Source organism: Alteromonas sp. P256 (assembly GCF_036864455.1).
Classification (GTDB): domain Bacteria; phylum Pseudomonadota; class Gammaproteobacteria; order Enterobacterales; family Alteromonadaceae; genus Alteromonas.
This window is the reverse complement of sequence record NZ_JAZETM010000009.1, coordinates 1-115,343: the sequence shown is the minus strand read 5'-3', so window position 1 is coordinate 115,343 and position 115,343 is coordinate 1. Positions and strand designations below refer to the sequence as shown.

The following is a 115,343-nucleotide window of genomic DNA, read 5'->3' as shown; positions in this document are numbered from 1 at the left end:
TTAATTTGAGCAAGTAGCGCACTAGGTACAAACGGGTTGTCTAACGAGATTGGAATATCATCGTTAAAGCCATTTACTTGGTTGGTTTCCTTTGTTTCACTTGAAACAAATTTAGCATCAACAAAGAAGTTTATAAAATCATTTACTTCATAGTTAGACACCGCTTGAACTAATAGACGCTTCGATTCAGGCAGAATCAATTCGCTATCAGGGGATGCTGGAACACCGTCACCGCCACTTGCGTCAAAGGCACCCACATAGACATCGCCTGGGTTATAAGCACGTAAATTACCGTCTTCACCAATTACCTGACAGGTTGGGATCATTTGTGAGCCGATAGTGGCACAACCTGCAGCACCGCCGGAATCAAGAACGTCAACAAATGCACTGCCAGTGAGTGAGATTACACCGCGATCACTTGAGATAGGCAGCCGGTAATTAGGTACCCATGTATTATCAAAGCGGGCATCTACACCAAAAGCTTCCTGAGTAGCCGCTGAGTTAGCGACTTGAGAGAATAAACCTGAACCAGCAAAGTCTCTGTCGCGAGCAAATACGGCGCTTGTTTCTTGATACTCAACGGCAAAAACAATGTCACCGCGATCGCTGGTAAAGCCGTTTGCTAATGACAAGAAGAATTCATTGGCATCACCATCATCAGTAACACCGGTTTGCGTACGAACTTCTAAGCCATCAAAAGATGCGCCATCGCGCATATTGAAGTTAACAACACCGGTAACCGCATCGGCGCCGTATACCGCTGACGCACCACCCGTTAATACCTCTACATTGCGAAGCAGTGCAGTTGATAGCGCATTAACATCAACAGAGCCTGTCCCTTCAATACCAGAAACGTGGCGGCGGCCATTTTCCATGACTAGGGTTCTTTCACTACCTAGGTTACGCAAGTCTAACAAACTTGCACCTAGTGGCGTACCGTTGAACGCTGAAAATGAACCAGGCAGTGATGCCTGTAGCTGTGGAGACTCACGCAACATGGCACCTAGATCGATTTGACCTGAAGTTTTAATGTCGCCCGCGTTAATTGCCAGTACTGGACTTGCCGCACTTAGTGATGAATCTTGCGCAACACGAGAACCTGTTACCACTACTTTTTCGACTTCCCGTTCTTTAACTTCAGTCTCTTCCTGAGCCTGAACTGCTCCTGCACTCATTGCCAATGCCGACGATACGGCAAAAGCTAGTACAGAAATGTTATTGCGCTTTGATAAATCAAAAGCCATGTGTGTTTCTCCGAATATTTTCTTGTCTGTTTAAGCCACTATTCTTGCTGATAGCTAACGGCAGTAATACTTGTTTTGCATACCTCTACAATGAGCAACATTAAGGTGCTCACGTGAGGTACTATCATTGTTTATCTGGCATTGTTTGTCTGGCATTTTTTGTCTGGCATTTTTTCTGACTTTGTCCAGCAATTTTTATTTATTTACTTTTAGCATTTATGTTTTAGCAAGCACTGTGCCCGGTATAAGTTCACTTTTGCACTGCGACAGCCCACAAAGGCTGGGGATTATGCATACTTATTTATAAAAATCTATTTAATATGCAAACAATCAACTAAGAAAACCATCAACTGCACTATTTTTGTGCAATTAAATGGGCTTGAGTCATTTTGAATCGGCATTAAGTAGAGATAGAGTGCAGAGAAAACGCGAAGAATAACGAAAACCGCATTTTTAGCGCACCAATAAAAGGCAAGTTACGATGCATATTGATGCATTAAGTATGAATACACTAATCGTTAATTTATGAAAATGAGGCAAACAGGCCGCTGCGGGAAACAGATTTGAACTCGTTGTGAAGCAATGGCCGACACACGGTCGCGGGCCCATTAGGGGTCGCATAGCATAGGGTGCAAATACAAAGGTATAATTTGAGGTGTAAAAATTTGGAGCGGGAAACGAGATTCGAACTCGCGACCCCGACCTTGGCAAGGTCGTGCTCTACCAACTGAGCTATTCCCGCATAGAGTCGATGCTGTTGCATCTTTTGGTGCTTACTTAGAGTAAGTTTATTTGAATTTGGAGCGGGAAACGAGATTCGCCAACTGGCCGACACTCGGTCGCGGGCCCATAAGGGGTCTCGCTTTTCACACTCACTAACTATCGTTTTACTCGTTAGTTAGATTTGAATTTGGAGCGGGAAACGAGATTCGAACTCGCGACCCCGACCTTGGCAAGGTCGTGCTCTACCAACTGAGCTATTCCCGCAACAAAAAGGCACTTCGTTTGAAGTGGTGCGCATTTTACAAAAATTTTGGGGTAACGCAACCTTTTATTCTACTTTTTTAGTACCATTGCCCTTGAGTGCTTAAATCGTAAACACTTTCTCTCTGTAATAGCGCATCTCTTCGATAGACTCACGAATATCGTCGAGTGCAAGGTGAACGCCTTTTTTGTCAAAACCAGACAATATCTCAGGCTTCCAACGACGAGTTAGCTCTTTAATTGTACTGACATCAATACTGCGGTAGTGAAAGTAGTCTTCGAGTTCTGGCATGTATTTCACCATAAAGCGTCTGTCTTGCCCTATGGTGTTTCCGCATAGTGGCGATTTGCCAGCATCAACCCACTGCTGTAAAAACGCTATAGTTTGCTCAGCAGCTTCGCTCTCGCTCACCGTACTTTCTCGGCAGCGCTTTGTTAAGCCGCTTTCACCGTGCACTCGTGTGCACCACTCGTCCATGCTATCTAACACGCTATCACTCTGGTGAACGGCAATAACAGGTCCTTCGGCAAGGATGTTTAACTGTGCGTCAGTCACAATGGTAGCAATCTCCATTACCACACAGGTTTCGGGATCTAACCCTGTCATCTCCATGTCTATCCAAACAAGGTTGCTGTTATCTTTACTCATATCATTCCTCTATGCGTTACAGACATGGCAACCATGCCCCACAAACGTTATTATTGTATTAGTATACGTGAAACTAGAAAATAATCGTGGCGAAAAAACCAAAACTTACTCAAAGACAAAAGCGTCAAGTTGCAACGAACCGTAGCAAACGCTTACAAGAAAAACACGCAAACTCATCATCCTCAACACCGGATGAGAGCGCACTTTTGAGCGGCACCGTCGTGGGTCGCTTTGGCAAGCATGCCGATGTAGAGGACACTAGCGGCACTATTTCACGTTGTCACATTCGCCGCACGGTGGGATCTGTAGTGTGTGGAGACAAAGTCTTTTTTAGTAAAGGTGATACCACTGACACCGGTGTAAACGGTGTTATTGAAATTGTTAAAGACAGACACTCCGTACTGACCCGCCCCGACTTTTATGACGGCGTAAAACCCATCGCCGCGAACATAGATAGAATTATTGTAGTGAGTGCTATTCTGCCCTCGCTTTCAACCAATATTATTGACCGCTATCTTGTTGCCTGTGAAGACATAGGCATAACGCCTCTGATAGTCATTAATAAGGTTGAGCTACTTAGCGACGAAGAACGAACTGTGGTAGCAAATCAGCTTACCACCTATGAAAAACTGGGTTATGAAGTGCTATACACTAGCTGTGCAACTGGCGAAGGCATCGAAGCGCTTAACGACTACTTAAATAACAGTATAAGCGTATTTGTTGGCCAGTCTGGCGTGGGCAAGTCGAGCCTAATTAATCAGGTGTTGCCTGACGCTGATGAACTCACTGGCGAGATTTCAAATAACTCTGGGTTAGGTCAGCACACCACCACAACAGCAAAGTTGCTGCATCTTCCAGCGGGAGGAGACTTAATAGACTCTCCCGGCGTGCGAGAGTTTGGGCTTTGGCATATTCCCAGCGAACGTATCACTTGGGGGTTTATTGAATTTAGAGATTACCTTGGCGGATGTAAGTTTAGAGACTGTAAACACCTAAACGACCCTGGGTGTTTAATTAAAAAAGCAGTTGAAGAAAACGAAATAAGCACTGAGCGCTTTGAAAGTTATCATCGAATTTTAGTCTCGATGGAAGAAAATAGGCCGAGTCACAGTCAGCCTCCGGGTGCATAGAAGCCCTAGCGTCCAAACCTTTACTCGCGTACTTATATCGACTTGGAAGCATCCATAATCTTTAAGTAGTTTGTCGCTGCGCAACATAAGGTACAATCCCACCCGTTAAAAGGGCCTTGTTAGAAAAATGGAGAATTTTTAGTGTTAGATTGGCTTAAAGTTAATTTGCAGTACGTCACACCAAAGCACCTCATATCACGCTTGGTGGGAAAGCTTGCCGAAGCAGAAATGGGTAGCGTAACCACGTCGTTAATCAAGCTTTTTATAAAGCAGTATAATGTGGATATGTCAGAAGCCTTGCACGAAGACCCTTCTCATTATCGAAGCTTCAATGCTTTTTTCACGCGCCCTTTAAAACCTGAGGCTCGCACCATCGACGACAACGACGATGTGCTGATCCATGCTGTAGATGGAACCGTCAGTCAGTTTGGCGATATTGAAAGCGACAGTATCTTTCAAGCCAAAGGACACGACTTTAGCTTAACCACGTTACTAGGTGGCAAGCCAGATATCGCCGCGCCGTATAAGAACGGCAAGTTTGCAACTATCTACTTAGCGCCGCGAGACTACCATCGTATTCACATGCCTGTTGAAGGCACCCTAACAGATATGATTTATGTTCCTGGCGAACTGTTTTCAGTTAATCCACTGACCGCAGAAAACATACCTGGATTATTCGCTCGAAACGAGCGGGTCGTCGCTATCTTTGATACCCCTGTGGGCAAAATGGCAATGGTACTTGTTGGTGCCACCATTGTGGCAAGTATTGAGACGGTGTGGGCGGGCACGGTTACACCACCAGCGGGTCAAAATGTGCAGCACTGGACTTACGAGCAAGACAGTGAAGCTGCCGTTAAGTTAGAAAAAGGTGCCGAATTAGGCCGCTTCAAACTGGGCTCTACTATTGTGGTGTGTTTCGAGAAAGACACCATAGATTTTGAAGATCTTGTGCCGGGTATGGTCACCCGTCTCGGTGAGCCAATGGCAGCAAAACGCAGTGCCGATACCACTGACACTTAATGTATGGATGCTGTTAAAAAAAGCCTGATATCGCTGCATTTTACTGTTGTTCTGCTTGGTGGTACGGCGCTTTTTTCTCGTCTTATCCCGTTAAGTGCTAGCGATATCACGCTTATACGCTCTGTTTTTGCGTGTATCGCCCTATTTGCATTTCTAACCTTAACGAAAGACAAGCTATCACTTCGTTCTCGCCGTGATTACCTAATTGCTGCCGGACTGGGCGTGCTTATGGCACTGCATTGGATTTCATATTTTGCGGCCATGCAGTACGCTGGCGTATCGGTAGGAATGATTGCCCTTTTCACCTTTCCTGTAATCACCGTGCTCATTGAGCCGTTTTTTGAAAAAACAGGATTGGTATGGCAAGACATTGTGTCGGCCCTCACTGTTATTGTAGGCGTGTATCTTATTGTGCCCGAGTCTTCGTTGGAAAATGAAGTCACGCTTGGCGTGTTGATAGGCATTGGCTCGGCTATTTTGTACGCGTTTAGAAATATTATTCATCGCAAGCATTTCAAGCAGTATAGCGGTGCAAAAGCCATGGCTTGGCAAACACTAGTGATCATCGCGGTGCTGCTGCCAACCATAAGTAGCAGCATTGGCGAAGCAACAACCCGCGATTGGCTTATGCTACTGCTATTAGGTACTGTTTTCACTGCGCTGCCACACGCCCTTATTGCTGCTACTTTACGCCACTTGCGCGCAAAAACCTTTTCTCTCATCGCTTGCATGCAGCCCCTATACGGCGTCGCACTCGCTATCATTGTACTTGATGAAAGCCCGACTTTTCGCACCTTCATTGGCGGTGTTCTTATTACATCGGCATCGGTTTACGAAACGCTAAATACACACAAACTCCATCAATCAAACGTACAAGATGAGTAGGAAGAGTCATGCGTATTTTTGCCCACCGCGGTGCCAGTAAAGCCGCTCCCGAAAATACACTCAAAGCCTTTCATTTAGCATTTGAGCAGGGTGCTGATGGCATTGAGTTTGATACTTATCAACACGACAGCGGCATTATTGTTTTTCACGATAGACTGCTGCTTCGACGAGCCCGTACTCCTGGTTATTTGTTAGATACGCCATGGTCTACCTTGCGCCACTTAGATATTGGTGAAGGTGAGTGCATTCCTACGTTGGACAGCACCTTGGCTACGGTACCTAAAGGGCGCTGGTGCAATATTGAAATAAAGCACCTTCAGTGTATCGACACCTGGGTAACTCAAACTAAACAGGCCATCGCACAAAGTGCGGTTGCAGAAGAGCAGGTGCTTATATCGTCATTTAACCATCATTGGCTTGCTGGTATTGTCGCGCGGTGGCCCGAAGTAAAAATAGGCGCATTAACCGCAAGCTTTGAACTGGACTGCACAGCAAGTGCAAGAGCACTCAACGCTTACTCTGTGAATATTGCATTGGACGCAGTAGAAAAAGACTTTGTGAAAGAAGTACGCTCTCAAGGCTTTGACGTGTATGTGTACACGGTGGATGAACCAAGAGATATGCAGCAATTAGCCGCGTGGGGAGTAACAGGTATATTTACCAATGTACCGAATAAAGCCATAGAGGTTTTAAGGTAAGTTGAACATACTGAAGGAGATTAGAAAACCTGAGGTAGGTTTAAAACCTGAGAAAGCCTGCTACTTTGCCTCCGTAGATAGATGATTCGACAATACGGAGTTTTTACAGCACTTACATTGACGGCAAAGACGCATGTTTACCCAATGCCCCGCTACAATCAAAAATGCACCCGTCGCTATAGTGAAGGGCTCGTAGGACTCGCCAAATATATCTTTATTCCAATAAATTACGCCACCGGTTAACAGCAAAGCAAGTGGATAATACCGACCGTGATAACGGGTTGCACCGCTAATGAGGGCTACCGCGCCAACCAATAAAGAAAATGACAAAATGGTGCGCTCGAACCACACCTGAGCAAAAAAGGTCGACCCAATCAACGGCAACAAAGGAATAAGCACGGGCAGCGCAAGGCAATGCAGCGCACACAGACCAGACACCCAAATGCCTAGTTTGTCTAATTTCGCTGGATTGTCATCAAGAGGAGCCATGGATACCTTATATTAAAACGTGTCAGAGACGTTATAATATAACAAATTGGGAGAAATGAAAAATTTCTTCGCATTAAACTTTATATCGAATTAGTGCAGTTTCTGCTCGATTGAACTTCGGCGTGCTACTCGTTTAAAGAGGATGCGCCGCTATCGGTGGAATAAGTGGCGAGCAGCTGGTCGCTTTGCTCGTCTTTTGCGAAATAATCTGCAATGGATAACAGGTTAAATCCCTCAGACTCTAAAGAAGGTAATTGCTGCTTTAAAAAGGCGATTGTTTCAGGGTGGGGATGACCAATAACGACCACATAGCCTTTGGCTTTTGCTATATCTTTCATTCTCTTAAATTGGCGTTCGAAGAATGCCGTGTTGCGCTGATGATCTAAAAAAATCTGGCGGCTGGCATTTGGCACCCCCACCCGTTCAGCAACTTCTTGAGCTTTGGTTAAGACAGTTGTCCTGCTATCTACAAAAAACAAACCTTGGCGCTTAATTTCTTCCATTAGCGCTTTCATTGAGTCTTCTTGCCCGGTAAAGGCGCTCCCCATGTGGTTATTTACCCCAATGGCATTAGGCACACTTTTGATGGCTTTTCGCAATGTGTGGGTAATGGCACCAGGAAACATGTCTGTACTCAAACCCAGGGGCCCCATGGACTTATGATTTGTGGCTTGCATTGGCATATGCAACATCACAGGGCGACCTTCATTTTCAGCGCGTTGAGCAATGCTTGTTGACAGCGGCGTTTGCGGAAGAATAGAAAACGCCACCTCTTTGGGAAGTGAAAATGCGGCCACGTCAGTAGGTCTGTAGCCAAGGTCATCGAGAATAACAATGATATTAGGCTTTGCAAAAGCAGATAAGCTTGTGAGGCTGCTAACAGCAGCACTCATCGCTATAGTTACGCTAATTAAAAAACGACGCACGTGCACCTAACAATATCCATTGATTTATTATTATTTGTTCCTGGTATTTACCAGCGCTTATTATAAGCACCAAACCAGCTAAGCAAAGTGCTAAGAGTGTTGACCTAGCATACCAAGTAATGAATTTGACACAACTCACCGTGCAGCATAGCTACTCATATATAGCAACTCAATACATGGCTATTTAATACACGGCCACTCAATACAATCACTAGCTAGTTTATGAAAATCGTCGGGTTAACTGCTTTGCCTTTATGACGAATTTCAAAATAGAGGTTAGGAAACTCTTGCCCACCGCTTCGCCCGACCAAAGCGATACGCTCTCCCCTTCGCACCTCGTCTCCCGCCTGCTTTAAAAGCGCCTGATTGTGCCCGTAAACACTCATGTAGCCGTCACCGTGGTCGACTATAGAGACCAGCCCGAAACCGCGTAGCCAGTCAGCATACAGTACCTTGCCCGGTGCAATACTATTTACCGGGTCGCCTTCTGCACCATCAATAACAATGCCTTTCCATCGCACCTGCCCCTGCCTTCTGTTTCCAAACAGCTTGCGTATGCGACCTTTCACTGGCGAATCGAGCTGACCTTTTAACTTGGCTAGCCCGTCTAGCGTAATTGTCGCCTCTCTTGCCGCTCGCTCTGCCGCAATGCGCGCTTTTTCGATAGCGTCCATTAATGCTTTTTCGTTTGCTTGCAGAGAAGCAATTCGTTGACTTTCTGACGCAATCGTTTGATTGAGCTTATTCAATGTAGCTTTGCGATCGTTCTGGCGAGTAAGCAAGATAGCCCGCTGATTTTCTTGCTCATCTTGAAGGCGCGCTAACGATTCTGCTTTTTCAACTAATTCCGCGTTTACGGCTTCTAAGCGAGCCACATTATCTCTAAACGTTTCAATCTCTTTTTGACGTGCTTTCGCAACATACTTGTAATAGGTAATGACGCGTTCAAAAGACTTTGCGTCTTCTTGATAAAACAGCATTTTTGCATAGTCATAGTGCCCTGCCATAAAGGCGCTTTTAAGCTGACTGGCAAGTAACGACTGCTGCTGACGAATCGCAGTCTTTAATTCGCCCTGCTCTTTTTGCAGCGCCTGTTGCTCGTCTTTTATCTTATCTAAAGACTGCTTAGTGCTACTCAGTGCTTTTGCGACCTTGGCTATTTCAAGCTCAGACTGCTTAAGCACACCCTCAAGCTCCTCTGCACTTGCTTTATTATTTTTAAGCACCTGCTGCCTAGCGACTAATTCGGCCTGTAGTTGTGCCAGTTGCTCTTTTTGTTGTGCTTGCCTAACTTGTTGACTAGAGCCCTTACCAGAGTCCTGACTGCACGCAAGGGGCGAGACAAGCATTAGCAAGCAAAAAGACAGTAGAGAAAGCGCGGTTCTTAAAAACATAAAAACGGTGAAGATATCCTGTTAACAAGCATGGCTATGTATAAATTTGAAATGATGAACTCATCGAGCATCGAAAAATAACGAACCTGAACTAAAATAGCGCGCATTTAATGACAAAGCGCGGGTGTTCGCTTAAAAATCAGTGTATCTGAGGCTTTGTCATAATCCCAGTTCAATTTCGCCGTAATATCAACCATCTGAAGCAAATGGGAATGCTGATGCGAGCGACGAATAACGGCAGGCTGGTTTCTCGCCGATTTTTCTATATACTTTGCACTCTTTTCAAGGTCTGTAGACAGGGTTAGCAGTAATGGATCAACTAATTGAATTTGCCAGCAACAATATTGTTCTTGCTGGTGTGTGGGTGGCGTTAGTGGCAATGTTGATATTTAGTTATGTCAGCGGACTCACCTCGTCGGTAAAAGAATTAAGCACCCATGAAGCAACGCTTTTAATCAATAAAGAAGACGCGGTGATATTTGATACTCGTCCCGCAAAAGACTTTAAAACCGGACACATACTCGGTGCTAGACAGATAAAACCAGAAGAGCTTCGCGAGAAAAACTTCAAGAAGCTTGAAAACAGCAAAGACAAACCCATTATCGTAGTATGCGCTATGGGTAATCAAGCTCGTGGTACAGCAAGTGCGATGCAAAAAGACGGTTTCGCAAATGTGAATGTATTGAAAGGCGGTATGAATGCGTGGCAAAGCGCCAGCCTTCCCGTTTCAAAATAATAGGTAACCTTTTATGAGCAACGTTGAACTTTACACCAAGGGCCATTGCCCCTATTGCCATCGTGCAAAAGCACTACTCACGCAAAAAGGTGTGGAATTTACTGAATATCCCATCGACGTGCAGCCTGAATTGCGCGACGTTATGATTGAGCGTGCAAACGGTGGCTGGACAGTACCGCAGATTTTTATCAATGATCAGCACGTTGGCGGCTGTGACGAGATGATGGCTTTAGAAGCCGCGAGTAAACTCGACCCAATGCTGGGTTTAGCTTAAAGCGTCAGCACGACAGCAACGCTCTAAATTTAAAATAAAACAACAAATAAATAGGAACTATCATGGCTGACGAAAATCAGACAAATAACGGCGAGGCTGCAGGCGAACAGGCTCAGCAGGGACCACAGTTTAATATTCAACGCATTTACACCAAAGATATTTCTTTTGAATCACCCAATGCGCCGGCTATCTACACAAAAGAGTGGAAGCCTGAAATTAAACTGGATATCGACACTAGCACGAACAAGCTAGAAGAGAACGTATACGAAGTGGTACTTTCTGTTACCGTTACTGCGTCTCTTGGCGAAGAAACAGCGTTCCTTTGTGAAGTTCAGCAAGCAGGTATCTTTGCTATTGGCGAAATGCCAGATCAGAACAAAGCACATACTCTTGGTTCGTTCTGCCCGAACATGCTTTTCCCATATGCGCGTGAAACCATTTCTAACTTGGTTAACCGCGGGACTTTCCCTCCGCTTAACCTTGCACCTGTAAACTTTGATGCAATTTTTGCAGCTTATGTGCAAAAACGTGCGCAACAAGCACAGGGCCAAGCGCCTAAGATGGACGCGTAAACAACGTGAACACAAAGACGGCTTGTGAATCTTCGGTTTCTGCTGCCTCTACCACAATACCGTCTACCTCGGTACCTTCTACCTCGGTGTTGGGGGCGGGGTCATACGGCACCGCTCTTGCTTTTTGTCTTGCCAGAAATGGTAATCCAACACTGTTGTGGGGGCGGGACGAAAAGCATATACAAGCACTCGCAGAGTCTCGAGAAAATGCTCGATACTTACCAGGAGCGACGTTTCCTGATGCGCTACAGGTTGATGCTGATTTAGAAAGCGTTGTGGCAGCAAGCGCAGACATATTAGTCGTGGTTCCAAGCCACGCTTTTGCGGCTATGCTTGTAACCTTAAAGCCCTTGCTAAAACCTCATCACAGAGTTATTTGGGCGACAAAAGGTCTTGAACCAAAAACAGGGCGTTTGTTGCGAGAAGTAGCAGAAGAGATTTTAGGTCTTGATTACCCTCTAGCGGTACTCTCTGGCCCAACTTTCGCCAAAGAGATGGTAGCGGGATTGCCCACTGCTATATCCTTGTCTTCTACTGACGATACTCTCGCTGATGAATTTTCGGCAAAGCTTCACTGTGCAAAATCATTCAGAGTGTATAAAAACTCAGATTTTACCGGCGTACAGCTTGGCGGTGCAGTGAAAAACGTTATCGCGATTGGTGCGGGATTGGCCGACGGCTTAGGCTTTGGTGCAAATGCTCGTACCGCGCTGATAACCCGTGGTCTTGCCGAACTAACCCGCTTAGGCGTAAAGCTTGGCTCCAACCCTGAAACCTTTATGGGTATGGCTGGACTTGGCGACTTAGTGCTTACCTGCACAGATAATCAATCTCGAAACCGCCGCTTTGGCTTGGCACTAGGTCAAGGTAAATCCGTTGATGTTGCCATAGAAGAAATTGGGCAAGTGGTTGAAGGTTACAGAAATACCGAAGAAGTGCATATATTGTCGAACAAGGTGGGTGTAGAAATGCCGATTTGTGAGCAAATTTATGCCGTTCTTTATCACGATAAAAACCCTAAAGAGGCCGCTTTAGCGCTGTTAGGGCGCGACCTTCGAACCGAAGGCTAGTTGCCTTCGGTTATTGCAAAAAAGACTATCTTGCTCCTTCGTATCCCATCTGTCGCCAGCTTTCATAAACAAACACAGACACGGCATTAGAAAGGTTCATACTGCGACTGTCCGGCAGCATAGGAATCCTCACTCGCTGCCCTTCAGGAAGAGACTGAATAAATTCATCAGGTAGCCCTCTCGTCTCAGGGCCAAATATTAGCGCATCACCCTTTTTATAGCTGACATCGCTATGAAACGCTTTTCCTTTTGTGGTGCATGCAAAAATTCGCGTGGGTTTTGCATCTTCAATATAGGCGTCTAAATTGGCATATCGTTTCACATGGGCAAACTCATGATAATCGAGACCAGCTCGTCGTACTCGTTTATCGTCCCATTCAAAGCCAAGAGGCTCAATGAGATGTAGCGCGAAACCACTATTGGCACACAAACGAATAATGTTACCTGTATTAGGTGGAATTTCAGGTTGGTAAAGTACAATATCAAACATGCTGTGAGTTCTACTTACTGCTATAAAGTTAAGGGCTACGAAATGCGTTGCGACACTTCCAGTGCGTTTAGCTAGACAGGTAATCACATAGTCGATTAAGCACAGGCTCGCGTATGGAGTCCGACTCGGTAAATAACTCGTGATAGGCCCTTGGTATGACTTCTAACTCGGCATTTGGCATTTTCTTTGCCACTCGGCGCTGACGAGTATTATCAATAATACTGTCACCATCGGCACTAAAAATTATCATAGGTGTAATGATGGCCCTAGCACTATCTTCTATTCGGTGCATAGCTTCATGTGCAGCAGCTAGCCATTCTGTCGTCACGCCGCCCAGCTGTATTTCTTGCTCTTCATCATACAGCGACCTAAACAGGGAATAGCGAGATTTGCTATGAGTGAGTTTATTCAATGAATAGGGAAATGCGATGTAAGGCGTTTGGCCAAAAAAGTACCCCGACTGCTGCTTTCTCATTCTATTTACGGCCAGGCCGGTACGAATAAGTCCGTTAGCCACCCAGTCAGGCAAGGCTGGCTTAATACCAAACATAGGCGAAGCCAATACGGCTTTGCCAAATAAAGTAGGCACCCGTAGCAGAGTAAGAGCACCAATTGCTCCACCCATTGAGTGACACACAAGCTGTAACTCGCCACACTGTTTTGGCTTTACTATTTCTTTAACGAAGGTGAGCAGGTCGTCCACATAATCATCGAAGCTGCTTACATAGCCATGCTGAGGGTCGTGAGTTAGCCTGTCAGACAGCCCCTGCCCTCGATGATCAAGAATGAAGACGGCAAATCCATTTTGGTATAGGTCAAAAATAAGCTCTTTATACTTTAAGTAAGACTCAATTCTGCCAGAACTTAACACCACCGTGGAACGCGGGTTCTTTGGAATACAAAACGCGTACCGAACACTGAAACCTTCTTGGCCTTTGAAAGCCCCTTCAGTGACGTGCTCTTGCCAGAATGGGTTTATTGCCGTAGCAAACGTCGTCGCCAGGTCATTTTCAGACGTGAACGTCCATTCCATGTGCTTTGCCTTGTTATAAAGTTGTTATATTGAAATGATACCTAAAAACCTAGGTACTTTACCAACATACTCACAAAGTTTTATTTATTTAATAGCAGACTAGGGTAACTCCATGAACTACCGGGGAAAAGATAGAGTCACCTTTAATCCTGTGTCACTTTGAGGTTCAGCGCAGATAACTCCGTTATGTAACTCTACAGCGGCCTTGGCAATAGAGAGTCCAAGGCCGACTCCGCCAGACTCTCGCTCTCGAGCGAGTGTCGCCCGGTAGAACGGCGAAAATATTTGCTCGCACTCTTCGAGTGACAAACCATCACCATCATCTGAAATAGTAATATGCCACTGTGTCTCGTCATGCTCAAAAGTAACCGAGGTAAGCGCTTTGCTGTGACGAATAGCATTTCGTATCACGTTTTCCACCGCCCTACAGAGCATGTTGCTATCAACCTCTACGGTTATTTGTGGTACTTCAGCAATACACAGCTGCTTATTGTTGTTCTGTGCCTCAAAGTTAGCGTCAGTAAATACATCGTTGAGCACTTCCCCTAGGGGCTGCTTGGTAAGCGACGCATGACCAGCCTCAACACGACTTAGCGTAAGTAGCTGTGCCACCAAGGCCTCCATGCGTTCAGCTTCTCGCTCAACTCGGCTTAACGTGTCAGGGTCTACGTTTTGTTGATACGCCAGTCCTAATGCCATTTGTAGCCTAGCCAGTGGCGACCTCAATTCATGAGACACATCAGCTAAGAGGCGCTTTTGTGCACCCCACATGGTTTGCAACCGTGCGGCCATAGTATTGAAGTCTCGGGCTAGCTCACCTAATTCATCATGGCGATTCGATGCAGAGCCAACTCGCGTGTCCCACTGCCCGCTGGCAAGTTTTTTGGCAGAACTTTGTATATCCAGAATAGGTGAAGTCAATGAACGTGCAAACCACCAACTCAGTATAGTTGTAGTAAGGATGGCGATAAAAAACAGCAGTAAAAGCGATGGCTTGTTTTCTTTAGCACCATCAAACTTTGCTGAAAAGAGCGCATAACGCTCTCCGCTATGATTAAAAAAAACCGGGCCAGTAAACTTCACCGGTCCGCGCTTAATAGCAATAGCAGATTCTTGTCCTATTAAATTAACGATTGCGCGAGCATCTATGTCGCGGATCGGCGGGCCCGAAGGGCCAATGATTTTTTGATTACTGGTATTAACAGCAATTAAACGCCATCGTCTTTCTCGCTCAAGGCGTTTAAGCAGGTTAATGAGAGGCACTTGTTGTGCTTTGTCACGCTGAATTCGCCTGACAGAAACAGACAGTGAGCGCACATCTTGAGGTTTAATATCAACAACTTCTAACTCTTCGAAGAAAAACCGTGTCCCCACAACGGCAAGCGCTGCTGTCACAAGAAATGTAGCCCAAAACCACAAAAAAATGCGCCCCATAATTTTGCGTGTTGGATTTAATTTTTTGAACATCTGCATTACTCCGGCAGCAGCATATAACCCACACCGCGCAGGGTTTTTATCTTATCACCGGGCGCAACCGCAGAAATTTTCTTGCGTAAATTGCTCACGTGCATATCGATACTTCTATCAAAAGCTTGTAAGGGCTTGCCCAGTACTTTTAAACTAATTTGCTCTTTTGTAACCCGCTGTGCGGCATTGAGCATTAAAAGCCTGAGCACCATAAACTCTGTGGTAGTCAGTTCTAGGGCTATGTCGTTCACCTTGACCTGCTGACTACTAGGACTTAGGAAAATATCATTGATGAGAAGGTCTTGCTCGATACCTCCACCACCAGCAGATAGAGTGTAGCGTCTCACTATGGCTTTAATTCGCGCTACTAGCTCTCTATGGTTAAAGGGCTTAGGCAAATAATCATCGGCTCCCAATTCAAGACCTAATATCCTGTCGTAGTCATCACCGCGGGCCGTCAACATAAGCACTGGTGTAGTATGGCTAGCGCGAAGTTTTTGGAGCACGTCGAAACCGTCCATTTTTGGCATCATTACATCGAGAAGAATAAGGTCGTAATGATGGCCGGATATTGCTTCAGATAATCCGGCCTCACCGTCGTTTTTCACGTTTACGCTATATCCCATACCAGAGAGATAAGTCGACAACATATCTGTTAGTTCAATATCATCATCGATGACTAAAACAGACTGTAGATGGAACTCCTTGCTCATGAAAACACACTCACCTTTCTATGATTTATTCCCGTACACGCTGTGCCCATTGATTGAAACTGCACACACCTAAACAATGCTATTACTGGACTGCATAGCTTTTATAAAGCTTTTATAAAGCTTCTATATAACTTCTATATAGCCACTATATCGCTTCCACTCTTTCTAGTCTTGATATCGTATCGCCTTTACACAAGCTTTACAGTTTGCTGACTGTATAGCTAGACAATTGGTACTAATCTATCAGTGTCAAATAAAAGGAGACGAAAATGAAACGATTACTAATTACTAGCGCAATTGTAGCGACTGTAGGTATCAGTGGTTTTGCTTATGCCAAGCATCACGACACAGAAATGCGTCACCATCAATCAGCGAAATTTTTAGTCAAACAGATGGTTAAACAGCTTCGCGGCCTTTCTCTTAGTGAAGCACAAAAAAGTGAAATTAAAGCGTTAGTCACTCAATTTAAAGAGGCCAACTCTGATGAAACCAAGGGCCATTCACAAGAAGAGCGCAGGAATGCTAACTCAACGCCAAGATTGGATTTAACAACAGCAACAGACGCTGAAATTACTGAGATAGTGGCACAGCGTGTTGCAAAGCAATCGTCAAAGCAGCTTGAATTTGCAACATTACGCCATGATGTTTTTGCCGTGTTAACCACAGAGCAGCAAGCAGAACTCGATGAGCGTCATTCTAAGTTTGAAGAGAAGCGTGAACGCAGAGAGCAGACTATGCAGTCGCATAAAGATAGTAGAGGCGACAAACAGCAGCGCGGCCAAAGAGAGATGAAACAGTTTGCTGGCCTGTCTTTGTCTGAGGAACAAAAGGCCGAGATTGCACAGTTGATTGATTTACGTAAAGAAAGTGCAGAATTTCATCGCGAAACATTGAAAACATTCAAACAAGCACAGCGCGACTTAGTAAGAAGTGATGCATTCTCTGAAGATGCTTTTATCGCCCTTAGCGCGAAATATGAAGACGACCTTATCGCTGCTGGCGTTGAAAAGGTTAAATTCAGAAGTACATTAATGGCCGTGCTTACCGACGAGCAACAAGAAGAGCTTAAAAGCAGGAAGCGAGAAATGCGAGAATTGATGGACCTACTTAAATAAAGCTCTTATCGAAATAGCGCTTAACCTTTCGTTCATTCACAGCCGAGACGTTGCTCTCGGCTTTTTGCTTTAGCATATGTTGTTCAGGGCTTACTAAGCAATAGGGCAATGATTCTAGGTCACTTCGACTCAATGTTTAAAAGTGAGGCTTTACTGGCTTATATTCTGGCGACAAAAATAGCGGTGACGTCACAACTAAATCGGCGGTTGCCGGCGTGCACGCCACAGGTACGTTCCATACGGAACACAAACGCAACAATGCTTTTACATCAGGGTCGTGAGGAGCGGCATTTAACGGGTCCCAGAAAAAGAATAAGGCATCTAACTTATTTTCAGCAATCAGTGCCCCAATTTGCTGATCACCACCTAACGGGCCGCTTTTAAAGCGCTTTACCGTAAGTCCGATTTCATCAGCAACTAGCCCGCCTGTTGTTCCAGTGGCTACGAGGTTGCACTGTTCTAGTATTTTATTATGCTGATTAGCCCATGCTAATAACTCAGGTTTTTTGTGGTCGTGGGCGACTAGGGCCAAAGTAAGCTTGCTCATTGCTGAATGTGCCTTTTTATGTGTAAACCGATAAATACGATTATGACAACAGGGAAAGTGTACAGCGTCTTACGCTGTTTACATAGCCATCCTCGCCAAAACGGTATGTATAAATATTCAATATCAGCGAAGTCCGTGTCAAATTTATGTAACAGATACTAATGTACTATATTAGTTAACGAATATATCACAGCAAAAAGCGATAACGACAACTCAATTTAAAATATTTATACATTAATATTGCATATAAATTCAAAATTGGTAGACTTATCCACGGTCAAAACAGTCATCCACTGAGAGGATGGCACGATACAGGAACGCATAATGACAACATCGATTTACGCTGCTGAATTTAATAGCAACGTAACCATGTTTACCACTCCCCTGGCTAGCTACACTTTGCATAGTGTGCGACGACGCTCGCGTTCATCTATGCTGTTGCAGTAGCACACTTTTTACCTTTGTAATGTGGTAGCGGTTAGGCAATAGAGTCCAATCAGTTTACAAAGGTAAAAAGTGATTTTTTTCTCTTTATTCAAAATAGACTTATTATGTATAACGTATCCATTATTGGTGCCAGTGGTTACACAGGGGCACAGCTTGTAGAGTTAGTACATCAGCATCCTGAATTGACGCTGTCTGGAACCTATGTGTCATCGAACAGCGCCGATGCCAATAAACCCATTGGCGAGCTACACGGAAAGTTAGCCCACGTTGATGCAACACTCATCCCTATTAGCGACAGCATTTTAGAGTCTTTAGCGCATGATGTTGACTTTATATTCTTAGCAACGCCTCATGAAGCAAGCCACGACTGGATGCCATTGCTTACCTCAGGCCCAGCAAAAGTACTCGACCTCTCTGGCGCATTTAGGCTAAAAGACACTGAGATATTCGAGGCCTTTTATGGTTTTCCTCACAAGCAGCAAGACAGTTTAGACAATGCGGTTTATGGACTGGCTGAATGGTATTCCTCGTCTATTGAGCAAGCCAAAATTATTGCTGTACCGGGCTGCTACCCCACCGCCAGCCTAAGTGCACTTAAGCCGCTGGGTGAAAACAATTTGTTAGATAGCGCTGTTCGTCCCGTCATTAATGCAGTGTCCGGAGTCTCTGGTGCTGGTAGAAAAGCAAGCCTTACCACCAGCTTTTTCGAAGTTAGCCTGCATGCCTATGGTGTTTTAGGCCACCGCCATACGCCGGAAATTGAGGCATACCTCGGCACCCCCGTTATCTTCACGCCTCATCTAGGTAATTTTAAACGCGGGATCTTAGCTACGGTAACGGTGAAATTAAAATCAGGTGTCACTCAAGAGCAACTTGATGAAGCCTATAAAGCTGCCTATGCTGATAAGCCTATTGTTCGTTTGCGCAGCAGCTTCCCTAAAATAGATGATGTAGCGCACACGCCATTTGTTGACCTTTACTGGAAGCTTGATGAGTCATCAGGTTATGCCGTTGTCACATCAGCCATTGATAACGTTATGAAGGGCGCAGCATCGCAGGCCATTCAATGCGTAAACATTATGACTAAACAGCCAATAGAAACAGGGTTAGTACTATGAGCCGTTCCCCCATTGTCATAAAGGTTGGTGGCGCGTTACTCGATGACGCCGCTGCGATGACCCGGTTATTTTTAAGCGTTAAAGAAGTACAAAAAAGCCGTCCTGTTGCGGTTGTGCATGGCGGTGGACCATTGGTGGAAACCTTAATGGCTAGCTTAGGACTTAAGAGTACCAAGATAGATGGGCTAAGGGTAACCCCAGATGAACATATGCCTTACATTTGTGGCGCGTTGGCTGGCTCGGCAAACAAACAGCTTTGTGCTGCGGCAATAGCGTCGGGATTAACGCCCGTGGGCTTATCACTACTTGATGGAAACATGGTAGTTTGTGAACCACTGGCAGATAAATACGGTGCCGTTGGTACGCCTGCCACTGCCGACGCGAGCTTTTTAAAAAGCGTATTAGCCCAGTCTGTGCTGCCGGTTATCAGCTCTATTGGCTCAAGCGCACAAGGCAGATTACTCAACATCAACGCCGACCAGGCAGCAACGGTAATTGCTGAATTACTCGATGCCGAACTATTGCTGCTTTCCAACGTTGATGGCGTGCTCGATGGTAACAAAGCGCTTATTGGCGAGTTAGACGCAACGCGTATAGAAGAATACTCTGCTGCGGGCGTTATTATTGATGGCATGAAGGTAAAGGTCGACGCAGCCCTTCAGTCAGCAAACACCCTATCGCGTGCGGTCTACATTGCCAGCTGGACCGCAAACATCACTGACATACTTAATAAAAACACGGGTACACAAATTATACCCTGCGAGACCTCGTCACTAAATGGCGTCTTGGGAGACAACGAATGAAACAGGATTTATTAACTTTTGCCAACTGGACCCCAGAGGCGATGGAATCATTACTTAAACTTGCGGTTGAAATAAAGCAAGCACCGGCAAGTTATAGCAATGTGCTAAAAGGAAAGTCGATTGTTGCGCTATTTGAAAAACCGTCTCTGCGCACCCGAGTGAGCTTTGATATTGGTATTAACAAACTTGGCGGTCACATGGTGTATCTTGATGTGCAATCGGGCAAGCTGGCAGGTCGTGAAGACTCGGTAGATACCGCTGCCAATCTTTCATGCTGGGCGGATGCCATTGTTGCTCGCGTATTTTCTCACTCGACATTAGAGACCTATGCTGAAGCGGCAAATGTACCTGTGATTAACGCATTGTGCGATAAATACCACCCCTGCCAAGGCCTGGCCGACTACCTCACCATGTTCGAGCGTTTTGGTAAAACGACGGGTTTGACCATGACCTATATCGGCGATGGCAACAACGTAACCCATTCGCTATTGATTGTTGGCGCACTGTTAGGTTGCAACCAAATTGTGATTACCCCGAAAGGTCACGAAGCAGATGCCAGCATTGTCGCTCATGCAAAAACGTTAGCTGAGAAGACCGGCGCAACCATTGTTGAAAGCAACGAATTAGAAGCCGCAAATGGTACCGATGTCATCTACACCGACACCTGGCTTTCCATGGGTGATGACACTCCCCTTGAAACCATTAAGGCAACGTTTATGCCGTATCAAGTGAACGAAGCGCTTATGGAGGCATCAGGTGCAAGCTGCGTAATGCACTGCCAGCCGGCCCATCGTGACCTAGAAATTACTGGCTCACTGATTGATAGTGACAAGTCGCTATTAATGCAGCAAGCCGAAAACAGAATGCATGGCCAAAACGCCATCCTTACTCAATTACTCAGTGCCTAAGAGGAACTACTTAGATGCAAAACGTTAAAAAAATCGTGTTGGCCTACTCAGGCGGGCTTGATACCTCAGCTATCATCCCATGGCTTAAAGAAAACTATGACTGTGAAGTAGTGGCGTTTGCCGCTGATGTAGGTCAAGGCGATGAGGAGCTTGAAGGCCTTCATGAAAAAGCGATCGCTTCAGGTGCTAGCGAGTGCCACATCATCGATTTGAAAGAAGAGTTTGTTAACGACTACATCTTTCCAACAATCACCACAGGCGCTGTATATGAAGGCGAGTATCTATTAGGTACTTCAATGGCCCGCCCTGTTATCGCTAAAGCGCAGGTAGAAGTGGCAAGAAAAGTAGGTGCTGATGCACTGTGTCACGGCTGTACCGGTAAAGGTAATGACCAAGTGCGCTTTGAAAGTACCTTTGCTGCACTAGCACCAGATTTAACGGTTATCGCACCATGGCGTGAGTGGGATATGGTAAGCCGTGAAGACTTATTGGCCTATTTGGCCGAGCGCAACATTGCCACTACGGCCTCAGCAACAAAGATATACAGCCGTGACGCCAACGCATGGCATATTTCTCACGAGGGCGGTGAGCTTGAAGATCCATGGCAAGAGCCGACGAAAGAAGTCTGGACTATGACGGTAGACCCAGAAGATGCGCCAAACACACCAGAGCGCATAAATTTGTCATTTAACGAAGGTAGACTGACCCACATTGACGGCGAAGCACTATCGCCATATCAAGCGTTAGTAAAGCTAAACACGGTAGCGGCGGCACACGGCGTGGGTCGTATCGATATTGTTGAAAACCGTTTAGTGGGCATGAAGTCTCGTGGCTGTTATGAAACTCCTGGCGGCACAGTACTGCTAAAAGCATATAAAGCACTTGAGACCATGGTACTTGACAAAGCAGCGCTTAAATACCGTGAGCAGATTGGCTTAGAGTTTTCCCACGTTATGTATGACGGACGATGGTTTACTGCGCTAAACGATTCACTGCTTGCTGGCGCGGCATCGTTCGCGAAAAAAGTGACGGGTGATATCGTGGTTAAACTGTATAAAGGTCAGGCAACAGTAACCCAGCGTCGCTCGCCTAACAGCTTGTATTCCGAAGACTTTGCCACGTTTGGCGCCGATGATGTTTACGACCAAAAACACGCTGAAGGATTTATCCGTTTATTCAGCCTGTCTAGTCGTATTGAAGCATTAAAAAACCAAGGCTAATCACAAAGGTTAAAGGAGTATCACATGGCGTTGTGGGGTGGCCGGTTTGAATCCGGTGCAAGTAGTATGTTTAAGCAGGTGAACGACTCTTTACCGTTTGACCGTGTTATGGCGAGCCAAGATATCCAAGGCTCAATAAGTTGGTCACGGGCGCTGCAAAAAGCGGGTGTGCTGACTAGTGATGAACAGCAGCAGCTAGAAGCAGCACTTAGCGAGCTGAAAGTGCAAGCTGATGCCGGCGAGTTAGATTTTGATGCCTCTAGCGAAGAAGATATTCACAGCTTTGTAGAAGCTGCGCTTATCGAAAAGCTGGGTGATATTGGCAGAAAGCTGCACACGGGTAGAAGCCGTAACGATCAAGTAGCAACCGATTTTAGGCTATGGGTTCGCGAACATATTGCTTCACTTCGCAGCGACGTTCTTGGCGTCATTAAATCGCTGCTAAACGCTGCAAGTCGCCACCAAGAAGCTATTATTCCTGGTTATACCCACTTACAGCGCGCTCAACCTATTCACTTTGCACATTGGTGCTTGGCATACGTTGAAATGCTAAAGCGCGATCTAAGTCGACTTGATGACCTAAAAGCAAGAATGAACCAGTGTCCGCTGGGCTCTGGTGCATTAGCTGGCACAACATTCCCTATTGACCGCCATGCCATTGCCGATGAGTTAGGGTTTGATTCTCCTTGTCTAAACAGCCTAGATGCGGTTTCAGATCGCGACTTCGTGCTTGAGCTTTTGTTTACTGCAAGCACCAGCATGATGCACTTATCTCGCCTAGCTGAAGATATGATTTTTTACAACTCTGGCGAAGCTGGCTTTCTGCAGTTAGGTGATAGCGTGACATCGGGCTCTTCACTTATGCCTCAGAAGAAAAATCCGGATGCACTAGAGTTAATGCGCGGAAAATGCGGCCGAGTCTTCGGTTCACTACAAGCACTGCTAGTCACAATGAAAGGGCTGCCTCTTGCGTACAATAAAGATATGCAGGAAGACAAAGAAGGTGCTATTGACGCTGTCAATCAATGGCATATTTGTTTGTGCATCGCCAGTGAAGTACTCGACTCGTTGCAGCTAAACGAAGAACGCTGCCGCGTTGCTGCAGCGCAAGGGTATTCCAATGCCACTGAACTTGCTGACTACTTGGTAGGCAAAGGCATTCCGTTTAGAACCGGTCATGATATTGCAGGTCGCGTGGTGCTGCAGGCTATTGATAATGGTTGTGCCATTGAAGATTTGCCCCTTAGCCAGCTGCAGGCTATTTGCGACAAGATTGAAGACGATGTGTATCCGGTGCTGCAGCTTGAGTTTGGCGTTAATCAGCGAAATATACTTGGCGGAACCAGTAAAGAAACAGTGACTAAAGCGCTGTATCAAGAACTGGAAAGCTTGGATCAGGAGCTGGAAAGCTTGGATAAACAAGGGTAGCGGTAGGGACATACTCGCATGGTATTAGCGCATCACGATGGCATTAAATTATTTCGCAGCTCGCTGCCTTATATTAATGCCCACCAGGGAAAAACCTTTGTACTGATGTTCGGTGGCGAAGCCATTGAACATCCCAATTTCCCTAATATTATTCACGACATCGCATTGCTGAATACGCTTGGCGTGCGCGTAGTTATTGTGCACGGTGCGAGGCCGCAAATAGACTCAAGAGTGGCCCTTCGCAATATTGAAGGGCGCTTTGAAGACGGCGTAAGAATTACCGACAAGCAAACTCTTGAGTGCGTAAAAGACGCCGCTGGCTCGGTGCGTTCTCAAGTAGAAGCCTTGTTAACCATGGGCCTACCAAACTCTCCTATGCACGGCGCGCAAATTCGCGTGTGTTCTGGAAATTTAGTGGTGGCAAAACCCATGGGAGTGCGCAACGGTATTGATTTTGAAAATACCGGTTTAGTGAGACGCATTGATATAACGGGCATTAACGATCATTTAAATGACGGTTCAATCGTTTTGCTTTCGCCCATGGGGTATTCAGCAACAGGAGAGGTGTTCAACCTGTCTCATGAAGATGTGGCCACCCAAGCAGCTATTACACTTAAAGCCGATAAACTCATTGTATTTTCAAATTACGATGGCGTGTATAACAGCGATGGTAAATTGCTTCGCACCATTGAGCGCCCTCAGTTAGAGAAAATGATAATGGGCGGCAGCATTACCACGGAACACACTGTACTGCGAGCTCTCACCACCAGCGTATCAGCTGGCGTGCCGCGAGCACACTGCATTAGTTATGAAAACGACGGTGCACTGCTTCAAGAGCTGTTCACTCGCGATGGCACAGGCTCGTTAGTGATGGAACATCATTACGAGCAGTTAAGAGCTGCAACCATTGACGATGTAGGCGGCATACTGAATCTTATTAAGCCCTTAGAAGACAGTGGAGTATTGGTCAAACGCTCTCGCGAACGCCTTGAGAGTGAAATTAATCAATTTATTATCATTGTACGCGATGGAATGATAATCGCCTGCGCAGCACTTTATCTGTATCCCGAAGATGACTGCGGCGAGCTTGCGTGTGTGGCAACACATCAAGATTACCGCGGCAAAAACCGCGGTGAACGTATACTAGAAGAAGTATGCAGGCGTGCTAAAGAAGCGTGTATCAATCGTATATTTGTACTGACCACAGTGACGGCTCACTGGTTTTTGGAGCAGGGATTCCAGCCTGCAGATATCAGCGCTTTGCCGGAAGTGAAAAAAGAGCTGTACAACTTCCAGCGTAATTCGAAGGTGTTTACACTAAACGTAGAGTAGCCTTTCTCCTATGCCAAAAAGGCTCTAAAGACCGCTTTGGCATAGGCATTTATCATCAAAAAAAATACCCTCTTTGTTGCAAATTAACGGCAAACTCGCTTTACTGGTAAGACCAGAAACTGCGAGCGGGCCTATTTGTGACAGACATAAAAACCGACGATATCTTTGTAACCTGCGAAGACAAAACCCAGCTAAAAGCCACTTTGTTTACACCTAGTACCCCAGCGAAAGCGGCTATCATGGTGGGCCCTGCTACGGGCATAAAACGTCAATTTTATCGCGCCTTCGCCACGTATTTGTGCGAACAGGGCTACGGTGTTATCACATTTGATAATCGTGGTATTGGAGGATCGTGTAACGTTCCGTTAAAGCACAGCAATGCGTCGCTGGTAAGCTGGGGCGATCAAGACATGCCTGCCGTATTATCAACGCTCAAATCTCACTTTTCACACTGTCATTATTTTTTAGTGGGCCATAGCGCAGGTGGGCAATTGCTAGGTCTCATGCACAATGTTCACGACCTGAGTGCGTTTTGTAACTTTGGTAGCTCATCAGGTAGCTTACGTAATATGCGTAAGGGATATTTAATCAAAGCGCATTTTTTTATGAATGGCTTTATTCCTTTAAGTAACTTTGTGTTTGGCTACACGAACTCACAATGGGTTGGTATGGGTGAGCCATTGCCAAAAAAGGTTGCTCGCCAGTGGCAACAATGGTGTAACGGCAGTGGATACATAAAAACCGCTTTTGGGAAGGAAGTAAGAAACCATTATTTTGACGATATCTGTATCCCTTCAAAATGGTTACTTGCCACTGATGATGACATAGCCAACATTAAAAATGTGCATGACATGATAAGTGTGTTCCCCAATATGAAGGCTGAAGTAGAGCAGCTCGACCCTGCCGAGCACAACGTGAAAGACATTGGTCACATGAAATTCTTCTCACGCAAGTGCCAACATCTTTGGCCCAAAGTAACTGAGTACTTTAATAGTGTTGCCTAGCGCAGAGCAAACACCCAACCCTGAAACATTAAATTCCGGTTAATTGGATGCGATACACAAACGTTTACCACTTTATCTACGTATATTCATTAACTGTACTATCACTCATTTTTCTTTATCGTTATGGCGCTTTATACATCACGACTACTCACTGTTGCTATTGTCTTTGTGCTTCTCACCATAGGCGCGGGTGCCTTTTTTTCAAATAAAAGTATGAGTAAACACGCCTTGAAACGAGAAGAACTTAATTTTATGGGCAGCAAAGGTTGGTCATGGTTTGACGAAAAGCGGCGTGTTCAAATAAAAAGAGTTGAAGGGGATTTACCTGCCTTGCGTAAGGTATACGTAGATGAAAATTATGCGGCCCTTTTAACCATTAGCGATAATGGCCGTTATCGAGGTTTCGTATTCTTTGACGAGCCCTGCGAAGAAGGTTCTGCTATTACAGAAACTAAATACTACGGTGTCGACGGTGAGCAAAATATTGATGTGCTGCACTGCATTCAAGGAAAATTGGTGTTTATGAAGTCGTGGGCGACACCTCCAGAAACACGATGGGAAGGAAGCGTTGGCGATTTTCGTTTTTCAGTATCACTTGAAGATTGGGATCTGAAACCGTTGCAAAAAGCCTACTATAAAAGCCGAGCCGTGCTTATTTAGCAGTGCTTGTCTAACTGCGCTTATTTAGCTGCATTAGTTCAATGTCACTAGCATCACGCAAAACAGCTGTGTTGCCACCACCGACTACGTCAATGATGGCGCTTTACACAGTCGCTTTACTCTTATTTTAAACGTCTTTAGCCATTCGCTAGGGCATTATCAATATCAGCAGCGCTGTGTCGGTTCTCCAACTGCCCGTTTTCGCCCCACGTTTTATTGACGATGCGGCCGCGCTGCACACCTTTGCGCTTTTCAACACGCTGAGCCCATTCAAGCAAATGGGTATACTCTTCTACCTGTAAAAACGTAGCGGCGTCATACAAATTACCTAGCACGAGGTTGCCATACCATGGCCATATCGCGATATCCGCTATGCTGTACTCGTCTCCCGCCATGAATGTATTGTTCGCCAAATGTTTATCTAAAACGTCTAATTGACGTTTCGTTTCCATAGTAAAGCGGTTAATGGGGTACTCCATTGGGTATGGCGCGTAGCTGTAAAAATGGCCAAAACCACCACCGAGATAAGGCGCACTGCCCACCTGCCAGAACAACCAGTTCATGCATTCTGCTTTAGCATGAGCATCTTTGGGAATAAATTTATCGAACTTTTCAGCTAAGTACATCAGGATGGAGCCAGACTCAAACAGCTTTGTCTCCGGCGTGGTTGTGGTATCCACCATCGCAGGTATTTTACTGTTTGGGTTTACATCCACAAAGCCTGAAGAAAATTGATCGCCCTCTCCAATATTCACCAGCCAAGCGTCATACTCAGCCTCATCCACGCCTGCGGCCAACAACTCTTCCAGCATAATGGTTACTTTTTGCCCGTTTGGTGTGGCTAAAGAATGAAGCTGAAATCCATGTTCGCCTTGTTCACGGGCCTTTTCATGGGTGGCACCAGACACAGGGCGATTAATGCTAGCCCACTTATTGCCGTCGTCTTTGTCTTGCGTCCATATTTTAGGAGGGGTGTAGTTATCAGATGCTGACATTGCTTTTCCTTTTGTCTCTGCTAATAAACTAGTTCTATTAACTAAGAACAACTTTTAAAGAGATAGAGCTCACCTGTGTCGACCAATAAACAAGGTTATAGGCTCACCAACATAAAAAAGCCGAGCGGTGAAATTCACCAGCTCGGCCCACATTAAAAGGCGCACACTCCATTGCACGCAAAGCGGTAGTGTACGAATAGCGTTAGCGAGTTGAGCTAGCAAATTACATGAGCGGATTACACTAGCGCTCATCTACCCGTACATATCAATTAACTGCATTAGCACCGCGCTTGTTCATCACACGTGCTTGCACTTATGTGCATGTAATATCTAGATATCAATAATTAAGCCAACTCCAAAAAAACGAATATTTTCATAGCGTTGAAAAATTTAAAGTGAAAAAGTCAGGAAGAAATAGAGGAAAATGTTGCACATTGGTGACAATGTTTTACCGAGGGAGGTAGAAAGGCGATTGCTAGAATATGTTCCACCTTGAAGTACATACAAAAAAGCAGGCGTTGCGCCTGCTTTTGAATAGTTAAATACTCACCCGTTTGTAGGGTCGATATTCTGCTTTCCAGAAATTCCTTTCAATGCTTGCACGAAGTGCTTCCTCAGACATTTCTAAGGCCAAGCCTTGCTGCATTGCTACCTTGCCAACTTCAAAAGCAATATCTCGACTAAGCTCTGCAATTTGTACCAAGGATGGCAACAGCGAACCTTCACCAGTGTTGACTAATGGCGACGCTTTAGCGAGTGCGTTGCTGGCAGCCATTAACATTTCATCGCTTATTAGCTTCGCCTTTGCAGCAACAACACCTAAACCGATACCGGGAAAGATATAAGAGTTATTGCACTGGGCAATAGGGAACACCTTGCCATTGTACTCAACCGGCTTAAATGGGCTTCCGGTGGCAATGATCACCTCTCCATCTGTCCATTCAATGACCTGCTCTGGCCGCGCTTCCACTTGGCGTGAAGGATTACTCAGCGGAAAGATAATAGGCAATTCGCAGTTTTGCTTCATGGCGCGAATGACTTGTTCAGTGAATAGGCCTGGCTGGCCAGACACCCCAATGAGTATATCGGGCTGTGCACAATGCATAACATCAAGAAGCGACGCATAATCGCCACTGAAGGTCCAATCGGCAAGGTCTTCTTGTTTTTGCTGAAGCTTTTCTTGGAAATCACGGAGACCTTCCATGCCCTCTGTTAACAGACCAAAGCGATCGATCATAAATACGTGCTTTCGCGCTTCCTCGTCACTTAACCCTTCAAATACCATTTGCTGAATGAGCATTTCAGCAATACCGCAACCGGCCGAACCAGAGCCCACAAAAACAACCTTCATCTCACTGAGCTTTTGTTGCTTTGTTCTACAGGCGGCTAATATTGTGCCTAGAGTAACTGCCGCGGTGCCCTGAATATCATCATTGAAACAACAGATCTCATTGCGATAGCGATTCAGTAACGGCATGGCGTTTGGCTGAGCAAAGTCTTCAAATTGAATAAGTACGTCAGGCCAGCGTCGTTTAACTGCTTGTACAAACAAGTCGACAAACTCGTCATACTCTTTTTGCTCAATACGAGGGTGTCGAGCTCCCATGTACATAGGATCGTTAAGCAGCTTTTCATTATTAGTGCCCACATCAAGCATCACCGGCAATGTATAGGCTGGGCTAATACCGCCACAGGCGGTATACAGCGACAGTTTCCCTATAGGAATACCCATGCCACCAATACCTTGGTCACCTAACCCTAAAATGCGCTCGCCGTCTGTCACAACGATGACTTTCACTTTGCGTTTTGTGGCGTTGCGAACAATGTCATCTATCTGATGACGCTCTTCATAAGACACAAATAAACCACGAGAGCTGCGGTAAATATCAGAAAACTGCTCACAGGCATCCCCCACAGTAGGGGTGTAGATGAGCGGCATCATTTCATCAATGTATTTCTGAATGAGGCGATAGAATAAAGTTTCGTTATTATCTTGAATTGCACGCAAGTAAATGTGCTTATTCAATGCTTCGTCAAAGCTGCTGTACTGCATGTAAGCGCGTTCAACCTGCTCTTCTATGCTTTCATACCGCGGCGGCACTAACCCCGTTAGATTGAATGCAGCTCTTTCTCGGGCAGTAAAGGCACTGCCCTTGTTAAGTAGCGGAGTTTCCAGCAATGAAGGGCCGGAATGTGGGATATAGAGATAGCGCTGTGAATCTTCTGACATGTTTTTTCCGGTTATGGGTTCAGGCAAATGGAGCGCCAAAGCCTAAAAGGACGTGGTTTTGCGCGCCCTTCCCTTTTTTAAAATATTTCTTCTGACTCTGGCGTTGTTGTTTCATCCTGCTCGGCTGGGTCTACCACATCGTTGTCACGAACGTATACGGTAGGCTCTGTACCTTGAAGGAAGTATTCGAATAGTGTCGTATGGTCTGTGCGATTGGTCAACTTTCCACTGGTACGATCAATGCGCACGCGAACGATATTTTCAGGCACAGGTAACGGAGAATAAGGTTTGTCGGCCAGTGCATATTCCATAAAGCGGATCCAGGCAGGACCTGCGGCTTTGGCACCATCTTCTGTTCCGATAAGCGCATTGCCAATCCAATTAAACTTCTCAGGGTTTTTATTAATTAAATTTTGATTACGAGTAGCACGCCCAAGCTGGCGGCTCATATTGTCAAAACCGACCCAAGCGGTCGCTACAATATCTTTGTGGAACCCGCTGAACCATGTATCTCTTGAATCGTTCGTTGTACCAGTTTTACCAGCAATATCCGTACGCTGTAATATATTTCTAGCGCGCCAGCCGGTGCCAAGCCAATAGGTTTTCTTATTCCAGTTACCGTTGGCTCTCACGCCCGTTCGCATCATTTCAGCGACGAGGAACGCATTTTGTGCACTAATAACCTGAGGCGCTATAGTCTTTTCTTCAACATCATTGGTCAAATCTACCGTGCCAGCATCTTCATTAAACTGAGCCGCAAGCAATGCTTCAATATCATCTTCATCTAAGGGCTGGGACGATGGGGTCTCATCTTCCTCTTCACAGCGATGACAAGCCCATACTGGGTTTGCCTGCCATAACTGTTCACCACTCTCGTCGAGCACTTCACTGATAAAGTGAGGGTTTACTAGATAACCGCCGTTGGCAATAACCGACATGCCGCGCACCACTTCAAGAGGAGTATGAGAGCTTGAACCTAACGATACGGTTTCATCGAGAGGAATATCCTCCTTGTTAAAACCAAAACGAGTCAGATAATTCGCTGTTTCGCGCAATCCTACACCACGGAGCAGTCGAACCGACACCACGTTTTTCGATTTACCCAGTGCTTTTCGCATGCGAATAGGCCCATCGTATTCAGCAGGTGAATTTTGTGGCCGCCATGCTACACCGGTTGCAGCATTCCACTGGTTTATTGGCGCATCGTTGATAATAGACGCTAATGTGTAACCATTATCAATAGCGGCTGAATAGATAAAAGGCTTAATGTTCGAGCCAACTTGACGCTTAGCTTGCGTGGCGCGGTTAAACTGACTTTGATAAAAGCTATAGCCGCCCACAACCGCTTCCACGGCACCGTTTTTAGGGTTAAGCGCGATAAACGCACCGCTTACCTCGGGGATCTGCGCAATTCGCCACTCATTGTCTTGCTTTCGAATATAAATGACGGCACCTTCGCGCGTCACATCAGCAGCGGTATCAGGGTCGTTTCCTTGCCTGAAGTCAGTTATGTATTGACGCGCCCAATCTAGGCCGTCCCACTCTATGGTGCGAGTTTCGCCATTGACAGTAAGTACCTCTATGGACTTTTCGTTTACCACTTTCACCACTGACGGCACTAGCGGTTTAATATAGGGAATTTCTTCTAATACGGATATTAACGACGGATCATCCCACATCGCTCGCTCTGTGCGATTGCTCACGTCAAAACTCAATGACAGAAGCGGGATTTTCTCGTCTTTTGACTCAGCTTTAGGGATGTCCCACAGATAGCCTAATGCCCCTTTATAGCCATGGCGCTCGTCATAATCATGTAGATTTCTTACCACTGCCCTTTGGGCCGCAAGCTGTAGCTCAGATGTGGCCGTTGCATAAACTTGGTATCCACCTGTTTCTGCTTCTTCTTTGCCGTAGGTTTCTACCATTTCGGAATAAATAACGTCTGCTAGGTATGGCGCATCAACTTCAATTTCAGCGCCGTGTTTACGTGCAGTAACAGGAGCGCTAGCGGCTTCATCAAACTGCGCTCTGGTAATGTAGTTCTCATCGAGCATTCTCAGAAGAACCACGCGTCGCCTTTCAACAGAGCGCTCTGGTCCGCTGATAGGGTTAAGCACTGAGGGCGCTTTGGGAAGACCCGCAATAGTGGCAATTTGTGCTAAAGACAGCTCGGTAAGTGGCTTTCCATAGTACACCTGTGAAGCGGCGCCAAAACCAAACGAACGATGACCTAATTCGATTTTGTTTAAATATAGCTCCAAGATTTCTTGCTTCGAGAGCTCTTGCTCCATATGAAGAGCGATAAATATTTCCTTCACCTTACGTATGTACGTCTTCTCCCGAGACAGAAAGAAACCTCTCGCCAACTGCATGGTAAGTGTACTGGCTCCCTGTCGCTTTTCACCCGTCAGTACTAAGCTTACTGCTGCTCGAACGATACCAATGGGATCAATACCGTGATGCTCGTAGAAGCGGCTATCCTCAGTGGCAATTATCGCATCGACTAATTGCTTAGGAACTTCCTCAAGTTTTACCGGTATCCGCCGTTTAACTCCATACTGGGAAATAAGTTTTCCATCTTTGGTATATATCTGCATTGGGGTTTGCAGGCGAACATCCTTAAGGACAGTGACACTAGGCAGGTCAGGTTTGATATAAAAGTAAATACCAACCAGCGCAGCAAAGCCAAGAAGACCGGATAAGAAACTGAAAAGGATTAACGGTTTAATGTACTTCACTGTAACGGGTACCAAGGAAAATTATGATGAAATGACGTATATTCTATACGTATGTGTTATCAATAGAACCATACATATGAATTATTTAGCGTAATATTGTACTTTAGAGCAACTACCTTTGGAACTAGGCACGAATAAATGAAATCGCTACTGAAAAAAAAGCTGCCGCCCATTGTGGGCTTAGACATAGGAACGCGTCAAATAAAAGCGGTATGGATAGAGCAGACAAAAGATGGATTTTTACTTCAAGGGTATGCCTGCGAACCCATCAGTAAAATTGCTTTTTCAGAGCGCGACATAAAAGATTATGAATCGGTCAGTATTGCATTAAAAAAAATCAGAAAAGCACTTAAGACCAAAATTAAGTTAGCCAACGTGGCTGTTGCGGGCACGTCTGTTATCAGTAAAATCGTTTACATGGATCCAGAGCAAAGCGATTTCGATTTAGAAAACCAAATTGAAATAGAAGCTGACAGTCTCATTCCCTACCCATTAGAAGAAGTCTATTTAGACTTTGAAGAAATCGGCCCAAGTACTACGCATACAGGCAAAGTAAATGTTCTGCTGACTGCTGCACATAAAGATTTGGTAGATAGTCGACTGCTGCTAGCAAGAGAAGCCAATTTCGAGCCTAAAATTGTCGATATGGAAAGCTACGCTATCGGCAATGCCATCGACTTTTTTCACGCCAATCCGGCAACCGACGAGTCTTTATGCTGTGTGAATGTAGGTGCCTCACTGCTCCAGGTCTGTGTGGTAAAAAACGGCAACGTTGCCTATACCAAAGAGCACGCCTTTGGACTGAATAACCTCATAAACGATATTAGCGCCATCCACATGATTGAGCGAGAAACTGCAGAGCGCCAGTTGCTAGACGGCACATTAGCAGGAAATTGGGTTGAAGACACCCTACCCATTTTTGCCGCTAATCTTCAACAAAGTATTAATCGCGCATTACAAATGTACATGAGTACCACCCACGCCGAACGTCCTCAGAAAATTTTACTTACCGGAGGCGCAGCAACCATTGAGCCTTTGGTTGATATTTTAAACCAAGACTTAGGCCTTGATGTCGCTCGCTTTAACCCTTTTGCAGGCATGACAATAAATCCAAAATTGGATGCGGCAAAGCTGCAAAAATTAGCGCCTCAACTTGTCATAGCAGCAGGCCTAGCGAGTAGGAGTTTTACCCCGTGGCACATGTAAACCTACTCCCCTGGCGCGAAAAACAGCGCCAACATCAAAAGCAGCAGTATCTGGCAGCACTCGTGGCCGTAGCTGCGATTGTTGGGCTAATATTTTGGTTTGTTGGGCAAGCAATCGACCAGCAAATTAGCCATCAAAACTCACGAAACCAATTTCTAGAACGTGAAATTGCCGCCCTAGACAATCAAATTGGCGATATAAAGAAAGTGAAAGAAAATAAAAGCGCCATTGAACAACGGATGACCCTGATTGAACAACTTCAGGCAAGTCGCAATATCTCGCCTATTGTGTTTGATGAGCTAGCCAAGCTTGTACCCTCAGGCGTAGCGTTTAACACTATGGCTCGCACTGGAAACAGCATAAAAATTGAGGGTACGAGTGATTCAAACAACAGGCTATCTGATTTCATGCGTGCATTAGACAGCTCTGACACCTTTGTGTCTGCTGAACTGTCTACCATCAAATCGGATAGCAGCGCCGCGCGTGCAGTGAGTGACTTTACCCTTACATTCTCTATCGCCCCCAATCTAGCGCCAATGACAGATGCAGAAAGTGAGGTTCAGTAGATGAAATTTGATGTCTCAAAACTAAAAGAACTCAACGAACTCGATTTCGAACAAATTGCCATTTGGCCCAACGAAGTACGCATTGTTGTTGCAGCATTTGTGGCTATTGCCATAGGCGCATTAAGTTACTACCTGCTGATAAGTCCAAAGCTTCCTATCTTAGATACAGCAAAATTAAAAGAAGACGAATTAAAGCTTCAGTTTGAAGCTAAATACCGAATTGCTGCAAACCTCGATGCTTATCAAGCCCAACTAGAGCAAATCAAAAAAGACTTCTCTTCTATGCTGAAAAGTCTACCTACCAGTAATGAGACACCGGGACTACTTGACGATATTACTTACGTGGGCACCTCGGCAGGATTAACCTTTAAACTGCTCAACTGGCAGCAAGAAGTGCCAAAAGAATTCTACACAGAACTGCCTATAGAGATGGAAGTAAGCGGCGGGTATCACAACTTTGGTGAATTCGTCTCTAACGTGGCAGATTTACCTCGTATTGTAACTTTGCACGACTTTGATATTGCCCGCAATGAAGGTGGCTTAACCCTTAGATTACAGGCAAGAACCTACCGTTCTGACAATCCCTCACTCTTAGAGGGAGAAGAAGACTAATGCGATATCTTTTATCTTTGTGTATTTTTGTTATGATTTGTGGATGCGCCCCTGAAATCAATGATTTACAGGCTTACACAGAAAGCGTAAAAAGCCGAGCTCAGCCGAGCGTAGAGCCATACACTAAATTTGAAACTCAACCGCCTTTTGCATACAGCGCAAGTTCGTTGCGAAGCCCTTTTCAGCAGCCCAGAGGGATACCTGCGGTAGTGAGCCAAACTCGGGTTGAAAATTGCTTACAACCTGATTTTCAACGCCCCAAACAGGCGTTAGAAAGCTATGGCTTAGACGCGCTCGCACTCACTGGAAGTTTTACCGTTCAGGGCGAAAAATGGGCGCTCATAAAAAGTAACGACGGCATGCTGCACAAAGCAAAAGCCAAAAGCCGCATTGGGCTATTTTACGGCAGCATTACGCAAATCGGCAAAGAATCAATTATTATAGAACAGTTATTACCAGATGGTGCTGGCTGCTGGCAAAGGAAAACAACAACAATGACAACAGCATCACAGGCGGGAGAGTAAACATGGCCGAGCGATACATATTTAATAAATCTCTAAATCGTAGCGCGCCTAGATGGTATTGGTTAGCAGGTACTATTGCTGCGCTTCTCTCTTTTACTTTGTTTGTTGCTCCCTCAAAAGCCCAAGAGCCAGTTTTAGTCGACCCGCAGTCTATGAGCGATGTACAGCGCGTGACCACCACCATCATTGATGTTGATTTTACGCAAAACGCCAACAACACCGCGATTACTATGGTGACGTTTGAAGGCCAAGTCCCTAAGACACAGCTTATTGAATCTAAGGGCAAAGTATCAGTTACTTTAATGGCTACTAAACTGGGCGAAGATCAGTTTGTAGAGCTTGATGTGGCTGATTTTGGCACCGTGGTTTCTACTATCGAAACTTTTGAAGACGACAAGTCTGCGCGTATTGAAGTGAATTATGAAGGCGCGGTTACCGTGAGAAACACGGTAAAAGGGAAGCAGCTTCACATTGAAATAGTACCTATGGGTAAAGAACAGCAAGAAGCCCTTAGCAGCGAGAAAAAGTATACTGGCGAACCCATATCTCTCGACTTCCAAGACGTTCCGGTACGTCAGGTATTGCAGATTATTGCTCAAGTTAATGGCTTTAACCTCGTTACAACCGACTCGGTGACAGGCAATGTCACCATTAGTCTTTCTGGGGTTCCCTGGGATCAAGCCCTCGATATGATCATGCGAGTGAAAGGCTTGGACAAGCGTTTAGAAGGGAACATTTTACTTATTGCACCGGCAGAAGAATTATCGGCAAGAGAAACCCAAGCGCTGCAGTCTCGTCAGCAAGTGGCCGATTTGGCCCCGTTGCAAACAGTGGATATTGCGATTAACTACGCAAAAGCAGCAGAACTGGCTGCAATTTTAAAGTCATCGGAAGGTGGTATTCTTTCAGATAGAGGCGGAGTGACCGTTGATGAGCGCACCAATACGCTGCTGATAAGAGACACACTGGAGTCTATCGACGAAGCTAGAAAGACCATCGAAGTACTCGATATTCCTGTTAAACAGGTGCTTATTGAAAGCCGTATGGTAACTGTACTGGATAACGTAGATGAACAACTTGGCGTTCGATGGGGCTTCAGTGATAGACAGGACGACAACGGCGTATCAGGTTCTCTTGAAGGTGCAGATACCATTGCAGGTGGCATTGTTCCCTCAATCAACAACCGATTAAACGTTAACTTACCGGTGAGCAGTGCTGCGGGCACCATAGGCTTTCAAGTGGCAAGCTTAATCGATGGCACTATATTAGATTTAGAGCTGTCGGCATTAGAATCTGAAAGCAAGGGTGAAATCATTGCTAGCCCGCGAATCACGGTTGCCAATCAACACGAAGCGTATATTGAGCAAGGTACAGAGATTCCGTTTGTGCAGGCAACCTCAAGCGGCGCCACAGCGGTTGAATTTAAAAAGGCGGTATTATCGCTTAAAGTCACGCCGCACATCACACCGGACAACCGAATTATTTTAGATTTGGTAGTAACACAAGATACACGAGGTGAAACAGTATCCACATCAACTGGGGATGCAGTGGCAATCGATACGCAGGAAATACAGACACAGGTGCTGGTTGAGAATGGAGAAACTATCGTTCTAGGCGGCATCTTCCAGCAAACAAGCAGTGACGGCGTGAACAAGGTCCCTCTGTTTGGCGACCTTCCCGTGCTAGGTGCATTGTTCAGAAATACCACTGAGCTACAGCAAAAGCGCGAGTTATTAATTTTTGTAACGCCCAAAATAATTACTGAAAAACCGTAACCCCTTCCCGAGTTGCCAAATAAAACGTGCATAACCTTGCACGTTTTTTGTTTTAACCCTGTTTTTTTGAGTGAAATTACAGGTATATGCATATTGTTGGTAACAAAACTTGCAACGCCTTGCAGGAAACTGAGATAATCGCCGCCTCGAAATATTAACGAGGTTTAAGGAGTGGTGCTTATTGGACATTAAATAGGCACGAGTCAATGGGTAGGCTGGTAAGGCAACAGTGCACTGCCCCTAACATGATTAAGTTGTGATATAAGCAAATATGGCTGAAAAACGTAATATCTTTTTAGTTGGCCCGATGGGTGCTGGCAAGAGCACTATCGGTAGACATCTAGCAGACGAACTTCACTTGGATTTTTTTGATTCGGATCAGGAAATTGAGCGCCGCACTGGGGCTGATATCGCCTGGATCTTTGACTTGGAAGGTGAAGATGGTTTTAGAGCACGCGAAGAAAACGTCATCAACGATTTAACCGACAAGCAAGGCATTGTGCTTGCTACTGGCGGTGGCTCTATCGTGACTAAAGCAGTACGTAACCGTTTATCTGCCCGCGGTATCGTTGTTTACTTGCAAACCACTATCGACAAGCAAGTAGCTCGTACACAACGTGACAAGCGTCGTCCTCTTCTTCAAAACGAAGATCCTGAGAAGGTACTTCGCGACCTAGCCGACTCACGCAACCCTTTGTACGAAGAGGTAGCCGACTACGTAGTTGATACCGACGACCAATCTGCTCGTGCGGTAGCAAACCAAATCATCAGTAAAATCGGTCTTTAAATAGCATAATGTATTAGGAGGTGCTGCGCCCATGTCAACCTTAACTGTGGAACTTGGAGACCGTAGCTATCCAATACAGATAGAAGCAGGTTTGCTCTCGCAGCCTGCTCTATTTAGCCCTTATATAAAAGGGCCTCTCGCTGTTATCGTTACCAATGAAACCATTGCGCCATTATACCTAGAGACAGCAAAAGCTGCCTGTGGCGACGTTAACATAGAAACCATTATCCTGCCCGACGGCGAACAGTATAAAAACCTCGAACAATTCGAAGTCGTTATGACCTGTTTGTTAGAGCTAAATGCCGCTCGCGATACCACGTTAATCGCATTAGGCGGCGGGGTAATTGGCGATCTTACTGGCTTTGTAGCAGCAACCTATCAGCGCGGCATCCCTTTTATTCAGGTTCCTACTACCTTACTTTCCCAAGTTGATTCATCAGTGGGTGGAAAGACAGCAGTCAATCATCCTCTTGGGAAAAACATGATTGGTGCATTTTACCAACCTGTTTTTGTAGCAATAGACACACTCTCACTGTCCACCCTTCCAAAGCGAGAATTCGCCGCTGGGATGGCTGAAGTCGTGAAGTATGGCATTATTTACGACGCACCTTTCTTCACTTGGCTTGAGTCTCAAGTAGAATCGCTGAAAGTACTCGACAACGACGTGTTAAGCCAAGCTATCCACCGCTGCTGTGAAATAAAAGCCGATGTGGTAGCAAAAGACGAACGAGAAGGCGGACTTCGTGCCATTCTAAATTTGGGCCATACGTTTGGTCACGCTATAGAAGCAGAGCAAGGCTATGGCAACTGGCTGCATGGTGAAGCCGTGGCAGCTGGTACTATAATTGCTTGTTTAGCTGCACAAGAGCTAGATTGGTTTGAAACGTCAGAAACTCGTCGTGTTGCCGCGCTGTTTAAAGCTTTCGACCTTCCCGTTGAAGGTCCTAAGAGTATGAACAAAGCCGACTACGTCAAGCATATGAAGCGAGACAAGAAAGTAGAAGCCGGTAGCATACGATTTGTGCTTCCAAAAGGCATTGGCAATGCGGTGGTTACAAAAGCAGTGACCGACGACATACTTTCTAACGTACTTTCCTAGCCTTTAAGATTCGACACCGCAAATAAACACATTCGTTTGCGGTGTTACTGTTTTCTGCTCACCGCAAGGTTTTTATAGGGGCAAACACATGCAAAATGAACTGCATGAACGTTTGGAGTATTTAGTTAACTACTCGTCGCAACTGATTTTTGTCAGTGGAGACTCTATTGCTCAGCAACAAAAAACCCTAGAAGCCTTTGTCTTTCAGCAGCATGATGATACTGAAATAGCTTATTTGACTGCACAAGAGACGATGGATGTGTCTGACTACCGTCGCCAACTCTGTCGCCAGCTGTTAGGGCAAGTGGTAGGCAGTTTTGTCAGACCGTTAAACGAGCTACTTGTTGATTTAAATAATCACGAAGGGCCTATACTGGTTGCCATTACTCAATCTCATCATCTACCGGATAGCTTTTTACAAGAGTTGTGGGACCTTGTTCTTCAAAGTCGATTTGCCGGCAATAAGCAGCATTTAAACGTATTATTGTTTGCCGATAGCCAGTGGGCAGAACGAGCAAAGCAGTGGCTACCCGCCAAAAATACGGAAACACCCTTAATTATTAGCAGTCAGTCTGTCATCGATGAGCAACCTAATTTTGCATCTGATTTAGATAAAATGATTGCAACGCGTCGAGAGGCCTTTCAAGCGCATCTTGAAAACCGACAGCAGCAAAGCGCACTGACCTTTTCCAACCCGCTAAAGTCGAGATGGCTCTATGTATTGTTGCTTTGCGTTTTTGTTAGCACATTTTCAGGTTTAGTTTATTGGCAATACGGCGACGACATCGCTTCTTTGTTCGCGCCAATAGACAAGGCAGATGGGGCTAACGCAAACCTTGTTGCGCCTGGTTCTGCTTACGATCAGGTTGCAGCAGAAACTATGGGTAATGAAGCGGGAGTGAATGCTGAGGGCTCTCTAATCGGTGGGGCAGCCACAATACAAGGCGCTGATGATATCAATAATAATCGCGCATCCTCTGATGACACAGTAAACGCGAGTGTGAACACGCAAAGCAATGAAGCCGCGCAAAGCCAACCAGAGGCGTTAATTACCAGTTGGCAAAATGCTATATCAAAAGATACTAGTGACTTGTCGAAGACAGGCCGTGCCTTACCTCAGGATAAAAGGGCTGCCAGCGGCACAAGCGAAAGCGCCAATGGGGCTAACACAGCGAATTTAGCTGAACCTAAATCGAAACCTAGTTTAGACACTGCCCCATCTGCGACCGGAGCTGAATTAGATGTCACTAGCAGTACAGAAGCTCCGTTCATTGCTCTTAATGAGTACGCGTTACAAATGCTAGCAATGAAAAACGAACAAGTGCTCAACGACTTTATTGAAGAAAATAACTTGGCACAGCAAATCCGAGTTTATAAAACACGGCGCTATGGCGGCGATTGGTATGTCGTGCTATATGCCCAAACGTTTTCATCTGCTACACAGGCTCAGCAAGCCAAACAAGCGCTGCCTGATTACCCTGGCAAAGGGTCAGCGTTTGTAAAAAATGGACAACAAATATTGCAGGAAATAGCTTTATCTGAAAGTCAGTAAATGGGCGCTAACTGAAGGCTTTTTAGGCGATTTGAAAAAGATATCAAATGGCCAGCACTTGCCGGTTGTCCGTTTAAACGATGAAAGATACAATTACCGACTAGTGTGGTGACGCCGACAGGCTCCCTTCCCCAGCAATACGCCTAGAACGGCGACGTTAGGAACAACCACCGTCTTCATTCCGTGTAGGTAGTAACGTTTACGCATGATGCAAAAAAAGAACCGTGCTTTTTTGAAGTGGGCCGGTGGCAAATACAGCTTGGTTGAGCATATTCAAGCCAGATTACCGCAAGCAAATAAGCTTATTGAGCCTTTTGTCGGCGCCGGATCTGTGTTTTTGAATACGCAATACAAACGTTATCTCTTAAACGACATCAATCCAGATTTAATTAATCTTTATAACTTTCTTAAAGCGCAGCCTGACGCACTTATCAATGATGCCCGTGACTTTTTTAGTGCTGCTCGTAACAATGAGCCCATGTACTACGCGTTACGAGAAGAGTTTAATAAAACTGAAGACGAGTATTACCGCGCCATTTTATTTCTTTACTTAAACAGACATGGCTACAATGGATTGTGTCGTTACAGCCTTCAAGGCCGGTTTAATGTGCCATTCGGGCGCTATAAAAAACCCTATTTTCCAGAACATGAAATGTTTGTGTTTTCGGAAAAATCGCAAAAAGCGACCTTTACCTGCTTACCCTTTGAAAAAGTGTTTACTAGGGCGAGACAAGGTAATGTCATTTACTGCGACCCGCCCTACGCACCAATAAGTAAAACTGCCGCGTTTACCAGTTACGCCAGTCATAGTTTTGGGCAAGAAGCGCAGGAAAAATTGGCGCAGCTTGCAGCTAAAACCTCGCAAAAAAGAGGGATCCCAGTGCTAGTCTCAAATCACGACTTGCCTTTAACCAGAGACTTGTATCAAGGGGCAGATTTCAGCATGTTGTCTGTAAAACGCTCCATCAGTCAAAATGGCGCGAAGCGCAATCCTGTCGATGAAATACTCGCGTTTTTCCCCCCGGTGATGCCGTCAGCGAAAAAAGAGAAGGGAGCGAGAAAAGCAAAAAGGCCTGCGTTAAATATATCAGCAGTGCAGACAAGTAAAAGCAAGACCTCATAGACACGACGTTATGAAGAGATTAGACAGGCATTAGTTAGGCTAGCCTACGTACCATTTCACAAAAGTAAACAAACTCACCACAAACAATACCACCATGACCACACCAATTACCGCATAGGTAATAAAGGTGCCCTGAGTAAAATCCCGTTCGTAATTTTTGTGACTTTGCACGCCAAACAAGCTAGCTAGAACGCTGCCAACTATCGCCCATAAGCCAGAGTCGGACTTGTGACTCACTACTGAGCGTCTTTAGGAGACGAAGAAAAGTCTTGATGAGAATTGTCGCTGTGTAACAGCTCTAATAAATCGAGGAAATGAAACTGGAATGACGATGACTTACCTGCAACCCACGAGAGCCAGCTGACTTCCTCAACGCCTTCTTGATAACGAGCACATTGATTCAAGATATGACTAGCGGGCAGCTTGGGGTTGAACTCTGTCACAGGCTGAAAGTCACAGACAGACGAGCGAGCGTTGGGCGCTGACACCATTGTCGCACTAGCAAGCGCAACGACACCACACAAGGCAAAAAATGGGAGAACCTTCATCCTGAACACTCCTATCACTCGGTTAAAATTCCATCTTAGTATAATCTAAATAGGTTAATGAACAAGCTAATTATTTTAACCTGCTGTTAACCCACGTATTCATTGAGAAAGCCCAGCTTTATGATGCTGGGCTTTTTTATCAATTAACAGAAAAGTCTTTACTAAACAGACTTTTCAATACACTTATAGCTCGAAGTCCATACCGTAGCTAACAGTGAATTTTACTGCATCGTTGTCGTATGCATCTGCGCCAGTATCGTCTAAATCGGTGCCCGTAACCGCAAAGCTAAAACCGTCTTTAGATAATGAAATACCGTAATCTGCGTAACCATCTGGTACACCGTTAAACGCTTCTGCGAAGTCGCCTTGATGGTAACCAACGTGGAAACCAAGTTCAGCACCGTCTAGTACTGGCATGCCGTAGTCTAATGAAACATAGGTTGCTTTACCAAAACCAAAATCCTGTCCTTCGCCTTCATCTGCTTCTGTGTGCGCTAGCAATGAAACCGTAAGGCTAACACCACCCATGCCTACTGAGCCGTAAACCTCTGCGAAATCAAATTCAGCTTCTGAATCATAGTTGTAGTACAAGTAACCCACATCGTATGAGATACCTTGGTCAGACTCACCTGAGAAACCGAAATACAAGTCATGCTCATACGAATAAATATCGTCTGCACCGTAGTTTACATTTGACGCCCAGGTACCTGCGTAAAAACCGCTTTCGTGTGCATAGTCAATACCGCCTTGAACAGCTGCATCATTCGTTGTTTGAGTAAGACCACGCCAGATGTAGTTACTTGTGAAACTTGCGTTTGCAGTAACTTCTGCGTAAGTAGGCATTGCAGTGAAAATGCACGCTGTTGATATAGCAGCGGCAAGTAGAGTTCTTTTTGTAGACGTTTTCATGTGTGTTCTCCAGTCAAATTCTAATTTATTTTTCTGTCTGTATTTTTATATTTGCACTAGCTAACGCAAAACTGATGCCCGTTTATGGCACAAGTAAAAAAGAGTTTGAATTAATTTCAATCTATTGATTTAAATAACTTTATTAGCAATCCAAAAGAACCTAATGAAAATAACCATGCAGGTTAAATGAATAAAAATGCACCAGATTAACGCGCACTCCCCAAAATTGGGCAGGCTGTATTGCATTTCTCACTCTTCGAAATAGGGGGGCATTTTAATTTGTCTGGAGGAAACACAGAGTTCGTAGTAAAGCACGACGGATTTCGTTAAACTTTCATCAACCTGCATCTATGCACATTGCATCTGTGTACATTGCGTATATGTACACTGCAGCATCAATCGCTGTGCATGCATTAATGACTAAGGATGAAAAATGAAACCATTTTTAATTGCGCCCTCTATTCTTTCCGCAGATTTTGCTCGACTTGGTGCGGACGTCGAGAAAGTGATCAGCGCAGGCGCGGATATCGTTCATTTTGATGTGATGGACAACCACTATGTCCCAAACCTTACTTTTGGGCCTATGATTTGCGACGCATTAAGAAACTACGGTATTACCGCACCCATTGATGTGCATTTAATGGTGAAGCCTGTAGACGATCTAATAGAAAAGTTTGCCAATGCGGGTGCATCCTATATCAGCTTCCACCCTGAGGCTTCTGAGCATATCGATAGGTCTTTGCAGCTTATTATCGATTCGGGGTGTAAGCCAGGATTGGTCTTTAATCCAGCGACACCGCTACATTACCTAGATCATGTGATGGATAAACTTCACCACATTCTTATAATGTCGGTGAACCCAGGCTTTGGCGGACAGGCCTTTATCCCATCGACACTGGATAAAGTACGTGCAGTTAAGCAGCGCGTTGCAGAAAGTGGCTACGATATAAGAATAGAAATTGACGGTGGCGTAAAAGTAGATAACATTCGCGACATCGCAGAAGCGGGCGCAGACATGTTCGTAGCTGGCTCCGCCATTTTCTCTCAAGACGATTACACAAAAGTCATCAGCGAAATGCGACAAGAGCTCGCATCGCTGACTAAAGCATAATTTATTAAACACAATTACAGGTAAAAATAATGAGTAATAAACCCGTTGTATTAAGTGGCTGTCAGCCTTCTGGACAACTCACCCTAGGCAATTATATGGGTGCGCTTAAGCAATGGGTTTCCATGCAAGCAGATTACGACTGTCTTTATATGATTGTCGATTTGCATGCGATTACGGTGCGCCAAGATCCCAGGCAGTTATTTGAAGCCTGCTTAGATGGCCTAGCGCTCTACCTTGCTTGTGGTATCGACCCGCAAAAAAGCACTATCTTTATGCAGTCTCACGTGCCTGAGCATGCGCAGCTATCTTGGGTGCTAAACTGTTACGCTCAAATGGGCGAACTCAACCGAATGACTCAGTTTAAAGATAAGTCTGCCAAAAACGAAAACAATATCAACGTAGGTTTATATAGCTATCCGGTATTGCAGGCCGCAGATATATTGGCCTATCAAGCAGACAAAGTGCCCGTTGGTGAAGATCAGAAACAACATCTAGAGCTAACTCGCGATATCGCGACTCGGGTGAATAATCTTTACGGCGATATATTTAAACTACCTGACCCGTATATTCCAGACTTTGGGGCTCGAATCATGAGCTTACAAGAGCCTGAAAAGAAAATGTCTAAGTCGGATACAAACCCGAATAACTTTCTTGGTTTGCTTGAAGAGCCTAAAAAGCTGACGAAGAAAATAAAGCGCGCCGTTACCGACTCAGACGAGCAGGCCAATATTTATTTTAACTCTACAGAAAAGCCGGGCGTATCTAACTTACTGACCTTGCTATCTTTATCAACGGGCAAATCGATAAAAGAACTGGAGCCTGAGTACACTGACAAAATGTATGGACACCTTAAAGGCGATGTTGCTGAAGCAGTTGTGTCACTGATTACACCGATTCAAGAAGAATACGCAAAAATTCGTGCCGACAGAGCTTTCCTTGACGAGGTAATGCAAAGTGGTGCCAATAAGGCCTCAGAACGAGCAAGTGTGACATTGAAGAAAGTGTACGATGCGGTAGGTTTTATTCCTAAACCATAGGCTCGCTTTTACCGTAAAGTAACCCACTCACGTGTTGATCATGATAATTGTTTAGCATAGCACTTGTTGAACATAGTATTTGTTGAACATGATAATTGTTTAGCATAGTACTTGTTGAACATAGTACTTACTGATCATGCTACGTGTTTCATACTCGTTTTTATAAAATACATAGCTTTAATATCACACAGAGGTATAGCACTACCGTGTTATTGTTGATTGATAACTTTGATTCGTTTACGCACAACTTAGCTCGCTATTTTTTAGAGTTAGGCGTAAACGTAAAAGTAGTGCGAAATAACGCCATCACGCTGGATGAGATTGCTCATCTAGCGCCATCTCAGCTCGTTATATCACCAGGCCCCTGCACACCGAATGAAGCGGGGATTAGTTTACAGGCAATAGAGCGATTTGCCGGTACTATTCCTATTTTAGGTGTGTGTTTAGGACATCAGGCTATAGGTCAAGTTTTTGGGGCCAGTGTGGTTGGTGCACAAGAAATAAAGCACGGAAAAGTATCAGAACTACACCATAGCGATACCGGCCTACTAAACGGACTGCCAGAGGCGTTCAACGTTACTCGTTACCACTCTCTGGTATTAAAACCCGAAAGTCTGCCTATATGCCTCAATGCTGATGCGTGGTGCACCACCAATGTTGGTCAAAAAGAAATTATGGCTATCTCTCATCAAAGTATGCCTATTTGGGGAGTTCAATATCACCCTGAATCGCTGTTGACCGAATATGGTCACGATGTGCTAGCGAAGTTTATATCCCTGTCTAAACAGCCCATAGACTGCTGAGAAAATGTTCAGCAAAGATAAACACGCCCTAATCAAGCCATAGCTTAAGTAATTGTATCTCTTGCCGATACGTCCTTAATACGGACTTAAAAAGTCCATTTTTTATAGTGTTTAAATACATTGCTTACCTAAAATGCAAAGTTGATGTGCTTGGCCGAGTCTTGAGCTTGAGGCCTGTTTAGCTGGACTTTTGAGTAGCTAGAGCTCTGACTAGCTAGCGTTCTGACTAGCTAGAGTTCTGACTAGCTAGAGTTCTGACTAGCTAGTGGCCTGACTAGCTAGTGGCCTTATCGACTCAAAGCTTAGGAAGCAGGCTATTAAGCGACTTTTTGGTGAAAGAGCGGTATAGCGATAATCGAAAGTGGGAAACTGCCATAAAATGTACGACAATACAGCAACGTACGAAACTATTAAGCATCGGAGTCGACTGCACGTGCCCACAGCCCCTACAGAACACACGGAGCAACCCACTGTTAACGACTGTTTTGAGAATTTTATTATCTCAACAGAGCGTGTGTTCGAGATCTTGGGAAAATCGCCAACGGGCAAAGTTACCTTTGAACAATCAGAGCAAGGCGATGCACGCAGGCAGCTGCTGCACGTAGAAAAAGTGGCCATTGAGAATAAGCGGCTACAAAGAACCTCCGAAGCTTCTTATATCGAATCAATCAGCTATCAACTCCACGATATTATCGTTGAAGAAATGTCGGAGTATCTCAAAGATACGCCAGGGGTGATAAGCAACCTGCTAAACCTGCCGTCCAATGTTGGTATGCTGCTTGATGCACTAACGGTAAGAGCCTGTTCTGTCTCAAAACTTGAACCTATCGTTGCCACTATGCCGTGGCTTGTCGACGACCTTACGCGCATTGTGAATACAGCTTGCTTTAGAAGAAAAGATTCTCGAGGTCGCATCATCATTGTTGAGACACTGCGAACGGCGCTTAGCTTTTTAGGCATTGAAAACTTAAGACTGCTTATCCCGTCACTCATTGTAAAACGCGCCACGCCGCAAATTACCGACCCCTACCCGCTAATTAAACAAAAGCTGTCTAGTTATTCAACGGGTGTAGCGATAACAGCGCAGCACATCGCCATCGCACAGGGAATAAACAAGAGCGATGCCTATATGCTTGGCATGTTAGGTAACTTAGGCAGATGCGCTGTTATTCGCCTTTATTTTAGAATGTTCGACAAAGTACAGCTGCACCTCTTGCAAGAGTGTCAGAAAGACAAGGAGCACAAGCGCCACGATGCATTAGTTAAAATAGTGCCATCAGCCAATCATCTCATTGCGCTACAGCACACTTTTGCCGATGCGTTAACCGCAGATGTGTTAGACGAACTGGCATTGAAACGACTGTTTATCACGCCTGCTATGCGGGCAGTTGCGGGTTCATCACACGCAGAACCCTCAGTATTAAGCGACACATTGTCACAAGCGCGATTATACGCTCAAGTTCGATCGCTGCATCAAACCAAACTCACCGACGCCAAAACGGCAAAAAGCACGTTGTCAGTATTAAAATACCCTCAGGGAATGTTAGCAAAATTAAAAAATATTGATATTTTCACACTCCCTCTCGTAAAAAGTGATGCCGAAGATTAATTTTTAGTGGATATTCATGCAGCCCGCCGACACAAGAGATAATCGTTTAAGCAAAAACTAGTCACTCATTTTAAGTCGTAGCGCCCCGTTGCTGCATGCCTTAGCCGAAAATTATCTATTGAAAACCTCTATTACCAAATGATATTGCTTAGCAGTTAATAGTTATTCACTTTTCTTGCAAATTAAGCCACAGTCCTTGTAAACAAAGGGCTAGAGCATCCCCAAGACAAGACAAATGGTTAAAAAAATGGCATACTAAGTTCCAGTATAGTTTTATTTTTTGCGCTTTTTCACACCAGATTTGGTGTAAGGCGCTCAATGCAGAGGTAGTGATAATGAAGGTAACTCGCGCGACGTTTGACGATGTAATGGTTCCTAACTATAACCCGGCTTCTATGGTACCGGTTCGCGGCGAAGGCTCGCGCGTCTGGGATCAAGAAGGTGCTGAGTACGTCGACTTTGCAGGCGGCATTGCAGTAAATGTATTAGGTCACTGCCACCCTGAGCTTGTTAAAGCATTAAATGAGCAAGGTTCAAAGCTTTGGCATTTAAGTAATGTTTTTACTAACGAGCCATCACTACGCTTGGCGAAAAAACTGGCTGACGCTACGTTCGCTGACAAAGTCTATTTCGCAAATTCTGGTGCAGAAGCTAACGAAGCGGCACTTAAGCTTGCGCGCCGTTGGGCTCTTGATAAGCACGGCGAAGATAAGAATCAAATTATTGCGTTTAATAAAGGTTTCCACGGCCGTACATTCTTCACGGTAACAGTGGGCGGACAAGCAGCATACTCTGATGGTTTTGGACCTAAGCCAGGCGCCGTTGAGCATTGCGACTTCAACGACCTTGCTGCTTTTGAGGCAATGATTTCTGATAAAACCTGTGCAGTTATGATGGAGCCGTTGCAAGGTGAAGGCGGTATCATTACCCCAGACATTGAGTTTGTTAAAGGCGTACGCGAGTTATGTAACAAGCACAATGCACTGCTCATTCTAGACGAAGTGCAATCTGGTGTTGGTCGTACAGGTCACCTTTATGCTTACATGGGTTTAGGCGTAACGCCTGACATTTTAACTACCGCAAAATCGTTGGGCGGCGGATTCCCAATTGGTGCCATGTTAACTACCACAGATATTGCTGCTCACCTTAAGCCGGGTACTCATGGCAGTACATATGGTGGTAACCCACTGGCCTGCGCCGTGGCAGAAAAAGCTTTGGATATTGTCAATCAACCTGAAGTACTAGAGGGCGTGCTGAAAAAAGAAGCGCTGTTCCGCAAAATACTTGGCGAAATAAACGATAAATATCACGTGTTCGAAGAAATTCGTGGTCAGGGTATGCTTCTTGGTTGTGCATTGAATGAGAAATATCAGGGCCGCGCAAAGGACTTTATGACAGCAGCCACTAAAGAGCACTTAATGTGTTTAGTTGCCGGTATGAATGTCATTCGTTTTGCACCGTCACTTGTCATTCCTGACGAAGACATCGTAGAAGGTCTAGCACGTTTCGAGCGCGCGGTTGCCGCTGTTGTAAACGCCTAATAGCCTCTACCAGAGTAGTGAATATGAATATCATTCGCCCTATAAAAAAAGCGGATTACAATGCGCTTAAGGATATCGCTGTCGAATCGGGCATTGGCTTTACGTCTTTGCCCGTTAACGATGAGCTTTTACAGCGTAAAATAGACCGCGCCGACAGTACATTTAACAAGACTAATGTGACTGAGCCAGGCGATGAGTCTTATTTATTCGTGATGGAAGACACTGCAACCGGTGAAGTCGTTGGTACCTCAGGCATTGAAGCCGCGGTAGGTATTGACGATGCCTTTTACCATTATCACTTGAGTAAAGTGGTGCACGCATCTCGTGAGTTAAACATCCACAATACAGTGGATATTCTTACTTTTTGTAACGACTACACTGGCGTTACAGAAATTTGCACGCTGTTTTTACGTGAGCAAGCGAGAGGCGGAATTAACGGTCGCTTCCTATCGAAAGTCCGATTTTTATTCATGATGGAACATCGCGAGCGCTTTTCTGAAACCGTCATTGCAGAAATGCGAGGTGTGAGTGATGAAGAGGGCCGTTCTCCGTTTTGGGAATGGTTGGAAACCCACTTTTTCTCAATGGACTTCCCTACTGCCGACTACCTTACTGGAATTGGCAATAAGGTGTTTATTGCCGAGCTTATGCCGAAATACCCTATTTACGTGAACTTGCTCAGTCAAGCGGCACAGGATGTCATTGGTAAGGTTCACGACAAAACTCGCCCTGCACTGCAACTCTTGGAAGAAGAAGGGTTCTCGTGCAGAGGCTATGTGGATATTTTCGATGCAGGCCCTACTGTAGAAGCGAATCTTAGTCATATTCGAACCGCTCAGTCTAGTCTTAAGCTACCTGTTGTTATTGACGACATGGCTGCGGCTCAGGGACAAACCCACTACATCATCAACACGTCTATTAGCGAGTTTCGCGCAGTGGCTGCAGAAATGACCGTAAGTGAAGAACAACGTGTTGCGGTGCTGTCTCGTCAAGCTGCTGCGGCCTTAAATGTTAATGAAGGCGACTCGGTGCGCTTTGCGCCCGTTACGTTTCGCGACTAATAAAGGACTCCCCTATGCTACACACACATTACATAAACGGTGAATGGATTGCCGGAGAAGGTCACGACCTTACCTCAATAGATCCAGCTAAAAATGAGGTTATTTGGGAAGGGAAATCTGCAACTGCATCACAAATAGATACGGCGATTAAATCAGCCAGAGCAGCTCTTGTTGAATGGAGCTTAAAAACCGTAGAGCAACGCCTAGACATCATCAAAGCCTACGGCAGCAAGCTAGAAGAAGCGAAAGAACACCTAGCTAAAGTAATGGCGAAAGAAACGGGCAAGCCAGAGTGGGAAACGGCCACTGAAGTTGGCGCCATGATGGGTAAAATTGGCATTTCTGAAAAAGCATTCTTTGAGCGTACCGGTGATGTGGAAAACCCTATGCCAGTGGGTAAGGCATTTATACGTCATAAGCCTCACGGTGTCGTGGCTGTATTCGGGCCTTACAACTTCCCAGGCCACCTGCCAAATGGTCACATTGTGCCTGCACTCATTGCGGGAAATACCGTCGTATTTAAGCCAAGCGACCTCACGCCTATGGTAGCGCAAGAAATGGTGAAACTGTGGGATGCTGCTGGCTTACCTAAAGGCGTGTTAAACCTTGTACAAGGTGAAGTCGAAACGGGCAAAGCACTTGCCGCTCATCACGATATTGACGGTTTGTTTTTTACCGGTAGCTCACGCACGGGTCGAGTGCTGCACGAACAGTTTGCAGGTCATCCTGGCAAAATTCTTGCCCTTGAAATGGGTGGTAACAACCCCCTCATCGTTAAAGATGTCAGTGACATAGATGCCGCGACTCATGACATCGTGCAATCGGCTTTCATTACATCTGGACAACGCTGTACCTGTGCACGTCGCTTATTTTTGCCCGCAAACGCGCAAGGTGACGCAATCCTCGAGCGCTTAATTGCTATGACTAAGAATATCAAAGTGGGCGATTATGATGCAGAAGACCAACCCTTTATGGGCGCGATGATTTCAAGCAAGGCGGCAGCTTCTATGGTTGAAGCGCAAAGCGAGCTTGAAGCATTAGGCAGTAAAGTGCTCGTTAGATTAGAACAACCAGATCCGCAAAAAGGGTTTGCCACGCCAGGTATTATCGACGTAACAGACATGCTTGACGCATTGCCTGATGAAGAGCATTTCGGTCCGCTACTTAAAGTTATTCGATACACTGACTTTGACGATGCCATTGCAGAAGCTAACAATACGAGCTTTGGCTTATCGGCTGGTTTACTTGGTGATAGCGAAGAAGACTATCGCTATTTCTTTGCTCGCATTCGTGCAGGTATCGTTAACTGGAATAGACCGATTACAGGCGCAAGCAGCGCTGCACCATTTGGTGGGATTGGCGATAGCGGTAACCACCGTGCCAGTGCGTTTTATGCCGCTGACTATTGCGCCTACCCTGTGGCGTCGGTTGAGCTCGATAAAGTGACGCTACCGGGCAAGTTAAGCCCTGGCTTATCATTATAAAAATGCAAGGACCCTACTAAAATGCATAGTAATATCGATACCTTATTTGCCAACATGTGGGAAGACTACGTAAAGATAACGCCGTCTGCGCACAAGATTCATACCCTGCTTGCCGGTGAAGAAAACAATAGCAATATTGTAAACGACCACGTTGCGTTTAGAACCTTTGCGTTAGATAAGACACGACTTGATAAGTTAGCAGCTCACTTTCTAGCGCTGGGCTATCAAGCAAAAGGCGACTACGATTTTGAAGCGAAAAAGTTAACGGCAAAACACTTTGAGCACCCAGACGATACAAAGCCTAAAGTGTTTATTAGCGAACTTCGCGTTGATGAACTATCAGACGATGCTCAAGCAATTATAAAAAAACTAGTGGCACAAATGCCAAGTGATATTACTGATGCAGACAATTTCCTGTACTCGGGTAAGCACTGGGATGTGAGTAAAGCTGAATACGATACGCTTATCAATGAGTCTGAATACGCTGCTTGGATGGCTGCATGGGGTTTCAGAGCGAATCACTTTACGGTAAGTGTTAACCACTTGAGTCGCACTAATGAGCTGAGTGATGTAAACACCCTTCTGAAAGAAGCTGGGGTTGTTTTAAATACATCCGGCGGCGAAATAAAAGGTGGCCCTGAGGTTTTCCTAGCTCAGTCATCGACCATGGCCGACCGTAGCGACGTTTCATTTAGCGAAGAAACGCTGTCTATTCCAAGCTGCTTTTATGAATTTGCTCAGCGCTATGACATGCCAAACGGCGAACGTTATCAGGGTTTTGTTGCAGCCTCTGCAGACAAGATTTTCGAAAGCACGAACGCAAAGTAATTCAAAGCCCCGACAGCACTCACTCGCATGTTGGGGCTTAATCAATTGAGACAGTCAACAGTTTGTTTCGTTGGTTAACACATACCCTGAGTGCCTGATTGATTTGATGACGACGCTGTCATCATTGAGCGCTTTGAATGCTTTTCTGAGCAAATAAATCGTTTGATTCATAGTTGATAATGACGTGGTACGACCATCCCAAACGCTATCGATCAATACTTCTCTGGTAACGAGCTCATTCTTTTGAGCAAGCAATTGCCTGAGCACCAATGAAGGCTTGCGGGCAAGCAATACAACATTACGCTCATTCTTGAGGGTTTGTAGCTTGTCATCAAAGATACAATTACCCAGTTTCATTTCCATATAAATTAGTCTCTCTATTCCCTTACTTTGATTATATTTATATTACGGACTACCTGTCAAACTGCGCTGTGAGTGCTGCAAACATATTGTAAACATGCTCCACTATAATTTTGAAGTACCCTTTTAAACTGCTAGCTTTTGCCAAAAATAGTGTTTGAAAATACAGGTTATTGGAAATACGAGAGCCATAGCAGTAAACATACAGGAGGTGGGATTAACACCTTAAATAAGTGAATTTTTATCTGGCCTCAATGAATAGTGTTACAAGTAATTAATCAAATAAACATCATTTTTTACGTTATTGCTTTCTTTTTTTTAAATTATTTCTTACTGTTTTATGAGCCAAAAATCACAATTTACGGTAACCCAAATCGAACCAGAAGTTAAAACCCGAAGCTAAAAGGAGCGCAGCAAGTAATGACTAATCTAAAGCAAGTAATAACATGGAGTGTATTAATTGTATTAACAACGGGTTTCTCTTCAATGAGCTTGGGTAGCGAAAGCTCTTCTCATGACGTCGAAGTCATAGAGGTTACTGGAAAACGTCCGGTTTCCTTTTTTAAGAAGCTGGTGAATAGCGCCGAGTTAAATTTTTACGAACTGTATAATAGCATTACCACAAACCGAAAATTTAAGGTTGAATGCAAGCGGGTGGCTCGCAACTCGTTCTCAAGAGTAAAGGAAAAAAAATGTATTCCGGCATTTGCTAGTATCGCTATGTATGAGCAAATGGATAAAATGACCTCGCAACGAGCCCCACGTGAATTTCTTGGTGAAAACCCACTATTCCTATCGGTACAACGCTCTCAACTGAAGGTTGCAACCGATGATTACAGCGAACAACAGCTTAACAACATCATGGAACATTTAAAAACCAACCCCAAATTACTTGAGCGTTACAACGAGCTGGTTAATGCACGCAATTTGTACCAAGAGCGACTTGAGCTTGAAGATAAATAGCTGCTAGTTGCAGTTTACACACAGGCAAATATTATTAGCGCTTAGTTAAATTAGGATCTGCTGTATGTCGTGCTAAAAATTGGTCGTACGGCATTGGCTTATCAAAATAAAAACCCTGCATAAGCTGCACGTCGGCCTGCTCCATAAAGGGTAGGTAAGTTTCTAGCTCTACACCTTCGGCAACAACCTCAATGTCTAAGCTTCTAAGCATGGTTATTATGCCGCTAAATAACGCATAGGCTTTACTGTCTTGATGTACCCCACTCACTAAGCTTCTGTCTACTTTTACCACCTGAAACTGAAACATACGCAAATAGTTTAATGACGAGAAACCGCTGCCAAAATCATCAAGCGATAGTCTAAAGCCAAGCTCTCGCAATGCATTTAATGAGCGCAGTGCGGTTTTTTCATCGCGTACAAACACCGATTCAGTGAGCTCTAACTCAATGTATTCAGGAGATACGTCATTCGTACGGCAGATGTCTAAGGCTTTTTCTGGAAATGTTTCATCGAGCATTTGATTCGCACTAATGTTCACCGATAAGGGAATGGCTTCCCCCTGCTGCGACTCCATTATAGAGATATAGTCACAAGCTGCCTCTATTGCATATAAACCAATGGCGCTATCGAGATTGTGCTCCTCAGCAATTGGAATGAATACGGAAGGCGATACCACTCCGTGAAGGCCCGAAATCCAGCGACACAGTACTTCTCCTCCTTTTAAGTTACCGTGAAGGTCATACTTCCCTTGTATGTAAAAATCGAGCAAATGGTTTTCTACCGCCTTTCGCAAGTCGTTCACCATACTTACCTGCTGCGTCATACTCTCGTATAAGCCAGGTTCGTAAATAAACACTTGCCCTTTGCCTAATTCTTTTGCTCTATACATTGCTGCATCGGCGCATTGAATGAGACTTTTTATGCCGTCACTGTGCTCTGGATAGGCGGCAATACCAATACTTGAAGACAATCGCAATTCAGTGCCTTTGGCATAAATTACGTCCTCTTCTATTTGTTCTATTAGCCTCTCACACTTTTCTTTAACACTGCCAGACGCGTCTTCTTTGAGCACCACTAAAAATTCATCGCCGCCCCACCGTCCAACCTCACCTATACCGCCAAACATCGCGGTTAAAAGTGCAGCCACTCGCTTAAGTTCTGCGTCACCCTTGTCGTGGCCTGCGGTGTCATTAATCGCTTTAAAACCGTCTAAGTCTAAAAACACAAGAAGGAAAGGCTCACCACACTCGACATAAGCATCAATGGACTCGCGAAGCCAATTTCTATTAGACAGACCTGTTAAGTCGTCGTGCTGTGCCAACTGTCTCAATCGCGCTTCATTGCGCTTTCTGTCGCTAACATCGCGAAGCGTGGCAATCAAATAAGAGGAGGTTTGTTGACGGGCTTCAAAAACTGCCACAGAAATATCCAAGACCCGTGTTTTACCCGACAACGAATCTATTTTTGATTCAAAACGGAGCTGCTTATCGAGCTTTAGTTGCTCTTTATTTACCCGTTTTGCAGTCAACAATTCATTAAAGTTTTCGCCAATGCACTTATCTTTTACTGAAGCCCCTATCAAACGAATAAAGGCTTCGTTGCATTCTGTGATCACAAGATCTGGAGTTAACACCAGCATTGGCTCTCGTGAGCTAGCAAACGCAGATGCCATTAAATCAAAGGATTGCTCTGCTTTGCGCTGTTGAGTAATGTCTTTGGTGGTGCCAACAATATTGAGCGCTTCGCTAGCGCTGCCTCTTTTGAGCACCCGGCCTCGCAGCCTTATCCATTGATAATCATCTTTAAAATACAGACGAAACGATACCTCAATACGATCTCTATTACCGTGTATCGCCGTAGACCAATAAAGCTGAAGGTTTTCAATATCATCCTCATGCACACGTGCCATGAGCTCTAGCACTGAACCAGACCAGGTGGAGCGTTGGCCGCTGTAGAGCGAGAATGAGCGAATCTCCACAATGTCAGAATCGGCTCGCCAGCTCCAAAAAGACTCCTGAGACGCCCATAACGCAAGCTCCAAATCAGCTTGAGATTGCTGACTATCACGGAGCGCATCATAAAGCTGCTGCGACTTTTTTGTAAGTAAACCTTCAGCTTCTTCGCGCGCATTTCTTTCACGCTTTAACCGGCGTTCAAGTATCAGTATGCGCTTATCACTATCCGTATAATTTTCGGACATATACAACCTATGAAACTACAGCAATGCTGAATTCATAAGTATGAGGGCTACTAAGCTGACGCGTTTCGCGCTCCAACTTACAATTAAAATAGTCGGCTGCACCATCCATAAGGCCCTCTGCTAGAGCGAACAAACTGCGTTCAGAGTAGTACTGCAATCGCATTGTCGTGTCCGTTCGCGACAATACCTTAAAACGTGGTAAATCGGCGTCAGGGTAGAGCTTCTTAACCTGTACATGAATGTCATCGTCAAGATGCCCCAACATATCCAGCATACTGTCAGTATTTGCTAGTACATCACCATGAGCAGCGCCTAACTTCCCAAAAAGATAGTAACCAAAGTCGTGCAGCAACTCGTTGGCAGACTTGCCGGTTTTTTCAATCAGCACCGCCAATAGCCGTTCCATTTCTTCAAACGGATAGTAGCCTACAGCCGTGTAAGCCCCCTCGTTTTCTAATTCAGCTTCCATAATCACGTCATCGGCAAACTCAGGTGACACGTTTTCTTCTAACATATCGATCAACGACGTAAAAACTATACCCAGCATATCCGGTTTCCTTCACTGTTGTGACAAAAGTGTAGTTCACACCACACGATAACAACAAAATTTATAATAGATTTTCGATTTGGCTGTCATTTTTTTCAAATACAACCTCTACGTTATCGACTCGCTGCAACCCTCTTGGCAGCTTATTACCTCTGCGTCCTCGTTCACCTTGGTAGTGCTCTAAGTCTTCAGCCGACAATGTCATATTGCGTTTACCAGCAGCCACTTTAATTGATGCACCTGCAGGCACAACGGTAAGTACTTTGACATACTCTTCTCTTGCCTGAGACTTAGCTGACGGAATGTTTATAAGCTTATTGCCTTTGCCTTTACCTAAACTCGGCAAATCTCGAAGCGGGAACATCAGCATACGGCCTTCATTGGAGATGCTTAAGCACAGGTCAGAATCTGGATTACTCACCAGCACTGGCGTCATTACCTTAGCAGCCTTTGGTAACGACAGGTAAGCTTTACCCGCTTTGTTCTTACTCACCATGTCCTTGAAGGTTCCCAAAAAACCGTAGCCAGCGTCAGAACCCACTAAAAATTTACTCTCATCTGAAGCCATGATGACGTGTTCAAATGACTCGCCACCTACAATGCTAAAGCGTCCGGTTAATGGCTCGCCCTGACTCCTTGCAGAAGGCAGGCCGTGAGCATCACATGAGAAGGTACGCCCAGATGAATCCATGAAGACCGCAGGTTGATTACTCTTACCTTCTGCACTACCAAGGTAACCGTCTCCCGCTTTATAACTTAATCCCTCAGCATCAATATCGTGACCTTTCGCGCAACGAGCCCACCCTTTTTCAGACAATACCACTGTGACTGACTCGGCAGGTATTAACTCTTTTTCAGACAACGCTTTTGCTTCACCGCGCTCAATGATAGGTGAGCGTCTATCGTCGCCGTACTTTTCTGCATCGGCTAAAATTTCTTTTTTTATCAGCGTTTTCAAGCGACGTTCAGAGCCTAATAAGGTTTGTAACTTATCTCTCTCTGCCGCCAACTCTTCTTGTTCGCCTTTAATTTTTACTTCTTCAAGCTTGGCCAAATGGCGAAGCTTGAGCTCTAAAATAGCTTCAGCCTGTGTATCACTTAAACCAAAGCGCGATATCAACTCCGGCTTTGGTTTGTCATAGGTGCGAATAATATCGATAACTTCATCGATATTTAAAAAGGCAATAAGTAAGCCTTCCAGAATGTGCAGCCTAGCTAGTACTTTATCTAATCGATACTGTAACCGACGAGTTATGGTATCTTTTCGATATTGTAGCCATTCAGCCAAAATAGTACGTAAATCTTTTACTTGAGGGCGGCCGTCCAACCCAATCATATTGAGGTTTACGCGATAGTTCTTTTCTAAGTCAGTGGTGGCGAAGAGATGCTGCATAAGCTGCAGTACATCAATGCGATTAGAACGAGGACTAATCACAAGTCGTGTCGGGTTTTCATGGTCAGACTCATCCCGCAAGTCGCTCACCATAGGCAGCTTTTTTGCCTGCATTTGCGACGCAATTTGTTCTAAAATCTTGGCGCCAGACGCCTGATGAGGCAATGCCGTAATAACAATGTCACCATTTTCTTCGTGATACACAGCACGCATCTTTATTGAGCCGCGCCCTGTTTCATACAGCTTGCGAATATCTGCTTTCGGCGTGATTACTTCTGCGTCGGTGGGGTAGTCAGGCCCATGAACATGCTCGAGCACGTCGTTTAAATCTGCTTTGCTGTTGTCGAGCAGCATGGCGCAGGCCGTGGCTAGCTCTCTCACATTGTGAGGGGGTATATCTGTCGCCATGCCTACAGCAATACCCGTCACACCGTTTAGGAGTATGTGGGGCAGTCTCGCAGGTAACGTACTAGGCTCGTTTAAGGTTCCGTCAAAATTTGGTACCCAATCAACGGTGCCCTGGCCTAATTCATTTAATAGTACTTCGGCAAAGCGAGACAGCTTAGCTTCGGTATAACGCATAGCCGCGAATGATTTAGGATCATCCGGTGCCCCCCAGTTCCCTTGCCCATCTACCAGCGGATAACGATAAGAAAACGGCTGCGCCATCAACACCATGGCCTCATAACAAGCCGAGTCGCCGTGAGGGTGAAATTTACCAAGTACGTCACCTACGGTTCTCGCAGACTTTTTATACTTCGCGTTGGCACTGAGTCCAAGATCGGACATTGCATAAATAATGCGGCGCTGTACTGGCTTTAAACCGTCAGAAATATGGGGAAGCGCCCTATCCATAATTACGTACATGGAATAGTTAAGATAGGCATCTTCCGTGAAACGTCTCATCGGGAGCTGTTCCACACCGTCGTTACTAATAATGATCTCGTCACTCATGATAATTTTTTCGTTTTGTTATTAATACCAATGCGCTTGTTTTTTTGCGAGGTCGCAGTAAAAGTGAGATAGCACGCCTTTTTGAGTAAGTACAAGAGCGTATCACTTCATTGTGGGGTAAACCGCTTGTAGGTGCAAATAATACGAATAAATGAACTATTAAATAAAGCATGACGCTTACCATTCCTGGCAATTCTTTGTTATACAAATAAAACAGTGGTTTAATAGGACGTGTTGACCTTTGACTTAGTCCACTAGGCCTAAAGGACTGTTTCGCGATTAAAACAATTCCATTTAGCCCAAAAATCGTACAGCAAAGATCAACACGCCCTAATATAAAATTAAAAGAAGAATAGTTGGTCATGCCTTTTTTTCGCACTTTGTTTTTGACTTTTTGTATTGTGGCTGCCGCACTTTGCTGTTCATTCAGTTCTGGTGCCTATGCACAGCATATTGAACAGTTATATGATGAGAATAGCACGCTCGATCTTTCTGGTTCTTTATATTACTTATACGAAACTAACTATCAGCTAAGTATCAGCGATATTGCTCGGCGTAAGAACGATTTTTTAGCCCATTCAGGCAAAAACCCCAACTTTGGTTTTCAAGACAACGCAGTTTGGCTACTCAAATCGGTAACCAATGTATCAAACGAACCTGACTGGGTGTTCTCCATTAATTTCAGCCAGCTGGATAAAGTTGATTTTTACCTTATTCAAAACGGTAATATTATTGCGCAAAGCCATCAAGGCAAGTTGCAAAAAGAACAGCGCTTTCGCATACCTACATTGCAAACTCAGATAGACTCCGCAAGCCCTGTCGACCTCTACATTCGTGTTGAAAGTCAGTCTTCTAGTATTATTGTTCCTTTGCGCGCGCAGTCCGCAGCAAAGCACAGCCGCTATTTTCAGATCGATAGTTTGCTATGGGGTGTATTTTATGGCGGCTTATTAATTCTCGCTATTTATAACCTGGTGCTTTATTTCGGAGTCAGAGAAAAAAGTATTATCGCCTATGTTGGTTATATCCTTACTGTTATTCTCTGGCAGGTAGTCTGGGGAGGGCACACACACTTTATTTTTGCATACGGTATTCCTGCATGGTTGGTAGCGCATACTGAGCTTATTTTTGTCTTCATTGGCATTACCTCTGGCCTATTTACTATTACTTTTTTAGAAAGCGAAAGGCACGCCCCAACATTACACCCCATATTGCAGTTAATGCTGGCGACTCAAACCATTATCGGCATCGTTTGCTTTGCTGACTTATTGCCATCAATGTGGAAGAACAACTTAGTTTATGGCGTCGGACTAGTCTCAATATTGAGCTATGTGTCTGCGGGTTTTGAGGCTTACTTTAATAAGTTTAAACCTGCGAGGTACTTTATTTTTGCTTGGGGCTTATTAGCGACTGGGGCGGTTGTCGGTATTCTGAGTTTACTGGGAGTTGCGCCTGTGAACGATTTCACAACCTACTGCTTTCAAATTGGTGTTTTCCTTGAGGCTAGTTTGTTTTCTATTGCTCTAATGGAGAAAAGTCGTGGGCAGCTAGAGTATGATATAGAGCAGGCCACTAATGACTTGCACAACAATATGGAGCTCATTGAAGAGCAAAACGTACGGTTAGACATTGCCAGAAAAGACGCCATTAAAGCCAGCCATGTTAAATCTCAATTCTTGGCAAATATGAGCCACGAAATTAGAACACCACTCAATGCTATTTTAGGGTTCAGTAAAGAGCTAAATAACGCCTCACTGCCTCCTGATCAGCAAGAGCAGGTACGAATTGTGAATACCGCTGCTGACAATCTACTTACCATTGTTAACGATGTGCTCGATTTTTCGAAAATTGAAGCCGGCAAGTTAAGTTTGAACAGCCAACCGTTTTCGCCCAATAAGCTGTTTGAAGAAATGGTAGCAATAATGGCAAAGTCATCACATACCAAGCGTATAGAGTTTGTATTTGAACTCGCTCCCCTACCGGAAAAGCTTTTAGGTGATGTATTTAGAATAAGGCAAATCCTCAATAATCTGCTCAGTAATGCCCTTAAATTTACTTCTACAGGAAGCATTACCTTGGCGGTAAGCGGTCGCGCACTCGAGCACGGCATTCACGAGGTTAATATTGTTATTCGCGATACAGGAATTGGTATAAGCCGTCAGGATCAGAAAAAGCTGTTTAATGCCTTTTCCCAAGTAGACGATGCGTTAAATCGGAATTACCAAGGCACGGGGCTTGGGCTTGTGATTAGTCGCGAGCTAGTCAATATGATGAACGGCACGCTTACTCTTAAAAGTACGCTTGGGCAGGGGTCTATATTTAATGTAACGCTAAGGATGAATCAACTTAGCCAGAAGTATGTACTGTCTTCCAATTCTGACTGGCAAGGTAAAAAAGTGGTAATTTTCGATCCTATCCCCACCACTAGACAAGCGAGTGCCAACATCCTCAAGTCGATGGGTGCAGAAATCACCTGTGTTGAGTCTATCGAGTTTCTCAGCAGCCTTAATGGACAGTATGATTACATAATGGCGACAACACCCGTCAGTCATATAGACTCAAGGCTGCAGCACCTACGTAAGTTCGTCGAGTTTCCGGCTAAAAATAGGGTGCTGTGGTATTCGGGTCCAGATCCATTTATGAAATACCCCAATTTATACCAGCACTTTTACACCCAAATTCGAATGCCTATGACGATCACCAAACTAGACAGTTTGATGAGAGAGCAAATTATTTCTGGGGTTAATCCGCTTAAAGAAAAAATAAATGCATTGCCAAGAGCAAGGTTGCTCGCGGTAGACGATATAGAAATGAACTTAAAGCTTCTTCATACATGGCTTGACGATTCAGCTATTGAATTAACCACCACCATAAGCGGCCAAGATGCCGTCAACAAGTGTCAAACCCAGGAGTTTGACTTGATTTTGATGGATATACAGATGCCCGGTATGGACGGTGTTCACGCGACTCGCGAAATTCGTAAGTCGCCCATGAACATGGGAACACCCATTGTGGCCGTTACTGCTCATGCTTTAAAAGAAGAACAGGAAAAACTGCTTGCCTCAGGGATGGACGACTACCTGTCCAAGCCTATTGAAATTGACTCGCTACTCACTTTGATCAAGTCATGGTGTCATGACATAGAGCCAGGTGAACTTACTTTCCCTTCGGTAGATTGGCAGCTGGCCCTAAAACGTGCAAATCAAAACCAAGCTGCGGCAAAAGAGTTATTGAATGACTTCATTGCAATGCTGCCAGACACCCTACACGCCCTAGAGTCACAAATGGAGAGGCTCGCATTTGACGAACTTTCTGCTGAAGTTCATAAACTTCACGGGGCGTGCTGCTATACTGGTTTGCCACGGCTTCAAAACCTAGCCAAAGAACTAGAAATAGCACTTAAACTTAACCATACAGATTTGATTGAAGAGTTTTTGCCGGCACTGATTAAAGAGGCACAAAAAATTATTGAGGAAAACAACGTCAACGCCTTGCATTAACCATAGAGAAAACGTCTTATGCGAGCAGAAACTTTAGCTTTCCAGACTCTTCAGCTTTCTTGCAATGAAGCAGAGCGAGCGTGCTGGCACTGAACAATTAATGCAGCGAAATCTACGGCTTCTCTGTCAAGTTCAGAGCTTGCTATGAATATGTCATAGCCTAGGCGTTTTCTAAGCTCTACCATACGGTGTGCCAACATTGCTTTGATACCAGTGACAGGAGTGCCATCTTCTAGCACAAAGTGCTTATCGTCGAACATAGATTGCTCGTAACAGCTTCCCGTAGCACAATCACTGTCCGAGTTATGCAGCAGCAAAGGTCGTTGCTCCATGAGCAAATGAGTGGCAAGGCGCGGTGAAATGGTTTTTAAAAAATCAGTATAATTTTTTAGCTTAAAACCCACGGTTTCAAGCGCTACCTGGTCAAGTCCATGGCGAATGCGTGGACAATCAGCTCGTTGTAAATTATCCCAATGAATACGCCAGCTGCCTAACCGATGTCGGTAAGTGATGTAGTCTTTTGCAATTTCTAAGCTGTAGTTGGGTTCACGTATTTTAAAGTAACCGATAAGTAAGCACACCAAAGCTGCGCTGGTCATAAAAATACCTGCCAAAAACAGCCACTCGGGAAGAAAGCTAAGCCATAGGGCTGACACCACTAACCCCACACAGCCAATCACAATGCTCGTTATACCATTGCTTTTAGATGCAGCTCTAATATAAATGGGTTCTGCACTACTGCCAGACATAAAAATACACTACCAACATAATAACGGCCCAAAGAAGGTATAATCGTACACGCTTGCACTTAGCACAATCGGTTTTCCACCAGCGGGAAAAAAGAAAACGCTTTGTTTGCATATGTGCCGACACATCCTATGACAAAATTTACAATCGTCTCGCGTGCTGACGATAAGATAACTTCTGTATACGCGATTTAAAAACAGATAGTTTACCTAAATCCGTTGCTATCTAAACCAATCAGCCTATGGCGTTGTTTTATTCACTCGCTAACCTTTTGTGCTGATTGCGCTTAAATGCAGCCACAATAGTTGGAGTAAATACTAGAGATAGAATGACCGAGAAACCCACGCCGCCTGCAATAACAACAGCCAGAGGAGGCCAGAAGCTTCCCTCACTGAATAACAATAGCGGTATAAGTCCCCCCACCGTTGTAAATGTGGTCGATAATATATGTCGACTACAGCTCATTGTTTCTTCCACTATGGCTTTCGTATCACCTTGTTTTGCTTGCGGGTTAGCATTAATTGCCGCTATCACCACGATAGAACCATTGATAGCAACCCCGATAAGTCCTGCGCAGCCAAGCAACGGATTAAAGCCTATGGGGAGCCCAGAAAGCCACAAACTGAACATACCAAGACCAACGGATAGAATCGCGATTAGCCCAATTACCCCTGCCATTCTTAAGCTTGAGAAAGTGAGAATAAGCGTTGTAATCATTAATACCAATAAGACAGGCGCGTAAGTCCCAAGCTGACCTAACGCTTGCTGCTGTTCATCGGCATCCCCTGCTAAATGAATTCGATAGCCTTGAGGTAACACCAAATGCTCATCAAGCTTCTCTCTCAACGTATTGCTCGCATCTATTGCCGGTACATCGGGTAATAAAAATGCTTGAATACGATTAAGGCGCTCGCCGTTAACACGGGTAATACTGCTTGTAGCCGGCTTTAGCGAAAGCGATGTCACAGCCGCCAAAGGTGACCATGAGAGGGCGCTATCACTAGCTACAGGTATGGGCATAGAGTCGACACCGGAGACATCTTGTCTAAATGACTCATCCAACCTCACTCTTACGGGAACCTCCTCAGTACTTTCTAATACTGATCCGCCGGTCATCCCAGAGAAGTTGATTTGCATCTGCGCAGCAAGATCGGCCAAAGATATCCCTAAATACGACAAGCTATCGCTATCTGTAACAACGTTAAGCTCTGGCTCGCCCATAGAAATGCTGGCTATTGATTGAGAAATGCCGTCAACCTCTGACATCAGCGCTCTTACCTGCTCTCCTAACTCGTTTAATACGTTTAGGTCGGGCCCAAATATCTCGACTTCCACCGGCGCAGCAATGGGCGGCCCCTGCCCAAATCCTTTCACCACAATTTGAATTTCTGGATATGCGCTATCTAAATCTTGCTGCAGCTTGCCAACGAGAGATGATGCCTCTTCAACAGTGTTGGTGGTTATCACCGCATTGGCAAAATACGGCATGTTATCTCTTGTCATGGTTTGATTGTAATACACGGAAGGCGCCGAGCCGCCCACCAGCCAGGTGACTTGATTAACGCCCTCGTACTGGCGAATTTTGGCATCAACGTCCAATGCATAGTCAGTCGTATTGGTAATACTGCTGCCTTCTTTCGTCCACAGATACACTTCAAACTGGTCTCTGTCGGCACTAGGGAAAAACACATTTGCTAAGCGTGTAGACAGAGCAAAGCCGGATAAGCACAGTATGCAAATAACTGAAATAACGAGCTTCGGCTGCTTTATCCAGCGTCCTAGCTGGCGACTAAAAGCTAACGTTAGCGCCGGTGCCTGAATGCCCACCTGCCACCACGAGGAGCCAGCAGCTTTCGTTGTATCTAATGCAGCGCCGTCGTTTTTCGGTAAAAACCGCGCTGCCAGCGCAGCAATAACTGTAAGAGAGATAAACAAGGAGCCAATTAAGGCCATTACCACGCTAATAGCGATAGGCCCAATAAAATCGCCAATGTTCCCATTTAGCAAAAATATTGGCATGAACCCCAACACCGTTGTGAGAGTTGAGGCGAGTAGCGGCGCGAATAAATGCGCCACACTTTTCGCCATCGCACCGACTCGGGTAAGCTGAGGGTCTTGTAAATTGAGTCGAATTTCATCGGTTATTACAATGGCATTATCAATGAGAAGGCCAATGGCGATTATCATGCCAAAAATGGACATCTGATGAATTTGTTCGTTATAAAAACTCAGCGAGAACAACGTGAAGGATGCACACAGCGGAAGCGCCAAACCCACAATCCATGCAGCCCTAAAACCCATAAATAGTAAAATAACTAACATTACCACCGCACAACCCATCAACAAATTCATTGATAAATCGGCTAAACGGGTGGCCGTGTATTCGTTTTGCTCAAAAGCGACTGATGCGGTAAGCGTACCGCCAAAATCGCGATTAAACTGCTCGACTTCTGCAAGGGCATTTTGGGTCCACACATCAGAGCGTAATGAGGGCTGCATTCTAGCCGCAACAAAAATAGATTCTTCACCATCTAAAAATGCAATTTCACTGCGTGGCGTAGTGTAGCCTCGAGTGACAATCGCAATATCTTCAACGCGCAAGTAGCGACCGTCGCGATTGACTAAGGGGACCGATGCAATCATATCAACACCGGTGAGTCCCTCGCCCACACTAAAGCGTAAGTTGCTCTGTTGCGTATTTAACATGCCTGCGGGCAGCTTAGGGTCGGCATTGCGAATAATAGTGCTTACCTGCTGTAGCGTTAAACCTGTGGCCGCTAATTTAATGGGGTCTACGCTAACGCTCACTTCTTCGTTAGGCTCGCCATATACCCTGACTAATTCAGTGCCGTTAACGTTTCTCAAACGATCGGTGAGCTCTTCAGCAAGGCGAGACATAACTGTAATAGGCGTTGTGTCTGGATATTCGGCACGAAGAGAAAGTAGCAGCGTAAAGGCGGTTGCCCCGCGCTTTTCATCAAAGACAGGGTCTAAAACCCCTTCGGGGAATAGGTCTGACGCCGCCCCAATCGCATCGCGTATCTCGCTGAATAGCTCTTCGTTAGTGCTGTTATCAACCCAATCTTGGGTCTCTATTAATATGACTGAAATCCCCGCCCGAGACGTAGACTTAACCTCTTTGATTTCAAATATTTCTCGCAGCCTGTCTTCTAAAACATCACTGACAAGCGCTTCTACACGCTCTGCCGACGCCCCTGGATACTGGGTGATAATTAGCGCATTGCGCGTATCGATCCTAGGGTCTTCAATACGTGGTAACGAGCCTAGCGCTGACAGTCCGGCGACAATGATGATCACCAAACTTAACACTAGCAGATGTCCTCGACGATAAAAAAGCGTATACCAAGGGAAGTCTTTACTTACGCTAGCGTGAGGCGTTTTCATTATTGTACTCCAGCGTATTGCGCGCTGTTTTGACCGCCGCTTTCTGGGGCACTGCGCTCAGAGTAAGATTTACGCTCTGTTTGTGTCTGCGTTTGAGTTGACGCACTGGCTGCGGATACCCGCTGTCCTGGAGACAGCTTGTGGGTACCGTCTACGATATAGCGGTCGCCTTCTTTCAATGCCCCACGGACAAAGGCGTTGTTCCCGTCTGTGTAAACCACCTCCACCACTCTTGCTTCAAGTGCTGTGCCGCTCTCACTTTGAGCTGCATCGCCTAATACAAATACTCGCCATAGGCCACGCAGCCCGTTACTTAATGCCGTCACAGGAAGCCAGCTACCTTGTTCATTGTGCGAGCGCGCACCAAACAAAATAGCCATATCACCAGGTCGTACTTGGTCATTGCTGTTCAGGGTTACCAGAATATCAACCGTTCTGGTTTGTATATTTCTCACAGAAAGGCGTTGGGTCACCACGCCCGCCGCATTTTGCTCACCAATTTGAATTATGACAGGCTCACCAATATCAAACTGGTCGATAATATCTGCTGGCACTGCAAAGCGAGCTTGAAATTGCTCGTTACTCGTAATACCAATGACCGCAGTCCCAGCGTTTACAACACTCCCCTCATCAAAGAAGCGTCGGTTAACTTGACCGTCAAACGGTGCGTAGAGCACCGCTCTATCAAGTGCTACTTTCATCGAATTAAGCGATGCTTCAATTTCGTCTACTCTGGCATTGGCCACACTAAGGGAAGCGTTTGTTTCATCAAGACGCTGTGCAGACTCTAGTTTTCTGTCAACGAGGGATTGAGTGCGATCGTTATTGATTTTGGCTAAGTTTAAATCTGCCTTTACTCGCACTAAGGAGGCGTTAAGCTCTTCTTGCTGTGCTCTTAAGCGCTGAGTATCTAACCGAGCAACAACATCTCCCTTAGACACGGCATCACCCTCTTCAACCAATACTTCCTCTATTTGACCGCCAGTGTCAAATGACAGCGAGGTGGATTTTGGCGATTCAACTAAGCCGAAGACACTAATTGGCGTTTCAAATTGCTGTTGCACCTTTACTGTACCGGTAACAACAGACATGGGCGCTCTCGCCTGAGGTGTCTGCGCGGCATTACCTATTCCAGCCGCCACCAATAGCAGCACCAACGCGGCAGTGAAAACGACGATTGCAACGTATAGTGATGCTTTACTTGCCGTTGACGAGGTGTCAGCAGAATTCATGTTCATGTTTTTACACTCAGTGATGATGTTTGCAAATGCATATTGCGATGCTAGTATATAAATACTAGACCGTCCAGTATGATATTATTTATTCTTTATATTCTTTTTTTTCGCTAGCGAGGATCATGGTGTCGCAAATAAAAAAACAAGGTAGGCCAAAAAGTGAAGAAAAATCTCGGCTTATCTTACAGGCTGCATCGCGACTTTTCTTGAAAGATGGCTTTACTAAGACGTCTATGGACGGCATTGCTAAAGCCTCTGGCGTTTCAAAGCAAACGGTTTATTCCCACTATGATAGCAAAGACGTCCTTTTTCAATCGGCCATATCGTCTAAGTGCAGAGCATATCAGCTCGATACCCCTGAAGCTTTCGAGCCAGCGTCACACGAGCCAGACATTACGGAGTGTCTCCATAAAATTGGCAGACAATATATACGTCTTATTCAAGACCCCGAAACCGTGGGTATATTTAGGGTGATCATTGCCGAGGCTGTTAATAACGCGCACGTGGCGTCGCTCTTTTATCAAGCCGGTCCGAAACGCTCACTAGACGCCCTCGGTCATACCATTTGGCAGTTAGGCAAAGGTGACATTACTGAACAGAAAGCGAATCAACTTGCCATTGATTATTGCGCACTATTGAAAGGTGAATTTCACACCATGCTGTTATGCGGCATTCACCCCGCAATGAACGATAAACACATACACGAACACGTAGGCCAAGCAGCAGAAAAAATAGCAGTATTGTTTGCGCATTATCGCAATAAGTAGTCACAACGAATAACGCAACAAATGCGCGAATTACGCTCAGAGTTTGCCGCTGACAGATTACTTATACCGCGGTTTGTTATACACTAGCGGCGTTTTCGTTAATGATTGAGTGGCTCATGTCTGACTTTACTGGTAACCATATTCTTTCGGTTAATCAATTCGATCGGGAGGCCATTGAGAAGGTGTTCTCAGTAGCCGATTCCATGCAACCTTATGCAAGACGAGAAAAACGCACGACGGTATTAGAAGGCGCCATTCTTGGTAACCTTTTTTTTGAACCCAGTACCCGTACTCGCGTGAGTTTTGGTACCGCCTTCAACTTGTTAGGTGGTGAGGTTCGAGAAACGACCGGAATGTCGAGTTCAGCGCTGGCAAAGGGCGAATCTCTTTACGATACCGCAAGAGTATTAAGCGGGTATTCCGATATAATTGCCATGCGACATCCCGCTTCAGGCTCTGTGGCCGAATTTGCTGAGGGAAGCCGAGTTCCCGTCATTAATGGCGGCGATGGTGCAAATGAACATCCTACTCAAGCCCTGTTAGACCTATTTACCATTAAACGTGAGTTAGAATACAACGGCCAAGGCATCGATGGGCTCCACATCGCTATGATAGGCGATTTACGCTACGGCAGAACTGTGCATTCATTATCCCGTTTATTGTGTTTATTTAATAATGTTCGTTTTACCTTAATATCCCCTCGTGAATTAGCCATGCCACAACCTGTCATTGATGCTATTGAGCAAGCAGGTCACCACCTTACCATTACCGATACCCTAGAAGGCAGCATGGATGCAGACATTTGCTATCAAACTCGTATTCAAGAAGAGCGATTCCCTTCACAAGATGAAGCCAATAAATACCGCGGAAAGTTTCGGTTAAATCAATCGATTTACACACGACACTTTCAGTCTAAGACCGTCATTATGCATCCACTTCCGCGAGATTCTCGTATGGAAGCCAACGAGCTAGACAACGATTTAAACCTTAATCCAAACCTAGCCATTTTCCGACAAACCGATAATGGGGTGTTGGTGAGAATGGCCTTATTTGCCCTCACTCTTGGTGTGGAGCATTTGGTCACAAAATATGAACGTGACGTCGTTTGGTACAGCAATAAGAGTAAGTAATTACATGACAAAATCTGAAACACTATTTGCCCGAGCTCAAATAACTATCCCAGGTGGTGTGAATTCACCTGTGCGCGCTTTTAAAGCGGTAGGTGGAACACCTCGCTTTATTACTAAAGCAGATGGCGCATACATGTGGGATGTAGACGGTAAACAGTACATTGACTACATTCAGTCATGGGGCCCAATGGTATTAGGGCATAACAACCCTAAGATAAGAGAGGCCGTTATAGAAGCCTCTTATAGCGGTTTATCTTTTGGTGCGCCTACCGAAGCCGAGGTCATTATGGCTGAAACGGTGAGTAAAATGGTACCGTCAATGGAGATGGTGCGCATGGTAAATTCAGGTACCGAAGCGACGATGTCAGCAATACGACTTGCACGAGGTTACACAGGTCGCAACAAAATTGTGAAGTTTGAAGGCTGTTATCATGGGCATGCCGATTCGTTGTTAGTGAAAGCGGGGTCAGGTGCACTGACACTGGGTGTACCAAGCTCTCCTGGCGTACCTGACAACGTGGCGGAACATACGCTTACCGTCGAATATAACAATATCGAATCGGTTAAAGAGATTTTCAAGGCTCATGGCGACGACATTGCCTGTATTATTGTAGAGCCAGTGGCTGGCAACATGAACTGTATTCCGCCTGTGGAAGGTTTTCTTGAAGGCCTTCGTGCAGTATGCGATGAGTATTCAAGCGTACTTATTTTTGACGAAGTTATGACAGGCTTCCGCGTATCTCGCGGCGGAGCCCAAGAGCGTTATGGTGTTAAGCCAGATCTTACCTGCCTTGGCAAAGTGATTGGCGGCGGTATGCCAGTAGGTTGTTTTGGTGGCAGAAAAGATATTATCACGCACATAGCCCCAACAGGCCCTGTCTACCAGGCGGGAACGCTGTCGGGTAACCCAGTAGCGATGGCTGCAGGCCTTGCAGCTATGGAACAACTGCAGCAAGAAGACCTCTATGACTCAATTTTTGAGAATACGCAGGCGCTGGTAGATGGCATGCAGGCACTGGCAGACAAGCACAATATTAGTCTAACTACTAATGTTGCGGGCAGTATGTTTGGGATATTCTTTACCGATGTTGAGAAGGTGACGAATTATAAACAGGCTATTAATTGCAACACCGAGCAATTTAATAAGTTTTATCACGGCATGCTGAACGAGGGTGTGTACCTCGCCCCGGCATCCTATGAGGCAGGATTTGTATCAAAAGCCCACGATGCCAGTGTTATTGAAAAAACACTAGCGGCAGCAGATAGGGTATTTGCTACGCTTTAAAGCATTGGTGTAGTAGCCCTGCTTGTATTGGGGCTGTGTTTACTGAAGCTGTCTATGCAAAACAGAGATGCCTAGAGAGCACATCAAATGCTGTGCTCTCTAGTAAACAGTGTAATCTTGTATCGGCCGGTAAATAGCTGTTCCCTTTGTTGCTGAAGACTTTTTTTGATCAATCTCTTCTCTCAACTATTGTTCACTTGAATTGCACTACGGTATACATTTACCTTAGTCATAAGCAGGCATTGACAAGATTCCGAACGTCTTGTATTTCGTTTTTCGGACTATTTTGTATTAATGCCTTCATTCTCGTTATAAAGTCACTTTGAATAAGAGTAGCTAATGTCTTCTATGGAATGGTTTTTAGGAATAGGGATAGTTCTACTCCTCATTTATAGCGCTGTTATTACGGTGCTGCTGATTAGGCGCAGCCGAAGGTTTGCGCGTCGAGTTACGCAGTTCAAAAAGAACAGGCGCAATACGAACTTAGGTACTGAAAAGGAGGCTAGGTTTCAAGAAGCTGCTGATGAGGCTCTGCGATTAAATCAAACCTTTCAAAAATTTGTGCCCAAGCAGTTTGTAGAACACATGGCCAATACCGATGTTGACAATCTTGGTTTAGGCTATGCCTCAGAAAATGAAGTCGCAATCATGTTTTGCGATATTAGAGGGTTTACTGGTTTTTCTGAACGCATAACGCCTCAAGAGTTGATGAATTTCCTTAACTCGTACTTCACCCGCATGAACGACCCTATCCACCAAAACAGTGGCTTTATCGACAAGTTCATGGGTGATGGCATTATGGCTTTATTCGACCACCCAGGTGGTACAGCGAGAGACAAAGCTATTGATTCTTTAAACGCTGCATTAGATTTAAGAAAAGCATTGACCATCTATAACGGACATAGAAAGAACAGCAACTATGCCGCGGTCAACATGGGTATTGGAATACATTTTGGCAATGTGATTATGGGCACGGTAGGTTCAGACGATCGCATGGACACCACCGTGATTGGCGATAGTGTTAATATTGCATCACGCCTCGAAGCACTCACTCCTAAATACCAAGCCGATATTATTGTGAGCGCTCAAGTACTGCAAACCTTAGGGGCCGGCTATCCCATTAAGACCCGCTTACTCGATTGGGTTCGGGTAAAAGGCCGTCAAGCACCGATTGAGATTTATGAGGTACTAAGTCATCTCAGCGATGTTGAACAAGCGGCGCGAATTTCTGTTCAAGCCAAGATTGCAGCAGGTTTGGCGTGTCGTATCAACAAGCAGTGGGATGAAGCGATTGCCTACTTTGAAACCGCACTGGCAGTTAATCCAAATGATACCCTAGCCCATCACCATATTGACGTATGTCGCATTTATCGAAATATAGACTTAGATGACAACTGGGATGGCGCTCTCGTGCTTCAGTAAAAGCGAAGCAATAGAGAGGTGTCAGTTCGATAGAGTAGCCTGCGCTTTTATAAAGTTAACCGAGGGTGCAAAAAATGCAGCACCGGTTTCTGCACTTGTAAAATCTAACCATCGGTCGTAATCCCCTTCTCCATTGCCATATATCTGACTTTGTAACATATGCTTAAAGGGTCGCGCGCTTGCGCTACAGCAGACAGAAAACAAGCCTTGAGATGCCATATCGCCATAGGGCATACCTTGCTTCATAAGTTTAGAGGTTTCATCATCGGCAGATGCGCTTACGGCGCGAACGCAGTGTGATGAGCCAGACTGCTCTACACTAGGCAAGTTGTGTTGCTGAGTAGTTCCCATCGCCTGTTCTTTTTGCCTATCAGACAAGCTATTCCAGCGCCTGAGATCATGTCGATACCGTTGCACGTGCAAGTAACTTCCTCCTTGAAAGTCGGGATCGTCCTCTTCGCTGATAATAGCGACCTTTCTGCGCGCCATACCCCTCGGGTTGTCAGTGGCATAAAGAAAGCCGTTGAGGTCTCGACCGTCGAGATAGCGAAACCCTCGTACCTGCTCTACCAGCTCAACGTGAATACGCAATAAGTCCATCACCTCTATACCTACGGCGTGGCAAATATCTAGCCGGTCTGCTCGAATTTGAATAAACAAGTCGCAAGGTGTGCTGGGCGCGCTTCTGTCTTCACATTGCATATCGGGGAAAGGAGCAAGCTCAACGGGAATGAGTCCTGGATAAACATCGGCCCAGTAGCTGGTTCCCACCGCAATTACACCGGTAACCATTGCTTCGTAATGCTCATTTTCAAAGTGCTCGAAAATATCGAGCACTCTTGCTAATTTTGCTCTTACGGCTTCGCTGTCTTCATCGACAACATTGAGCATCAAATATTGCGCATGCAAATTTGGCTCTGCGCAAATGCCTTTTTGTGGTTGTGTCATTGCAGCTCTTGTTATTATTTGAAGTTTTATTAAAGCACTTATAAAAATCACTCATTCAAACAGCGCTTATTAACCGTTATTACAGATGTTATTCAACCCCTATTATAAACGGTTAAACCCCTTGCTGTGACGAGCATAGTCAGTGTGCTTAATACCCTGCAGCTTGTCCATCTTTTCTGCTTTCAGAAGCGCCAAAATACACGCCCTTTTTGGCATCCCAAGCAATGGCTTGATAGCCGCCAAACGCACCGATTACACGCTGGAGTTTATGGCCTCTCTCCATAAGTTCGCGCTGCACCGCCTCATCGAATCCTGACTCTAGGCTTACATAACCACCGTCTAGCATTAATTCACCCGTTGGACTACTTGAGCCGCTGTGGAGTATGCGTGGTGCATCACCTGCTTCTTGCAAGTTCATACCAAAATCCAGAATATTGACAATGATTTGTGCGTGCATTTGAGGCTGCGTTCCACCGCCCATTACCCCAAAGCTCATCACCGGGCGACCGTTTCTGGTAACAAATGCAGGAATAATAGTATGAAAGGGACGTTTACCGGGACGATATTCGTTGTAGTGTCCCTCTTCTAGCGTAAACATTTCACCTCTATTTTGCAGCACAAAACCTAAACCCGGCGGCGTCATACCCGACCCCATTCCGCGATAATTACTTTGAATAAGCGACACCATATTGCCGTCTTTGTCTGCCACGGTCAGGTAAATAGTATCGCCCTCATAAATACCTGCATCTACTCGCGACGCTGCTTTCTCCATATCGATAAGTGCCTGTCGCTTTTTGGCATACTCTTTGGAGATCAACCAATCTACGGGAATATCATTAAAATCGGGATCAGCGTAAAACTTTGCTCTATCTTCAAATGCGAGCTTTTTGGCCTCTACAAAGGTGTGAATATAATCGGCAGAGTTAAACCCCATGCCTTCTATATCGTAGCGTTCGAGCACATTAAGGATCTGCAGTGCGGCAATACCTTGTCCGTTTGGAGGCAGTTCCCACACATCGTAACCACGATAATTTGCCGACACTGGCTCAACCCATTGTGATGTATGAGACGCTAAATCTTGATAAGAAAGAAATCCGCCTTGGGCTTCCATATACGCATCAATTGTACGCGCAATATCGCCTTTATAAAACGCATCGCGGCCACCGGTCGCTATTTTTTCATAGGTAACCGCAAGCCCAGGATTCTTGAATATGTCGCCTTTTTTCGGCACATTGCCGTTGATGAGGTAAGTCTCAGCGAAGCCGTCGTAGTGGCCTATTCTGTCTTTATTCATTTGCCAGTAATACGCGATGAGTTCGGAAACTGGGAAGCCATTTTTTGCGTATTCGATGGCAGGAGTCAGTAGAGTAGACATGGGCAACTTGCCAAACTTTTCATGTAACTCAAACCAACCGTCTACCGCACCAGGAACTGATACAGGTAAGGGACCAAACTTAGGGATTTTGTTCAACCCGCGCTCTGCAAACACCGCTTTAGTCAGTGAACGGGGAGAACGACCTGATGCATTTAAACCCACTAGCTTTTGTTCACTGGCATCCCATACAATGGCGAATAAGTCCCCTCCTATACCACTGCCTGTAGGCTCTACCAGGCCAAGCATAGCATTTGCTGCAATGGCAGCATCGACAGCACTTCCACCTTGCTTAAGCACATCCAGAGCGACCTGCGTTGCTAAGGGTTGACTGGTTGCCGCCATGCCATGCTGCGCTATAACCTCAGACCGGCTGGCAAATGGCTTGCCCGTGACTCTGTCATACGCGTGTGAAGACGATATACAAAGCGTGCTGCATAGTGTCATTGCGAACGTCATCGTGAAAAGTGAGTGTGTTATTTTAGCCATCATCACAGTAGTCCCGTCGTTTCCCTTTTTAATCCAAAGCACGTTTTTTATAAACAATGTTGGTGTGCTTACGTTTGTTACTGGTAGTTGCGTGTCGAAATCTCTTTGCACTGCCATTTCTAGTGTAGCGTTTAAGGCGCGATACGCCTAGGTTTATCGCAGAACGAAAAAAGCCTCGCAAATGCGAGGCTTAAGTGATGATGATTAGGCATTATTATGTTTTTGTCGCTGCCTACATCAATGTAAATTGGTCCGTGAGTTTATGAGCGACCGCTGGTGAAGTCTGGGTATGCTTCCAAACCACATTCACTCATGTCTACACCGTCAAACTCTTCTTCTTCAGTAACACGGATGCCCATGGTTGCTTTAAGCGCTAACCACACTACTAAGCTGGCTACGAATACCCAAACAAAGATAGTTGCCGCGCCAATAAGCTGACCAGAGAAGCTCGAACCGTCGTTAGTAATTGGAACAAGTAGAAGACCAAGTAAACCAACAACACCGTGAACTGAGATAGCACCAACTGGATCATCAATCTTAAGCTTATCAAGACCAACAATGCTGAGTACTACTAAGATACCACCAAGACCACCGAATAAGGTTGCTTCTAATGGACTAGGCGTAGAAGGCTCTGCGGTAATAGCAACCAAACCTGCTAACGCACCGTTTAGTGCCATTGTTAAGTCAGCTTTACCAAATAAGATACGCGCTACGATAAGCGCAGCAATAGTACCACCGGCTGCGGCTGCGTTAGTGTTCATAAATACGATGGCAACAGAGTTTGCACTTTCAACCGTTGCAGTGGCAAGTACTGAACCGCCGTTAAAGCCAAACCATCCCATCCACAAAATAAATGTACCTAGGGTTGCTAGAGGCAGGTTAGCACCTGGAATAGCATTAACTTTACCATCTGCGGTGTATTTACCTTTACGAGCACCAAGAATTAACACACCCGCCAGTGCAGCTGCTGCGCCTGCCATGTGAACAATACCCGAGCCTGCAAAATCTGAGAAGCCTAAATCGCCAAGTGTGTACAGACCGAATACAGCTTCACCGCCCCATGTCCATGCACCTTCCATTGGATAGATGAAACCAGTCATTACCACAGTAAATGCTAAGAAAGCCCATAGCTTCATACGCTCAGCAACCGCACCAGACACGATAGACATAGCAGTGGCAACGAAGACCACTTGGAAGAAGAAGTCTGAAGAAGGTGCATATGTTGCTGGGTCTTCTGAAACACCTGTTGCGCCGTCGCTTAAGATGCCGCTAAGGAAAGGACCCCAATCGCCACCGCCGTACATGATTCCGTAGCCGCAAACCATATACATGGTGCAGGCTATGGCGAATAACGAGATGTTTTTAGTCAGAATTTCAGTGGTGTTTTTGGCTCTAACTAAGCCAGCTTCAAGCATTGCAAAACCTGCAGCCATCCACATAACTAGCGCGCCGCAAATTAAGAAGTAAAAGGTATCTAGCGCATACCCAAGTTCAAAAGTGATTTCCATTATGGTTTTCTCCGCAAAAATATCGTTGTGGCTTACAGCGCGTCGGTATCCGACTCACCAGTTCGAATACGAACGGCATGTTCTAGGTCATACACAAAGACCTTACCGTCACCAATTTTGCCTGTTTTAGCAGCACCAACGATGGCCTCGACCAAACGCTCGACCTGATCGTCCTGTACGGCAATTTCTAATTTTACTTTCGGTAAAAAATCTACCTGGTATTCCGCGCCGCGATAGAGTTCGGTGTGACCTTTTTGACGTCCAAAGCCTTTTACTTCGGTAACGGTTAAACCGTCAATCCCGATTTCTGAAATGGCTTCACGAACATCATCTAGCTTGAACGGCTTGATGATAGCAGTGACTAATTTCATGTGATGCTCCCAGTTTATTGTGATTATTCTGCAAAAATGCGTACTTGACGATTACTATACCAAGAGCCATGCCATAAATAATTATGAATAAAAATCAGATAGATAACCAAAATTAACGAAAGATAAGCCAAAAACAACGCACCATTAAGGTGCAGCGCGAAAAGAATGCCCAACAATGACGCGCACAAGGTCAATTCACCATAACTTAAGACGAGTAGAAGCATGTATTGGCCTTTTCAAATCCCGCTATCAGCGCTTACGGACTTTTCAGGTAAAGCGAATTGTTTAATGTTGATGCACGAAATTGAGTTTGTATACCGCAAGGGAAAAAGAGCATGAAGGCGCAGCGTACAAAAGCTGGATAAAGCGGAACTATCATTGAGTTACTGGGTCTGTAAATTCTGATGAGTACAAACACAGCGATGTTTTTCGCGCCCGAGCGCCCCTTACAAGACCATGCACGCAAACAGCGTTATGCATGGCGTACCGCATTGGCGTCACTGCTTATTCATGCTGGGGCAATCATCACAGTTGTTGTAGTAAGCCAATATGGTATTGAAAAAAAGAAAGCGGCTATTGCCAGCCTTTCCCCTGCCCCCACAATACAGGCCGTGCTGTTTCAGCCACCCGCCCAAAAAACTATTGAGCCCAGCCTTTTCTTAAATAAAGAAGCAGTAAACAAAGAAGCCGTCGACAAGGAAGTGGTAGACAAGCAAACGTCAGAGGTAGTCAATGAAGATACAAGCGAGGAGGAATCAGCAGACAGCGAAATACAGGCACCTAAAACGGCTGAAACTCTGGACAAGCCAAACGCTGAGCCCGAGCAGTCTACAGAAACCAAGCCCCTGCCAGATGCTCACCCATCACAGCTAGAAGAGGCACTTTCAAAAGAAGCACCTCTAAAAGAATCACCTTCCCAAGTATCGAAGCCGAACGTTAACCGTGAAGCCGGTCGTTTAAATGTGTCTAGCGCACAGGCTGCGGCCGACTATTTAGACAGTTATAATGAAGCCCGTATGGGTGAAGAATCTGCTAATGCGGCTTCTTCTTATACAACAAATAAAAACAGCCCAAACATTATCGACCCCAGAAAAGGCGAAGATAGAGATGAGAAGCTATTTAATCAGCGCCCAGTAAAAATCGTAAACTGTGCAGACACTACAAACAAAATACTCACGACATTGAGTGGCTGGGCTGGGGGCACTATGAAATGCTCTGAACGAGTTGGACATCAGCGGTTTATCGATGCCCGTATTAACAAAACACCTGAAAACGATGAGCAAACAAATTAACACATTGCTGTCGTAATGTTGTGTTGCCAAACATTGGCATTACGGCGTATTCTGCCTATCTAGGGCGTGTTGATCTTTGCTGTACGATTTTTGGGCTAAATGGAAGTGTTTTAATCGCGGAACAGTCCTGTAGGCATAGTGGGCTAAGTCAAAGGGCTGTGACAAAGAGTAAAATGCTTCCATAACGCCCCCCTTCGGGCAGCGCCTGTGAGCTATTTATCCTGCGTTGAATGGTTTTGATTTAGCCCGCTAGACCTTCAACCATTCGCCTTGTCTAAATAGCTCACAGACCGCTGCAAAAATGTACAACAAAGATCAACACGCCCTAGTAGCCCAATAATTTAATCACTCTCTCATTAAAAAGGAATAATCTGTGGCTGGAGCTAATCTACTTGCCTTACTCGACGATATTGCCACCTTAATGGACGACATTGCAACCATGTCAAAAGTAGCGGCCCAGAAAACCGCTGGGGTTTTGGGTGACGACTTAGCGGTAAACGCAGACCAAGTGCAAGGCATCAAGGCAGACAGAGAATTGCCTGTTGTATGGGCGGTAGCAAAAGGGTCGTTGCTGAATAAGGCCATATTAGTGCCTGCGGCTCTCGCCATTAGCGCCTTTGTCCCTTCGCTGATTACCGTACTGTTAGTATTAGGCGGGCTGTACTTGTGCTTTGAAGGTGCTGAAAAACTACTGCATAAATATCTCCCTCACGATGACCAACTTCAAGAGCGGGAAGCGCGAATAGAAGCCATTGCTCATGAAGATGTTGATATGGTGGCCTTCGAGCAAAAAAAGATAAAAGGTGCAATACGTACTGACTTTATCCTGTCAGCTGAAATTATTGTGATTGCCTTAGGCACCGTTAGCGACGCAACATTAATAACCCAAGTGGGCGTTTTAATTGCATTGAGTTTAGCCATAACGGTTGGTGTGTATGGACTGGTAGCAGGCTTGGTAAAAATGGACGATGTGGGTCTTTATATGCTGCGCAAATCGCTCACCGGCACTATGAACACCATGCAGCGCTTAATTGGACGAACTCTTCTTGTAGCAGCTCCGGCTATTATGAAAACCCTTGCGGTGGTAGGCACCATAGCCATGTTCCTCGTGGGCGGCGGTATCCTCACTCACAGTATTGGTTTTTTGCATCACGTAACCGTGTGGGCAACAGAGCTAGTGCCCAGTTCTGACTTTGCTATGTCTATTTTAGCCGATGGGGCAGTTGGCGTGGTGGCGGGAGCTATTATTGCCTTTGCGGTATCAGCCGTTTCTAAGCTTAAAACTTCATCGTAGCTTTTACTGCAACGGTAACCGAAATTAAAATCCTGCTGATCGTTAGCTTCGTGGCATGGAAGGCCTAATATGCTCTCGTACATCATTGTGGCATTCCGTCCCAGCCTTATTTAATAGGTCATAGACCTCATTTAATTGAGTAGATTCAATTGGCCAAATTAAGATTGGCGAATTTCACCAAGTCAGTTTCAAAAACACTACTTTTTAGTCTTCCACTATTCATCTCTCGTTCATCCCCTTTTACGCCAAACAAAACTAAATCAATAAAATCATATAGTTAAAATAGAAAACAAAAGTGGCACAACACTCGCAATACGTTAGTGGTAATGAGAAACAAACGTGCTCTACGTTAAGAATCACGAGTTTTAACAATATCGAAAGCTGCCACGCAGTATGTATCAGTGCAGTGTTCAACTTTTATTAATAGGAAAATATTATGTTTACGCGTCGCAATCTTATCACTGCATTACTACTGACTTCTGGTACTTTCAGCGCATCATTAATGGCTAACGACAATGTGTCTGCACTGCAGTCGCATACCGATTATTTAGTGGCAAGTGCCATGAACGAAGTGAGACAAGAAACTTCAACACGTATTACGTTTGACGTTATGACGGCAAGCCACACCTTCGAGCCTAACGCAGACGAGTCAACGACATTAATTGCGGATATACAAGTTGTGGATATGTTGATAACGCCTGCGGCTTCAGACGACTCGCCGTCAACTTCTGACGATAACGATGCGTAAGGAGATAGTCATGATTGCTGCCAGTACCTTACTGATGTTAGTACTTGGTCCTTTCATTGCTTTCGCAGTTAGCGCTATCGCTTTTTCGACCGCGCGCCTGTTTTTTCAAAAAGGACATTAACCATTTTTGTTCCCCAAGCCTCCCTGGGCTTTTAGCTCCGGTAGAAGATAGACATTTCGCAACAGGTATTAGCCCTCCTTAGGGAATCTCCTTAGGGAATAAAGAACCCTAGTGTAAATATTTGCTTTCTATCTTCTTACTGGAGCATTTTTTTATCCAAATATACGTTCCCACCAGCTTTTCTTTTTACCGTCTTTGGCATCGTCTACCGGACGCCCGCTACAGTCTTGTTCTGGTGGAGGAAGCACATCTAGTATGGCCGGAACGCTCAAACTACCAGCACAACCTGCGACAACCACTGCCCCTGTTTTTGAATCAAAGTGGGCAATGCCTAAGCCTCTTGGAAATCTTCTGGAAAGTGATTTGGGCGCTTGTGACTTCATGTAGTTAACAAACACCGGCAGTGCACCGCCAGCGCCGGTTAAATTAACCGATTTATTGTCATCATTGCCCACCCAAACTGTTACCACATGGTTTCTATCGAAACCGCTAAACCAACTGTCGCGATAGTCGTCCGTCGTACCTGTTTTACCCGCCATATTAACGCTGCCAAAGGTGGCCCCAACTCGCTTTGCCGTACCTTCTGTGGTGACTTTATAAAGCGCGTAATTTAATAGGTAAGTGGCTGCCTCATCTACTCGTTGAGAGTAAAACTCCGCTTTTTTCCACAGCAGCGCGTTTTCCGATGTGACTACCGAAGTCACCGTGTGCAGTGGAATATAGCGTCCATCATTAGACAGGGTTTGATACATTTGGTTGGTAGCAAATGGGGTTAACTCAAACGCCCCAAGTGTCATTGAAGGCACTTTTTCTAACGGTGTACTTACCCCAAGGCGCTCTATGGTATCGGCCAGTGTATTTAAGCCCACCTGCATTCCTAAGTTTACGGTGGGAATGTTGAGTGACTCTGTCAGTCCCTGCAATAATGGCACTTGCCCCCTAAATTCTTTGTCGTAGTTTTTGGGCGACCACGGCTTGCCGTTTTTACTTTCAAGGGTAATGGGCTTATCTTCTAGCGGCGTTGCCAAATTAAACTGAGTGGGGTCTTCAAGGGCAGTAAGATATACCGCAGGTTTCACTAACGACCCTATGGGGCGCTTGGCGTCTAACGCTCGATTAAAACCTTTATATGCTGCGTTTCTATCACCGATGATAGCTCTTACTTCGCCTGTTGCGCTATCGGTGACCACCATTGCGCCCTGTAGTGCAGCCTTTCTGTTTTTTTGAAGTCCATCTAAGGTAGTGGACAGAGCCCGCTCCGCGCGGCGCTGTGCAACAATATCAAGGGTAGTAAATACTTTAACCCCTGAATCTCTTAAGCTGGGCTCTGCTAATATTTCGTTTAGCTCCCTGCGCACTTGCTCCATAAACGCAGGGTGCTTTCCACTGGCTAGACTCGCCCCGCTCGCTAAGCCAAGAGGCCTATTTACGTAACGTTCGTATTCATCGCGATTAATCTCATTTTCGTCAAACAACATGCGCAAGACCAGGTCCCTTCGCTCTTTAGTGCGCACCGCATATTTTCGAGGGTTGTAATAAGACGGTCCTTTGATGATAGCCACTAAGGTCGCAATTTCAGGAACGCTTAATTCATTGGCGGGCCTGTCAAAGTAGAAGTAGCTTGCCAAGCCGAAACCGTGCACAGCCATGTTGCCGTTTTGGCCTAAAAAGACCTCGTTTAAATAGGCTTCAATTATCTCAGATTTGCTATAGCGAGCGTCGATAATTACCGCCATTATCGCCTCTTTCGCTTTTCTAACTAGCGATCGCTCTCGGGTTAAAAACATATTTTTAACCAGCTGTTGCGTTAGCGTGCTGCCGCCTTGTACGGTTCTTCCGGCAGCGATATTCGCCACCAAGGCACGCAGAATTGAAAGCGGCGCTACCCCGTGATGGTTATAAAAATTGCGGTCTTCTACCAGTGTTAGGGCTTTGGGTAATAATTCGGGAATAGTATCGAGTGACACCAACATGCGATCTTCACTAGAACCACTTGTCATGCGCGTTACTAGCCATGGCTCAAGCCTGATTGTGCCAAACGGTCGCTCTTCCGTTTTATCGTAAATTTCAGACACCCTCGCGCCATCCCAAGTGACAATCAGATGTCTTAAAGGCTCTGTTCCCTCTGGGAATTGAAATGCTCGGCGCTGAACAGTTAGCACTCTATTTTGATAGCTGTACTCACCACTATTATTGGCAAATGCCACTTTTCGATAGCCCAGAAGGTTCAATTCATCAATGACCTCTGAGGGTGTTATTTCTTCACCTTTACTTAAGCTTAGCGGGCGCGCAAAGATTTGTGCAGGCACTTCCCACTTATTGCCTGAAAAGCCTTTTTTGATTTGTGCATCGAGATAAAATGCGTATGCACCTAGTAATACAAGCGCAACTAATGATAGGCGCCAGAATGCACCGAACACCCAACTCCCTTTGGTTTTTTGCTTTGTGTTTGAATTACTTTTTCTTGCTGTCTTTTTTGCTGTTGAGCTGTTACTTGATTGTCTTTTTGCCACGAGGAAGCGCCATAAAAAAGGTAAGCGCGTATCGCTTACCGTCCCTTAAATTTATGCAGTGAACATTACCACTGCGCCCTTAATGCAACAACAGCTAACCACCATCTAACCAACATCGAAATAACGGCAGCTGCACGAAACCCTGACCTACAATGGAATTTAGCTCGCACTTTGCAGTCACAATGCGATAGCATGCAAGCAAGTAACAAAGGAAATTTACTATGCGTTCAGCTTTTTCATCATCAATTTTTCGCCCGACAATGCCGTTTGTAACCGGTCGCTCTGCGTTCTCAGTAACCCGGATGATTTCATCTGTCTCGTTGGCCGTGTTGTTCATAAGTGTTTCTATTTCATCTGCCAGTGCGAACGAAAACTTCGCGTCTTGCACAGCGGCGCTTGAAAAAGAGGCGATGCAACAAGGCGTGAGCCAACAAACCATCGATGCCATTTTTCCTTCATTGGTACATCAAGACAACGTGATTAAGTACGATAGAAGTCAGCCCGAGTTCGTGCAGACCTTTCCGGGTTACTTCAGTAAACGAGTCACCGAGTGGCGTACAAATAAAGGCAAAGAAATGTACGCGAAGCACAAAACCTTACTGCACAAATTAAGTGACGAGTATGGCGTACCGCCACATTATCTACTGGCATTCTGGGGGTTAGAGACAAACTTTGGCAACTACAAAGGCAAGATGCCGGTGCTCGATTCTCTGGCTACATTAGCCTGCGATAAGCGCCGCAGCACGTATTTTACAAAAGAGTTTTTAGTCGCGGTTAAGCTGTTTGAAAGAGAAAAGCTAGAACGGGAAGAAATGGTAGGCTCTTGGGCAGGCGCCATGGGGCACACTCAGTTTATGCCCTCGGCATATACTCATTACGCCATAGATGGGGATGGCGACGGTCAAATTAACCTTTGGGCCAGTGAAGAAGATGCTCTGTCTTCTGCCGCTAACTTTCTTGCAAGCTTAGGATGGGACGCCGGTTTTCGATGGGGGCGGGAAATTACGCTACCTGAGAACTTTGACTATCGACTTTCTGGCTACAAAAACCGCCAGCCTCTTAGCGAATGGAACGCACTTGGGGTAATGCGAGCAGACGGCAGCGAACTGGGTAATGCAGATACCTCTGCCTATGTCATAGTACCTGCCGGTCACGAAGGGCCTGCATTTATCGCCTATAAAAACTTTAGAGTGATCATGCGTTGGAACAATTCTGAGTTTTACGCCATCGCAGTCGGTGTTTTAGCTGATAAGATCACCGGAGCCTCAGGCATAAAAGCCACATTGCCAGACCTTCCTGCTTACAGCCGAAAGGACATCATTGCGCTACAAAGCAAGCTCAATACGCTAGGCTTCGATGTGGGTAAGCCCGACGGAATTATAGGACCCGCCACCCGCGAAGGTATTCGCAATTATCAAATAGCGAATAGTATGATCGCTGATGGGTTTCCAGGGCTAGATGTGATGAGCGCTCTTGATGTTACGCTAGATAAACACTCTTAATATCATTAGTCCGCATAAGTGCTCGTCTTAGCAGCCATCGGAAATATTTTTGATTAACCCGTATTTCGGGTTAACCAGAATTTTGAAACCACCGAGGCTGCACATTGCTGAGTGTGATGCGTGTTATCTGAGTCGGGACCCAAGATAATCAATTAGGCTGGTGATAATTACTGAGGCACAGCTAAATTAATGTCCTCAGGCGGGTTTTCTTTAAGCGCATTAAGTGCTGGGTACCATTGGGCAAATTCGTCCATTTTTAGCACATCCGCCAGCGCTTCATCAAAATCCTCACACGCGAGGCGACGGGCGAGATAGAACACTTGAGATGCTATAAGCCCTTCTGCTTTTTTTGATTCTTTTGACTCTTCAAAATTGTCTGACTCTTGCGGCTTTTCTGACTCCTTACAAGAGCGCAAAGTACTCTCTACTGCACATGACGCCGAAAGAATATCTTCCACCAACCGCTCCTCTATTCCCCATATGGTGAGAAGATAGTAAGTGATAAGTGCACTAATCGGCTTCGTTGATGACTTCAGCCCAACATCATTTGCAGTTTCAGGTGCATCCACCAAATACAGTTCGCCAATAGAAGCAAGCAAACTCATTGAAAATGCATACTCTGCCTGCTCTCGCGTAAAGCCTCGCATCTGCATCAGTCGAGTTGCAATATAGGCAGAGGAAAGTGCACGTACCACGACATCTCGGTGCATTTTGCTGTCAATGCTATAGGTTTGACTCAAGCTAGAGGCAACCGCTATAGATGCAATGGTATTCAGACCCAGTCGCTTCACTGCCTTGTCCACAGAAGAGACCTGCCCGCGAAACCCAAGAAAAGGAGAGTTTGCGGCTTGAAGCACATTTGCCACCAATGTTGGGTCTTTTCCTACTACTCGGGCCACCTCGTCAAGTTCGGCGTCCTCACACTTAAGGAGCCTGTCTAACTTCTGATAGGTTTCATTTAGTACAGGCAACCCTTTTAACCTTCCAAGGGCCTGCCTTACTGAATGTTTTAGAGGGAGTGCTTTTATGCGCATCACTCGATTGAATACATCGCTGATATCGCCGTGCTCAAAGGGTTTAGAAATAAAAATATGTACGTTTGAAGCGACTATCTCCTTCATATCAATCCGAGTATCACCGGTCATTAATAATCGAATCGCCTCTGGGCTATGAGCTCTGCACTCAAGCAAAACATCATCACCTCGTGTTCCTGGCATAAGTCTGTCGCACATGACGAGGTCTGGTTGTATTTCACCCTGCTGTAGTTTATCAAGGGCTTCTTTTGGGGAAGCAAAAATGTGGACTGACCATGAAGGCGCTAACCTTCTTAGCACCCTCTTCAACGATTTAAGGATCAGCTCTTCATCATCAACAATGACAACCTGATTGCTCGACATCCTATCTCCTCAGATTAAATAAGGCTGTTTTGCCAGTACTTTCAACAAGGGCTCTTCTGCGAGCGGCTTACTATAATGATAGCCCTGCAATTCTTCACATCCCATATCCCGTAAACACAACGCGTGCTGAGATACTTCTATCCCTTCTGCAACCACTTTCATGCCAATTGAGTGCGCCATTGACACTAAGTTTTTTACCACGTTGTAGCACTTTTCTTCGCTATCTACATCAGCTATTAAACTACGATCTATCTTAACTACTTGAGCCGGCAAATTAAGAAGATAGTTGATAGCCGTATGTCCTGTTCCAAAATCGTCAATGGCAACATCAATACCTAACTTTTCTAATCGCCTAAGCTGCTTACAGCACCCGTCGAAGTCTTCGATAGCGGCCGACTCTGTTATTTCCACACATAAATTTTCAGGAACTAGGTTTCCCTCAGCTATCAAGGCCTTTACAACGTCGACAAACTTGTCATCGTGTAACTGCTTTGGTGATACATTAAAAGCAAGCTTAAAACCGTCTAGCAAGGTAAATGCTTGCCATCGCATTTGAAAACGTGCCGTTTCTCTTAACACCCACTCGCCGATCTTTTGAATAAAATCTCCCTCTTCGGCGACTGGAATAAAAATCGCTGGTGGTACTGAGCCGTAATCCGCACTCGTCCATCGCAGTAAACTTTCTAACCCGACAATTCTTCCCGTTCTTGCACATACTTTTGGCTGATAAACTAAACTGAATTCATCTTCAAAAACTGCAGACTTTAGACGTTCCAGTAGCTCGTTATTTTGACTGGAGTGAGCCTGTGACCCGTTAGCAGAAGACGAAGTTATTACAGAAAAATCCGCAGACTCATTGGGGCACTGCAACTGCAGTTGATTGTTCATTGCCACACTAAGAATTTGGTTTTTATGCCGTTTTTCAACACCGGTACGCACTTCATCGAGCAGACGTTTATTGTCCCACGGCTTGCGCAAGAAGCGCTCTGCTACATCATCGTTCATGCACTCTATAACGTCATCAATGTCGGCATCACCGCTTAATATAAAATGACAGGCAAAAGGTTGATGGGAACGAGACTTACGTAAAAAAGCGACACCGTTCATTTCTGGCATACGGTAGTCAGCAATAATGACATCGAAAGAGTGAGCCTTAACCATAGCTAAGGCACCTTTCGGGCAAGAGGACGTAACGACTTGGTAACCCGCATACGCTAGTACGCGGCTTAATGCGCGAAGCACGCTGGTTTCATCGTCTACGAGCAAAATCTTCGAATGCAACTCAGGCTTCATTGTCTACTCATCGCCTTACTGTTACCCCTGTAACAATGCCAACTAACCAAATAAGTGTTGATTCACACAGCGTGTGATAGCACTTAGACCACTCACATTGGGTCAACACGCTTTCAATACGCGTTACGTATACAATGCCAAGTACCGCAAAAAAACGCTACATTTATGCTATCGCTTATTTTATCACCTAAAAAAGCAGTTATGCCATAAATTAATATAGTACACTTATGACACTTGCGACAAAAAACGAAAAAAAACGATTAAAAAGTGATATCAAAGAATGATTCTTCAAGACACAACGTAAAAACGAACAGATAACAATCAGATTTAAAGTCTACACTGACTGTTGAGGGTGAATACTAACCTGGAAAGGTATGCAATAACATACAACTTTTGTCGATGAAAGTTTTGTCGGTGAAACTATCGTCGGTGAAAGCATTATGCAAAGAACAACACGACCTCTCTATAAATGCTTTTTAGTTTTCGTTGTCGGCTTAGATATAGCGGGGTTGTCTGGCCAAAAATGTTTAGGGTAGCGTCCTTTCATCTCTTTTTGAATTTCCTTGTAACTTCCTTCCCAAAATGTACCGAGATCACTGGTGTTTTGAAGCGGCCGTCCGGCAGGAGAAAGTAATTCACACACCACTTTTATCTGACCATTGCCTATAATAATGGGGGCAGACTGAGAATACATTTCTGTTAACTTAACGGACAGCACTACATCGCCGCTCTCCCGATAGTCTAAGGCGGCTTCTCGCTCGGTAGGAATGCGTACTGTTATAGGCAAGAGCGTTGCAAGAGCATCTTGCTGGGGCCAAGTAAGTCCATTATTGAGCGCTGTTTTCCATGGTAGTTTATACAACATGTTCAACGATGAACATCGCGCTAAATGACCGGTAAGACCCTCTTTGGCTTGATGCACAACATCGTTTAACGACTTAGGCCACGGTGCGTCTTCACCAAAGGACTGGGGCTGAGGTAACTCGTACTGTGCAGCTAATTTAACTCGACGCCACCATTGCCAGTCACTTTCAGACAATGGCCACTCTTTAAACGCTAAGGACTGAAGGTAGCCTAACCATGCCTCGACAGTTGCCTGCTCCCAATACGCACTATCTTTTGAGCGCGCAGCTTTAGAGACCGGCGTAATATCTAAATCGATATCATAAAACCCAGTTACGGTTCGCGCTTCCATGAGACCGCTGACACGATTTAACCTGATGCGCTGCTGCTGATTGAACGCATGTGGAAATATGCCTCGCAGCAGCGACTCTGAAATAGGCTGAGCCTGACGAATTTTTACTGTATTTTCAATATGCTGCCCATGTAGCACAGCCAACCACTGAGGCGGGGCTTTTGATGACAAACCGCTAACTTGTGCTCCCTTTCCACTTGCTAGCTTATAGTCTTGAATAATATGGCCAGACCCATCTGCTTTTCTTGTACTTTGGTGCGATGAAGACTTCGCTTCTCGTAAAAATGCCACCTGCAGTGGGTAAGCAATCGCTATACACAAACCAATGGCGTCATCGTCTAGTGCAGAGATGGATAAACTACTACCTTCAATGCCAATAAAACGCGCGTAACGCTTTGCTTGCGAGGTTATTTGTGTCCGTTCTGCTGAACTCAATGTACGAAGCAATTCACTCACCAGCGGCGTATTTTGCCCGAGAGTTCCACTCTCACTCAATGCCACCACAAAAGGGGCGGCTGCCTGCATTGCTTCTTTTGAAACACCTTTTAGTGAGCCTATTGCTGAATTTTTGAATAAGCCCTGCGTGGATTTATCAAGAGACGGATTTGTGTTCTGACAAACCAAAAGAAGATTGGCAAGGTGTGGCTGGCAAGGTAACTCTGCGACCTTTTTTCCGTAAGCTGTAATCGACAGGCTCTCGTCAATACAGTGAATGCGCTGCAGTTTTTTCTGAGCAATGGCTTCTTGAGTGGCAGTGGGCGGGGTAAGCAACGCTAACTCACTCGGCTTACTTCCCCACGCGTAAGTATCGAGCAAAAAGCTGCTAATATCCTCTTTTTCAATTTGTGCGGAACTGTGGCGCTCCAAACGCTCAAAACTTGCTTGACTGCACAGGCGATAACACACTCCCTCACTGACTCTCCCCGCTCGTCCTGCTCTTTGTGTTGCTGAGGCTTGGGAAATTCTCTGCATTGTTATTTGTGTCATATCACTTGCAGGGTGGTACTGTGCACTATTTTCCCAAAGACTGTCTATTACCACTTTAACCCCTTCAATGGTTAAACTGGTTTCAGCAATATTGGTCGCCAAAATAACTTTTCTTCGGCCCTCACTATCTGCCACTAACGCTTGCTGCTGCGCACTTTTCCCCAACGCGCCATATAACGGGTACACCGCTATATCTTGACTTTGACTGAACGAATTAAGCTCTCGCTCAACGGCATTTATCGTTGCGCGACTTGGCAAAAATACCAGCACATCACCGTCGTGACGTGTGACGGCATTTTTAACCACCTGCGTGGTATTCACCACGATGTCTTTGGCAAAGGTGTCTTTGTAATAGAAAATTTCAACCGGGTAGGCCCGCCCTTTAGTGTTAAGGTGACTGATAGGCAGTGCACTGTGCTTCTCAAGTAAGCGACTAAGGGGCTCTAAGGCAAGAGTGGCTGACATAACAAGAATGCGTAAGTCATCGCGAAGCCCCGCTTGCACCTCTAGCGCCAGTGCCAAGCCAAAGTCACTGTGAATACTGCGCTCGTGAAACTCATCGAAGACGATTGCGCTGACACCTGTTAACTCAGGATCGTTTTGAATTATTCGTGTCAGTATGCCCTCAGTAATTAATTCAATACGAGTTTGCGCACTAACCTTGCTTTCACCCCGTATTCTATAGCCTATGGTTTCCCCCACCGACTCACCAAGCTGCTTGGCTAAATAGTCTGCTAAATTCCTTACCACCACTCTTCTTGGCTGCATCAACAATATTTTGCCATCAAGGGCTGTATTTAACAGTGACAAAGGCAGCACCGTGGATTTACCTGCACCAGGGGGCGCACCAATCACGACATTATTGGTAGCAATCTCTTTGGCTAACCCGTCGACGAGAGAAAATGCGGGTAAATGGGATAAGTTATCTAACATAAGGACGTTCAATCAAGGTAATGACCTAGGGTGATAAATAAGAGCAAATCGTTGAGCGCATATTACAGCATTCATCACTATCTGCTAGCGTCGTATACTGTCTCAAATACTGATCTGGATTTATCCTAATTGCATAGCGATTAGGATATGTTGAATATAAAAGCTCAAAGGATAAAGAATGCGTTGTTTTATAGGTTTAGATTTAAATGCGTCAGAAAAGCTCGCTTTAGATAGCTGGCGGCAGCAGGCAATGCCCGAAGTATTGCCTCGGCACATGACAAAAAACCTGGTGAGAAGCAACGACGCAGTCTCTGATACCGGTATACGCAATAAAAATAAAGGCAAAACACGGGGTAAAAAAACAAAAAGCGCCGTTAACAAAAGCATTAACAAAAATGAGCCGGGGGTGCCTTACGCTGTTCCCGCAGCCAATTATCACATGACACTGTGCTTTTTAGGCGATATCGATTATCGCCAACATGAGGCCCTTATGGCTGAGTTAGATGCGCTTACCGCCGAACCCTTTACGCTTACACTCGATGAGACGGGTATATGGAACGGCCCTAAAATATTATTTAGCGCCCCAAGTTCGCCTCCCAATGAGCTTATGAACTTAGCAAAGCTCACACGAAAGAGTGCGAGAAGCGCCGGTATTGAAGTAGAGGGAAAAGAGTATAAGCCGCACATCACGATGGTGAGAAAAGCAACATCTACATTGCCTCTGCCACTTTTTGCTCCAAGTATTGATGTACAGGCCAGCGCGTTTCATTTGTTCGAGTCTGTATCTACGCCTCAAGGTGTGGCCTACCCCATACGTGACTCTTGGTCACTGGAGCACAATATTTCAATTAGAGAAAAGCTGAGAAGGGGCATTACAGATTAACGCCAGAAAACTGCCTTGGTGATGTCAGCCTATTGATTAATGTAAAGAGACAGCGCTAGCCCTTTACATCCCTTAGGCTGACAGGTAAAAAGGTGTGACGTTTTTCGAACCTGCCTATATTCATGCAACAAACATATAAATTAGTTATTGATTGCCCAGACCAAGTTGGTCTGGTCGCAAATGTGTCTCAGTTTTTAGCCGACCACAATGCCACCATTGTGGAAGCAAGCCATCATACCGACCTGCAAACCGGTCGCTTTTTTATGCGCCACGAAATAGGCGCGAGCTCTTTAACGCTGAATGCAGAAAGCTTTGTTAAAGAATTTACGCCCTTAGCAAATGAATACCAGATGAATTGGAAGTTTACCGATTCATCGAAAAAGCAGCGAGTAGCGCTACTAGGCAGTTTGGAATCTCACTGTTTAGTTGATTTACTGCACCGCTGGCATACGGGTGAACTGCATTGTGACATTCCGGTTATTATTGGTAATCACCCGCAAATGAAACAATTTGCCGATTGGTACAAAGTCCCTTTTCATTGGGTTGATTTCAAAGCGCTTGGCAAAGAGGCTGCGTTTGCTCAAATATCCACGCTGCTTAACGAATATGCCATCGACTTGACTGTGCTTGCGCGCTTTATGCAAATTCTGCCAGATAGCCTGTGTCAGCAGTTACGAGGCAAGGCGATAAATATTCACCATAGCTTTTTGCCTAGCTTTGCTGGGGCAAAACCCTATCAGCAGGCCTACGATCGCGGCGTAAAGCTGATTGGTGCCACCTGCCACTATGTGACGAAAGACCTTGATGAAGGTCCTATTATTGAGCAAAGCGTGAAACGCATCAGTCACAGCGATAGCGCTAATGATATGGTACGCAAAGGAAAGGACTGCGAAGTAACCGCATTGGCCCACGGGGTTCGATACCACTTAGAAGACAGGGTTATTATTCACCGCAATAAAACGGTGGTCTTTGCGTAAGCCAATGTAGCTCAGAAACATTTGCGTGAAAGGCGTTCGCTTAATCCCTAGCACTGGGAATAAGCACTGGGAATAAGCACTGCCAATTAGCAGCGCCAGTAAACAGCGCCGACAAAGAATCACTCGTAGAAAGGGCTTTTAAATAAGCCCTTTTTTATACCGGGCTTACGCGCATGGCCCGTCTAAGCTTCATGTAATACCACAGGTTCGATACCGCAAAAAGTGCTTCTGTGATTGCGAGTCCCCATGTTTGGGTGACAATGCCGTACAAGGTGAAGTTAATAGACCCCACTATCATACATATTCTCAAGCCTGCTTCTTTACAATGTAATTCACCAAACCGATATGCCATAAACGTAAACACGGGCATGGTTTCAATAAAGGACGTTTTACCCGTTAGGTTATTTACGGTAAGCACGAGGCACATCATACCTATCAATGTTACGTAAGTAGCAATGGGAGACAGTAGCTTTTGCTTAATCAATCGGTAACTGGTGCTCAGTCCTGCCACCGTAATAACTATTGCACCTCCCCACGCCTGTTCAAATACCAATAAAGAGCCAATGGCCACGCATAACCCTAGATTTAATAGGAGCAACTTGCGCTCGGTATTAGACCAGAAAGACCCCAGTGCGAACGCCACTGGAAAGGCATGCAGTAAAAATTCAAACATCGCGCTTCACTTAAAAAACAGGGGGTAAAAAGGCGCTATAAACGATAGCGATATGGAACGAGCGAAGTTTAATTTTTAAGGTTAAAAATGCAATCAAAATTTAATCAATTTCGATGAATTGCATACGAGTTAGACGCGTTGGTTTATACGCCCTACACTGGCAAGGATAAATCATAACAGTGAAGGTCTGTTAACCTACTATTACGGTAAAGAGCATTTAACTTATATTTACATTGCCTTAGTATGTTACTACGTCAAAATACCTCGCCAATAAAGAGGTATAAAATCATAACAAAAGACAGGAAACCTCATGAGAAACTTTAAGTCGTCACTCACCGCAATGGCTGTTGTCGTTGCGCTAAGTGCATGTTCAGAACAAAAAGTTGCTGAAACCTCGGCTGCGCCAGTACCTGAAACAGCGGGAATGGATTCATCGAGTACCGCACAGTTCGACAACGTATTGCTGCAAGAGTTTACAGGTCCGTACGGCGGCGTGCCGGCCTTCGACAAGATGTCACTAGAAGATTTAAAACCAGCTCTTGAAAAAGCGATGGCGTTAAATCTAGAAGAGATAGATGCTATCGCCAATAATGACGCACCGCCAACATTCGACAATGTTATTGTGGAAATGGAACGTGCTGGCGCAGAATTAGGCCGCGTATTTACCTACTACGGCATTTGGAGCGCGAACAAATCAAGCCCAGAATTCCGCGAAATTCAGGCAGAAATGTCTCCTATCTTGTCTTCATTTTTTACCAAAATTACGCAGAACGAAAAACTGTTTGCTCGTGTAAAAGCGGTTTACGAATCTGACGAGCTATCATCGCTTACTGCTGAAGAACAGCGTATTGCGTGGATGACCTACAACAGCTTTGCACGCAACGGTGCAACACTAGATAGCGAAAGCAAAAAGCGTTACGCAGAAATTAATAAAGAGCTAGCGACACTGCACACCAAATTCTCTAGCAACGTGCTTGCTGATGAAGAAAATTATGTGACTTACATCACAGAAGAGCAGCTAGATGGCCTGCCAGCATCATTTGTGAAAGCAGCAAAAGCCGCTGCCTCGTCTCGAGGCGAAGAAGGTAAGTACGCCATTACTAATAGCCGCTCTTCTATGGACCCGTTTCTCACCTATTCTACAAACCGCAAGCTGCGCGAACAGGTATGGCGTACCTATTATAACCGCGGCGATAACGCAGATGATTTCGATAACAATAAAATCATCAAGCGAATATTAACGCTTCGTGACGAACGCGTTGAACTGCTTGGGTATGAAAACTATGCCCAGTGGCGTTTAGAAGATCGCATGGCGAAAAACCCAGAAAATGCGATGGAGCTCATGATGAAAGTGTGGCCCGCTGCTATTGCTCGGGTTGAAGAAGAAGTTGCAGACATGCAGGCAGTTGCAGAAGCTGAAGGCGCAGATATTACTATTAAGCCTTGGGACTACCGTTTTTATGCAGAAAAAGTACGCAAAGATAAGTACGACTTAGATTCAAACGAAGTGAAGCAGTACCTTCAGCTTGATAAGCTTCGCGAAGCAATGTTTTACGTCGCCGGTCGTTTATTTAACTTTAACTTCACTCCGGTAGAAGAAGGAAAAGTTCCTGTATTCCACGAAGACGTCAAGGTTTGGGAAGTAACAGATAAAGACAGCGGTGAGCACATCGGACTTTGGTACCTTGACCCATTCTCTCGCAAAGGTAAGCGTTCAGGAGCCTGGGCAACAACGTATCGCTCGTACACCACGTTTGACGGTAAGAAGACGGTATTATCGTCAAACAATTCTAACTTTGTAAAGGGTGCAGAGGGCGAAGCGACGCTAATTTCTTGGGATGATGCAGAAACATATTTCCACGAGTTTGGTCATGCCCTTCACTTCCTATCTGCTGACGTTAAGTATCCGTCTTCGCACTCTGGTGTTCGCGATTACACCGAGTTCCAATCTCAGCTACTCGAGCGCTGGTTAACTACCGATGAGGTGATTAATCAGTTCTTAGTGCACCACGAAACAGGTGAACCCATTCCAGCGTCTCTTGTTGAGAAGATCAAAAAGGCATCAACGTTCAACGAAGGCTTTAAGACGACAGAGTATATGGCGTCCGCAATCATGGACTTGAAATACCACACCACCAACCCTGAGGATATAGACCCAGATGCGTTTGAGCGTGAAGAGCTAAACAAACTCGATATGCCTGAAGAGATTGTTATGCGTCACCGTTCTCCACACTTTGGTCATGTATTTTCAGGTGAAGGTTACGCCGCTGCATACTACGGTTATATGTGGGCAGAAGTACTGACTGCCGATGCAGCTGAAGCCTTTATGGAAGCCCCGGGCGGTTTTTACGATAAGGAAGTTGGCGATCGCTTGGTGAAATACCTATTCTCTGTTCGCAATGCGATGGACCCAGCAGAAGCATATCGCAAATTCCGTGGACGTGATGCACAAGTAGATGCACTAATGCGCGATAGAGGATTCCCAATTCCGAATTCAAACGACGAGTAAACACCCTGTTTACATCAGTCACTTTTTAGTAACAAGGCCGCCATAAATTGGCGGCTTTTTCCATTGACCCTTCAGTCAGTTATGCCGCACAATCTAAAACGAAATATTGTTTATCAATATCATTAACTTTGACAAACATTGGCCGATACACTTTACTCTGGACTGTGTCATGTTGACCTTGTGCTATGTCATAAGAGTGAGATATTCAATACTTTCAAACTGTGAAATAAGAATATCTTTATAACAAGATGAATAATGACACAGAATACTGACACAGAGTATTCTCTGCCAAATGACGCAGTTTTAATTCGGACGTTGCGTTACTTGACGTGTATCAGCATTAACTTACGTGGTCGAAAGCGATGACTTTCAGTATAAAGCAAAAACTCATTATTTCACTCATTGTTGCTGTACTAGCAGCATCTATTTTAGTTGGTTCTATTAGCCAGTGGATTGCTCGTGACCTCGTTAAAGAGAACATGGAAACGCTACAGCTTCCCGCTCAGTTAAAGCAAATAGGTAACCGGGTTGATAGCGAAGCAAACGTAATGCTTACCGTTGCCCATAGCATTGCCTCAAACCCGGATATTTTAGCGTGGTCGGCCAGCGGTGCAGATAAAGCGGGCGAACGCAGATTGCTTAACTATCTCAACGACATTGTGAGTTTTAACGATCTTACCGTTGCCTCTTTTGTGGATAGAAACACCTACAAGTATTGGAATCAAGATGGTTTCTTACGCACCTTAAAAAATGACGAGTTCGACGGATGGTTCTTCGCCTATAAAGACAGCGGCGAGCCAATTTCTCTCAGTTTGTACAATGAACCTGGCCAAGGATATCGACTGTTTGCAAATTATCAGCAAATTAATGGTAGCGGCATGTCAGGTGTTGCAAAATCCGTTGATGAGCTGCTCACCATCATCAATGCCGTTAAAATTGCGCAAACTGGCTTTGTCTATCTCGTTGACGGGTCGGGAACGATTATCGCTCATCCTGATACAAAACTGTTAGGTAAAGCTAAATTAGCCTCTGTCAGTGACAATAAAACTGCAGCGGCTTTGCTAACTAAACAAGACTTCGCCATGGCTACCAGCGAACAAGAAAAAGGCAACATGCTGTATGCGAGCACCTATGTAAAAAAGGCTGGTTGGTATGTTGTCGCTCAGGTTCCTGAGAGTGAGCTTTACGCGTCGTTAAATGCAGGAAGTCAGCAAATCATTATTTGGTCATTGATCATCGCTGGCGGCTTTGCGCTCATCGGTATTTGGCTTGCCGGCACATTAACCAAGCCTCTTGAATCACTTGCAGATATTTTCCAACAGCTAGGCAAAGGTGAAGGCGACCTTCGTGCACGTATACCGATTCCAGAGCAAAAGGAGATTGCGCGCCTCGTTGAAGGTTTCAATCAATTCATCGACCATTTGCACGCCACTATTTCCAAAGTAGCGAAAGCCAGTGAAGAGCTGAAACTGTCCGCAGCTGATGTTACCCGTCAGTCACAACAAACCGAGCACTCAACCAAGAGTCAGCGCGACCAAACGTTGCAAGCAGCTGCAGCATTAACTGAAATGGGCAGCACAGTGAGCGAAGTAGCTCAATCGGCAACGCACGCGGCGCAAAACGCTAATCAAGCAAATACAAACTCAGAACAAGGCCGACAAGTTACGCAAAAGGCCGTCGTGGCTATTCAAGACTTAAGCGGACAGATACAATCGGTGTCTGAAGTCATTCAGTCTCTCGATGAACATACCAGCGCTATTGGTGGCATTCTTGATACTATTCGAGGTATTTCAGAACAAACCAACCTACTTGCTTTAAATGCCGCTATTGAAGCAGCGCGGGCTGGCGATCATGGTCGCGGATTTTCGGTGGTAGCAGATGAAGTGCGAACATTGGCTCAGCGAGCAGCTCAAGCTACCGATGAAATTCAGGTGAAAATTGATAAATTCCAGCAAGACTCTAAGTCTGCGGTAGATCAAATGGAAACAAGCCGTACAAAAACCGATGACGTGGTGACAGCCACCAACGAGATTGACGCCTTGCTTCAAAAGATTACTCACGAAATCTCAACCATCAATGATGTGAATACCCAAGTAGCCACAGCCACTGAGCAGCAAGCTGTTGTGGTAGAGGATATCAGCCGCAATATCAACGACATTAGTGCTTCTAGTGAAGAAACCTTAAACGCGACTCACGTTTTAGTGAGTGTGAGCGACAGGCTAGATGAACTTGCTAAGGCGTTATCAATTGAAGTAAATAGGTTTAAGATTTAAACCTGCATAGCGCATTTGGTGTAACTAGTGCACTTGTTTTAATTAGCGCTTAATATAAGTAGCGTACTGGTTACAACCAGTGCGCTACTTCGCCGGGTCTCTAAAGACGTACCACCTGCTATTGAACAGATGCTTTCGTAAGAGATGCCGCACGAGTCTCGGTTTTTTCTTCGGTAAACCAATAGTTACCGCCTTTATCTACGCACACTCCCTCAACCTGCTTGTAACCCTCTAAAGGCCAAATATCAGTTAATGTGAAGTCTTGCGACACTTCAGCAATGAAGGCTGCAAAATTACCAAAAGGGTCTGATTTGTAACCTACGATCACGTATTGTTGTTTACCCGAATCATAGTCCACTCCTGTGACGACTCCTGGCAAACCAGATATGGCAGCGAATGGCGTAAGCTCTTGCAGACTTTCGCCTTCATTTATTCGATAAACATGAGTAATACCCGAACTCCAACTCTTGGAGAAAAGCAGTAATTCGTTGCCTTTTTTCACTATGGCTTCGGCGTCGAAATCATGGGCGTAGGGTATGTTGCTATTCACATTATTAGCAGCGTATTTGATTGACAGCGTGTCGACTTCTTTCACATTTTGCTGATTCACTTTATACACTGCAACCTGCTCTCTCTGCCCTTTGTTGTTGCCAATATCGGCGACATAAAAGTAATCACTGTCTGCACTCACTGCTTCCCAGTCATTGTTAATAATGGGCAGAGTAATTGTTTGTTTCAGTTTGCCGCTATAACTTACTTTAAATACAGCGGGCGCATTCCCTGAGTCGTTAATTGACAGCACATGGTCATCTGCGCAAAAAAGCCCTGATGTTTCTGACAGCATTGGAGGTAATGTTATCGTCTCTTCTATATGTAGGCCCTTTGATGAGGAAGGGATCGGGGCCATGCAACCGCTCACTGCGCAGAGTATTGATACTGCGTAAGCCAAACGCAATGAAGGTATGAAAGAATATGTCACAGACTATCTCAATGGAACTGTTAACAAGGAGCGGAAAGAATAGCAAATATTAAGGGGCGTGTTGACCTTTACCGTGTATTATTGAAGCGTTTATTTGTGCATTGAAAAGAGCGCAGAGAGTGCACGGCTGAGTGCCTACAAGAAGAACGTGTTAGCAAGACCGTCTTTGGTCTAAACACCATCAACACCCGTATGTGTATTAACGAAAATTAATAAAATAGTAGCGGCGCGTGATGTTTAGCTACGGAACTACACCGATATTAATAAGGAAATAATCGTGTCTGATCCCTTACTTTCTCTTGTTGCGGTAGGTTTACTCTCTATCGGCTGTCAATACTTGGCATACCGGGTTCGACTTCCCGCCATACTGCCTCTTCTTATTGTTGGTATTGTGGTAGGCCCAGTGTTTGGCATACTCGATGCCGATGCGTTATTTGGCGACTTACTGTTTCCGGTGGTTTCACTTTCCGTTGCTATCATTTTGTTTGAAGGTTCGCTTACGCTGAAGTTTAAAGACATTGCCGGGCATGGCAACATGGTACGCAACCTATGTACCGTAGGCGTTTTAATAACAGGGCTCATATCTGCCGCCGCCGCGCACTATTGTCTGGATCTTACCTGGCAACTGTCCTGTCTATTCGGCGCTATCGTGACGGTGACCGGCCCCACCGTGATAGTGCCTATGCTCAGAACAGTGCGACCTCACACCAAACTGGCAAATATACTCAGATGGGAAGGGATTATTATCGATCCTATTGGGGCACTGTTGGCAGTGTTAGTGTTTGAGTTTATTGTGGCATCGCAAGAAACCGCTATTACTCAAACCTTTATCGCCTTTGGCAAGACCATAGGCATTGGCTCTTTTCTTGGGTTTGCCTCAGGCTATTTCCTTGGCATGTGTGTACGCAAAGACTGGATCCCCCACTATCTCCTCAATACCGCAGTGCTAACCATTATTCTGGGTGTCTTTGCCGCGTCTAACTATGTCGCTCACGAATCAGGGCTGTTGGCGGTTACTATTACTGGCATGGTAATGGCCAACATGAAAGATGTTGATGTAGAGGATATTTTAGAGTTTAAAGAAACACTTAGCGTGCTGCTTATCTCAGGCCTCTTTATTTTACTGGCCACACGATTAAACCTAGACTCCGTGGTTGCCGTTGGCTGGGGTACGCTAGTGGTGCTTGCCATAATTATGTTTATTGCACGCCCAATATCTGTGTTGGTCTCAAGTATTGGTACAGGCTTGAAGCTTAACGAAATTGCGCTTCTCAGCTGGATAGCGCCACGTGGAATAGTTGCCGCAGCAGTGTCTGCACTTTTCTCGTTAAAGTTAGAGGAGATTGGTTACGAGGGCGCAGGCATTATAGTGCCTATTGTGTTTATGGTTATCATTGCAACCGTTGTTGTACAAAGCATTACCGCTCGCTCTGTCGCTACGCTACTTAAGGTTCGGGCGCCAGCACCTACTGGCTACCTGTTCTTCGGAGGCAGTAAGTTCAATCGTATGTTGGCAACAGAAATGTTAAACCAGAAGCTCGATGTCGTTGTGACCGACACCAACTGGGATGCCATTAGAGAAGCTAGAATGATGGACATTCCAGTTTATTTTGGTAACCCCATGTCAGATCACGCGGCTCGTCATTTGGAACTATCCACTATTGGCACTGTGCTTATTATGTCTCCCTATAAGCAGTTGAATCCACCTATTGCCTATCACTTCGAGAATACGCTGGGCAAAGACAAGGTATGGGCACTAACCAATAATGAGCAATCTACACGTCCTAGTCATCAAGTGAGCAACCAATACGCGAAAAAGCTGATGTTGTTCGATGAGGGTGTGACTTACGGTTATCTGGCCTCTGCGGTTGCAAAAGGGTCTACGATTAAAACCACACCACTTTCAGAAGAATTTGATTATGAGCAATATATTCATAAGTATGGGGATAGAGCCACACCGCTTATTGCCATTGATAGTGATGGAAAAAGCTTTACCTTTATTAACGGGAACAGTATTGAACCTAAGGCGGGATGGCGCTTAATTAGCTTGGTAGAGCCGGAGCCGGAACCCGCGTCAGAGAGTAGCTCTGAGTAGAAAGTAAGAAAACCTCCTGCCATCGGCAGGAGGCCTCTCCCTGGAAAACGCGTAACGCAGTGTACGTTTAGAACGAACTTTATTGTTTGAATTTTACTACTGTTACATCGTCGAAGTCATTGTTTGCAAAAGCTAAACCAGATTTTAAAATTCTTTTATTTACAATGAGTTAGGCTAATTCCGAGTGAAATCAACACGGTCACCGTTAACACCGCGTTTCAACATGGTGCACCCTGCGCACTGTACTGGGGTTCACATATTAACCAAAAGTCTAAGATGAACACATGAATTACTGACATCATCTATTCTGTTGCGCTTCTCTTCTTTGCTTTTTCTTGCTTTATCTCGCCTTAGCTTAGCCTATTTTAGATACATGCCTTTCTCGTTAAAATAGGTCTTAAATATCCCATCTCTTATCGCCTCTTAATAATATCACTACCAATATTAGATAGACTGGGCTAGACACAATAAGGTTTTATGCAGTGCACCACTGTTTTCACTCAGTACCAGACTGCCTGCGTTTCCTGCTTTTTGTCGAGTCTCTTGTGACGAAAGCCATGTGCCGCAGGTTTGTGCGATCTCTTGTGCATTACTAACAATTTTCAATGCGCCGCGGTCAATTAAGTGTTGGCAGATGACCGGATTATTGTACGTGTTAGGCCCCATTAGAATAGGCAGTGAAAAAGCAGCGGGTTCGAGTGCGTTGTGTCCACCTCTATCTGCTATAGAGCCCCCAACAAAGGCGATAGTGCCAACCGAATAGGCATGATTCAAGCGCCCCATTTCATCAAGCAAAATTACTTTTTTGTTTGTTTCAAAGGTGTTCGCAAAGGAGCTCCTTGTAAACGCTATATCATGTGACTCCAGTAATTCAGCAACTGTATCGAAACGTTCCGGATGGCGAGGCACGATAATGAGCACAAGAGTCGGGTGAGTTTTCCACAGACGTTTTACCGCCTCTATCATCGCTTCTTCCTCTGGGGCATGAGTACTGCCAGCAACTAAAATTGGCCCGTTGTGACTTTCCAGCCCCATAAAACGAGCTGACGCTGTAGACACTGAAGCCGCTTGATCAAACTTTATATTATTGGTGAGGGTTAGTTTCTGCTCTGGTAGCCCTAAAGCCAAATAATTGCGGTAATCTCCTTCGCCTTGAGCGCATACGTGGCTCACTTTATTAAGCATAGGTTGGAAAACCCTGCTTATCTTTTGATATCGACGTGCAGACCTATCCGTCATTCGTGCATTGATTACCACGACAGGAACCTTATGCCTCCAACACATATGAACCATGTTTGGCCATAGTTCTACTTCGGTGACCAGCACTGCTTTCGGCTGAATACGTTTGAGCATCATTGCCATACATAGTGAAACGTCAAATGGCAGGTAACAATGGTTAACCTTATCGCCAAAAATGTCTCTTACTCTAGCCGAGCCTGTAGAGGTGGTTGTGGTAATTGTAATACTTGTGTGGGGTTCATCAATCAGTAACTGCTTGATAACACAGGAAGCAGCAACCACCTCACCCACCGACACACAATGTATTAAATAACCATTATGACTGGTTGGCGTAGGTACAATGCCAAATCTCTCAAAATTTCCGTGTTGATACAGTGAGTGTTGGTCCCGTTTTTTACCGGCAAGTTTTACTATTGCTAAGGGGATTAAAAGAAGGAGTAAAAACGAATACAACCAGCGGTAAAGTTCATCGACGAGTGTGGGCTTGCCACAGTCTCGCTTTTCAGCAGACATATATCTTCCTTAACACTCAGTAGAAAAATCTAACATGTAGAAGGTAACAATAAGGGGTGTATGGGGCTAAGTATACTTATTTGCAGAATTTCTATCAGTAATAGAAAACAAAAAAGCCGCTCGAAAGCGGCTTTTTTAAGACTTTAAAAAAGTAAGCGATTATACGCCTGCTTTTTCAAGAACGTCTACAAGCATCCAAGTTTTGTTCTTAGATAGCGGACGACATTCACTTATAGTTACTAAGTCGCCTTTGTTGCATACGTTACTTTCGTCGTGGGCGTGAAGCTTAGTAGAGCGCTTGATAAACTTCCCGTAGATAGGGTGTTTAACAAAACGTTCAACAACAACAGTAATGGTTTTATCCATCTTGTTGCTAACCACACGACCTTGCACTGTACGAATTTTTTGCTCAGTCATTACGCATCAGCCTTTTGAGTCAGAATGGTTTTAACACGCGCGATGTTACGACGTACTTTTCTCAACTGGTCAGTTTTTTCAAGCTGGCCTGTTGTGTGCTGCATGCGCAGGTTGAACTGTTCGCGTAGCAGGTTAATCAACTCTGCGTTCAGCTCTTCTACGCTTTTTTCTTTCAGTTCAGTCGCTTTCATTACATCACCGTCCGAGTTACAAAGGTTGTTTTAAATGGCAGTTTAGCCGCTGCCAATTCAAACGCTTCGCGTGCAAGATTTTCAGGAACACCTTCCATCTCATAAAGAACACGACCAGGCTGAATTTGGCATACCCAGTACTCAACGTTACCTTTACCTTTACCTTGACGCACTTCTAGAGGCTTCTCAGTAATTGGCTTGTCAGGGAAAACTCGAATCCAAATTTTACCTTGACGCTTAACGTGACGAGTCATAGCACGACGCGCTGCTTCGATTTGACGCGCAGTCATTCGACCGCGGCCAGTCGCTTTAAGGCCGTAAGTACCAAAGGCTACAGTGCTTCCTGCAGCCATGCCGCGGTTGCGGCCTTTGTGCATCTTACGGAACTTCATGCGTTTTGGTTGTAACATGATTAGCCCTCTCGCTTAGCGTTGCGGCCTTTCTTCTTAGGTTGAGAAGCCGGTGGCTGCTCTTGAGTTGTAGGTAATCCACCTAGAACTTCACCCTTGAAGATCCAAACCTTAACGCCGATGATGCCGTAAGTTGTTGATGCTTCTGAGGTTGCGTAATCGATATCTGCACGGAAAGTGTGCAGTGGAACGCGACCTTCACGATACCATTCAGAACGTGCAATTTCTGCTCCGCCTAAACGACCGCTAACTTCAACTTTAATACCTTTAGCGCCTAAGCGCATTGCATTTTGTACCGCACGTTTCATAGCACGACGGAACATAACACGACGCTCTAGCTGGCTAGAAATGCTGTCAGCGACTAACTGACCATCTAGCTCTGGCTTACGTACTTCAGCGATGTTGATCTGAGCTGGCACACCGGCTAGCTTAGATACATAGTTACGCAACTTCTCTACGTCTTCACCTTTCTTACCGATTACAACGCCTGGACGAGCTGTGTGAATAGTCACACGGATGCTCTTAGCAGGACGCTCGATCACGATTTTAGAAAGTGAAGCGTTCTTTAGTTGCTTAGTCAGATACTGACGTACCTGATGATCGTTATACAGGTTGTCCGCATAGTCTGCAGTATTAGCGTACCAGGTAGAAGTCCATGGTTTACTGATACCCAGGCGTATACCTGTAGGATGTACCTTCTGTCCCATTATCTACTCCTAGTTATCCGCTACAACCACAGTAATGTGACTGCTGCGCTTAAAGATGCGATCAGCACGGCCTTTGGCGCGTGTTTTGATTCGCTTCATAGTTGGACCTTCGTCAACAAAGATTTTGGCTACGACGAGCTCGTCGATATCCGCGCCCTCGTTGTGCTCTGCGTTAGCAATCGCAGACTCCAAAACTTTCTTTACTAGCGCTGCGCTTTTCTTCGGGCTATACGTAAGAACTTCTAATGCTTTCTCTACGTGTAAACCGCGAACCTGATCCGCAACCAAGCGTGCCTTTTGAGCCGACGTGCGGGCAAAACGGTGTTTAGCTAATGCTTCCATCTTCCTACCCCTTAACGTTTAGCTTTCTTATCCGCGACATGGCCGCGGTAAGTACGCGTTGGCGCAAATTCGCCCAACTTGTGGCCGACCATTTCGTCACTAATAATGACAGGTACATGTTGTCGACCGTTATGGACCGCAATGGTCAACCCAATCATATCTGGGATGATCATGGAACGACGAGACCAAGTCTTAATTGGTTTACGTTCGTTCTTTTCCACTGCAGCCTCTACCTTCTTCAGCAAGTGAAGGTCGATAAATGGACCTTTCTTGAGAGAACGTGGCATGGTGAATCCTCGCTGTTACTTGTTACGACGACGTACGATAAGTTTATCGGTACGCTTGTTGCTTCGGGTTTTCTTACCTTTAGTAGGAACACCCCAAGGAGATACTGGATGACGACCACCAGACGTGCGCCCTTCACCACCACCGTGTGGGTGATCAACCGGGTTCATGGCAACACCACGAACGGTAGGACGGATACCACGCCAGCGCGTTGCACCAGCTTTACCCAATGAACGAAGCATGTGTTCTGCATTACCAACTTCACCAATGGTGGCGCGGCAATCAGATAATACTTTACGCATTTCGCCAGAGCGTAGACGTAGAGTAACGTAGTTAGTGTCACGTGCTAAGATCTGAGCGTAAGCGCCAGCAGAGCGTGCAATTTGTGCACCCTTACCAGGCTTCATTTCAATTGCGTGTACAACACTACCAACAGGAATGTTACGCATAGGCAATGTGTTACCAGACTTGATCGGAGCATCCGAACCAGACTGGATTGCATCACCAGCTTTCATACCTTTTGGAGCCAGAATGTAACGACGTTCACCATCTGCATACAATACTAGTGCAATGTTAGCAGAACGGTTTGGATCGTATTCTAAACGCTCAACTTTGGCTGGAATGCCATCTTTGTTGCGTTTAAAGTCGATCACACGATAGTGTTGCTTATGACCACCACCAATGTGACGCGTAGTAATACGACCATTGTTGTTACGACCGCCAGATTTGCTGTTCTTTTCAAGCAAAGGTGCGTACGGTGCACCTTTGTGCAGGTCAGGGTTAGTAACCTGAACAACGTGACGACGACCGGCAGAAGTTGGCTTAGCTTTCAATAATGGCATTTCTAATCCCCTTCTTACTCAGCGCCACCGACAAAGTCGATGTCCTGACCTTCTTTAAGAACCACGTAGGCCTTTTTCCAGTCGCTGCGTTTACCGAAAGACATACCGTGACGTTTAGTCTTACCTTTAACGTTCACTGTGCGAACACCTTCAACTTCAACTTCAAACAGTTTTTCAACTGCAGCTTTAATTTCGGCTTTGTTCGCGTCTTTGGCTACTTTAAATACAACTGTGTTGTTCGCTTCAGCAGCCATTGTAGACTTTTCTGAAACGTGAGGTGCTACTAGCACCTTCAGTAGACGTTCTTCTTTCATGCTAACGCCTCCTCAAGTTGTTTAACCGCATCAGCAGTAATTAGCACTTTTTCGAATGCAATCAAGCTCACTGGGTCAATGCCTGCTACGTCGCGAACGTCAACTTTATACAAGTTGCGAGCCGCTAGGAACAAGTTTTCATCTACTTCAGGAGTAACGATAAGAACATCTTTCAGTTCATATTCGTTAAGTGCTGCAATAAGTTCCTTTGTCTTAGGTGCTTCAACACCGAACTTCTCAACCACGATCAAACGATCTTGGCGAATTAGTTCTGACAAAATGCTCTTAATCGCACCGCGATACATTTTCTTGTTAACTTTTTGTTCGAAGTCACGAGGCTTAGCTGCGAAAGCACGGCCACCGCCAACCCAAATTGGGCTACGGATTGTACCAGCACGAGCTCGGCCAGTACCTTTTTGACGCCATGGCTTCTTACCGCCACCACGAACTTCAGCGCGAGTTTTCTGCGCTTTTGTACCCTGACGCGCGCCTGCACCGTAAGCTACAACGACTTGGTGTACCAAGGCTTCGTTGAATTCACGTCCAAAGGTCGCTTCGGATACTTCAAGAGCGCTTTGCGCGTCTTTCAATGTTAATTCCATCAGTTCACTCCCCAGACGTTACGCTTTAACAGCTGGCTTGACGATAACGTCATTGCCAGTTGCGCCAGGTACGGCACCTTTAACAAGGATAAGGCCGTTCTCTACGTCAACACGTACAACTTCCAAAGACTGCGTAGTCACTTGCTTGTTACCAAGCTGACCAGCCATTTTCTTGCCTTTGAAAACTTTACCTGGTGATTGGTTTTGGCCAATTGAACCAGGAGCACGGTGAGACAAAGAGTTACCGTGAGTCATACGCTGAGAACTAAAGTTCCAACGTTTGATCGCGCCAGCAAAACCTTTACCTTTTGATGTACCAGTGACATCAATCTTTTTGGTATCGTTAAAGATTTCAACAGTGATTTCACCGCCTACTTCAATATCGTTACCTTCGTTATCTTCTAGGCGGAATTCTGCTAGAGTGCGACCAGCTTCAACACCAGCTTTAGCAAAGTGACCTGCTTCGGCTTTGTTGACGCGGTTTGCTTTCTTAGTTCCAGCAGTAACCTGAAGAGCGCGATAACCGTCAGTTTCTTCAGTGCGTAACTGAGTAACACGGTTTGGGGTCGCTTCAATAACAGTCACAGGGATTGACGTGCCATCTTCAGTGAAGATGCGAGTCATACCCACTTTACGACCGATTAGACCAATCGCCATTGTTATAACCCTCTCTTGTTAGCCCAGGCTGATTTGAACATCAACACCAGCAGCCAAGTCCAAACGCATCAACGCGTCAACTGTTTTATCAGTTGGTTCGATGATGTCTACCAAACGCTTGTGAGTACGAATCTCATATTGGTCACGTGCATCTTTATTTACGTGAGGAGATGTCAATACCGTATAGCGTTCTTTGCGAGTAGGCAGTGGAATAGGACCGCTGACCTGAGCACCAGTACGTTTCGCCGTTTCAACGATTTCAGCCGTAGACTGATCGATCAACTTGTGATCAAACGCTTTCAAACGAATACGAATTCTTTGATTTGGCATCGATTAAGCTCCAATCGAAAGAACAAAAAAATTCACCCCTTCTTCTCTATTTCGTTCAGAGAGAAAGGATGTGCGTAAACCGATGGTTCCCAATTGGAACCCTGTTCTTATTTCTAGCACGCTTGTAATAGCTTGGTCGGTAAAGACAAATCTCTTACGTCGGCAGCCACCCTAAAAGCAGTGTGGTTGCGGCTAAAAACTCATTGCCCGAATAGGACAGTGGGCGCGAATTATACAGATGCTAGCCATCAATGCAACTACTAGTTTGCTTTTTGTACCGTATATATGACAGAAAAATGAATTTACTCTGACACAATCGAATTAGTACACTCAAATTCGCACGTTCGATTTAAATCAAGCGATTTTGTACAGGCCATCTAGCGAAGCTACCTGTAACCTAGCGCATTGCAATGCCCTCGGCCTGAGACGGGTAGCCTAGCGCTTATTACGCTTCCATTGTTGCTCCAGTTTATGTAAACCTATATCGTTACTGTTGTTGTAGGTATATAGTAGCTATTTAGCAGCGTGTTCGCCGCATGATAGCAACGTGCAGACATTTTCGTAAGAAAGGGATGAAGCACAAGGTTTCACACCGTTAAGTAGTGGGAATATGGAAGTAGTTAATAATCAACAAACATTTTCGCAAATCAAGCGCATATTAAACAATCACTCTACGTTACTCGATGCCTATGGTTTGCTCGAACCAATTATTCTAGAGTTGTTTGGCGCTCAGCGGATGAGTATTTTCCAGCGTCGCCGCCAGCATCAAGATCTTGTCGCAAGATTTAAGACAGGTAAAGAAACGCTGGAGATTAAGGTACCCATCAATGCGATGTCGATAGCCGGGTACGTTGCGCTGTCGCAAAAACCGGTTGTGATTGACGACCCCTACAACGCGACAATGCTTCAGAGTATTCATCCAAGATTACGTTTTGAAGGCAAGTTCGACAAAGACAACGACTTTAAAACCCAAAATATTCTGTGTGTTCCTATAATGAACGCGGGGGTGTTGATGGGTGTTATTCAAATCATCAACAAGACCGATAGTGCCTTTTCTCAAGATGATCTCAAATTGGGTAACGCACTTGCACTTATATTAGGGGACAAATTTCGCTTCGAGCTAGGTGGAACGAATAACCCATTCGACTTACTCGTGCACAAAAGCCTGTTAGATGAGCACACATTAGAAGAGCTTAATTTATCGACGCCAGATATTCGAGCGTTTGTGCAACGGCTTATTTCGGAACATCGTATTCCCGAGGAAGAAATTGGTAACTCTCTCTCTATTCATTACCAAGTGCCCTTTATTCCTTACTTGCCCGACAAATATCATCGCTTTGAAAATGAAAGTAAACTCAATGTGTCGTATCTAAAACGCAACTATGTTGCGGTTATTGCTGATGCACACGATAAGCCCATTGTATTAATGGCAGAACCCAATAACGCAGCGCTTCTCATGGAAATTGAGACTGCAATGGGTATAGAGAGCTATGAGATTGCGGTTAGCCTACCAAGTTTAATACTGCAATACCTGGGTGAGAACAGCGGTGGCGGCGGCCCCGGTGAGATGAGTGATATCCTAGATGAAATCGGTACGTCTAGTGATGAAAAAGAAGACCAATTCGATGAGCTTTCAGATGACGCCCCGGCGGTTGTTCGTTTAGTAAGCCGTGTGTTACATGATGCGAAGCGACTCAATGCATCAGATATTCACATAGATCCTGAAAAAAATGCCCCTACCCGCGTACGTATGCGTGTAGACGGTGTGTGCCGAGACATGAACCAAGTTCCCCACTCTCACCATAATGCGGTAATAGCCCGTATTAAAATAATGTCGAATTTGAACATAGCCGAAAAACGCGTTCCTCAAGACGGTAAGCTAGCCTTTAGAATGAACGGTCAGCTTGTTGAAGTTCGTGTGGCAACTATTCCTACTGTTGCAGGTGAAGGCGTAGTCATGCGGATATTGGCCTCGGGGGGCGCTATGCCAATAGATAAAATGAATTTGGCGCCCAATAATCGCGCCCGCCTTGAAGATATGATTAAAAAGCCTCACGGCATTCTTCTTGTCGTAGGGCCCACAGGTTCAGGTAAAACAACGACACTGCATGCCATTCTTGGGTACTTAAACACTCCTGAGAAAAAAATATGGACTGCTGAAGATCCGGTGGAAATTACACAGCCTGGTTTACAGCAAGTTCAAGTAAGCCCCAAAATTGGTTTCACTTTTGCCAATGCATTGCGCGCGTTCTTACGTGCTGATCCAGATATTATTCTTATCGGTGAGATGCGAGACAAAGAAACGGCTCATGCAGGTATTGAAGCGTCACTGACAGGTCACTTGGTATTATCTACCCTGCATACAAACTCGGCGCCGGAAACGATTACTCGCTTGCTCGATTTAGGGTTAGACCCGGTTAACTTTTCAGATGCCTGTGTAGGTATACTTGCCCAGCGCCTTATCCGAACGCTGTGCGGGAAGTGTAAAGAAAAATACGTAGCATCAGATACCGATATGGCGTTTATTGAGCGCCAGTATGGTAAAGACCAAATGCATGAGCTCAACCTCTCTGGGATTCCGGAGCTTTATAAAGCAAAAGGTTGCTCAGAATGTGGTAACACGGGTTATAAAGGCAGAACGGGTGTTCATGAATTACTTGGTATGACACCCGAACTTCGCTCACTAGTGTACAAAGAGTCGAGTGTGGCGCAGATGAAAAAGCAAGCCACCGACGATGGCATGCGTACTCTGGTACAAGACGCCATTTTTAAAGTACTTAAAGGCGATACTGATTTGGCACAAGTGCAAATTGTTAGTGGAGATTAGTCAAAAAGGCCAATACAACCGGCTAATATAAAGCGAATAAAAAAAGGCCCTCGTAATAACGAAGGCCTTTCTCTTTGTGAGCGCTCATATCGACAAGGCCCATTTTTGTATTAAGGCCTTATCGAAGCATCTCTTTATTTACGCAGATATTCACGGATGACGTAATGTAGGATCCCGCCATTCTCAAAGTAAGTAAACTCATTAGACGTATCTATTCTAATGTCCATGCTAAATACTTTCGACTCTCCGTCATCGGTTTCCATTGTTACGCTGACCTCTTTCTGGCCTCGCTCTACAGGAGCAATTGAGAAAGATTCATTGCCTTTTATGTCTAAAGAAGATGCAGAGTCGCCCTCTTTAAACTGCAGCGGCAGTATTCCCATGCCAATCAAGTTTGAACGGTGAATACGCTCATAACTTTCTGCTAGCACAGCCTTCACCCCCATTAACGAGGGCCCCTTGGCAGCCCAGTCTCTGCTTGAACCGGTGCCATATTCCTTCCCGCCAATTACTACGGCGGGTACGCCATCGTCTTTATAGCGCATAGCAGCATGAAATATAGACATGCTATCGCCGCTTGGATAATGGGTGGTAGCGCTTCCTTTCGTGCCAGGTGCTAGTTGGTTTTGCAAGCGCACATTGGCAAACGTACCTCGCATCATGACTTCATGATTACCCCTACGTGAGCCATAAGAGTTGAAGTCTTTTGGATCAACGCCCTGAGCTTGAAGATATTCACCTGCCGGGCTATCTGGCGCAATGGCCCCCGCCGGTGAAATATGATCTGTGGTGATTGAATCGCCCACTTTTACCAAACACCGTGCATTGTCGATAGATTGAAGCGCAGCCGGCTCTTTCTCCATCACTTCGAAGAACGGAGGATGCTTGATGTACGTTGAATCAGGCCAATCGTAGACCGACGTTTCACTAACACTAAGCTCGTTCCACTCACCGCTGCCCTTAAACACATCGGCATACTTTTCTTTAAAGAGTGCACCGGTTACGTTTTCAGTAATGTACTTTTGAATTTCTTCCTCTGAAGGCCATATATCTTTGAGATATACAGGCTCGCCATCTTTAGACTTACCTAATGGCTCCTTGGTAATATCCGCGTTCATGTTGCCTGCTAATGCATAAGCCACGACAAGCGGCGGTGATGCTAAATAGTTTGCAGCAACATCAGGGTGAATACGTCCTTCGAAGTTTCGGTTGCCCGACAGTACAGAGGTAACAGTGAGTTTAGCTTTTCTTATAGCATCGGTAATAGGGTCGGGTAGCGGTCCTGAGTTACCAATACATGTTGTACATCCATATCCTACCAAGTTAAAACCAAGCGCTTCTAATGGCGCCATCAGATTGGCATCTTCCAAATACTGGGTTACAACTTGCGAACCTGGTGCAAGAGAGGTTTTTACCCATGGTTTACTGGTTAACCCTTTCTCTGCTGCTTTTTGTGCTAATAATCCTGCGGCAACGAGTACAGAGGGGTTAGAGGTGTTTGTGCAACTCGTAATAGCCGCAATCACAATTGCCCCATCTTCTAAATTGAATTTGCTATCTCTGAAATTCACATAGGAATCATGTTCTTCGTCAACATCGCTGCCGCCGACTAGTCCGCCCTCAGCCACAAACTCTGTTTCTTCATCAAGTACCTTCACATCAATTTGTGAGCGATGCCATTCGTTAAATGCTTCAGCCGCTTTATCGAGCGCAATTTTATCTTGCGGACGTTTAGGCCCGGCAATAGAAGGAACCACGTCATTTAAGTTCAGCTCCAGTGTTTCGTGATATTCGGCGTCTTTTGAATGGTCGTCATGCCATAGCGAACTGTACTTAGCATACTTCTCAACAAGCTCAATTTGCGCTTCATCTCGGCCAGTTAAGCGAAGATAATCGAGAGCTACATCGTCAATGGGGAAAATTCCGCACGTAGCGCCGTATTCTGGTGCCATATTGGCAATAGTGGCTCGATCGGCTGTTGTAAGATGCTTCAAGCCTGGCCCAAAGAACTCAACAAATTTACCCACTACACCGTGCGCTCTAAGCTGCTGAGTGATGGTAAGTACCATATCTGTCGCGGTCACTCCGGCAGGAAGCTTACCCTCTAATTTAAAGCCTACTACATTAGGTAGTAGCATGGTTACGGGTTGACCCAGCATGGCGGCTTCAGCTTCAATACCGCCCACTCCCCAACCGAGTACCCCTAAACCATTAATCATTGTAGTGTGAGAATCTGTACCCACTAAGGTATCTGGATAAACGAAGGTGCCTTCATCCGTTTCCTTAGTGAACGCACAACGCGCTAGGTATTCAAGGTTAACTTGGTGGACGATACCACGACCTGGAGGAACCACTTTAAAATTGTCGAAACTAGACTGTCCCCACTTAAGGAACTGATAACGTTCGCGGTTTCTTTCAATCTCTATATCAGTGTTTTTTTGAAGTGCATTTTCTTCTGCAAAATGGTCGACCATTACGGAGTGGTCTATGACGAGTTCTACCGGGTTTAATGGATTGATAGCTTGAGCGTCACCGCCAAGGCGGTCTACCGCATCACGCATAGCCGCTAAATCGACAATGGCCGGAACACCAGTAAAATCTTGCAGTATAACCCGAGCAGGGACGAAGGAAACTTCGAGTTCTTCGTTGTTTGATGTGTCCCACTTAGCAACATGTTCAATATCTTCGCTGGAGACGAATTCTTTGTCTTCGTGGCGAACTAGGTTTTCTAAAAGTACCTTGATGCAAAAGGGAAGGCGATCGAGTGCGTACTTTTCATTGATGCTGTCGAGGTTGATAGCCTTGAAAGTTTTACCCTTTACTTCAAGGTCTGAAAAAGACTTATAGGTCATATGGTCACTATCCTTATTTGCCTGTTCGAATTCTATAATGTTCGCTGAACGAGAAGACTTTAGGAAAGACCTAGAGTGCAGCGTGTACACCTAAACGTTCAGCTGCTAATTCTTATACGCATTAGACATGAAAAAAAGTTCATGTAATGTCGTATTTTTCACCTTATCTATTGAGTTAGCGTACTGTTACCTAATATTTAACATTATAGATTACCAAATAAGGGTCTGCTGACAATTATCAAGCGGCGCTCTTGTTAGACACCTATCATCCGAGTAGGAGCAAATTTATATAGCGGGTGGCGCTGGATTTTTTATCGCCGATCAAGGATGATATTATATAAATCTTAAATATACGTCTGCACGTCTAAATTTTATAGGCTGTGAGGCAATTTTACTCAACCCCCGCAGGTAGCCCAACTATGTATAAATTGGTACTTATTCGTCACGGAGAGAGTCAGTGGAACTTAGAAAATCGTTTCACTGGGTGGCATGACGTTGAATTGACCGATACTGGTATTGCGCAAGCAACAACCGCTGGTCAAATGCTTAAGGAAGCAGGATTCGAATTCGATCAGGCTTACACGTCTGTATTGCTTCGCGCAATCAAAACACTGAATATCGCACTTGAAGAGATGGGCCAACACTACCTACCTGTTGAGCGTCACTGGCGTTTAAACGAGCGTCACTACGGTGCGCTTACAGGTTTAGACAAAGCAGAAACTGCTGCTAAGCATGGCGAAGAGCAAGTGAAGGTATGGCGTCGTAGTTTTGATATTCCACCGCCGGCAGTAGAAACTGACAGTGAACATTTCCCTGGTCATGATCGCCGCTACAACAATGTAGATGCTGAAATATTACCGCGCGGTGAAAGTCTAAAATTAACAATAGAACGTGTGCTTCCCTATTGGCATGACGTTATTCGCCCTCAAATTCAAGATGGCAAACGTGTGATCATTGCAGCGCACGGCAATAGTTTGCGCGCTTTGGTAAAATACTTAGACGGTATGTCTGATGAAGAAGTACTAGGGCTTAATATCCCTACAGGCGTTCCTTTAGTTTACGAACTAGATGAAAACCTTAAGCCTATTTCAAAAGAGTACCTTGGCGACCCAGAAGCTATCAAAGCAATGATGGATGCTGTTGCAAAACAAGGTAAAGCGAAATAGCGTAAGGCGAAATAGCCTAAAGCCAATTACCGCAAAGCGAGATAGTCTAGGGCCATGTAGCGTAAGGCTACAGAGCTTATAGAATACTCAATTACAAAAGCCAGCAGTCAGCTGGCTTTTTTGTTCTTGTTATCAATGCGCTACAGACGCAAACATCTATTACCCATGCCAAACGATAATTTATTTAGCGTTAACCAACTTCTCTAAAAGTACTTCAATCCCCTTAACACTATCAACAAGTAGCGACATTTCAGTTTGATCGTTGTCAGTTGAGTTTGACGTAGATTTCATACCAGATGCAATCTGGTCCTTTTGGGTTAGAATTGTTTCTCTGAAGTTAGCGGCATCATTTATACCGATGAGCGAAACTAACGCGCCCTGCGCGGATTGACCTGCAGTTTCAAACGATAATCGATACAGATTAAACAATCTCATTAGTGGCCCCTGAACCATCGCCACATCAGTAATTTTTTCCAAAGGTATCGACTTCTCTTCCTTGTTTAGAATCCCTCTTTTTACAACCAGCTTACGCTCAGTAATAGTGGCCGACATGGCGGCGAGTGATCTGCCACTAATAAAATAAAACAATGGAATGGAGATTATGAGAAAAGGGATACCTATAACGATTAGTGTCGAAAACAATAATAGACTGACCAACCAGTAAGTTTTTACCGATGGGTTAAACGTCGCCTCTAAAATTACTCTCTCTGACATGAGTTAGTCCCTTTTCATAATTCAAAAATATTAATAAAGCCGATAATAGAGAATAAATAGGGTCAGAACCACAATCTTTGGTCGTCTGTCTGTCGTTACTCTTATGTGAGTGTTCGATTTTTATTATGTTGAATGCAATTGAGGATTAATGCGGACCTGACCCCCATTTATTTTTTTGGGG

The 115,343-nt window shown here is 45.2% G+C and carries 98 protein-coding genes and 2 tRNA genes (1 of these 100 running past the window's edge); 51 read left to right on the top strand and 49 right to left on the bottom strand.

Annotation, left to right across the window (positions count from 1 at the left end):
- The 4 genes from V7R39_RS13855 to orn all read right to left on the bottom strand — a co-directional run.
- Window positions 1-1,244, bottom strand: the 5' end (the start) of a protein-coding gene (locus V7R39_RS13855; RefSeq protein WP_334031400.1) for a TonB-dependent receptor domain-containing protein. The gene continues 1,843 nt to the left of window position 1, outside the view; the window shows 1,244 of its 3,087 coding nt (coding positions 1-1,244); it begins with the start codon at window positions 1,242-1,244; its stop codon lies off the left edge, out of view.
- Between the two features lie 666 nt (window positions 1,245-1,910).
- Window positions 1,911-1,986 (bottom strand) — tRNA-Gly (locus tag V7R39_RS13850).
- 169 nt (window positions 1,987-2,155) lie between these two features.
- Window positions 2,156-2,231: transfer RNA gene (locus V7R39_RS13845), tRNA-Gly, on the bottom strand.
- A 100-nt stretch (window positions 2,232-2,331) separates the two neighbouring features.
- The gene (orn, locus tag V7R39_RS13840) at window positions 2,332-2,877 is read right to left on the bottom strand and encodes an oligoribonuclease (RefSeq protein ID WP_334031398.1); all 546 of its coding nucleotides are present in this window, start codon (window positions 2,875-2,877) and stop codon (window positions 2,332-2,334) included.
- Window positions 2,878-2,963: 86 nt separating this feature from the next.
- Between orn and rsgA the strand changes: the two genes are divergently transcribed.
- The 4 genes from rsgA to V7R39_RS13820 all read left to right on the top strand — a co-directional run bounded on the left by rsgA (window position 2,964) and on the right by V7R39_RS13820 (window position 6,610).
- A complete protein-coding gene (gene rsgA, locus V7R39_RS13835) occupies window positions 2,964-4,007 on the top strand; it encodes a small ribosomal subunit biogenesis GTPase RsgA (RefSeq protein ID WP_334031397.1) in 1,044 nt (347 codons plus the stop codon).
- A 141-nt stretch (window positions 4,008-4,148) separates the two neighbouring features.
- On the top strand, window positions 4,149-5,027 hold the full coding sequence (gene asd / locus V7R39_RS13830) for an archaetidylserine decarboxylase (RefSeq protein WP_163106980.1): 879 nt from the start codon (window positions 4,149-4,151) through the stop codon (window positions 5,025-5,027).
- A 3-nt stretch (window positions 5,028-5,030) separates the two neighbouring features.
- Entirely contained in the window at window positions 5,031-5,912 is an 882-nt protein-coding gene (locus tag V7R39_RS13825) for a DMT family transporter (protein ID WP_334031395.1), read from the top strand.
- Window positions 5,913-5,920: 8 nt separating this feature from the next.
- Window positions 5,921-6,610: a glycerophosphodiester phosphodiesterase gene (locus V7R39_RS13820; protein ID WP_334031394.1), complete on the top strand. Its 690-nt coding sequence runs from the start codon at window positions 5,921-5,923 to the stop codon at window positions 6,608-6,610.
- A 60-nt stretch (window positions 6,611-6,670) separates the two neighbouring features.
- Here V7R39_RS13820 and V7R39_RS13815 read toward each other — a convergent pair whose 3' ends face one another.
- The 3 genes from V7R39_RS13815 to V7R39_RS13805 all read right to left on the bottom strand — a co-directional run bounded on the left by V7R39_RS13815 (window position 6,671) and on the right by V7R39_RS13805 (window position 9,419).
- A complete protein-coding gene (locus tag V7R39_RS13815; RefSeq protein WP_032095454.1) occupies window positions 6,671-7,099 on the bottom strand; it encodes a MerC domain-containing protein in 429 nt (142 codons plus the stop codon).
- Window positions 7,100-7,224: 125 nt separating this feature from the next.
- Complete coding sequence (locus V7R39_RS13810) at window positions 7,225-8,025, bottom strand: divergent polysaccharide deacetylase family protein (RefSeq protein ID WP_334031392.1); 801 nt, start codon at window positions 8,023-8,025, stop codon at window positions 7,225-7,227.
- Window positions 8,026-8,240: 215 nt separating this feature from the next.
- Window positions 8,241-9,419, bottom strand: a complete 1,179-nt coding sequence (locus V7R39_RS13805; RefSeq protein ID WP_334031390.1) for a murein hydrolase activator EnvC family protein — start codon at window positions 9,417-9,419, stop codon at window positions 8,241-8,243.
- Between the two features lie 310 nt (window positions 9,420-9,729).
- On the opposite strand from V7R39_RS13805, the gene V7R39_RS13800 reads away from it, so the two are divergent.
- The 4 genes from V7R39_RS13800 to gpsA all read left to right on the top strand — a co-directional run bounded on the left by V7R39_RS13800 (window position 9,730) and on the right by gpsA (window position 12,071).
- Window positions 9,730-10,155, top strand: coding sequence for a rhodanese-like domain-containing protein (locus V7R39_RS13800; protein ID WP_032095456.1), 426 nt, complete (start codon window positions 9,730-9,732; stop codon window positions 10,153-10,155).
- Window positions 10,156-10,168: 13 nt separating this feature from the next.
- The gene (gene grxC / locus V7R39_RS13795) at window positions 10,169-10,429 is read left to right on the top strand and encodes a glutaredoxin 3 (RefSeq protein ID WP_032095457.1); all 261 of its coding nucleotides are present in this window, start codon (window positions 10,169-10,171) and stop codon (window positions 10,427-10,429) included.
- Window positions 10,430-10,491: 62 nt separating this feature from the next.
- On the top strand, window positions 10,492-11,001 hold the full coding sequence (gene secB / locus V7R39_RS13790; protein WP_032095458.1) for a protein-export chaperone SecB: 510 nt from the start codon (window positions 10,492-10,494) through the stop codon (window positions 10,999-11,001).
- A 56-nt stretch (window positions 11,002-11,057) separates the two neighbouring features.
- Complete coding sequence (gene gpsA, locus V7R39_RS13785; RefSeq protein ID WP_334031489.1) at window positions 11,058-12,071, top strand: NAD(P)H-dependent glycerol-3-phosphate dehydrogenase; 1,014 nt, start codon at window positions 11,058-11,060, stop codon at window positions 12,069-12,071.
- Between the two features lie 25 nt (window positions 12,072-12,096).
- Here the strand turns inward: gpsA and trmL are convergent, their stop codons facing one another.
- The 4 genes from trmL to V7R39_RS13765 all read right to left on the bottom strand — a co-directional run bounded on the left by trmL (window position 12,097) and on the right by V7R39_RS13765 (window position 15,774).
- Window positions 12,097-12,561 carry a tRNA (uridine(34)/cytosine(34)/5-carboxymethylaminomethyluridine(34)-2'-O)-methyltransferase TrmL gene (gene trmL / locus V7R39_RS13780; protein WP_334031387.1) on the bottom strand — a complete coding sequence of 155 codons (465 nt, stop codon included), beginning with the start codon at window positions 12,559-12,561 and terminating at the stop codon, window positions 12,097-12,099.
- 67 nt (window positions 12,562-12,628) lie between these two features.
- On the bottom strand, window positions 12,629-13,594 hold the full coding sequence (locus tag V7R39_RS13775) for an alpha/beta fold hydrolase (RefSeq protein ID WP_334031385.1): 966 nt from the start codon (window positions 13,592-13,594) through the stop codon (window positions 12,629-12,631).
- 117 nt (window positions 13,595-13,711) lie between these two features.
- Window positions 13,712-15,061, bottom strand: a complete 1,350-nt coding sequence (locus V7R39_RS13770) for an ATP-binding protein (protein ID WP_334031383.1) — start codon at window positions 15,059-15,061, stop codon at window positions 13,712-13,714.
- A 5-nt stretch (window positions 15,062-15,066) separates the two neighbouring features.
- Window positions 15,067-15,774 carry a response regulator transcription factor gene (locus V7R39_RS13765; protein ID WP_334031381.1) on the bottom strand — a complete coding sequence of 236 codons (708 nt, stop codon included), beginning with the start codon at window positions 15,772-15,774 and terminating at the stop codon, window positions 15,067-15,069.
- A 269-nt stretch (window positions 15,775-16,043) separates the two neighbouring features.
- Between V7R39_RS13765 and V7R39_RS13760 the strand changes: the two genes are divergently transcribed.
- Window positions 16,044-16,889 (top strand): Spy/CpxP family protein refolding chaperone, encoded by an 846-nt coding sequence (locus V7R39_RS13760; RefSeq protein ID WP_334031379.1) that lies wholly within the window; start codon window positions 16,044-16,046, stop codon window positions 16,887-16,889.
- A 136-nt stretch (window positions 16,890-17,025) separates the two neighbouring features.
- Here V7R39_RS13760 and V7R39_RS13755 read toward each other — a convergent pair whose 3' ends face one another.
- Entirely contained in the window at window positions 17,026-17,436 is a 411-nt protein-coding gene (locus V7R39_RS13755; protein WP_334031377.1) for a methylglyoxal synthase, read from the bottom strand.
- Window positions 17,437-17,987: 551 nt separating this feature from the next.
- Between V7R39_RS13755 and argC the strand changes: the two genes are divergently transcribed.
- The 8 genes from argC to V7R39_RS13715 all read left to right on the top strand — a co-directional run bounded on the left by argC (window position 17,988) and on the right by V7R39_RS13715 (window position 26,356).
- On the top strand, window positions 17,988-19,001 hold the full coding sequence (gene argC / locus V7R39_RS13750; protein ID WP_334031375.1) for an N-acetyl-gamma-glutamyl-phosphate reductase: 1,014 nt from the start codon (window positions 17,988-17,990) through the stop codon (window positions 18,999-19,001).
- Complete coding sequence (gene argB, locus V7R39_RS13745; protein ID WP_334031373.1) at window positions 18,998-19,804, top strand: acetylglutamate kinase; 807 nt, start codon at window positions 18,998-19,000, stop codon at window positions 19,802-19,804. The genes argC and argB overlap by 4 nt, the downstream gene beginning before the upstream one ends.
- Complete coding sequence (locus tag V7R39_RS13740) at window positions 19,801-20,712, top strand: ornithine carbamoyltransferase (protein ID WP_334031372.1); 912 nt, start codon at window positions 19,801-19,803, stop codon at window positions 20,710-20,712. The genes argB and V7R39_RS13740 overlap by 4 nt, the downstream gene beginning before the upstream one ends.
- A 14-nt stretch (window positions 20,713-20,726) precedes the next feature.
- On the top strand, window positions 20,727-21,932 hold the full coding sequence (locus V7R39_RS13735) for an argininosuccinate synthase (RefSeq protein ID WP_032095468.1): 1,206 nt from the start codon (window positions 20,727-20,729) through the stop codon (window positions 21,930-21,932).
- Window positions 21,933-21,956: 24 nt separating this feature from the next.
- Window positions 21,957-23,360, top strand: a complete 1,404-nt coding sequence (gene argH / locus V7R39_RS13730) for an argininosuccinate lyase (protein WP_334031371.1) — start codon at window positions 21,957-21,959, stop codon at window positions 23,358-23,360.
- An 18-nt stretch (window positions 23,361-23,378) separates the two neighbouring features.
- Complete coding sequence (argA, locus tag V7R39_RS13725) at window positions 23,379-24,692, top strand: amino-acid N-acetyltransferase (RefSeq protein ID WP_163106996.1); 1,314 nt, start codon at window positions 23,379-23,381, stop codon at window positions 24,690-24,692.
- A gap of 137 nt (window positions 24,693-24,829) precedes the next feature.
- A complete protein-coding gene (locus V7R39_RS13720) occupies window positions 24,830-25,696 on the top strand; it encodes an alpha/beta hydrolase family protein (RefSeq protein WP_334031370.1) in 867 nt (288 codons plus the stop codon).
- A 213-nt stretch (window positions 25,697-25,909) separates the two neighbouring features.
- Complete coding sequence (locus V7R39_RS13715) at window positions 25,910-26,356, top strand: hypothetical protein (RefSeq protein ID WP_334031369.1); 447 nt, start codon at window positions 25,910-25,912, stop codon at window positions 26,354-26,356.
- 137 nt (window positions 26,357-26,493) lie between these two features.
- Here V7R39_RS13715 and yghU read toward each other — a convergent pair whose 3' ends face one another.
- The 3 genes from yghU to V7R39_RS13700 form a co-directional block, all read right to left on the bottom strand.
- The gene (gene yghU / locus V7R39_RS13710; RefSeq protein WP_334031368.1) at window positions 26,494-27,351 is read right to left on the bottom strand and encodes a glutathione-dependent disulfide-bond oxidoreductase; all 858 of its coding nucleotides are present in this window, start codon (window positions 27,349-27,351) and stop codon (window positions 26,494-26,496) included.
- Window positions 27,352-27,889: 538 nt separating this feature from the next.
- Window positions 27,890-29,581: an NAD-dependent malic enzyme gene (locus V7R39_RS13705; RefSeq protein ID WP_334031367.1), complete on the bottom strand. Its 1,692-nt coding sequence runs from the start codon at window positions 29,579-29,581 to the stop codon at window positions 27,890-27,892.
- Between the two features lie 77 nt (window positions 29,582-29,658).
- Window positions 29,659-32,319: a penicillin-binding protein 1A gene (locus V7R39_RS13700; protein ID WP_334031366.1), complete on the bottom strand. Its 2,661-nt coding sequence runs from the start codon at window positions 32,317-32,319 to the stop codon at window positions 29,659-29,661.
- Window positions 32,320-32,457: 138 nt separating this feature from the next.
- Between V7R39_RS13700 and pilM the strand changes: the two genes are divergently transcribed.
- The 9 genes from pilM (at window position 32,458) to V7R39_RS13655 (ending at window position 41,563) form a co-directional block, all read left to right on the top strand.
- Window positions 32,458-33,525: a type IV pilus assembly protein PilM gene (gene pilM, locus V7R39_RS13695; RefSeq protein ID WP_334031365.1), complete on the top strand. Its 1,068-nt coding sequence runs from the start codon at window positions 32,458-32,460 to the stop codon at window positions 33,523-33,525.
- Window positions 33,513-34,091, top strand: a complete 579-nt coding sequence (locus tag V7R39_RS13690; protein ID WP_334031364.1) for a PilN domain-containing protein — start codon at window positions 33,513-33,515, stop codon at window positions 34,089-34,091. The genes pilM and V7R39_RS13690 overlap by 13 nt, the downstream gene beginning before the upstream one ends.
- Complete coding sequence (locus V7R39_RS13685; protein WP_334031363.1) at window positions 34,092-34,703, top strand: type 4a pilus biogenesis protein PilO; 612 nt, start codon at window positions 34,092-34,094, stop codon at window positions 34,701-34,703.
- Window positions 34,703-35,227 carry a pilus assembly protein PilP gene (locus V7R39_RS13680; RefSeq protein WP_334031362.1) on the top strand — a complete coding sequence of 175 codons (525 nt, stop codon included), beginning with the start codon at window positions 34,703-34,705 and terminating at the stop codon, window positions 35,225-35,227. The genes V7R39_RS13685 and V7R39_RS13680 overlap by 1 nt, the downstream gene beginning before the upstream one ends.
- A gap of 2 nt (window positions 35,228-35,229) precedes the next feature.
- Window positions 35,230-37,002 carry a type IV pilus secretin PilQ gene (locus V7R39_RS13675; protein ID WP_334031360.1) on the top strand — a complete coding sequence of 591 codons (1,773 nt, stop codon included), beginning with the start codon at window positions 35,230-35,232 and terminating at the stop codon, window positions 37,000-37,002.
- 271 nt (window positions 37,003-37,273) lie between these two features.
- On the top strand, window positions 37,274-37,789 hold the full coding sequence (gene aroK / locus V7R39_RS13670) for a shikimate kinase AroK (RefSeq protein WP_032095188.1): 516 nt from the start codon (window positions 37,274-37,276) through the stop codon (window positions 37,787-37,789).
- A 31-nt stretch (window positions 37,790-37,820) separates the two neighbouring features.
- On the top strand, window positions 37,821-38,888 hold the full coding sequence (gene aroB, locus V7R39_RS13665) for a 3-dehydroquinate synthase (protein WP_334031358.1): 1,068 nt from the start codon (window positions 37,821-37,823) through the stop codon (window positions 38,886-38,888).
- Between the two features lie 88 nt (window positions 38,889-38,976).
- Window positions 38,977-40,440 (top strand): SPOR domain-containing protein, encoded by a 1,464-nt coding sequence (locus V7R39_RS13660; protein ID WP_334031356.1) that lies wholly within the window; start codon window positions 38,977-38,979, stop codon window positions 40,438-40,440.
- Window positions 40,441-40,645: 205 nt separating this feature from the next.
- Window positions 40,646-41,563 (top strand): Dam family site-specific DNA-(adenine-N6)-methyltransferase, encoded by a 918-nt coding sequence (locus tag V7R39_RS13655; RefSeq protein WP_334031355.1) that lies wholly within the window; start codon window positions 40,646-40,648, stop codon window positions 41,561-41,563.
- 39 nt (window positions 41,564-41,602) lie between these two features.
- Here V7R39_RS13655 and V7R39_RS13650 read toward each other — a convergent pair whose 3' ends face one another.
- The 3 genes from V7R39_RS13650 to V7R39_RS13640 all read right to left on the bottom strand — a co-directional run bounded on the left by V7R39_RS13650 (window position 41,603) and on the right by V7R39_RS13640 (window position 43,020).
- A complete protein-coding gene (locus V7R39_RS13650) occupies window positions 41,603-41,800 on the bottom strand; it encodes a DUF2970 domain-containing protein (RefSeq protein ID WP_032095185.1) in 198 nt (65 codons plus the stop codon).
- A complete protein-coding gene (locus V7R39_RS13645; protein ID WP_334031353.1) occupies window positions 41,800-42,111 on the bottom strand; it encodes a hypothetical protein in 312 nt (103 codons plus the stop codon). Before V7R39_RS13645 ends, V7R39_RS13650 begins: the two co-directional genes overlap by 1 nt.
- 183 nt (window positions 42,112-42,294) lie before the next feature.
- Window positions 42,295-43,020, bottom strand: coding sequence for a TorF family putative porin (locus V7R39_RS13640; RefSeq protein WP_334031351.1), 726 nt, complete (start codon window positions 43,018-43,020; stop codon window positions 42,295-42,297).
- Window positions 43,021-43,453: 433 nt separating this feature from the next.
- On the opposite strand from V7R39_RS13640, the gene rpe reads away from it, so the two are divergent.
- The 8 genes from rpe to V7R39_RS13600 all read left to right on the top strand — a co-directional run bounded on the left by rpe (window position 43,454) and on the right by V7R39_RS13600 (window position 52,494).
- The gene (gene rpe / locus V7R39_RS13635) at window positions 43,454-44,131 is read left to right on the top strand and encodes a ribulose-phosphate 3-epimerase (RefSeq protein ID WP_334031349.1); all 678 of its coding nucleotides are present in this window, start codon (window positions 43,454-43,456) and stop codon (window positions 44,129-44,131) included.
- A gap of 29 nt (window positions 44,132-44,160) precedes the next feature.
- Complete coding sequence (gene trpS, locus V7R39_RS13630; RefSeq protein ID WP_334031347.1) at window positions 44,161-45,168, top strand: tryptophan--tRNA ligase; 1,008 nt, start codon at window positions 44,161-44,163, stop codon at window positions 45,166-45,168.
- Between the two features lie 206 nt (window positions 45,169-45,374).
- Window positions 45,375-45,971, top strand: a complete 597-nt coding sequence (locus V7R39_RS13625) for an anthranilate synthase component II (protein ID WP_334031345.1) — start codon at window positions 45,375-45,377, stop codon at window positions 45,969-45,971.
- Between the two features lie 433 nt (window positions 45,972-46,404).
- Complete coding sequence (locus tag V7R39_RS13620; RefSeq protein ID WP_334031343.1) at window positions 46,405-47,580, top strand: HDOD domain-containing protein; 1,176 nt, start codon at window positions 46,405-46,407, stop codon at window positions 47,578-47,580.
- Window positions 47,581-47,915: 335 nt separating this feature from the next.
- On the top strand, window positions 47,916-49,121 hold the full coding sequence (locus V7R39_RS13615) for an aspartate aminotransferase family protein (protein ID WP_334031341.1): 1,206 nt from the start codon (window positions 47,916-47,918) through the stop codon (window positions 49,119-49,121).
- Between the two features lie 23 nt (window positions 49,122-49,144).
- Window positions 49,145-50,182, top strand: coding sequence for an arginine N-succinyltransferase (gene astA, locus V7R39_RS13610; protein ID WP_163107010.1), 1,038 nt, complete (start codon window positions 49,145-49,147; stop codon window positions 50,180-50,182).
- A 14-nt stretch (window positions 50,183-50,196) separates the two neighbouring features.
- The gene (astD, locus tag V7R39_RS13605) at window positions 50,197-51,666 is read left to right on the top strand and encodes a succinylglutamate-semialdehyde dehydrogenase (RefSeq protein WP_334031339.1); all 1,470 of its coding nucleotides are present in this window, start codon (window positions 50,197-50,199) and stop codon (window positions 51,664-51,666) included.
- A gap of 21 nt (window positions 51,667-51,687) precedes the next feature.
- On the top strand, window positions 51,688-52,494 hold the full coding sequence (locus V7R39_RS13600) for a DUF1338 domain-containing protein (RefSeq protein ID WP_334031338.1): 807 nt from the start codon (window positions 51,688-51,690) through the stop codon (window positions 52,492-52,494).
- Window positions 52,495-52,548: 54 nt separating this feature from the next.
- On the opposite strand, the gene V7R39_RS13595 is transcribed toward V7R39_RS13600, so the two are convergent.
- Window positions 52,549-52,857, bottom strand: a complete 309-nt coding sequence (locus V7R39_RS13595) for a winged helix-turn-helix domain-containing protein (RefSeq protein WP_334031337.1) — start codon at window positions 52,855-52,857, stop codon at window positions 52,549-52,551.
- 417 nt (window positions 52,858-53,274) lie between these two features.
- Between V7R39_RS13595 and V7R39_RS13590 the strand changes: the two genes are divergently transcribed.
- Entirely contained in the window at window positions 53,275-53,817 is a 543-nt protein-coding gene (locus tag V7R39_RS13590; protein ID WP_334031336.1) for a hypothetical protein, read from the top strand.
- 34 nt (window positions 53,818-53,851) lie between these two features.
- On the opposite strand, the gene V7R39_RS13585 is transcribed toward V7R39_RS13590, so the two are convergent.
- From V7R39_RS13585 to parC, 3 genes are all read right to left on the bottom strand, one after another.
- A complete protein-coding gene (locus tag V7R39_RS13585) occupies window positions 53,852-56,017 on the bottom strand; it encodes a putative bifunctional diguanylate cyclase/phosphodiesterase (protein ID WP_334031334.1) in 2,166 nt (721 codons plus the stop codon).
- A 7-nt stretch (window positions 56,018-56,024) separates the two neighbouring features.
- Complete coding sequence (locus V7R39_RS13580; protein WP_334031332.1) at window positions 56,025-56,564, bottom strand: heme NO-binding domain-containing protein; 540 nt, start codon at window positions 56,562-56,564, stop codon at window positions 56,025-56,027.
- Window positions 56,565-56,625: 61 nt separating this feature from the next.
- Window positions 56,626-58,911 carry a DNA topoisomerase IV subunit A gene (gene parC, locus V7R39_RS13575; protein ID WP_334031330.1) on the bottom strand — a complete coding sequence of 762 codons (2,286 nt, stop codon included), beginning with the start codon at window positions 58,909-58,911 and terminating at the stop codon, window positions 56,626-56,628.
- A gap of 362 nt (window positions 58,912-59,273) precedes the next feature.
- Between parC and V7R39_RS13570 the strand changes: the two genes are divergently transcribed.
- Window positions 59,274-62,411 carry a hybrid sensor histidine kinase/response regulator gene (locus V7R39_RS13570; RefSeq protein WP_334031328.1) on the top strand — a complete coding sequence of 1,046 codons (3,138 nt, stop codon included), beginning with the start codon at window positions 59,274-59,276 and terminating at the stop codon, window positions 62,409-62,411.
- Between the two features lie 50 nt (window positions 62,412-62,461).
- On the opposite strand, the gene V7R39_RS13565 is transcribed toward V7R39_RS13570, so the two are convergent.
- From V7R39_RS13565 to V7R39_RS13555, 3 genes are all read right to left on the bottom strand, one after another.
- Complete coding sequence (locus tag V7R39_RS13565; protein WP_334031326.1) at window positions 62,462-63,160, bottom strand: DUF2982 domain-containing protein; 699 nt, start codon at window positions 63,158-63,160, stop codon at window positions 62,462-62,464.
- A 250-nt stretch (window positions 63,161-63,410) separates the two neighbouring features.
- Window positions 63,411-66,563: an efflux RND transporter permease subunit gene (locus V7R39_RS13560; protein WP_334031324.1), complete on the bottom strand. Its 3,153-nt coding sequence runs from the start codon at window positions 66,561-66,563 to the stop codon at window positions 63,411-63,413.
- Entirely contained in the window at window positions 66,563-67,801 is a 1,239-nt protein-coding gene (locus V7R39_RS13555; protein ID WP_334031322.1) for an efflux RND transporter periplasmic adaptor subunit, read from the bottom strand. Before V7R39_RS13555 ends, V7R39_RS13560 begins: the two co-directional genes overlap by 1 nt.
- 119 nt (window positions 67,802-67,920) lie before the next feature.
- Here V7R39_RS13555 and V7R39_RS13550 point away from each other — a divergent pair, with 119 nt between their 5' ends.
- The 4 genes from V7R39_RS13550 (at window position 67,921) to V7R39_RS13535 (ending at window position 72,402) form a co-directional block, all read left to right on the top strand.
- Entirely contained in the window at window positions 67,921-68,565 is a 645-nt protein-coding gene (locus tag V7R39_RS13550) for a TetR/AcrR family transcriptional regulator (RefSeq protein WP_334031321.1), read from the top strand.
- A 116-nt stretch (window positions 68,566-68,681) separates the two neighbouring features.
- Entirely contained in the window at window positions 68,682-69,695 is a 1,014-nt protein-coding gene (locus V7R39_RS13545; protein ID WP_334031488.1) for an aspartate carbamoyltransferase, read from the top strand.
- A 4-nt stretch (window positions 69,696-69,699) separates the two neighbouring features.
- The gene (gene hemL, locus V7R39_RS13540; protein ID WP_334031320.1) at window positions 69,700-70,980 is read left to right on the top strand and encodes a glutamate-1-semialdehyde 2,1-aminomutase; all 1,281 of its coding nucleotides are present in this window, start codon (window positions 69,700-69,702) and stop codon (window positions 70,978-70,980) included.
- Window positions 70,981-71,319: 339 nt separating this feature from the next.
- Window positions 71,320-72,402: an adenylate/guanylate cyclase domain-containing protein gene (locus V7R39_RS13535; RefSeq protein WP_438823546.1), complete on the top strand. Its 1,083-nt coding sequence runs from the start codon at window positions 71,320-71,322 to the stop codon at window positions 72,400-72,402.
- A 21-nt stretch (window positions 72,403-72,423) separates the two neighbouring features.
- On the opposite strand, the gene V7R39_RS13530 is transcribed toward V7R39_RS13535, so the two are convergent.
- From V7R39_RS13530 to glnK, 4 genes are all read right to left on the bottom strand, one after another.
- A complete protein-coding gene (locus tag V7R39_RS13530; protein WP_334031319.1) occupies window positions 72,424-73,350 on the bottom strand; it encodes a Dyp-type peroxidase in 927 nt (308 codons plus the stop codon).
- 148 nt (window positions 73,351-73,498) lie between these two features.
- On the bottom strand, window positions 73,499-75,211 hold the full coding sequence (ggt, locus tag V7R39_RS13525) for a gamma-glutamyltransferase (protein ID WP_438823548.1): 1,713 nt from the start codon (window positions 75,209-75,211) through the stop codon (window positions 73,499-73,501).
- Between the two features lie 260 nt (window positions 75,212-75,471).
- Window positions 75,472-76,719 carry an ammonium transporter gene (locus V7R39_RS13520; protein ID WP_334031318.1) on the bottom strand — a complete coding sequence of 416 codons (1,248 nt, stop codon included), beginning with the start codon at window positions 76,717-76,719 and terminating at the stop codon, window positions 75,472-75,474.
- Between the two features lie 32 nt (window positions 76,720-76,751).
- Window positions 76,752-77,090 (bottom strand): P-II family nitrogen regulator, encoded by a 339-nt coding sequence (glnK, locus tag V7R39_RS13515; RefSeq protein WP_032095165.1) that lies wholly within the window; start codon window positions 77,088-77,090, stop codon window positions 76,752-76,754.
- A gap of 404 nt (window positions 77,091-77,494) precedes the next feature.
- Here glnK and V7R39_RS13510 point away from each other — a divergent pair, with 404 nt between their 5' ends.
- From V7R39_RS13510 to V7R39_RS13500, 3 genes are all read left to right on the top strand, one after another.
- Complete coding sequence (locus tag V7R39_RS13510) at window positions 77,495-78,382, top strand: hypothetical protein (protein WP_334031316.1); 888 nt, start codon at window positions 77,495-77,497, stop codon at window positions 78,380-78,382.
- A gap of 373 nt (window positions 78,383-78,755) precedes the next feature.
- Window positions 78,756-79,676 (top strand): DUF808 domain-containing protein, encoded by a 921-nt coding sequence (locus V7R39_RS13505; protein ID WP_334031315.1) that lies wholly within the window; start codon window positions 78,756-78,758, stop codon window positions 79,674-79,676.
- Window positions 79,677-80,112: 436 nt separating this feature from the next.
- Window positions 80,113-80,424 (top strand): hypothetical protein, encoded by a 312-nt coding sequence (locus tag V7R39_RS13500; RefSeq protein ID WP_334031314.1) that lies wholly within the window; start codon window positions 80,113-80,115, stop codon window positions 80,422-80,424.
- A gap of 273 nt (window positions 80,425-80,697) precedes the next feature.
- Here V7R39_RS13500 and mrcB read toward each other — a convergent pair whose 3' ends face one another.
- Complete coding sequence (gene mrcB / locus V7R39_RS13495; RefSeq protein WP_334031313.1) at window positions 80,698-83,058, bottom strand: penicillin-binding protein 1B; 2,361 nt, start codon at window positions 83,056-83,058, stop codon at window positions 80,698-80,700.
- A 302-nt stretch (window positions 83,059-83,360) separates the two neighbouring features.
- Between mrcB and V7R39_RS13490 the strand changes: the two genes are divergently transcribed.
- Window positions 83,361-84,560 (top strand): lytic murein transglycosylase, encoded by a 1,200-nt coding sequence (locus V7R39_RS13490; RefSeq protein WP_438823547.1) that lies wholly within the window; start codon window positions 83,361-83,363, stop codon window positions 84,558-84,560.
- Between the two features lie 167 nt (window positions 84,561-84,727).
- Here V7R39_RS13490 and V7R39_RS13485 read toward each other — a convergent pair whose 3' ends face one another.
- The 3 genes from V7R39_RS13485 to hrpB all read right to left on the bottom strand — a co-directional run bounded on the left by V7R39_RS13485 (window position 84,728) and on the right by hrpB (window position 90,365).
- Window positions 84,728-85,957 carry an HDOD domain-containing protein gene (locus V7R39_RS13485; protein WP_334031311.1) on the bottom strand — a complete coding sequence of 410 codons (1,230 nt, stop codon included), beginning with the start codon at window positions 85,955-85,957 and terminating at the stop codon, window positions 84,728-84,730.
- A 9-nt stretch (window positions 85,958-85,966) separates the two neighbouring features.
- The gene (locus V7R39_RS13480) at window positions 85,967-87,250 is read right to left on the bottom strand and encodes an EAL domain-containing response regulator (RefSeq protein ID WP_334031309.1); all 1,284 of its coding nucleotides are present in this window, start codon (window positions 87,248-87,250) and stop codon (window positions 85,967-85,969) included.
- Window positions 87,251-87,713: 463 nt separating this feature from the next.
- Window positions 87,714-90,365, bottom strand: coding sequence for an ATP-dependent helicase HrpB (gene hrpB, locus V7R39_RS13475; protein ID WP_334031308.1), 2,652 nt, complete (start codon window positions 90,363-90,365; stop codon window positions 87,714-87,716).
- 178 nt (window positions 90,366-90,543) lie between these two features.
- On the opposite strand from hrpB, the gene thpR reads away from it, so the two are divergent.
- Entirely contained in the window at window positions 90,544-91,248 is a 705-nt protein-coding gene (gene thpR, locus V7R39_RS13470) for an RNA 2',3'-cyclic phosphodiesterase (RefSeq protein WP_334031306.1), read from the top strand.
- Window positions 91,249-91,370: 122 nt separating this feature from the next.
- A complete protein-coding gene (gene purU, locus V7R39_RS13465; RefSeq protein ID WP_334031305.1) occupies window positions 91,371-92,225 on the top strand; it encodes a formyltetrahydrofolate deformylase in 855 nt (284 codons plus the stop codon).
- A gap of 154 nt (window positions 92,226-92,379) precedes the next feature.
- Here purU and V7R39_RS13460 read toward each other — a convergent pair whose 3' ends face one another.
- Window positions 92,380-92,898 carry a YgjV family protein gene (locus V7R39_RS13460; RefSeq protein ID WP_334031303.1) on the bottom strand — a complete coding sequence of 173 codons (519 nt, stop codon included), beginning with the start codon at window positions 92,896-92,898 and terminating at the stop codon, window positions 92,380-92,382.
- Between the two features lie 310 nt (window positions 92,899-93,208).
- On the opposite strand from V7R39_RS13460, the gene V7R39_RS13455 reads away from it, so the two are divergent.
- Both V7R39_RS13455 and V7R39_RS13450 read left to right on the top strand, forming a co-directional pair.
- On the top strand, window positions 93,209-95,407 hold the full coding sequence (locus V7R39_RS13455; RefSeq protein WP_334031301.1) for a M3 family metallopeptidase: 2,199 nt from the start codon (window positions 93,209-93,211) through the stop codon (window positions 95,405-95,407).
- Between the two features lie 362 nt (window positions 95,408-95,769).
- The gene (locus V7R39_RS13450) at window positions 95,770-97,680 is read left to right on the top strand and encodes a methyl-accepting chemotaxis protein (protein WP_334031300.1); all 1,911 of its coding nucleotides are present in this window, start codon (window positions 95,770-95,772) and stop codon (window positions 97,678-97,680) included.
- A gap of 118 nt (window positions 97,681-97,798) precedes the next feature.
- Here the strand turns inward: V7R39_RS13450 and V7R39_RS13445 are convergent, their stop codons facing one another.
- The gene (locus V7R39_RS13445) at window positions 97,799-98,587 is read right to left on the bottom strand and encodes a hypothetical protein (protein WP_334031299.1); all 789 of its coding nucleotides are present in this window, start codon (window positions 98,585-98,587) and stop codon (window positions 97,799-97,801) included.
- Window positions 98,588-98,936: 349 nt separating this feature from the next.
- Here V7R39_RS13445 and V7R39_RS13440 point away from each other — a divergent pair, with 349 nt between their 5' ends.
- Window positions 98,937-100,754, top strand: coding sequence for a cation:proton antiporter (locus tag V7R39_RS13440; RefSeq protein ID WP_334031298.1), 1,818 nt, complete (start codon window positions 98,937-98,939; stop codon window positions 100,752-100,754).
- A gap of 444 nt (window positions 100,755-101,198) precedes the next feature.
- Here the strand turns inward: V7R39_RS13440 and V7R39_RS13435 are convergent, their stop codons facing one another.
- The 12 genes from V7R39_RS13435 to rpsJ form a co-directional block, all read right to left on the bottom strand.
- The gene (locus tag V7R39_RS13435; protein WP_334031297.1) at window positions 101,199-102,506 is read right to left on the bottom strand and encodes a 3-deoxy-D-manno-octulosonic acid transferase; all 1,308 of its coding nucleotides are present in this window, start codon (window positions 102,504-102,506) and stop codon (window positions 101,199-101,201) included.
- A 159-nt stretch (window positions 102,507-102,665) separates the two neighbouring features.
- Complete coding sequence (gene rpsQ, locus V7R39_RS13430) at window positions 102,666-102,923, bottom strand: 30S ribosomal protein S17 (protein WP_032095150.1); 258 nt, start codon at window positions 102,921-102,923, stop codon at window positions 102,666-102,668.
- Window positions 102,923-103,114: a 50S ribosomal protein L29 gene (gene rpmC, locus V7R39_RS13425; protein WP_014947980.1), complete on the bottom strand. Its 192-nt coding sequence runs from the start codon at window positions 103,112-103,114 to the stop codon at window positions 102,923-102,925. Before rpmC ends, rpsQ begins: the two co-directional genes overlap by 1 nt.
- On the bottom strand, window positions 103,114-103,524 hold the full coding sequence (gene rplP / locus V7R39_RS13420; protein ID WP_032095149.1) for a 50S ribosomal protein L16: 411 nt from the start codon (window positions 103,522-103,524) through the stop codon (window positions 103,114-103,116). The genes rpmC and rplP overlap by 1 nt, the downstream gene beginning before the upstream one ends.
- A 2-nt stretch (window positions 103,525-103,526) precedes the next feature.
- Window positions 103,527-104,231 carry a 30S ribosomal protein S3 gene (gene rpsC, locus V7R39_RS13415; protein WP_032095148.1) on the bottom strand — a complete coding sequence of 235 codons (705 nt, stop codon included), beginning with the start codon at window positions 104,229-104,231 and terminating at the stop codon, window positions 103,527-103,529.
- Window positions 104,232-104,240: 9 nt separating this feature from the next.
- Window positions 104,241-104,573, bottom strand: coding sequence for a 50S ribosomal protein L22 (gene rplV / locus V7R39_RS13410; RefSeq protein WP_032095147.1), 333 nt, complete (start codon window positions 104,571-104,573; stop codon window positions 104,241-104,243).
- Between the two features lie 11 nt (window positions 104,574-104,584).
- On the bottom strand, window positions 104,585-104,860 hold the full coding sequence (gene rpsS, locus V7R39_RS13405; protein WP_012516961.1) for a 30S ribosomal protein S19: 276 nt from the start codon (window positions 104,858-104,860) through the stop codon (window positions 104,585-104,587).
- A 15-nt stretch (window positions 104,861-104,875) separates the two neighbouring features.
- Window positions 104,876-105,700, bottom strand: coding sequence for a 50S ribosomal protein L2 (gene rplB / locus V7R39_RS13400; RefSeq protein ID WP_032095146.1), 825 nt, complete (start codon window positions 105,698-105,700; stop codon window positions 104,876-104,878).
- 14 nt (window positions 105,701-105,714) lie between these two features.
- Window positions 105,715-106,014 (bottom strand): 50S ribosomal protein L23, encoded by a 300-nt coding sequence (rplW, locus tag V7R39_RS13395; RefSeq protein WP_012516959.1) that lies wholly within the window; start codon window positions 106,012-106,014, stop codon window positions 105,715-105,717.
- On the bottom strand, window positions 106,011-106,616 hold the full coding sequence (rplD, locus tag V7R39_RS13390) for a 50S ribosomal protein L4 (protein ID WP_032095145.1): 606 nt from the start codon (window positions 106,614-106,616) through the stop codon (window positions 106,011-106,013). The genes rplW and rplD overlap by 4 nt, the downstream gene beginning before the upstream one ends.
- Window positions 106,617-106,634: 18 nt before the next feature.
- Entirely contained in the window at window positions 106,635-107,273 is a 639-nt protein-coding gene (gene rplC / locus V7R39_RS13385) for a 50S ribosomal protein L3 (protein ID WP_032095144.1), read from the bottom strand.
- 18 nt (window positions 107,274-107,291) lie between these two features.
- Window positions 107,292-107,603, bottom strand: a complete 312-nt coding sequence (rpsJ, locus tag V7R39_RS13380) for a 30S ribosomal protein S10 (protein ID WP_006012796.1) — start codon at window positions 107,601-107,603, stop codon at window positions 107,292-107,294.
- A 610-nt stretch (window positions 107,604-108,213) separates the two neighbouring features.
- Here rpsJ and V7R39_RS13375 point away from each other — a divergent pair.
- Window positions 108,214-110,430, top strand: a complete 2,217-nt coding sequence (locus V7R39_RS13375) for a GspE/PulE family protein (RefSeq protein WP_081926613.1) — start codon at window positions 108,214-108,216, stop codon at window positions 110,428-110,430.
- Between the two features lie 134 nt (window positions 110,431-110,564).
- Here V7R39_RS13375 and acnA read toward each other — a convergent pair whose 3' ends face one another.
- Window positions 110,565-113,282 carry an aconitate hydratase AcnA gene (gene acnA, locus V7R39_RS13370; RefSeq protein WP_334031294.1) on the bottom strand — a complete coding sequence of 906 codons (2,718 nt, stop codon included), beginning with the start codon at window positions 113,280-113,282 and terminating at the stop codon, window positions 110,565-110,567.
- A 419-nt stretch (window positions 113,283-113,701) separates the two neighbouring features.
- Here acnA and gpmA point away from each other — a divergent pair, with 419 nt between their 5' ends.
- On the top strand, window positions 113,702-114,448 hold the full coding sequence (gpmA, locus tag V7R39_RS13365) for a 2,3-diphosphoglycerate-dependent phosphoglycerate mutase (RefSeq protein WP_163107038.1): 747 nt from the start codon (window positions 113,702-113,704) through the stop codon (window positions 114,446-114,448).
- A 180-nt stretch (window positions 114,449-114,628) separates the two neighbouring features.
- Here gpmA and V7R39_RS13360 read toward each other — a convergent pair whose 3' ends face one another.
- A complete protein-coding gene (locus V7R39_RS13360; protein ID WP_334031293.1) occupies window positions 114,629-115,162 on the bottom strand; it encodes a PH domain-containing protein in 534 nt (177 codons plus the stop codon).
- Window positions 115,163-115,343: the final 181 nt, after the last annotated feature.

Coding starts and splice junctions, on each gene's coding strand:
- V7R39_RS13550 (WP_334031321.1), top strand. CDS start 67,921: ATGGTGTCGCAAATAAAAAAACAAGGTAGGCCAAAAAGTGAAGAAAAA.
- V7R39_RS13760 (WP_334031379.1), top strand. CDS start 16,044: ATGAAACGATTACTAATTACTAGCGCAATTGTAGCGACTGTAGGTATC.
- V7R39_RS13615 (WP_334031341.1), top strand. CDS start 47,916: ATGAAGGTAACTCGCGCGACGTTTGACGATGTAATGGTTCCTAACTAT.
- rplC (WP_032095144.1), bottom strand. CDS start 107,273: ATGGCGATTGGTCTAATCGGTCGTAAAGTGGGTATGACTCGCATCTTC.
- V7R39_RS13450 (WP_334031300.1), top strand. CDS start 95,770: ATGACTTTCAGTATAAAGCAAAAACTCATTATTTCACTCATTGTTGCT.
- V7R39_RS13825 (WP_334031395.1), top strand. CDS start 5,031: ATGGATGCTGTTAAAAAAAGCCTGATATCGCTGCATTTTACTGTTGTT.
- V7R39_RS13660 (WP_334031356.1), top strand. CDS start 38,977: ATGCAAAATGAACTGCATGAACGTTTGGAGTATTTAGTTAACTACTCG.
- trmL (WP_334031387.1), bottom strand. CDS start 12,561: ATGTTTGATATTGTACTTTACCAACCTGAAATTCCACCTAATACAGGT.
- aroB (WP_334031358.1), top strand. CDS start 37,821: ATGTCAACCTTAACTGTGGAACTTGGAGACCGTAGCTATCCAATACAG.
- V7R39_RS13570 (WP_334031328.1), top strand. CDS start 59,274: ATGCCTTTTTTTCGCACTTTGTTTTTGACTTTTTGTATTGTGGCTGCC.
- V7R39_RS13360 (WP_334031293.1), bottom strand. CDS start 115,162: ATGTCAGAGAGAGTAATTTTAGAGGCGACGTTTAACCCATCGGTAAAA.
- V7R39_RS13585 (WP_334031334.1), bottom strand. CDS start 56,017: ATGTCCGAAAATTATACGGATAGTGATAAGCGCATACTGATACTTGAA.
- argC (WP_334031375.1), top strand. CDS start 17,988: ATGTATAACGTATCCATTATTGGTGCCAGTGGTTACACAGGGGCACAG.
- rpmC (WP_014947980.1), bottom strand. CDS start 103,114: ATGAAAGCGACTGAACTGAAAGAAAAAAGCGTAGAAGAGCTGAACGCA.
- parC (WP_334031330.1), bottom strand. CDS start 58,911: ATGAGTGACGAGATCATTATTAGTAACGACGGTGTGGAACAGCTCCCG.
- rpsC (WP_032095148.1), bottom strand. CDS start 104,231: ATGGGACAGAAGGTACATCCTACAGGTATACGCCTGGGTATCAGTAAA.
- V7R39_RS13590 (WP_334031336.1), top strand. CDS start 53,275: ATGACTAATCTAAAGCAAGTAATAACATGGAGTGTATTAATTGTATTA.
- pilM (WP_334031365.1), top strand. CDS start 32,458: ATGAAATCGCTACTGAAAAAAAAGCTGCCGCCCATTGTGGGCTTAGAC.
- rplD (WP_032095145.1), bottom strand. CDS start 106,616: ATGGAATTAACATTGAAAGACGCGCAAAGCGCTCTTGAAGTATCCGAA.
- V7R39_RS13530 (WP_334031319.1), bottom strand. CDS start 73,350: ATGACACAACCACAAAAAGGCATTTGCGCAGAGCCAAATTTGCATGCG.
- V7R39_RS13740 (WP_334031372.1), top strand. CDS start 19,801: ATGAAACAGGATTTATTAACTTTTGCCAACTGGACCCCAGAGGCGATG.
- grxC (WP_032095457.1), top strand. CDS start 10,169: ATGAGCAACGTTGAACTTTACACCAAGGGCCATTGCCCCTATTGCCAT.
- V7R39_RS13770 (WP_334031383.1), bottom strand. CDS start 15,061: ATGTTCAAAAAATTAAATCCAACACGCAAAATTATGGGGCGCATTTTT.
- rplV (WP_032095147.1), bottom strand. CDS start 104,573: ATGGAAGCATTAGCTAAACACCGTTTTGCCCGCACGTCGGCTCAAAAG.
- V7R39_RS13445 (WP_334031299.1), bottom strand. CDS start 98,587: ATGGCCCCGATCCCTTCCTCATCAAAGGGCCTACATATAGAAGAGACG.
- astA (WP_163107010.1), top strand. CDS start 49,145: ATGAATATCATTCGCCCTATAAAAAAAGCGGATTACAATGCGCTTAAG.
- V7R39_RS13600 (WP_334031338.1), top strand. CDS start 51,688: ATGCATAGTAATATCGATACCTTATTTGCCAACATGTGGGAAGACTAC.
- aroK (WP_032095188.1), top strand. CDS start 37,274: ATGGCTGAAAAACGTAATATCTTTTTAGTTGGCCCGATGGGTGCTGGC.
- V7R39_RS13715 (WP_334031369.1), top strand. CDS start 25,910: ATGAGTAAACACGCCTTGAAACGAGAAGAACTTAATTTTATGGGCAGC.
- argH (WP_334031371.1), top strand. CDS start 21,957: ATGGCGTTGTGGGGTGGCCGGTTTGAATCCGGTGCAAGTAGTATGTTT.
- trpS (WP_334031347.1), top strand. CDS start 44,161: ATGAGTAATAAACCCGTTGTATTAAGTGGCTGTCAGCCTTCTGGACAA.
- V7R39_RS13680 (WP_334031362.1), top strand. CDS start 34,703: ATGCGATATCTTTTATCTTTGTGTATTTTTGTTATGATTTGTGGATGC.
- V7R39_RS13435 (WP_334031297.1), bottom strand. CDS start 102,506: ATGTCTGCTGAAAAGCGAGACTGTGGCAAGCCCACACTCGTCGATGAA.
- V7R39_RS13645 (WP_334031353.1), bottom strand. CDS start 42,111: ATGAAGGTTCTCCCATTTTTTGCCTTGTGTGGTGTCGTTGCGCTTGCT.
- V7R39_RS13460 (WP_334031303.1), bottom strand. CDS start 92,898: ATGTTTGAATTTTTACTGCATGCCTTTCCAGTGGCGTTCGCACTGGGG.
- V7R39_RS13675 (WP_334031360.1), top strand. CDS start 35,230: ATGGCCGAGCGATACATATTTAATAAATCTCTAAATCGTAGCGCGCCT.
- rpsQ (WP_032095150.1), bottom strand. CDS start 102,923: ATGACTGAGCAAAAAATTCGTACAGTGCAAGGTCGTGTGGTTAGCAAC.
- V7R39_RS13580 (WP_334031332.1), bottom strand. CDS start 56,564: ATGCTGGGTATAGTTTTTACGTCGTTGATCGATATGTTAGAAGAAAAC.
- V7R39_RS13510 (WP_334031316.1), top strand. CDS start 77,495: ATGAGTACAAACACAGCGATGTTTTTCGCGCCCGAGCGCCCCTTACAA.
- V7R39_RS13455 (WP_334031301.1), top strand. CDS start 93,209: ATGAGAAACTTTAAGTCGTCACTCACCGCAATGGCTGTTGTCGTTGCG.
- glnK (WP_032095165.1), bottom strand. CDS start 77,090: ATGAAATTAGTCACTGCTATCATCAAGCCGTTCAAGCTAGATGATGTT.
- V7R39_RS13685 (WP_334031363.1), top strand. CDS start 34,092: ATGAAATTTGATGTCTCAAAACTAAAAGAACTCAACGAACTCGATTTC.
- V7R39_RS13485 (WP_334031311.1), bottom strand. CDS start 85,957: ATGTCGAGCAATCAGGTTGTCATTGTTGATGATGAAGAGCTGATCCTT.
- V7R39_RS13800 (WP_032095456.1), top strand. CDS start 9,730: ATGGATCAACTAATTGAATTTGCCAGCAACAATATTGTTCTTGCTGGT.
- V7R39_RS13805 (WP_334031390.1), bottom strand. CDS start 9,419: ATGTTTTTAAGAACCGCGCTTTCTCTACTGTCTTTTTGCTTGCTAATG.
- thpR (WP_334031306.1), top strand. CDS start 90,544: ATGCGTTGTTTTATAGGTTTAGATTTAAATGCGTCAGAAAAGCTCGCT.
- purU (WP_334031305.1), top strand. CDS start 91,371: ATGCAACAAACATATAAATTAGTTATTGATTGCCCAGACCAAGTTGGT.
- V7R39_RS13640 (WP_334031351.1), bottom strand. CDS start 43,020: ATGAAAACGTCTACAAAAAGAACTCTACTTGCCGCTGCTATATCAACA.
- V7R39_RS13655 (WP_334031355.1), top strand. CDS start 40,646: ATGATGCAAAAAAAGAACCGTGCTTTTTTGAAGTGGGCCGGTGGCAAA.
- V7R39_RS13755 (WP_334031377.1), bottom strand. CDS start 17,436: ATGAGCAAGCTTACTTTGGCCCTAGTCGCCCACGACCACAAAAAACCT.
- hrpB (WP_334031308.1), bottom strand. CDS start 90,365: ATGTTAGATAACTTATCCCATTTACCCGCATTTTCTCTCGTCGACGGG.
- orn (WP_334031398.1), bottom strand. CDS start 2,877: ATGAGTAAAGATAACAGCAACCTTGTTTGGATAGACATGGAGATGACA.
- argB (WP_334031373.1), top strand. CDS start 18,998: ATGAGCCGTTCCCCCATTGTCATAAAGGTTGGTGGCGCGTTACTCGAT.
- rplP (WP_032095149.1), bottom strand. CDS start 103,524: ATGTTACAACCAAAACGCATGAAGTTCCGTAAGATGCACAAAGGCCGC.
- V7R39_RS13545 (WP_334031488.1), top strand. CDS start 68,682: ATGTCTGACTTTACTGGTAACCATATTCTTTCGGTTAATCAATTCGAT.
- V7R39_RS13520 (WP_334031318.1), bottom strand. CDS start 76,719: ATGGAAATCACTTTTGAACTTGGGTATGCGCTAGATACCTTTTACTTC.
- V7R39_RS13480 (WP_334031309.1), bottom strand. CDS start 87,250: ATGAAGCCTGAGTTGCATTCGAAGATTTTGCTCGTAGACGATGAAACC.
- rplW (WP_012516959.1), bottom strand. CDS start 106,014: ATGAAAGAAGAACGTCTACTGAAGGTGCTAGTAGCACCTCACGTTTCA.
- hemL (WP_334031320.1), top strand. CDS start 69,700: ATGACAAAATCTGAAACACTATTTGCCCGAGCTCAAATAACTATCCCA.
- secB (WP_032095458.1), top strand. CDS start 10,492: ATGGCTGACGAAAATCAGACAAATAACGGCGAGGCTGCAGGCGAACAG.
- V7R39_RS13775 (WP_334031385.1), bottom strand. CDS start 13,594: ATGGAATGGACGTTCACGTCTGAAAATGACCTGGCGACGACGTTTGCT.
- V7R39_RS13560 (WP_334031324.1), bottom strand. CDS start 66,563: ATGAAAACGCCTCACGCTAGCGTAAGTAAAGACTTCCCTTGGTATACG.
- acnA (WP_334031294.1), bottom strand. CDS start 113,282: ATGACCTATAAGTCTTTTTCAGACCTTGAAGTAAAGGGTAAAACTTTC.
- rpe (WP_334031349.1), top strand. CDS start 43,454: ATGAAACCATTTTTAATTGCGCCCTCTATTCTTTCCGCAGATTTTGCT.
- gpmA (WP_163107038.1), top strand. CDS start 113,702: ATGTATAAATTGGTACTTATTCGTCACGGAGAGAGTCAGTGGAACTTA.
- V7R39_RS13535 (WP_438823546.1), top strand. CDS start 71,320: ATGTCTTCTATGGAATGGTTTTTAGGAATAGGGATAGTTCTACTCCTC.
- V7R39_RS13565 (WP_334031326.1), bottom strand. CDS start 63,160: ATGTCTGGCAGTAGTGCAGAACCCATTTATATTAGAGCTGCATCTAAA.
- V7R39_RS13500 (WP_334031314.1), top strand. CDS start 80,113: ATGTTTACGCGTCGCAATCTTATCACTGCATTACTACTGACTTCTGGT.
- astD (WP_334031339.1), top strand. CDS start 50,197: ATGCTACACACACATTACATAAACGGTGAATGGATTGCCGGAGAAGGT.
- V7R39_RS13820 (WP_334031394.1), top strand. CDS start 5,921: ATGCGTATTTTTGCCCACCGCGGTGCCAGTAAAGCCGCTCCCGAAAAT.
- rpsS (WP_012516961.1), bottom strand. CDS start 104,860: ATGCCACGTTCTCTCAAGAAAGGTCCATTTATCGACCTTCACTTGCTG.
- yghU (WP_334031368.1), bottom strand. CDS start 27,351: ATGTCAGCATCTGATAACTACACCCCTCCTAAAATATGGACGCAAGAC.
- V7R39_RS13375 (WP_081926613.1), top strand. CDS start 108,214: ATGGAAGTAGTTAATAATCAACAAACATTTTCGCAAATCAAGCGCATA.
- V7R39_RS13555 (WP_334031322.1), bottom strand. CDS start 67,801: ATGAACATGAATTCTGCTGACACCTCGTCAACGGCAAGTAAAGCATCA.
- ggt (WP_438823548.1), bottom strand. CDS start 75,211: ATGGCTAAAATAACACACTCACTTTTCACGATGACGTTCGCAATGACA.
- V7R39_RS13815 (WP_032095454.1), bottom strand. CDS start 7,099: ATGGCTCCTCTTGATGACAATCCAGCGAAATTAGACAAACTAGGCATT.
- V7R39_RS13490 (WP_438823547.1), top strand. CDS start 83,361: ATGATTTCATCTGTCTCGTTGGCCGTGTTGTTCATAAGTGTTTCTATT.
- V7R39_RS13705 (WP_334031367.1), bottom strand. CDS start 29,581: ATGTCAGAAGATTCACAGCGCTATCTCTATATCCCACATTCCGGCCCT.
- V7R39_RS13765 (WP_334031381.1), bottom strand. CDS start 15,774: ATGAGCAAGGAGTTCCATCTACAGTCTGTTTTAGTCATCGATGATGAT.
- rpsJ (WP_006012796.1), bottom strand. CDS start 107,603: ATGCCAAATCAAAGAATTCGTATTCGTTTGAAAGCGTTTGATCACAAG.
- V7R39_RS13595 (WP_334031337.1), bottom strand. CDS start 52,857: ATGGAAATGAAACTGGGTAATTGTATCTTTGATGACAAGCTACAAACC.
- V7R39_RS13735 (WP_032095468.1), top strand. CDS start 20,727: ATGCAAAACGTTAAAAAAATCGTGTTGGCCTACTCAGGCGGGCTTGAT.
- argA (WP_163106996.1), top strand. CDS start 23,379: ATGGTATTAGCGCATCACGATGGCATTAAATTATTTCGCAGCTCGCTG.
- rplB (WP_032095146.1), bottom strand. CDS start 105,700: ATGCCATTATTGAAAGCTAAGCCAACTTCTGCCGGTCGTCGTCACGTT.